98 protein-coding genes and 1 pseudogene (1 of these 99 only partly in view) are annotated in these 108,161 nt (G+C 59.9%); 57 read left to right on the plus strand and 42 right to left on the minus strand.

The window, feature by feature from the left end; translation table 11 throughout:
* The 9 genes from F8N43_RS23075 to F8N43_RS23115 all read left to right on the plus strand — a co-directional run.
* A protein-coding gene (locus tag F8N43_RS23075) for a CidA/LrgA family protein (protein ID WP_150654418.1) crosses the window boundary here: on the plus strand, positions 1 to 144 show its final stretch. The gene continues 243 nt to the left of window position 1, outside the view; only the last 144 of its 387 coding nucleotides appear in the window; the start codon falls outside the window, past its left edge; its stop codon occupies positions 142 to 144.
* Positions 134 to 820 carry an LrgB family protein gene (locus F8N43_RS23080; RefSeq protein ID WP_150633291.1) on the plus strand — a complete coding sequence of 229 codons (687 nt, stop codon included), beginning with the start codon at positions 134 to 136 and terminating at the stop codon, positions 818 to 820. Before F8N43_RS23075 ends, F8N43_RS23080 begins: the two co-directional genes overlap by 11 nt.
* A 132-nt stretch (positions 821 to 952) precedes the next feature.
* Positions 953 to 1,735 carry a class II aldolase/adducin family protein gene (locus tag F8N43_RS23085; protein ID WP_150639268.1) on the plus strand — a complete coding sequence of 261 codons (783 nt, stop codon included), beginning with the start codon at positions 953 to 955 and terminating at the stop codon, positions 1,733 to 1,735.
* Positions 1,735 to 2,637: an alpha/beta fold hydrolase gene (locus F8N43_RS23090; RefSeq protein ID WP_150654419.1), complete on the plus strand. Its 903-nt coding sequence runs from the start codon at positions 1,735 to 1,737 to the stop codon at positions 2,635 to 2,637. The genes F8N43_RS23085 and F8N43_RS23090 overlap by 1 nt, the downstream gene beginning before the upstream one ends.
* Before the next feature lie 288 nt (positions 2,638 to 2,925).
* Entirely contained in the window at positions 2,926 to 3,837 is a 912-nt protein-coding gene (locus tag F8N43_RS23095; RefSeq protein WP_150654420.1) for an SDR family oxidoreductase, read from the plus strand.
* A 495-nt stretch (positions 3,838 to 4,332) separates the two neighbouring features.
* On the plus strand, positions 4,333 to 6,126 hold the full coding sequence (locus F8N43_RS23100; protein WP_150633295.1) for a DUF1302 domain-containing protein: 1,794 nt from the start codon (positions 4,333 to 4,335) through the stop codon (positions 6,124 to 6,126).
* A 23-nt stretch (positions 6,127 to 6,149) separates the two neighbouring features.
* Positions 6,150 to 7,517, plus strand: coding sequence for a DUF1329 domain-containing protein (locus F8N43_RS23105; RefSeq protein ID WP_150654421.1), 1,368 nt, complete (start codon positions 6,150 to 6,152; stop codon positions 7,515 to 7,517).
* Positions 7,518 to 7,657: 140 nt separating this feature from the next.
* Positions 7,658 to 10,213 carry a LuxR C-terminal-related transcriptional regulator gene (locus F8N43_RS23110; protein WP_150654422.1) on the plus strand — a complete coding sequence of 852 codons (2,556 nt, stop codon included), beginning with the start codon at positions 7,658 to 7,660 and terminating at the stop codon, positions 10,211 to 10,213.
* 149 nt (positions 10,214 to 10,362) lie between these two features.
* Positions 10,363 to 10,689 (plus strand): hypothetical protein, encoded by a 327-nt coding sequence (locus F8N43_RS23115; RefSeq protein WP_150633298.1) that lies wholly within the window; start codon positions 10,363 to 10,365, stop codon positions 10,687 to 10,689.
* A 27-nt stretch (positions 10,690 to 10,716) separates the two neighbouring features.
* Here the strand turns inward: F8N43_RS23115 and F8N43_RS23120 are convergent, their stop codons facing one another.
* Entirely contained in the window at positions 10,717 to 11,496 is a 780-nt protein-coding gene (locus tag F8N43_RS23120) for an IclR family transcriptional regulator (protein ID WP_150633299.1), read from the minus strand.
* Positions 11,497 to 11,661: 165 nt separating this feature from the next.
* On the opposite strand from F8N43_RS23120, the gene hmgA reads away from it, so the two are divergent.
* From hmgA to maiA, 3 genes are read left to right on the plus strand one after another with little or no spacing between them, the layout of a single operon-like run.
* Complete coding sequence (hmgA, locus tag F8N43_RS23125; RefSeq protein WP_150654423.1) at positions 11,662 to 12,966, plus strand: homogentisate 1,2-dioxygenase; 1,305 nt, start codon at positions 11,662 to 11,664, stop codon at positions 12,964 to 12,966.
* 3 nt (positions 12,967 to 12,969) lie between these two features.
* Positions 12,970 to 14,274 (plus strand): fumarylacetoacetase, encoded by a 1,305-nt coding sequence (gene fahA, locus F8N43_RS23130; protein ID WP_150654424.1) that lies wholly within the window; start codon positions 12,970 to 12,972, stop codon positions 14,272 to 14,274.
* 12 nt (positions 14,275 to 14,286) lie between these two features.
* Complete coding sequence (gene maiA / locus F8N43_RS23135) at positions 14,287 to 14,922, plus strand: maleylacetoacetate isomerase (RefSeq protein ID WP_150654425.1); 636 nt, start codon at positions 14,287 to 14,289, stop codon at positions 14,920 to 14,922.
* A 116-nt stretch (positions 14,923 to 15,038) separates the two neighbouring features.
* On the opposite strand, the gene F8N43_RS23140 is transcribed toward maiA, so the two are convergent.
* Entirely contained in the window at positions 15,039 to 15,842 is an 804-nt protein-coding gene (locus F8N43_RS23140) for a SirB1 family protein (protein ID WP_150631867.1), read from the minus strand.
* Positions 15,843 to 16,014: 172 nt separating this feature from the next.
* Between F8N43_RS23140 and F8N43_RS23145 the strand changes: the two genes are divergently transcribed.
* Complete coding sequence (locus F8N43_RS23145; RefSeq protein WP_150631868.1) at positions 16,015 to 17,034, plus strand: Glu/Leu/Phe/Val dehydrogenase family protein; 1,020 nt, start codon at positions 16,015 to 16,017, stop codon at positions 17,032 to 17,034.
* A 160-nt stretch (positions 17,035 to 17,194) separates the two neighbouring features.
* Here F8N43_RS23145 and F8N43_RS23150 read toward each other — a convergent pair.
* Positions 17,195 to 17,449: pseudogene (locus F8N43_RS23150) on the minus strand (YebG family protein); the annotation flags it as partial.
* A 314-nt stretch (positions 17,450 to 17,763) separates the two neighbouring features.
* On the opposite strand from F8N43_RS23150, the gene F8N43_RS23155 reads away from it, so the two are divergent.
* Positions 17,764 to 18,264 carry a phosphate-starvation-inducible protein PsiE gene (locus tag F8N43_RS23155; RefSeq protein ID WP_150631870.1) on the plus strand — a complete coding sequence of 167 codons (501 nt, stop codon included), beginning with the start codon at positions 17,764 to 17,766 and terminating at the stop codon, positions 18,262 to 18,264.
* On the opposite strand, the gene F8N43_RS23160 is transcribed toward F8N43_RS23155, so the two are convergent.
* From F8N43_RS23160 to F8N43_RS23170, 3 genes are all read right to left on the minus strand, one after another.
* Positions 18,261 to 18,578, minus strand: coding sequence for a DUF3509 domain-containing protein (locus F8N43_RS23160; protein ID WP_150631871.1), 318 nt, complete (start codon positions 18,576 to 18,578; stop codon positions 18,261 to 18,263). The genes F8N43_RS23155 and F8N43_RS23160 overlap by 4 nt on opposite strands.
* A 218-nt stretch (positions 18,579 to 18,796) precedes the next feature.
* A complete protein-coding gene (locus F8N43_RS23165; protein WP_150631872.1) occupies positions 18,797 to 20,098 on the minus strand; it encodes an HAAAP family serine/threonine permease in 1,302 nt (433 codons plus the stop codon).
* 63 nt (positions 20,099 to 20,161) lie between these two features.
* Complete coding sequence (locus tag F8N43_RS23170; RefSeq protein ID WP_150631873.1) at positions 20,162 to 21,538, minus strand: L-serine ammonia-lyase; 1,377 nt, start codon at positions 21,536 to 21,538, stop codon at positions 20,162 to 20,164.
* 135 nt (positions 21,539 to 21,673) lie between these two features.
* Between F8N43_RS23170 and F8N43_RS23175 the strand changes: the two genes are divergently transcribed.
* The 8 genes from F8N43_RS23175 to F8N43_RS23210 all read left to right on the plus strand — a co-directional run bounded on the left by F8N43_RS23175 (position 21,674) and on the right by F8N43_RS23210 (position 29,828).
* Positions 21,674 to 22,621: a LysR substrate-binding domain-containing protein gene (locus tag F8N43_RS23175; protein WP_150631874.1), complete on the plus strand. Its 948-nt coding sequence runs from the start codon at positions 21,674 to 21,676 to the stop codon at positions 22,619 to 22,621.
* Between the two features lie 213 nt (positions 22,622 to 22,834).
* The gene (locus F8N43_RS23180; protein WP_150631875.1) at positions 22,835 to 23,242 is read left to right on the plus strand and encodes an HPF/RaiA family ribosome-associated protein; all 408 of its coding nucleotides are present in this window, start codon (positions 22,835 to 22,837) and stop codon (positions 23,240 to 23,242) included.
* A gap of 254 nt (positions 23,243 to 23,496) precedes the next feature.
* Positions 23,497 to 23,790, plus strand: a complete 294-nt coding sequence (locus tag F8N43_RS23185) for a DUF3649 domain-containing protein (protein ID WP_150631876.1) — start codon at positions 23,497 to 23,499, stop codon at positions 23,788 to 23,790.
* Complete coding sequence (locus tag F8N43_RS23190) at positions 23,787 to 25,367, plus strand: PepSY-associated TM helix domain-containing protein (protein ID WP_150654426.1); 1,581 nt, start codon at positions 23,787 to 23,789, stop codon at positions 25,365 to 25,367. The genes F8N43_RS23185 and F8N43_RS23190 overlap by 4 nt, the downstream gene beginning before the upstream one ends.
* Complete coding sequence (locus F8N43_RS23195) at positions 25,368 to 25,694, plus strand: DUF3325 domain-containing protein (RefSeq protein ID WP_150654427.1); 327 nt, start codon at positions 25,368 to 25,370, stop codon at positions 25,692 to 25,694.
* Between the two features lie 4 nt (positions 25,695 to 25,698).
* Positions 25,699 to 26,262 carry an RNA polymerase sigma factor gene (locus tag F8N43_RS23200; RefSeq protein ID WP_150631879.1) on the plus strand — a complete coding sequence of 188 codons (564 nt, stop codon included), beginning with the start codon at positions 25,699 to 25,701 and terminating at the stop codon, positions 26,260 to 26,262.
* Positions 26,259 to 27,245, plus strand: a complete 987-nt coding sequence (locus tag F8N43_RS23205) for a FecR family protein (protein ID WP_150631880.1) — start codon at positions 26,259 to 26,261, stop codon at positions 27,243 to 27,245. The genes F8N43_RS23200 and F8N43_RS23205 overlap by 4 nt, the downstream gene beginning before the upstream one ends.
* A gap of 153 nt (positions 27,246 to 27,398) precedes the next feature.
* Positions 27,399 to 29,828, plus strand: coding sequence for a TonB-dependent siderophore receptor (locus F8N43_RS23210; protein WP_150631881.1), 2,430 nt, complete (start codon positions 27,399 to 27,401; stop codon positions 29,826 to 29,828).
* Positions 29,829 to 29,951: 123 nt separating this feature from the next.
* Here the strand turns inward: F8N43_RS23210 and F8N43_RS23220 are convergent, their stop codons facing one another.
* Positions 29,952 to 30,827 carry a helix-turn-helix domain-containing protein gene (locus F8N43_RS23220; RefSeq protein ID WP_150631882.1) on the minus strand — a complete coding sequence of 292 codons (876 nt, stop codon included), beginning with the start codon at positions 30,825 to 30,827 and terminating at the stop codon, positions 29,952 to 29,954.
* Between the two features lie 136 nt (positions 30,828 to 30,963).
* Here F8N43_RS23220 and F8N43_RS23225 point away from each other — a divergent pair, with 136 nt between their 5' ends.
* Positions 30,964 to 31,866: a DMT family transporter gene (locus F8N43_RS23225; protein ID WP_150654429.1), complete on the plus strand. Its 903-nt coding sequence runs from the start codon at positions 30,964 to 30,966 to the stop codon at positions 31,864 to 31,866.
* Between the two features lie 38 nt (positions 31,867 to 31,904).
* On the opposite strand, the gene F8N43_RS23230 is transcribed toward F8N43_RS23225, so the two are convergent.
* A complete protein-coding gene (locus tag F8N43_RS23230) occupies positions 31,905 to 32,879 on the minus strand; it encodes a 2-hydroxyacid dehydrogenase (protein WP_150654430.1) in 975 nt (324 codons plus the stop codon).
* A gap of 440 nt (positions 32,880 to 33,319) precedes the next feature.
* Entirely contained in the window at positions 33,320 to 34,288 is a 969-nt protein-coding gene (locus F8N43_RS23235; RefSeq protein WP_150631886.1) for a LysR family transcriptional regulator, read from the minus strand.
* A gap of 316 nt (positions 34,289 to 34,604) precedes the next feature.
* On the opposite strand from F8N43_RS23235, the gene F8N43_RS23240 reads away from it, so the two are divergent.
* The 4 genes from F8N43_RS23240 to F8N43_RS23255 all read left to right on the plus strand — a co-directional run bounded on the left by F8N43_RS23240 (position 34,605) and on the right by F8N43_RS23255 (position 39,497).
* Positions 34,605 to 36,116 carry an efflux transporter outer membrane subunit gene (locus tag F8N43_RS23240; protein WP_150654431.1) on the plus strand — a complete coding sequence of 504 codons (1,512 nt, stop codon included), beginning with the start codon at positions 34,605 to 34,607 and terminating at the stop codon, positions 36,114 to 36,116.
* 139 nt (positions 36,117 to 36,255) lie between these two features.
* Positions 36,256 to 38,448, plus strand: a complete 2,193-nt coding sequence (locus F8N43_RS23245; RefSeq protein WP_150654432.1) for an FUSC family protein — start codon at positions 36,256 to 36,258, stop codon at positions 38,446 to 38,448.
* Positions 38,438 to 38,638, plus strand: coding sequence for a DUF1656 domain-containing protein (locus tag F8N43_RS23250; protein ID WP_007896379.1), 201 nt, complete (start codon positions 38,438 to 38,440; stop codon positions 38,636 to 38,638). The genes F8N43_RS23245 and F8N43_RS23250 overlap by 11 nt, the downstream gene beginning before the upstream one ends.
* A 10-nt stretch (positions 38,639 to 38,648) precedes the next feature.
* Positions 38,649 to 39,497: an HlyD family secretion protein gene (locus tag F8N43_RS23255; protein WP_150631889.1), complete on the plus strand. Its 849-nt coding sequence runs from the start codon at positions 38,649 to 38,651 to the stop codon at positions 39,495 to 39,497.
* A gap of 34 nt (positions 39,498 to 39,531) precedes the next feature.
* On the opposite strand, the gene F8N43_RS23260 is transcribed toward F8N43_RS23255, so the two are convergent.
* From F8N43_RS23260 to yaaA, 16 genes are all read right to left on the minus strand, one after another.
* Positions 39,532 to 39,930: a DUF4440 domain-containing protein gene (locus F8N43_RS23260; RefSeq protein WP_150654433.1), complete on the minus strand. Its 399-nt coding sequence runs from the start codon at positions 39,928 to 39,930 to the stop codon at positions 39,532 to 39,534.
* A 144-nt stretch (positions 39,931 to 40,074) separates the two neighbouring features.
* Entirely contained in the window at positions 40,075 to 40,899 is an 825-nt protein-coding gene (locus F8N43_RS23265) for an SDR family oxidoreductase (protein WP_150639252.1), read from the minus strand.
* Between the two features lie 34 nt (positions 40,900 to 40,933).
* Positions 40,934 to 41,398, minus strand: a complete 465-nt coding sequence (locus F8N43_RS23270; RefSeq protein ID WP_150631892.1) for a multidrug transporter — start codon at positions 41,396 to 41,398, stop codon at positions 40,934 to 40,936.
* A 292-nt stretch (positions 41,399 to 41,690) separates the two neighbouring features.
* Positions 41,691 to 43,142: a mannose-1-phosphate guanylyltransferase/mannose-6-phosphate isomerase gene (locus tag F8N43_RS23275; RefSeq protein ID WP_150654434.1), complete on the minus strand. Its 1,452-nt coding sequence runs from the start codon at positions 43,140 to 43,142 to the stop codon at positions 41,691 to 41,693.
* Between the two features lie 224 nt (positions 43,143 to 43,366).
* The gene (locus tag F8N43_RS23280; RefSeq protein ID WP_017336623.1) at positions 43,367 to 44,023 is read right to left on the minus strand and encodes an alginate O-acetyltransferase AlgF; all 657 of its coding nucleotides are present in this window, start codon (positions 44,021 to 44,023) and stop codon (positions 43,367 to 43,369) included.
* A 14-nt stretch (positions 44,024 to 44,037) separates the two neighbouring features.
* The gene (locus F8N43_RS23285; RefSeq protein ID WP_150631894.1) at positions 44,038 to 45,213 is read right to left on the minus strand and encodes an alginate O-acetyltransferase; all 1,176 of its coding nucleotides are present in this window, start codon (positions 45,211 to 45,213) and stop codon (positions 44,038 to 44,040) included.
* Positions 45,214 to 45,224: 11 nt separating this feature from the next.
* Positions 45,225 to 46,790 carry an MBOAT family O-acyltransferase gene (locus tag F8N43_RS23290; RefSeq protein ID WP_150631895.1) on the minus strand — a complete coding sequence of 522 codons (1,566 nt, stop codon included), beginning with the start codon at positions 46,788 to 46,790 and terminating at the stop codon, positions 45,225 to 45,227.
* Positions 46,791 to 47,002: 212 nt separating this feature from the next.
* A complete protein-coding gene (locus F8N43_RS23300; RefSeq protein WP_150631896.1) occupies positions 47,003 to 48,124 on the minus strand; it encodes a mannuronate-specific alginate lyase in 1,122 nt (373 codons plus the stop codon).
* A gap of 7 nt (positions 48,125 to 48,131) precedes the next feature.
* Positions 48,132 to 49,580: an alginate O-acetyltransferase gene (locus tag F8N43_RS23305; RefSeq protein WP_150631897.1), complete on the minus strand. Its 1,449-nt coding sequence runs from the start codon at positions 49,578 to 49,580 to the stop codon at positions 48,132 to 48,134.
* 10 nt (positions 49,581 to 49,590) lie between these two features.
* Entirely contained in the window at positions 49,591 to 51,162 is a 1,572-nt protein-coding gene (algG, locus tag F8N43_RS23310) for a mannuronan 5-epimerase AlgG (RefSeq protein WP_150639250.1), read from the minus strand.
* 26 nt (positions 51,163 to 51,188) lie between these two features.
* Positions 51,189 to 52,673 carry an alginate export family protein gene (locus F8N43_RS23315; RefSeq protein ID WP_150631899.1) on the minus strand — a complete coding sequence of 495 codons (1,485 nt, stop codon included), beginning with the start codon at positions 52,671 to 52,673 and terminating at the stop codon, positions 51,189 to 51,191.
* Positions 52,670 to 54,178 carry an alginate biosynthesis TPR repeat lipoprotein AlgK gene (gene algK / locus F8N43_RS23320; RefSeq protein WP_412072599.1) on the minus strand — a complete coding sequence of 503 codons (1,509 nt, stop codon included), beginning with the start codon at positions 54,176 to 54,178 and terminating at the stop codon, positions 52,670 to 52,672. Before algK ends, F8N43_RS23315 begins: the two co-directional genes overlap by 4 nt.
* 9 nt (positions 54,179 to 54,187) lie before the next feature.
* On the minus strand, positions 54,188 to 55,357 hold the full coding sequence (locus F8N43_RS23325; RefSeq protein WP_150654436.1) for an alginate biosynthesis protein Alg44: 1,170 nt from the start codon (positions 55,355 to 55,357) through the stop codon (positions 54,188 to 54,190).
* A gap of 36 nt (positions 55,358 to 55,393) precedes the next feature.
* The gene (gene alg8, locus F8N43_RS23330; RefSeq protein ID WP_407014456.1) at positions 55,394 to 56,875 is read right to left on the minus strand and encodes a mannuronan synthase; all 1,482 of its coding nucleotides are present in this window, start codon (positions 56,873 to 56,875) and stop codon (positions 55,394 to 55,396) included.
* Between the two features lie 122 nt (positions 56,876 to 56,997).
* Positions 56,998 to 58,314 carry a nucleotide sugar dehydrogenase gene (locus F8N43_RS23335; RefSeq protein WP_150654437.1) on the minus strand — a complete coding sequence of 439 codons (1,317 nt, stop codon included), beginning with the start codon at positions 58,312 to 58,314 and terminating at the stop codon, positions 56,998 to 57,000.
* 822 nt (positions 58,315 to 59,136) lie between these two features.
* A complete protein-coding gene (yaaA, locus tag F8N43_RS23340; RefSeq protein WP_150631903.1) occupies positions 59,137 to 59,916 on the minus strand; it encodes a peroxide stress protein YaaA in 780 nt (259 codons plus the stop codon).
* A gap of 255 nt (positions 59,917 to 60,171) precedes the next feature.
* Here yaaA and F8N43_RS23350 point away from each other — a divergent pair, with 255 nt between their 5' ends.
* From F8N43_RS23350 to cyoE, 12 genes are all read left to right on the plus strand, one after another.
* Positions 60,172 to 61,296 carry a polysaccharide deacetylase family protein gene (locus tag F8N43_RS23350; protein WP_150631904.1) on the plus strand — a complete coding sequence of 375 codons (1,125 nt, stop codon included), beginning with the start codon at positions 60,172 to 60,174 and terminating at the stop codon, positions 61,294 to 61,296.
* Between the two features lie 336 nt (positions 61,297 to 61,632).
* The gene (locus F8N43_RS23355; protein WP_150631905.1) at positions 61,633 to 63,027 is read left to right on the plus strand and encodes a PhoH family protein; all 1,395 of its coding nucleotides are present in this window, start codon (positions 61,633 to 61,635) and stop codon (positions 63,025 to 63,027) included.
* 235 nt (positions 63,028 to 63,262) lie between these two features.
* Entirely contained in the window at positions 63,263 to 63,736 is a 474-nt protein-coding gene (moaC, locus tag F8N43_RS23360) for a cyclic pyranopterin monophosphate synthase MoaC (protein ID WP_150631906.1), read from the plus strand.
* Positions 63,733 to 63,975 carry a molybdopterin converting factor subunit 1 gene (gene moaD, locus F8N43_RS23365; protein WP_150631907.1) on the plus strand — a complete coding sequence of 81 codons (243 nt, stop codon included), beginning with the start codon at positions 63,733 to 63,735 and terminating at the stop codon, positions 63,973 to 63,975. Before moaC ends, moaD begins: the two co-directional genes overlap by 4 nt.
* 3 nt (positions 63,976 to 63,978) lie before the next feature.
* On the plus strand, positions 63,979 to 64,431 hold the full coding sequence (gene moaE / locus F8N43_RS23370; RefSeq protein ID WP_150639245.1) for a molybdopterin synthase catalytic subunit MoaE: 453 nt from the start codon (positions 63,979 to 63,981) through the stop codon (positions 64,429 to 64,431).
* 311 nt (positions 64,432 to 64,742) lie between these two features.
* Entirely contained in the window at positions 64,743 to 65,519 is a 777-nt protein-coding gene (locus F8N43_RS23375) for an ABC transporter substrate-binding protein (protein ID WP_150631909.1), read from the plus strand.
* 291 nt (positions 65,520 to 65,810) lie between these two features.
* On the plus strand, positions 65,811 to 66,320 hold the full coding sequence (locus F8N43_RS23380) for a disulfide bond formation protein B (RefSeq protein WP_032828589.1): 510 nt from the start codon (positions 65,811 to 65,813) through the stop codon (positions 66,318 to 66,320).
* An 830-nt stretch (positions 66,321 to 67,150) separates the two neighbouring features.
* Positions 67,151 to 68,095 (plus strand): ubiquinol oxidase subunit II, encoded by a 945-nt coding sequence (cyoA, locus tag F8N43_RS23390; RefSeq protein WP_150631910.1) that lies wholly within the window; start codon positions 67,151 to 67,153, stop codon positions 68,093 to 68,095.
* Between the two features lie 3 nt (positions 68,096 to 68,098).
* Positions 68,099 to 70,129 (plus strand): cytochrome o ubiquinol oxidase subunit I, encoded by a 2,031-nt coding sequence (gene cyoB, locus F8N43_RS23395; protein WP_150631911.1) that lies wholly within the window; start codon positions 68,099 to 68,101, stop codon positions 70,127 to 70,129.
* Between the two features lie 3 nt (positions 70,130 to 70,132).
* A complete protein-coding gene (locus F8N43_RS23400) occupies positions 70,133 to 70,759 on the plus strand; it encodes a cytochrome o ubiquinol oxidase subunit III (protein WP_008044529.1) in 627 nt (208 codons plus the stop codon).
* A complete protein-coding gene (gene cyoD, locus F8N43_RS23405) occupies positions 70,760 to 71,095 on the plus strand; it encodes a cytochrome o ubiquinol oxidase subunit IV (RefSeq protein ID WP_084320724.1) in 336 nt (111 codons plus the stop codon).
* Positions 71,096 to 71,106: 11 nt separating this feature from the next.
* Positions 71,107 to 71,994, plus strand: a complete 888-nt coding sequence (cyoE, locus tag F8N43_RS23410) for a heme o synthase (RefSeq protein ID WP_150631912.1) — start codon at positions 71,107 to 71,109, stop codon at positions 71,992 to 71,994.
* Between the two features lie 263 nt (positions 71,995 to 72,257).
* Here the strand turns inward: cyoE and F8N43_RS23420 are convergent, their stop codons facing one another.
* Positions 72,258 to 73,676 (minus strand): PLP-dependent aminotransferase family protein, encoded by a 1,419-nt coding sequence (locus F8N43_RS23420; protein WP_150654439.1) that lies wholly within the window; start codon positions 73,674 to 73,676, stop codon positions 72,258 to 72,260.
* 148 nt (positions 73,677 to 73,824) lie between these two features.
* Between F8N43_RS23420 and F8N43_RS23425 the strand changes: the two genes are divergently transcribed.
* The 10 genes from F8N43_RS23425 to F8N43_RS23470 all read left to right on the plus strand — a co-directional run bounded on the left by F8N43_RS23425 (position 73,825) and on the right by F8N43_RS23470 (position 83,084).
* On the plus strand, positions 73,825 to 74,925 hold the full coding sequence (locus F8N43_RS23425) for a hypothetical protein (protein WP_150631915.1): 1,101 nt from the start codon (positions 73,825 to 73,827) through the stop codon (positions 74,923 to 74,925).
* A 42-nt stretch (positions 74,926 to 74,967) separates the two neighbouring features.
* Positions 74,968 to 76,248, plus strand: a complete 1,281-nt coding sequence (locus tag F8N43_RS23430) for an ATP-grasp domain-containing protein (protein WP_150631916.1) — start codon at positions 74,968 to 74,970, stop codon at positions 76,246 to 76,248.
* Positions 76,249 to 76,297: 49 nt separating this feature from the next.
* On the plus strand, positions 76,298 to 76,795 hold the full coding sequence (locus F8N43_RS23435) for a RidA family protein (protein WP_191623688.1): 498 nt from the start codon (positions 76,298 to 76,300) through the stop codon (positions 76,793 to 76,795).
* Positions 76,796 to 76,877: 82 nt separating this feature from the next.
* Positions 76,878 to 77,345 carry a cupin domain-containing protein gene (locus F8N43_RS23440; protein WP_150654440.1) on the plus strand — a complete coding sequence of 156 codons (468 nt, stop codon included), beginning with the start codon at positions 76,878 to 76,880 and terminating at the stop codon, positions 77,343 to 77,345.
* A 204-nt stretch (positions 77,346 to 77,549) separates the two neighbouring features.
* Positions 77,550 to 78,194, plus strand: coding sequence for a glutathione transferase (gene yfcF / locus F8N43_RS23445; RefSeq protein ID WP_150654441.1), 645 nt, complete (start codon positions 77,550 to 77,552; stop codon positions 78,192 to 78,194).
* A 31-nt stretch (positions 78,195 to 78,225) separates the two neighbouring features.
* Positions 78,226 to 79,566: a KamA family radical SAM protein gene (locus tag F8N43_RS23450; RefSeq protein WP_150654442.1), complete on the plus strand. Its 1,341-nt coding sequence runs from the start codon at positions 78,226 to 78,228 to the stop codon at positions 79,564 to 79,566.
* 24 nt (positions 79,567 to 79,590) lie between these two features.
* Positions 79,591 to 80,463, plus strand: a complete 873-nt coding sequence (locus F8N43_RS23455) for a branched-chain amino acid aminotransferase (RefSeq protein WP_150654443.1) — start codon at positions 79,591 to 79,593, stop codon at positions 80,461 to 80,463.
* A 21-nt stretch (positions 80,464 to 80,484) separates the two neighbouring features.
* Positions 80,485 to 81,243 carry a TauD/TfdA family dioxygenase gene (locus F8N43_RS23460; RefSeq protein WP_150631921.1) on the plus strand — a complete coding sequence of 253 codons (759 nt, stop codon included), beginning with the start codon at positions 80,485 to 80,487 and terminating at the stop codon, positions 81,241 to 81,243.
* Positions 81,244 to 81,310: 67 nt separating this feature from the next.
* Positions 81,311 to 82,270, plus strand: coding sequence for a diiron oxygenase (locus F8N43_RS23465; protein WP_150631922.1), 960 nt, complete (start codon positions 81,311 to 81,313; stop codon positions 82,268 to 82,270).
* A 13-nt stretch (positions 82,271 to 82,283) separates the two neighbouring features.
* Complete coding sequence (locus F8N43_RS23470; protein ID WP_150639241.1) at positions 82,284 to 83,084, plus strand: N-acyl homoserine lactonase family protein; 801 nt, start codon at positions 82,284 to 82,286, stop codon at positions 83,082 to 83,084.
* A gap of 105 nt (positions 83,085 to 83,189) precedes the next feature.
* On the opposite strand, the gene F8N43_RS23475 is transcribed toward F8N43_RS23470, so the two are convergent.
* The 5 genes from F8N43_RS23475 to F8N43_RS23495 all read right to left on the minus strand — a co-directional run bounded on the left by F8N43_RS23475 (position 83,190) and on the right by F8N43_RS23495 (position 88,428).
* Positions 83,190 to 84,620, minus strand: a complete 1,431-nt coding sequence (locus tag F8N43_RS23475; protein ID WP_150639240.1) for a PLP-dependent aminotransferase family protein — start codon at positions 84,618 to 84,620, stop codon at positions 83,190 to 83,192.
* Between the two features lie 219 nt (positions 84,621 to 84,839).
* Positions 84,840 to 85,544: a hypothetical protein gene (locus F8N43_RS23480; RefSeq protein ID WP_150631925.1), complete on the minus strand. Its 705-nt coding sequence runs from the start codon at positions 85,542 to 85,544 to the stop codon at positions 84,840 to 84,842.
* A 91-nt stretch (positions 85,545 to 85,635) separates the two neighbouring features.
* Positions 85,636 to 86,145: a hypothetical protein gene (locus tag F8N43_RS23485; protein WP_150654444.1), complete on the minus strand. Its 510-nt coding sequence runs from the start codon at positions 86,143 to 86,145 to the stop codon at positions 85,636 to 85,638.
* Positions 86,146 to 86,200: 55 nt separating this feature from the next.
* Positions 86,201 to 87,715, minus strand: coding sequence for a sensor histidine kinase (locus tag F8N43_RS23490; protein WP_150654445.1), 1,515 nt, complete (start codon positions 87,713 to 87,715; stop codon positions 86,201 to 86,203).
* On the minus strand, positions 87,712 to 88,428 hold the full coding sequence (locus tag F8N43_RS23495) for a response regulator transcription factor (RefSeq protein WP_150639238.1): 717 nt from the start codon (positions 88,426 to 88,428) through the stop codon (positions 87,712 to 87,714). Before F8N43_RS23495 ends, F8N43_RS23490 begins: the two co-directional genes overlap by 4 nt.
* Before the next feature lie 150 nt (positions 88,429 to 88,578).
* Between F8N43_RS23495 and msrB the strand changes: the two genes are divergently transcribed.
* The 3 genes from msrB to msrA are packed head-to-tail and all read left to right on the plus strand — an operon-like array spanning position 88,579 to position 91,646.
* The gene (gene msrB, locus F8N43_RS23500) at positions 88,579 to 89,097 is read left to right on the plus strand and encodes a peptide-methionine (R)-S-oxide reductase MsrB (RefSeq protein ID WP_150654446.1); all 519 of its coding nucleotides are present in this window, start codon (positions 88,579 to 88,581) and stop codon (positions 89,095 to 89,097) included.
* 34 nt (positions 89,098 to 89,131) lie between these two features.
* Positions 89,132 to 90,907 (plus strand): cytochrome c biogenesis protein DipZ, encoded by a 1,776-nt coding sequence (locus F8N43_RS23505; protein WP_150654447.1) that lies wholly within the window; start codon positions 89,132 to 89,134, stop codon positions 90,905 to 90,907.
* A 31-nt stretch (positions 90,908 to 90,938) separates the two neighbouring features.
* Positions 90,939 to 91,646, plus strand: coding sequence for a peptide-methionine (S)-S-oxide reductase MsrA (gene msrA / locus F8N43_RS23510; RefSeq protein ID WP_150654448.1), 708 nt, complete (start codon positions 90,939 to 90,941; stop codon positions 91,644 to 91,646).
* 16 nt (positions 91,647 to 91,662) lie between these two features.
* Here msrA and F8N43_RS23515 read toward each other — a convergent pair whose 3' ends face one another.
* A complete protein-coding gene (locus tag F8N43_RS23515; RefSeq protein WP_150631932.1) occupies positions 91,663 to 92,676 on the minus strand; it encodes a sensor domain-containing diguanylate cyclase in 1,014 nt (337 codons plus the stop codon).
* A 65-nt stretch (positions 92,677 to 92,741) separates the two neighbouring features.
* Positions 92,742 to 93,647, minus strand: coding sequence for a LysR family transcriptional regulator (locus tag F8N43_RS23520; protein ID WP_150631933.1), 906 nt, complete (start codon positions 93,645 to 93,647; stop codon positions 92,742 to 92,744).
* A gap of 102 nt (positions 93,648 to 93,749) precedes the next feature.
* Between F8N43_RS23520 and F8N43_RS23525 the strand changes: the two genes are divergently transcribed.
* Positions 93,750 to 94,940: an aspartate aminotransferase family protein gene (locus tag F8N43_RS23525; RefSeq protein WP_150654449.1), complete on the plus strand. Its 1,191-nt coding sequence runs from the start codon at positions 93,750 to 93,752 to the stop codon at positions 94,938 to 94,940.
* Here the strand turns inward: F8N43_RS23525 and F8N43_RS23530 are convergent.
* The 4 genes from F8N43_RS23530 to F8N43_RS23545 form a co-directional block, all read right to left on the minus strand.
* Complete coding sequence (locus F8N43_RS23530; RefSeq protein ID WP_150631935.1) at positions 94,934 to 95,188, minus strand: Txe/YoeB family addiction module toxin; 255 nt, start codon at positions 95,186 to 95,188, stop codon at positions 94,934 to 94,936. The two genes, F8N43_RS23525 and F8N43_RS23530, sit on opposite strands and share 7 nt — an antisense overlap.
* Positions 95,185 to 95,439, minus strand: coding sequence for a type II toxin-antitoxin system prevent-host-death family antitoxin (locus F8N43_RS23535; protein ID WP_150631936.1), 255 nt, complete (start codon positions 95,437 to 95,439; stop codon positions 95,185 to 95,187). Before F8N43_RS23535 ends, F8N43_RS23530 begins: the two co-directional genes overlap by 4 nt.
* A gap of 162 nt (positions 95,440 to 95,601) precedes the next feature.
* The gene (locus F8N43_RS23540) at positions 95,602 to 96,108 is read right to left on the minus strand and encodes an adenylate kinase (protein WP_150639234.1); all 507 of its coding nucleotides are present in this window, start codon (positions 96,106 to 96,108) and stop codon (positions 95,602 to 95,604) included.
* Positions 96,109 to 96,172: 64 nt separating this feature from the next.
* Positions 96,173 to 98,095, minus strand: coding sequence for an alkaline phosphatase D family protein (locus F8N43_RS23545; protein WP_150654450.1), 1,923 nt, complete (start codon positions 98,093 to 98,095; stop codon positions 96,173 to 96,175).
* Between the two features lie 184 nt (positions 98,096 to 98,279).
* Here F8N43_RS23545 and F8N43_RS23550 point away from each other — a divergent pair, with 184 nt between their 5' ends.
* Positions 98,280 to 98,732 (plus strand): hypothetical protein, encoded by a 453-nt coding sequence (locus F8N43_RS23550; RefSeq protein ID WP_150654451.1) that lies wholly within the window; start codon positions 98,280 to 98,282, stop codon positions 98,730 to 98,732.
* A gap of 168 nt (positions 98,733 to 98,900) precedes the next feature.
* On the opposite strand, the gene F8N43_RS23560 is transcribed toward F8N43_RS23550, so the two are convergent.
* The 4 genes from F8N43_RS23560 to F8N43_RS23575 are packed head-to-tail and all read right to left on the minus strand — an operon-like array spanning position 98,901 to position 104,033.
* Positions 98,901 to 99,122, minus strand: coding sequence for a formate dehydrogenase subunit delta (locus F8N43_RS23560; RefSeq protein ID WP_150639231.1), 222 nt, complete (start codon positions 99,120 to 99,122; stop codon positions 98,901 to 98,903).
* Positions 99,119 to 102,001: a formate dehydrogenase subunit alpha gene (fdhF, locus tag F8N43_RS23565; RefSeq protein ID WP_150654452.1), complete on the minus strand. Its 2,883-nt coding sequence runs from the start codon at positions 101,999 to 102,001 to the stop codon at positions 99,119 to 99,121. The genes F8N43_RS23560 and fdhF overlap by 4 nt, the downstream gene beginning before the upstream one ends.
* Positions 101,998 to 103,560, minus strand: a complete 1,563-nt coding sequence (locus tag F8N43_RS23570) for a formate dehydrogenase beta subunit (RefSeq protein ID WP_191630149.1) — start codon at positions 103,558 to 103,560, stop codon at positions 101,998 to 102,000. The genes fdhF and F8N43_RS23570 overlap by 4 nt, the downstream gene beginning before the upstream one ends.
* A complete protein-coding gene (locus F8N43_RS23575) occupies positions 103,557 to 104,033 on the minus strand; it encodes a formate dehydrogenase subunit gamma (RefSeq protein WP_150639230.1) in 477 nt (158 codons plus the stop codon). The genes F8N43_RS23570 and F8N43_RS23575 overlap by 4 nt, the downstream gene beginning before the upstream one ends.
* A gap of 669 nt (positions 104,034 to 104,702) precedes the next feature.
* On the opposite strand from F8N43_RS23575, the gene F8N43_RS23580 reads away from it, so the two are divergent.
* Positions 104,703 to 105,452 carry a hypothetical protein gene (locus F8N43_RS23580; protein WP_150654453.1) on the plus strand — a complete coding sequence of 250 codons (750 nt, stop codon included), beginning with the start codon at positions 104,703 to 104,705 and terminating at the stop codon, positions 105,450 to 105,452.
* Positions 105,453 to 105,488: 36 nt separating this feature from the next.
* Positions 105,489 to 105,857 (plus strand): PH domain-containing protein, encoded by a 369-nt coding sequence (locus F8N43_RS23585; RefSeq protein WP_084320763.1) that lies wholly within the window; start codon positions 105,489 to 105,491, stop codon positions 105,855 to 105,857.
* A gap of 164 nt (positions 105,858 to 106,021) precedes the next feature.
* On the opposite strand, the gene F8N43_RS23590 is transcribed toward F8N43_RS23585, so the two are convergent.
* Entirely contained in the window at positions 106,022 to 106,327 is a 306-nt protein-coding gene (locus tag F8N43_RS23590) for a DUF3077 domain-containing protein (RefSeq protein ID WP_150631944.1), read from the minus strand.
* A gap of 663 nt (positions 106,328 to 106,990) precedes the next feature.
* On the opposite strand from F8N43_RS23590, the gene F8N43_RS23600 reads away from it, so the two are divergent.
* A complete protein-coding gene (locus F8N43_RS23600) occupies positions 106,991 to 108,121 on the plus strand; it encodes an XRE family transcriptional regulator (protein WP_150654454.1) in 1,131 nt (376 codons plus the stop codon).
* Positions 108,122 to 108,161 lie beyond the last annotated feature (40 nt).

Raw genomic sequence — 108,161 nt, forward strand, 5'->3', positions numbered from 1 at the left:
AGCCTGCTCGATTACGGCGCGCTGTTGCGCAGCGACGGTTGGCGGATTCTGCTGGTGATCGGCATCAGTACGCTGATGGTGATGCTGGTCACGGCGTTTACCGTGGAGCTGGTGGTACGGTGGAGGAGGTCCCGTGAAGCTTGAACTGATGCCGGTGTTCTGGCTGGCCTTCACGCTGCTGGCCTATCTGTTCAGCCGCTGGATCTATCGCCGCACCGGCCGCTACTTGTTGTCGCCGCTGATTTTGGTCCCGGCCCTGCTGTTGACGCTCGCCGTGCCGCTGCATACCGCATACGCCGAATACGCCAGCAACACCCATTGGCTGATGCTGATGCTGGGGCCGGTCACGGTCGCCTTCGCAGTGCCGATCTGGCAGCAACGGCAGATGTTGATACGGCATTGGTCGGCGTTGCTGTTGGGAATGCTGGCGGGGAGTGCTGCGTCCATCGGCAGCTCGTTTGGCCTGGCCAAAGCGCTGGCACTGGACAGCGCGGTGACGATGTCGCTGGTGCCGCGTTCGATCACCACGCCGTTTGCCATGCCACTGGCTCATGATCTGGGCGGCGTACCGGAACTGACGGCGGTGTTCGTGATGTTCACCGGTGTGTTTGGCGCGATGCTCGGCGGCATTTTGCTCAAGTGGCTGCCGTTGCGCAGCGCCTTGGCTCGGGGGGCATTATTTGGCGTCGGCGCTCACGGTGCCGGGGTCAGCCGGGCGCATGAAGTAGGGGGGGAGGAAGGCTCGGTCGCGGGGCTGGTCATGGTGCTGACGGGGTTGCTGAATCTGTTCGCTGCGCCTTTGCTGGCGGCGGTACTTTGACATGGATCCAAGCTACTTGGCGCACTGACTCGCTAGGCCATCAAGCTGGCTGCCAATGCAACTACACGAACCCCGGGGGGCTGACTAGACTGCTACACGTGAGCAAAATTATAAGAACAGGAGTTCCTTGCCGTGAGCGTAGCCCCCGTCCAATCGCCCCACAGTGTCAAAGACCAGGTCAGTGCCGCCGAGTGGCAGACCCGCGTCGATCTGGCGGCCTGTTATCGCCTGGTCGCCCTGCATGGCTGGGACGATCTGATCTTCACGCACATTTCTGCCAAGGTGCCCGGCACTGAAGATTTCCTGATCAATCCGTTCGGGTTGATGTTCCACGAGATTACCGCGTCGAGCCTGGTCAAGGTCGATCAGGCCGGCAACAAGCTGATGGACAGTCCCTACGAGATCAACCCGGCGGGTTACACCATCCACAGCGCCGTGCACGAAGTGCGTCACGATGTCGTCTGTGTGTTGCACACGCACACGGCGGCAGGCGTTGCGGTGTCGGCGCAGAAGCAAGGCATTTTGCCGATCAGCCAACAGTCGCTGTTTGTCCTGTCGAGCCTGGCGTATCACGCCTATGAAGGCGTTGCGCTGAACCACGAAGAGAAGGCGCGGTTGCAAGCCGACCTCGGTGAAAACAATTTCCTGATGCTGCACAACCACGGGCTGCTGACCTGCGGCGGCACCATCGCTGACACGTTCCTGATGATGTTCACCTTCCAGCGCGCCTGCGATATCCAGGTGTTGGCGCAGAACGGTGGTGCTGAACTGATTGCCATCGAACCGCAGATCCTGGCAGGCGCCAAGGCGATGATCGCCGGCGTCACCAAAAGTGCACAAGGGATGGGCGGCGCACTGGCCTGGCCAGCGTTGTTGCGCAAACTCGATAAACAAGACGCGGGATATAAACTCTAATGCCTCTCGCCGAGATCCCTCTGAGTGCCTGGCGCAAACGCGGCCAGACCTTCGTCTTTCGTGGCCAGACTATTCGTTACTGGACGGCGGGGCAGGGTGAGCCGCTGCTGCTCATTCATGGCTTTCCGACTGCCAGTTGGGACTGGCATTACCTGTGGCAGCCGCTGGCCCAGCGCTATCGGCTGATTGCTTGCGACATGCTCGGCTTCGGCGATTCAGCCAAACCGGTGGACCACGAATACAGCCTGCTGGAGCAGGCCGATCTGCAACAGGCGTTGCTGGCACATTTGAACATCGAGCAACCGCTGCACGTGCTCGCTCACGATTACGGTGACAGCGTGGCTCAGGAACTGTTGGCCCGGCATTACGAGGCGCGCATTCATCTCGCCAGTTGTGTGTTCCTCAATGGCGGCCTGTTTCCTGAAACCCATCGTCCGGTACTGATGCAAAAATTGTTGCTCAGCCCGTTGGGCTGGATGATCGGTCGTGCGTTTTCCCGTGAGGCGCTGGTGAAGAGTTTCCGTCAGATCTTCGGCCCCCACTCCCGTCCAACCGAGAGTGAGATGGATGACTTCTGGAGCCTGGTCGACAGCAATCACGGGCCACGGATCATGCACAAACTGATCGCCTACATCCCCGAGCGTCGAGTCCAGCGCGAGCGTTGGGTGAGTGTCATGCAGCGCGGTGACGTGCCGTTGCGGGTGATCGATGGCGAGGTCGATCCGATCTCCGGCGGGCACATGGTCAAGCGCTATCGTGAGCTGATCCCGAACCCCGATACGGTCCTGTTGCCCGGCATCGGTCATTACCCGCAAACCGAAGCACCGGGGCAGGTGCTCAAGCACTATCTGGCATTTCGCGACCGGCTGATTTCATCGCCGCTGAAAGTGGCCTGTTCGTAGACATCACCGCAACCTTGCCGGCGAAGGCGTCCTTGAGGCTTGTGGTGCCTGTCAGATTGCCATCGCTGGCAAGCCAGCTCCCACAAGAGTTTTGTGTGTCTGATGAGCTGAGGGGCACCTCGGTCCTGTAGACGCCGGCTTGCTGGCGATGGGCCGTGACGCGGTCCGCGAATTCATCATCCCCCCGCCTTATCGAGCACCATTCAGCGTCCCTCGTGTTCATTGTGACCCGCAGCGCCTTGCCTGACACTCGGGCTCATTGTCCCTTGGCCTGCTGGAGTCCCCTAAATGAATGAGCCTGTGCGCTTCGAAGATAAAGTCGTGATCATCACCGGCGCCGGTGGTGGCCTGGGCCGTGCTCATGCGCTGTTGTTCGCCAGACAGGGCGCCAGGGTGCTGGTCAACGATCTCGGCGGCTCGGCACAAGGCGAAGGTGCGAACGCTTCGGCAGCAGACCGCGTAGTGGCGCAAATTCGTGAGGCCGGCGGCACCGCCGAGGCCAACCATGACTCCGTCACCGACGGCGACAAAATCGTCCAGAACGCCCTCGACGTTTTCGGCCGTGTCGACGTGGTGGTCAACAACGCCGGGATCCTGCGAGACAAGACCTTCCACAAAATGGACGATGCCGATTGGGACCTGGTCTATCGCGTCCACGTCGAAGGCGCCTACAAAGTCACCCGCGCCGCTTGGCCGCACATGCGTGAGCAAAACTACGGTCGCGTGATCTTCACCGCATCCACCTCGGGCATCTACGGCAATTTCGGCCAGTCCAATTACGGCATGGCCAAACTCGGCCTTTACGGCTTGACCCGCACACTGGCGATCGAAGGTCGCAAGAACAACATTCTGGTCAACGCCATCGCCCCCACCGGTGGCACCCGCATGACCGAAGGTCTGATCCCGCCGCAAGTGTTCGAACAGCTCAAGCCGGAACTGGTCAGCCCGCTGGTGGTGTACCTCGCCAGTGAGCATTGCCAGGAAACTTCCGGACTGTTTGAAGTCGGTGGCGGCTGGATGGGCAAGGTGCGCTGGGAGCGCAGCCTCGGTGCCGGTTTTGATCCGCGTGTCGGGTTTTCACCGGAAGATGTGGCGGCGCACTGGCAGCAGATCTGCGACTTCGAAGGCGCAGTGCATCCGAAGGACAATATTGAAGCGTTGAAGGAAATGATGGGCAATTTGCAGAAGTATTCGCTCTGATGCCATTGCCCCGCGCAGGGCTCGCCTGAGTCCTGCCGCTCCGCAAAACCATCGCCCATAAAAAAGGCCGCTGCAAACGCAGCGGCCAAAGCAAGACGTTAAATCAAGGAGCTACAAATCAACGTCTGTGTACACGGGGCGATGAGTCGAAAGCTTCGATTCATCTGAAATCTGTCGCCAATGGCGCGGACTGATCACACGCCATCGCTGTGTGCTGTCAGGCGGTTTACCGTGGAAGCCCGGCAAGAATAAGCGCTTGAGCCCAAAGGAAAAATAGTGATTCCGGACATGCACTGTTGCAGTCTGAGCAACAGTCTCGCGCTCATGCATCCGGCTGATGAGCTTCCATCCACTTCATCCATACCTCGCGCACTTCCCCGCGCGGCAAGGCCATTCATCCTTTAGAGGTACACAACGAATACCTCCTTGGTGCGCTTAACGCTCCCGACCTGCGGCAGTAGGGTGTGGCCTTCTGTCACTCACCGGGGAAGACGCATGACAAAAACAACAATGCGCGCCATCTTCACGCCGCAGGCGCTGGCCGCTGCGGTTGCCTTGGGTTGCTGTGCCCAGGCACAGGCCGTTTCATTCAACATTGGGGAAATCGAGGGGACATTCGACTCCTCGTTGTCCGTCGGCGCGAGTTGGGGCATGCGCGATGCCGATAAATCGCTGGTGGGCACCGTCAACGGCGGGACCGGCCAGGCGTCGACCGGTGACGACGGGCGTTTGAATTTCAAGAAGGGCGAAACCTACTCGAAGATTTTCAAGGGTATTCACGACCTCGAACTGAAGTACGGCGATACCGGCGTGTTCGTCCGTGGCAAGTATTGGTACGACTTCGAATTGAAGGACGAAGACCGCGAGTTCAAGCCGATCAGTGATCACAATCGCAAAGAGGGTTCCAAGTCTGCCGGCGCGCAGATCCTCGATGCATTCGTCTATCACAACTACTCCATCGCCGATCTGCCGGGCACCGTGCGCGCCGGTAAACAGGTGGTCAGTTGGGGCGAAAGTACCTTCATCGGCAACTCGATCAACAGCATCAACCCGGTCGACGTTTCAGCGTTCCGCCGTCCTGGCGCGGAGATCAAGGAAGGCCTGATTCCGGTGAACATGCTGTTCGCTTCCCAAGGGCTGACCGACAAGCTGACGGTGGAAGGTTTCTATCAACTGGAGTGGGACCAGACCGTTCTCGACAACTGCGGCACCTTCTTCGGCGGGGACGTGGCGGCAGACGGCTGCACCACGGGCTACACGGTCGCCAGCCCGGCGATTGCGCCGCTGCAACCGATCGCTGCCGCTTTTGGCCAAGGCTTCCAGGTCGGCAGGGAAGGCGTGATCGTGCCTCGTGGCGGCGACCGCGACGCTCGCGACTCCGGGCAATGGGGGACGGCGTTGCGCTGGCTGGGCGACGACACCGAGTACGGCCTGTACTTCATGAACTACCACAGCCGCACGCCGAATGTCGGCACCACCACCGCCGGGCTGGGGACGCTGGCACGGATTCCGGCCATCGTCGGCACCGCCAACGCCGTTGCACCCGGCACCGGTTCAGCCTTGGCCCAAAGCGTGATGCTCGGTCGCGGTCAGTACTACCTCGAATACCCGGAAGACATCCGCCTCTACGGCGCGAGCTTCTCCACCACCTTGCCGACCGGCACCGCATGGACCGGAGAGATCAGCTATCGCCCCAACGCACCCGTGCAGGTCAACAGCACCGACCTGACACTGGCCTTGCTCAATCCGATTGCCGGCGGCGCGGCTTCGCCGATCGCCACGACGCCCGGGGCAGACAACAAAGGCTATCGCCGCAAGGAAGTGACGCAAATCCAGAGCACCCTGACGCACTTCATCGATCAGGTCGCGGGGGCGGACCGTCTGACCCTGGTGGGTGAAGCGGCCGTTGTTCACGTCGGCGGGCTGGAGGACAAAAGCAAGCTGCGTTATGGCCGTGATTCGGTCTACGGACAGTACGGTTTCCACGGCGATACCGACGGTTTCGTCACCTCGACGTCCTGGGGCTACCGCGCCCGCGCGATCCTTGATTACAACAACGTCATCGCCGGGATCAATTTCAAACCCAACCTGTCGTGGTCCCATGACGTCGCCGGTTACGGCCCCAACGGGCTGTTCAACGAAGGCGCCAAGGCCATCAGCGTCGGCGTCGATGCGGACTATCGCAACACCTATACCGCGAGCCTCAGTTACACCGATTTCTTCGGCGGTGACTACAACACTCTGGAAGATCGCGACTTCCTGGCGCTGAGCTTTGGCGTGAACTTCTGATCTGGCTGAGAAGGATGATTTCAATGCGCAAGATGATTCTGCAATGCAGCGTTCTGGCCCTGAGCCTGTTGGCCGTCGACGTGATGGCCGCGGTGTCGCCGGAAGAAGCCAACAAACTCGGCACCAGCCTGACGCCGTTGGGCGCCGAGAAGGCGGGCAATGCCGATGGCTCGATTCCGGCCTGGACCGGCGGCCTCCCGAAAAACGCCGGTGCGGTGGACAGCAAAGGTTTCCTCGCCGACCCGTTCGCCAATGAAAAACCGCTGTTTACCATCACTGCGGCCACCGTCGACAAGTACAAGGACAAACTCTCCGACGGTCAGGTCGCGATGTTCAAACGCTACCCGGAGACCTACAAGATCCCGGTCTACCCGACCCATCGTACGGTGGCCTTGCCAGCGGACATCTACGAGTCGGCCAAGCGCAGCGCGCTGAACGTGACGCCGATCAACGACGGCAATGGCCTGGCCAATTTCACCGGCAATCGTTACTACGCGTTTCCGATTCCGAAGAACGGCGTCGAGGTCATCTGGAACCATGTCACCCGTTATCACGGTGGCAATTTGCGTCGCACCATCACCCAGGCCACGCCGCAGTCCAATGGCGACTTCACGGTGATCCGCTTCAAGGATGAGGTGGCGGTGCCTTCGCTGCTGGGTGACTTGAAACCGGGCAGCGACGAAAACGTCCTCAGCTACTTCAAGCAGGAAGTCACGGCGCCGGCGCGGTTGGCGGGCAATGTGTTGCTGGTTCACGAGACCCTTGATCAGGTCAAGGAACCGCGCAAGGCCTGGATCTATAACGCCGGCCAACGTCGCGTGCGGCGTGCGCCGCAAGTGGCCTATGACGGCGTCGGGACCTCGTCCGACGGGTTGCGCACCACCGACAACTTCGACATGTTTTCCGGCGCACCGGATCGCTACGACTGGAAGCTGATCGGCAAGAAGGAAATGTACATCCCTTACAACAGCTACAAACTCGACTCGCCCGACCTCAAGTACACCGATGTGATCAAGGCCGGGCACATCAATCAGGACCTGACACGCTACGAGTTGCACCGGGTCTGGGAGGTCGTCGCCACGGTCAAGCCCAACGAGCGGCACGTGTACGCCAAGCGTCACATGTACATCGACGAAGACAGCTGGCAGGTGGCGCTGGCCGATCACTACGACGGTCGCGGTCAACTGTGGCGTGTGGCCGAAGGTCATGCCCAGTTCTACTACGATCACCAGGTGCCGGCCTACACCGTTGAAGCGCTGTATGACCTGATTGCCGGTCGCTACATCGCACTGGGGATGAAGAACGAAGAGAAGCGCAGCTTCGAATTCGGTATCGATGCCAAAGCCGGTGACTACACGCCTGCTGCGCTACGGAGTACAGGGGTGAGGTAATCATTCCTACAGCTCTTACAGAAAAAGGTGACTTTGCGGTCACCTTTTTTATAGGTGTCGATCAGTGTGTTGAATACTTCTTCAACAAGCTGTGTGGAGAAGGCTAGGGTGGCGCCACAATTATAAAAAGGCGCACCACTATGACCGCCATGACCCCGTGTCTGGACCGTCCTGGACTCCTGCCCCGCTTGTCTTCCCATCACCAGACTCGCGAGCGGCTGATCGAGCCGTTACTGGCGTCGCCCGCGCGCGTGAAATTGCTCTGTGCCCCGGCCGGCAGTGGCAAGAGTGCGTTGCTTATCGAGTGCCTGTTGCAGGCACCCGAGCAGTGTCGGGTCTGCTGGTTGCCGTTGGCGGGGGAGCCGATGAAGGCGGTCGATTTTCGGCAGCGGCTGGCACGCGAGTTGGGATTGGCCTCGGCGGACGAAACCGCAATGCTGTCATCGCTGGCTCAATGGCAGACGCCGACCTGGCTGTGTCTCGATGACTATTGCCGCACGCCCAACCCGGAGCTGGACCTGTTGCTCGACCGGTTGCTGGCCATCAGCAGCCCGATGATCACCTGGTGGCTAAGCGGTCGTCGCCGCCCGCAATGCAATTGGCCACGCTTGTTGCTTGCGGATGAGCTGTACGACTGCGAGCGCGCCACGCTGGCCTTTACTCAAACAGAAGTTGCCCGACTGCTGCATCACCTCGAGCCGGAGCAGGCGGCGAAACGTGCCTGCCGGATCATCGAACTCAGCGGTGGCTGGTGCGCAGGCGTGCGGATAGCGCTGCTGCAAAAATGCGACTGGTCGCGCAACGAACCGCTGCACGGGCGGCCGGACACCCTTCACGATTACCTTGAACACGAGCTGTTCGGCATGCTGACCCCGGAGCTGGCGGAAGCCTGGCGGGTGCTGGCTCACTTGCAGCGATTCAATGCCCGGTTATGCGACCACCTGTTCGGTGCCGGCGAGGGCGCCCAATACCTGAGCACGTTGCAGGCGTTGGGCTGCTTCATCGAGCCCTGGCAGGACTCGACAGACTGGCTGCAGATTTTTACCCCCCTCACGCAACTGATGCGCGAAGAACAGTGGCCGGCGGGACGTTCATGGCATCGTCGCGCCTGTCAGTGGTTCGCCGCCGAACTGGATTGGAAAGCCGCGTTTGAACAAGCCTTGCTGGCCGAGGAGTTCGAGGTCGCGGTCAGTCTGTTGCAGCATTTCAGTTTCGAGCACCTGTTCGAGGAGCAGACCGTGGTGCTGTTGCTGCGTTTGCATGAACACAAAGGCGACGAGCTGATGCTCGGCTCGCCGCAACTGGTGGGTCTGATCACCGCCGCGTTGTTGTTCGCCGGGCGGTTCGAGCAGGCGGGCGAATGCATTGAGCATTTGTCACGCTTCGCACCTCAACCGTCGGCGGTGAGTCAACGGCAATTGATTGCGCGTTGGCAGGCGATGCAGGGTTGGCTCCTGCATTTGCAGGGGCGTATGAACCCTTCGCGCGCGCATTTGCTGGAGGCGCTCGACGGACTCGACCCCACGCTCTGGACCGCGCGGCTGATGTGCCTGTCAGGTCTGACCCAGCAAGCCCTGCTCCGGGGCGAACTCGACGTGGCGCAGGCCCTCAACCGTGAGGCGTTGTGCCTGGCGCGAGCGCAAGGTTCGCTGGTGTTCGAGGGGTTGCTGGAACTCGATCATGCGCAATTGCTCGAGCAGCGTGGTGCATCCGGCCGGGCCGAAAGCCTGTTGGCCAACATGCATGGGTTGCTCGTCCGGCAGCAACCGCTGGCACAACCGCTGCTGGGGCGGATTGCCTTGCGTCGCGGACGTTTGAGCCTGTGTCAGGGGCGAGAAACGCAGGCGGCCGCGTATTTCGAGAGCGGACTGCACATTTGCCTGCGCAGCCAGGACAAACGCGTGCTGTATGGTTTCCTCGGCCTCGCGCAATTGGCCGCCAATCGCCAGGACTATGCCCAGGCCTTTGTCCTGCTGCGTGACGCCGAACGGTTGATGCAACAGCGGCGGATTCCAGACACGGTTTACCGCAGTGTTCTGCTGCAATTCAGCTGCCATTTCTGGCTACAGCAGGGCCGTCCGGAATTAGCCCATGAAGCCCTGACCCGGGTGCTGCGCCACTATCACGGTGTTCATGCGCGGCAGGCGCCGCCGGCGACGCTGGAGCTGATCCCCGGCCTTGAATACCTGTTGGTGCTGACCGAAGTGTATCGGGGGCAGGCGCAAACCCCGCTGGTGCAGCTCGAGGCCCAGTTGCACTGGGCGCAACAACGGGGAATGGCGGGGCTGCAAGCGCAATTGCAGCTGGCGCTGGCAGAAGTGGCCTGGCTGACGGGCGACACGCCTGCTGCTCGTCAGTCGCTGCAGGAAGGTTTGGCAATGGTCGAGCGTTGCACCCTTCAACAGGCTCTGCGCGATCTGCAATTGCGCCAGCCGCGCCTGCTGGAGGCGATTGGGACTACCGAGGCGGTTAACCCTCCTGAACCGCTGGCCTCGGTCCAGAACCGCTTGAGTCAGCGTGAAATAGAAGTGCTTGAGTTAGTTGCTCTGGGTAACTCCAATCAACAAATAGCCGATCAGTTGTTCATATCGTTACATACCGTAAAAACTCACGCGCGGCGGATCAATGGGAAGTTGGGTGTGGAGCGAAGAACTCAGGCTGTCGCCAAAGCTAAAGTGATGGGGATTGTTGTTTGAAGTGCGCGCGGCGTCTTTACGAATGCATACAAGTTACGGGTGTACTAAGTTGGTTTTGCTGTTTATAAAGTGGGCGTCGGCCCGTCAATCAATCTTTATTTTTTTGAATGTGTTTTGGCCGACTCCCATTATTAGAAAGGATGCTATTCATGAGTAACATTTTGCTGAAAGAAGTTAGCGCTAGACTCGGAGAGGTTTTCAAGGAAACGGGTTTTTCGATCAATGTTGATGAAACCTATCTCACGTCGGTCGTGATTAATGACCAGGGTGAGCAAGTGGTTGATTACTCTCAGAGCCTGAGCTGGGCAATCATGGAAAAAGTGCAAGCTAACGAGCTGCCACGGTTCAATGACACGTCCGCAGGTATTTTTTTCAAACAATGGACGTTTGATAAGGCTTATCGCGACCCGGAAGTTGATATAGAACAACTTAATGTTAATGGCCGGTTTGTAGTCCAGTCCTTCAGCAACAACTAAGCACTCGCCTCAAACGGCCAGTCAAGGTTAACCGGCGAAGCCCATTCGCCAACTCACGGCCCGGGTCGCCGCCAGCAATCGCTGCGCCGCCGGGCCGTTTTCGTCGGCGTGAAACAATGACGCCGGGCCAACGATGGTCATGACGGCCACCACATTCCCGACCGCGTTGAACACCGGGGCCGACAACGCATCGACGCCGGGCATCAACAAGCCATGCACATGGTGCAGACCGCGCTCGCGGATTTGTTCACACAAGGTCACATAGGCCTGATCGTCCGCCAGCACATGGGAACTGCTTGCCAGCAGTTCCTGTACGCGCAAATCCACCGTTTCACGCTTGGGCAGAAAAGCGCCAAACACTAATCCCGTGGATGAACTGAGCAACGGCAATACCGAACCCAATTGCGTGACCACAGTCACCGCGCGCACCGCCGGTTCGATATGCACCACGGTTGCGCCCTGATTGCCCCACACCGCCAGAAAGCACGTTTCATTCAACTCATCGCGCAGTTCGGCCAAGGGCAGGGCGCCGACTTTCAGCACGTCCATACTGTTGAGTGCGGCCAGCCCCACACGCAGCGCTTCGCGGCCCAGTCCGTAGTGGTTGGTGGCGGTGTTTTGTTCGGCAAAACCACTGGCGATCAATGCCTGCAGATAGCGATGAACCTTGCTCGCCGGCATCTGCACATGCTCGGCCAGACGCGACAGTGAAGTCGATGGCGACAACTCGGCCAACGCCTTGAGGATGTCGGTGCCGACCTCGGCCGAGCGGACTTTCTGTTTGTCGTTGTTGCGCGGCGTTTCCATGGAGGCGGTCTGATCCCGGGACGAATGGGCGTCTTTATAGCTTGACGGTCAATACCAATCAAATTACGTTATGCGTAATTGAATTACGATAAAAATAACCCTGGCGTGCCGAGACCTCTGCAACAGAGCGACAGGCCATTGCCTACTCCCTGTTCAGGAGGCTCCATGAACCTCGATTCAACGGCGCCCGCGCTGGCTTATCAGTCCGGCTTTGGCAATGAATTCAGCAGTGAAGCGTTGCCCGGCGCACTGCCCGTCGGCCAGAACTCCCCGCAAAAAGCCCCGTACGGCCTCTACACCGAACTGTTCTCCGGCACCGCCTTCACCATGGTTCGCGCCGAAGCGCGGCGGACCTGGATGTACCGCATTCAGCCGTCGGCCAATCACCCGGCGTTCGTCAAACTGGATCGGCAACTGGCCGGTGGACCATTGGGTGAAGTCACCCCCAATCGCCTGCGCTGGAACCCGTTGGACATTCCGACTGAACCGACCGATTTCATCGACGGGCTGGTGAGCATGGCGGCCAATTCGGCGGCGGAAAAACCGGCCGGAATCAGCATCTACAGCTACCGCGCCAACCGCTCCATGGAGCGGGTGTTCTTCAACGCCGATGGCGAACTGCTACTGGTGCCGGAACAGGGGCGCCTGCGCATTGCCACCGAACTGGGCGTGCTGGAACTTGAGCCGCTGGAAATCGCCGTGCTGCCGCGCGGTCTGAAATTCCGCGTCGAACTGCTCGACCCGCAGGCGCGCGGCTACATTGCGGAAAACCACGGCGCGCCATTGCGCCTGCCGGACCTGGGGCCCATCGGCAGCAACGGCCTGGCCAATCCGCGAGACTTCCTGACCCCGGTCGCCCATTACGAAAACCTCAAGCAGCCGACCACTCTGGTGCAAAAATTCCTCGGCCAGTTGTGGGGCTGCGAGCTCGATCACTCGCCGCTCAACGTGGTCGCCTGGCACGGCAACAACGTGCCGTACAAATATGACCTGCGCCGTTTCAACACCATCGGCACGGTCAGTTTCGACCACCCGGATCCGTCGATTTTCACCGTCCTGACCTCGCCGACCAGTGTTCACGGTCTGGCCAATCTGGACTTCGTGATCTTCCCGCCACGCTGGATGGTGGCCGAGAAAACCTTCCGGCCACCGTGGTTCCACCGCAATCTGATGAACGAGTTCATGGGCCTGATCAAGGGCGAATACGACGCCAAGGCCGAAGGCTTCGTGCCCGGTGGCGCGTCGCTGCACAGCTGCATGAGCGCCCACGGCCCGGACGGCGAAACCTGCACCAAAGCGGTCAACGCCGACCTCGCCCCGGCGAAAATCGACAACACCATGGCCTTCATGTTCGAGACCAGCCAGGTGCTGCGCCCAAGCCGATTCGCCCTCGATTGTCCGCAACTGCAAACCAACTACGACGCCTGCTGGGCCACGCTGCCCGCCACTTTCGACCCGACCCGGAGATAACCCATGACTCAGACTTCCATTACTCGTAGCTGGGTTGCCTCCGCCAACGGCCATGCCGATTTTCCCCTGCAAAACCTGCCGTTGGGTGTGTTCAGCGTGAAGGGTTCTGCGCCACGCAGCGGCGTGGCCATCGGTGACCACATCTTTGATCTGGAAGCGGCGCTCGACGCCGGCCTGTTCGACGGTGTCGCAAAAACGGCGGTCGAAGCCACCCGTGGCGGTCAGCTCAATGGGTTTTTCGAACTCGGCCGCGAGGCTCGCGTTGCCCTGCGTGAGCGCTTGATCGAACTGTTCCAGGAAGGCAGCACCCTGCACGGCAAGATCGAAGCCCAAAGCGCAAAACTACTGCCGCTGGCGGCAAACTGCGAAATGCACCTGCCGGCGAAAATCAACGATTACACCGACTTCTACGTCGGCATCGAGCACGCGCAAAATGTCGGCAAACTGTTCCGTCCCGACAACCCGCTGCTGCCGAACTACAAGTACGTGCCGATCGGTTACCACGGTCGCGCATCGACCATTCGCCCGTCCGGCACCGACGTTCGCCGGCCGAAAGGCCAGACCTTGCCGGCCGGTCAGACCGAGCCGACCTTCGGCCCCTGCGCACGTCTGGATTACGAGCTGGAACTGGGTATCTGGATCGGCCAGGGCAACGAGATGGGCGACCCGATTGCCATCGGTGACGCCGCCGATCACATCGCCGGTTTCTGCCTGCTCAACGACTGGTCGGCGCGGGATATCCAGGCGTGGGAATACCAGCCACTGGGGCCGTTCCTGTCGAAGAGTTTCATTACCAGCATCTCGCCATGGGTGGTGACAGCCGAAGCGCTGGAGCCGTTCCGCCGTGCGCAACCAGCGCGTCCGGAAGGCGATCCGCAGCCGCTGCCCTACCTGTTCGACAAACGCGATCAGGCCGCGGGCGCCTTCGACATCGAGCTGGAAGTCCTGCTGCTCACCGAAGGCATGCGCGAGCAGAACCTGCCGGCCCATCGCCTGACCCTGAGCAACACGCAACACATGTACTGGACCGTGGCGCAACTGGTCGCGCACCACAGCGTCAACGGTTGCCAGTTGCAGGCCGGTGACCTGTTCGGTTCGGGTACGTTGTCGGGGCCGGAAATCGGTCAGTTCGGCAGCCTGCTGGAAATCACCGAGGGCGGTAAAAAGCCGATCGAACTGGCCTCCGGCGAAGTGCGTAAATTCCTCGAGGACGGCGACGAAATCATTTTGCGTGCCCGTTGCAGCCGCGACGGTTTTGCCTCGATCGGTTTCGGCGAGTGTCGAGGCAAAGTGCTGCCGGCGCGTTAAGAGGATCTGGTCATGGAACTCTATACCTACTACCGCTCGACCTCGTCTTACCGGGTGCGCATCGCGTTGGCGTTGAAGGGCCTGGATTACCAGGCACTGCCGGTCAACTTGATCGCACCGCCGGGTGGCGAACATCGCCAGCCAGCGTATCTGGGCATCAACCCGCAAGGCCGGGTGCCGGCCTTGCGCACCGATGAAGGCGAGTTGCTGATTCAGTCACCGGCGATCATCGAGTACCTGGAGGAACGTTATCCACAGGTGCCGCTGCTGTCCAAAGACCTCGTGGCTCGTGCGCATGAACGCAGTGTGGCGGCGGTGATCGGTTGCGACGTGCATCCGCTGCACAACGTCAGCGTGCTCAACAAACTGCGGCAGTTGGGCCACGATGAACCGCAGGTGGTCGAGTGGATCGGGCACTGGATCAGCCAAGGGCTGGCGACGGTGGAGCAGTTGATGGGTGATCAAGGTTATTGCTTCGGCGATGAACCGGGGCTGGCTGATGTGTACCTGATTCCGCAGTTGTATGCCGCTGAGCGATTTAATATTTCGCTGGAAGCCTATCCACGTATTCGGCGGGTGGCGGCGCTGGCAGCCGCGCATCCTGCCTTCATCAAAGCGCATCCGGCGAACCAGCCTGACACTCCTTGAGGCCTCACGCATATCCCAGTGGGAGCGGGCTTGCCCGCGATGGCGGTGTGTCCGTTAAATGAATGTCGGCTGGTGCTCCCTCATCGCGGGCAAGCCCGCTCCCACCGGATTTGCGTTTAATGGACGATTGAATTGGGGGGGAGGTGCCCTAATCGTTCAGTCAACCGAATCCGCTGGATCGGGTCGTCGCTGAGCAGCAGCGCATGCTCCAGATCGAAACGCTCGGCGTTCGGGCAGTCCAGCCGCTGGTAAAGGCTGGCCCGGGCCAGGTAATCGGAGGCGCTGGCGTTGCCCAGTTCCAGCACGCGCTCGGCGTCGATCAGCGCGCCGATATAGTCATCGTGGGAAAGGTGTAACTGGCGCAGGTTACGGGACAAGCGCTGGAGCATCTGCACCGGCTCGGCCGTCAGCAAATGTTCGGCGCTGATTTTCATGTTCGGCCCGTACTGGCGTTGCAGCAGTTCCCGGCAATCGTTGGGGTACAAACGACGACCGCCGCAAGGGTCCAGCAGGTGATCGGCCCCGGGAACCCGCAGCAGAAAATGCCCCGGGAAGTTGACCCCGACCAAGGGGATTTCCAGGCATCTGGCCAGTTCCAGCGCGATCAGCCCCAGCGCCAATGGCTGACCACGCCGGCGTTCCAGCACCTTGTCGAGCAAGGCCGCTTGCGGACGCAAAGGGGTGAAATCGTCCTGGGCGTATCCCAGATCATTCAGGCGTCGCAACAGCGGTTGGGCCAGCTCGCTGACCGGCAACATCGGCAAGCCATAACTGACGCGCTGTTGCAGGTCCTTGAAATTCGCCAGTACCGCCTGCGGGTCCACCTCTTTATCGTGCTCGACGGCAATCCACAGCGCCGCTTCGAACAGCGCGGGCGGCGATCGTTGCAGGCAGTCGAAGAAGCGTTGGCGGGGCGTCATCAAAATCTCCGGGACATGCCTCGTTTTAGCCTCCCCTGCGGCATTCGTCCAGTGCAATGCGGGTTATGTCAGAAAGCCTGCATGGCGGCGTCGCTTATTCCGGTGCGCTTCTGCAAATTTTGCGCGCAAGCCTATACTGGCGACTACAAGAAGTGATTCGGGAGCCCCTACGATGTTCGCTCTCATGCAAAGCACTCGCCTTGAATCGCTGCATCTGAGTGTCGACCCGGTCACCGGGTTGAAGGCGGTCATTGCCATTCATAACAGCCGTCTGGGGCCTGCCCTGGGGGGGTGTCGTTACCTTGCCTACCCAAGCGACGAGTCGGCGGTCGAGGATGCCATTCGTCTGGCTCAAGGCATGAGTTACAAGGCGGCGCTGGCCGGCCTGGCTCAAGGTGGCGGCGTGGCGGTGATTGTTCGACCGGTCCATGTCGAAAACCGCGCCGCGCTGTTCGAAGCGTTCGGGCGCTGCATCGATCAGCTCGACGGGCGCTACATCACGGCCATCGACAGCGGTACTTCGGTGGCGGACATGGATTGCATTGCCCAACAGACCCAACACGTCACCAGCACCACCTCGGCGGGCGACCCGGCGCCTCACGCGGCGATGGGCGTGTTCACCGGCATTCGTGCCACCGCCATGGCCCGTCTGGGCAGTGACAACCTCGAAGGCCTGCGCGTGGCTATTCAAGGCCTGGGCAATGTCGGTTTTGCCCTCGCTGAACAACTGCACGCCGCCGGTGCAGAATTGCTGGTCAGCGACATCGATCACGGCAAGGTGCAACTGGCGATGGAGCAACTGGGCGCTCACCCGATCGCCAACGATGCGCTGCTCAGCACGCCGTGTGACATTCTTGCGCCGTGCGGGCTCGGCGGGGTGCTCAACAGTCACAGCGTGACGCAACTGCGCTGCTCGGCGGTGGCCGGTTCCGCGAACAATCAGCTGACCCATCTGGATGTTGCCGATCAACTGGAGCGGCGCGGGATTTTGTATGCGCCGGATTACGTGATCAATTCCGGCGGGCTGATCTACGTGTCGCTCAAACACCGTGGCGAAGAGCTGACGACCATCACCGCACACCTGTCGAAAATCAGCTCACGCCTGACCGAAGTGTTCGCCCACGCTCAGGCGGAGAAACGTTCGCCCGCCAGAGTCGCGGACGAATTGGCGGAGAAGGTGTTGTACCGCTGAACCACACCTTAATGACAGGCATGAAAAAGGCCCTGAGCCATTCGACTCAGGGCCTATTCAATTCGGGTGTTGCTTACTTCGGCGTTTTAGCCGCTTTGGCTGGCTTGGTCGGCTCAGCTGTTTCAGCCACTTCAACCTGCTCAACCTGCTCAACGACTTCAGCAGGCGCGCTCAGCAGCTCGGACAACGCGTCCGGCTGACTCTTGAACGCCTTGGCGAACACATCGCGATTCTTCGCCATGTAGATCCCGGCTTCTTCCACTTGCTGCTCGGTCAGGGACGGAACAGCTTTTTGCAGCACTTCAGCCAGCAATTCGGCCAGTTCGAGCATTTTGTCATGACGGTCAGCTTCGGCTTTATCCATGAACAAGCGCTCCAGATCTCGGCTGCTGCGGTATACCACTTCGACGGCCATTCACCACCTCACATGCCTTCACGATAGTTGTCTGTTTCGACCACTGTATTTATATACAGCGAAAAGGATAAGCGAATCCCTGCGCTTTGGGTAGTGGCTTTTTAATGTAGACCGAAATGAGGGTTTGTCATTTGAACCGTGACGCGCCCATCACGAGCAGGCTCGCTCCCACGGGTGCGACCAAACGCCACAGAGCGCGGTTTAGAGCACCTCGCCATCATATTGCAGGCGTTACTGGCCTTTTTTCTGCATGCAGAACAACCGTCACGTCCAACCCGCATCATCCGCTCGAACCGAGCTAAGGAAGAATCATCGTGAAAATCAACTGGGCCGAGAAGCTGCGGCAGAACGTGCATGAGCTGGCTGAGTCCCTGGGCAACCTGTTCGTCGAGACCTTCCACTACCTGGCGTTGTTCGCCATCGGTGCGGTGACCGCCTGGGCGGCGGTGATGGAGTTTCTGGGGATGATCGAAGAGGGGCACATCAAGATCGATGACATCTTGCTGCTGTTCATCTACCTCGAACTGGGCGCGATGGTCGGGATTTACTTCAAGACCAATCACATGCCGGTGCGTTTCCTGATCTACGTGGCGATCACCGCGCTGACGCGGCTGCTGATCTCCAACGTCTCGCACCACAATCCGCCGGACCTGGGCATCATTTACCTGTGCGGCGGGATTTTGCTGCTGGCGTTTGCGATTCTGGTGGTGCGATACGCCTCGTCGCAATTCCCTTCGGTGAAGATCGAACACCCGCAACGCAAAGTCGGTGCGGGTTCCGGTGAACATCCCGAAGTGGAGAAAGGCGAGATTTAAAGCCGCATGGCGGGGCGCGGGTGGCCTTTGGCCGAGGGCGGCGGCGGAGTGCGATTGTCGCCGTCGGTCATGGCTTCGAGGATGGTCATCGCGCTGTGACCTTGTTCGATGGCAATGCCGAATTGAATACTTTGCACCAGGCGTTTTAGGCGCTTGGTGTCATTGCGTTGTTCGGCGCTGATCATTCGCTTGGCCACGACACGGCCATTGTTGGAGAGGGTCAGCATGATGCTGCCGTCCAGCCCCTGAATGCTCAGGTTGATCTGGTAATCCGGTGCAAAGGCATCGGTAATGAGCTGAAAGGGGTTGTCCATGATGCGTCACCGCCTGATTGAACGTGCAGTTGTTGACCGGCCATGATCGGGTTGGTTCGCAACACCGGACCATCGGCATGTTGCTCGCTGAGGTTTTCAAACATCCTTTTTGCCTCGTCAGGGGGTGTAGCAAGGGGCATGCCGGAAAAATTGTTGGACAATAGACGCGGCAAAAAGAAGGCGGACACCCTGGCCCGCCTTCTTTTTGCCTGCCCGTTTCAGGGCATGAATGAGTAGATGATCGCTGACAGTGCAATCAGACCGATCAACACCACAAACACGTTCGACACCTGGCCCGAATACTGGCGCAAGGCCGGTACGCGGCGGATGGCGTACATCGGCATCAGGAACAACAGGCATGCGATGATCGGCCCGCCAAGGGTTTCGATCATGCCCAGGATGCTCGGGTTGAAGGTCGCCACGGCCCAGCAGCTGAGGATCATGAACAGCGCAGTGATGCGGTTCAGCCAGCTCGACGACATCACCCGGCCACGGCCGCGCAGACTTTTCACGATCAGGCCCTGAAAGCCTTCGCTGGCCCCGATGTAATGACCGAGGAAGGATTTGGTGATCGCTACCAGCGCAATCAGCGGCGCGGCGTAGGCAATGACCGGGGTCTGGAAGTGGTTGGCCAGGTACGACAGGATCGAGATGTTCTGTGCCTTCGCCGCCGCCAGATCAGCCGGGGACAGCGCCAGCACGCAGCTGAAACAGAAAAACATCACCGTCACCACCATCATCGCGTGGGCGATGGCGAGGATGCCGCTGCTCTTGCGCTCGGCCTGCTCGCCGTAACGCTGCTTCTGATCGACAGCGAAGGCGGAGATGATCGGCGAATGGTTGAACGAGAACACCATCACCGGGATCGCCAGCCACAGCGTTTTGAAGAACAGCGGCATCGGCATGCCTTCGCTGGCAGTGGCGAAGAACGCGCCGTTCCAGTTCGGGATCAGACTGACACCGAGCAGCAGCAACGCCGCGACGAACGGGTAAACCAGCACGCTCATGCATTTGACGATGACGCCCTGACCGCAGCGGACAATCGCCATCAGCCCAAGGATCAGTCCCAGCGACAGCACCGCCCGCGGTGGCGGGGCGATGTGCAACTGGTGCTCCATGAAACTGCTGAGGGTGTTGGTCAGCGCCACGCTGTACACCAGTAGAATCGGGAAGATGGCGAAAAAATACAGCAGCGTGATCAGCTTGCCGGCACCGATGCCGAAGTGTTCTTCCACCACTTCGGTGATGTCCCCGGAACGTCCGGACAGCACGAAGCGGGTCAGGCCGCGGTGGGCGAAGAAGGTCATCGGGAACGCCAGCACCGCCAGGATCAGCAGCGGCCAGAAGCCACCCACACCGGCGTTGATCGGCAGGAACAGTGTACCGGCGCCAATCGCCGTGCCGTAGAGGCCAAGCATCCAGGTGGTGTCGTGTTTGCTCCAGCCCTTGTGGGTTGTTTCTGTATTGCGTGTCAGGTCTACAGCAGGATTATCGGCAGCGGGTGTACGTACATCGGTCATCGTTATTGGCCTCGTTATTATTCTTGCTCGGGCTCACGTGTTGCGGGCGGTCGGGAATGCTCCTCAGCACTCCACCCAGCTGACAGCCAGGCCGCCCCGTGAAGTCTCTTTGTATTTGTCATGCATGTCGGCGCCGGTATCGCGCATGGTGCGGATCACCCGGTCCAGGGAAATGAAGTGTTTGCCGTCGCCGCGCAGGGCCATTTGCGTGGCGTTGATCGCCTTCACGGCCGCGATGGCGTTGCGCTCGATGCACGGCACTTGCACCAGGCCGCCGACCGGGTCGCAGGTCAGGCCGAGGTTGTGTTCCAGGCCGATTTCGGCGGCGTTTTCCAGTTGCTCGGGCGTGGCCCCAAGCACGTCGGCCAGACCGGCGGCGGCCATGGCGCACGCCGAACCGACCTCGCCCTGACAGCCGACTTCGGCCCCGGAGATCGAGGCGTTTTTCTTGCAGAGAATGCCTACAGCCGCCGCGCCCAAAAAGAACGCCACGACGTCATCGTCCGACGCGTCCGGGTTGAATTTCATGTAGTAGTGCAGAACAGCGGGAATGATCCCGGCCGCGCCGTTGGTAGGCGCGGTGACCATCCGTCCGCCGGCGGCGTTTTCTTCGTTCACGGCGAGGGCAAACAGGTTCACCCATTCCATCGCCGACAGCGTCGAAGTGATGACATTCGGTTTGCCGATTTCCAACAGACTGCGGTGCAATTTCGCTGCACGGCGCGGAACATTCAGACCGCCAGGCAGGATGCCTTCGTGACGCAACCCCTGCTCGACGCACTCGCGCATCACCGACCAGATGTGCAGCAAGCCCTGACGGATCTCGGCTTCGCTGCGCCAGGCCCGTTCATTGGCCATCATCAACTCGGAAACCCGCAGCCCATGCTGGTTGCAGAGCTTGAGCAATTCGGCGGCGCTGGAAAAATCGTACGGCAGCACCACGTCGCTGGTCGGTGCAATGCCGGACTCGGCTTCGGCCGCTTCGATGATGAAACCGCCGCCGATCGAGTAATACGTTTGCTCTGACAATTCGCCGGTTTCGCCGAAGGCGGTCAGCGACATGGCGTTGGGGTGGTAGGGCAGGCTCTCATCAAGCAGCAGGAGATCGCGTTGCCAGTCGAAGGCGATGGTGGTTTTGCCGGCCAGCGTCAGTTCGCCGGTCTTGAGCAACGTATTGATGCGGCTGTCGATGCTGGTCGGATCGATGCTGTCCGGCCATTCGCCCATCAGGCCCATGACACAGGCGCGGTCCGTAGCGTGGCCGACGCCGGTGGCGGAAAGGGAGCCGTACAGGCGGATTTCTACCCGGCGGACGGCGTCGAGCAAGTGCTGGTCAATCAGTGCCTGGGCGAAGGTCGCGGCGGCGCGCATCGGGCCGACGGTGTGAGAACTGGACGGACCGATGCCGACTTTGAAAAGATCAAAAACACTGATAGCCATGCTAAAGCCTATACAAGTAATGGAAGAAGAATCGCTGCCATTTCTGTAGGACAAGCGCAATGTCGGCGATACTGCCTACCTCGGTCCGACGTGACCAACGAAACTTCCTAAGACAGCCTTTAGTAGGACTAAACAATGAGTCGCCAATTGCATGCCCAGACTTACGTCTGGCTGCACGTGTTTTCCTGTGCCGCGCGGCACTTGTCGTTCACCCGCTGCGCCGAAGAACTGCACATCACGCCGGGGGCGGTCAGTCAGCAAATCCGACAACTGGAAGAACGGCTGGGGTTTCGACTGTTCCACCGCCGTGCCCGGGGTGTGGAGTTGAGCGCAGAAGGCCAGCGACTGGCCATTACGGTCAACGAGGCGTACGGCAGCATCGACGCAGAATTGCGACGACTGGACGCCGGAATGATCAGCGGGATTCTGCGGGTGCGCTCGATTCCATCATTCCTGAGCAAATGGCTGACCCCGCGTCTGCCGCGCTTGCAGCAGCGGTTTCCGGACATTCAGTTGCGCCTGGTGGCGGAGGACAGCAGCGTGCCGTTGCACGAGGGCGACTTCGACCTGGCCATCGACCTGAACGACGGCAGCTACCCAGGCTTGTTATCCACAACCTTGCTCGACGAGCAGATCTTCCCGGTCTGTGCGCCGAGTCTGTTGCGCGGTCGACCGCCGTTGCACGGCCCGGCCGACCTGTCGCACTTTCCGCTGTTGCACGACATCACGGCCTGGCGCGGCAGTTACGAGTACGCGGAATGGGAGTTCTACCTCAACGCCATCGGCTTCGAAGGCGCGGACGTACGGCGCGGGCACACGTTCAATCGCAACCACCTGACCATCGAAGCGGCGATTGCCGGCATGGGCGTGGCGATTGCGCGGCGCACGTTGCTGAACGATGAGCTGGAGCGGGGGACATTGATTGTGCCGTTCGGGTTGGCGGTACCGAATCACAAACGTTACGTGCTGCTGTATGCGCCGGGGGCGCTGAGCCATCCGGGCGTGCGAGCGGTGCATGACTGGCTGGTGGAGGAGGCGGGGGTTTTTCGAAGCCTGCATCCGCTGGCGGAGCGGCAGATGTGAGTAATTATGACAAAGAAGTGAAGCGAGCCAACTCCCGACCTTAACAGCGCTTTTGCTCCTTGTCCGGCTTTTTTTGCGATTGAAAATTTATCTTTTTTCAGGGGTTGAAATGTTCCGCGCACAGACCGATTGTGTAGGTAAGAGGTCACGGTGATGACGCCCAAGGGCCAGCCGAAGGGCCTCTCGCGAGCTAGCTGAATTAAGGGATGAACTATGCAAATCCAAGTCAACAGCGATAACCATATTCAAAGCAGCATCCGACTGGAGGAGTGGGTACGTACTACCATTGAGAGCACGCTCGAACGTTATGAAGAGGACCTGACCCGCGTCGAGGTCCATCTGCGGGACGAGAACGGCGACAAGCCCGGTCCCCATGATTTGCGCTGCCAGCTGGAAGCGCGGCCAAAAGGCCACCAACCGATTTCTGTTACTCATAAAGCCGAAAACCTGGAACTGGCGATCGACGGTGCGGCTGAAAAACTCGAACATGCGCTTGACCATCTGTTCGGCAAACTGCGGGGCAAACCACGTGCCGCGGTGGTGCCGTTCGAAAGGCGCGCAGCCGATGTGCTGCTGGAAGAAGAGTTTCTCGAGAACGAACAGGCTGCACAGAACGGCTGACGCCTGAATCACTTTTTACCTTTCCACCACTGAAAACGGGCCTGCTTATGCAGGCCCGTTCTTGTTTCAGGGTTTGGTGAACGCTTCAGGTTGATGAATCCCCTCGCCACAATGATGTTTGCCTCCACCCATCAGTGGACCAAAGCGCAGGAAATAGACGGATCTTTTTTGCGTATGAGAATATTTATCATTAATATTGCGACCTTGTCGGCCTCCTGACTTACTCGTGGCCTCACCCGTTTCAAGGTCGAAACATGAAAGCACTCCCCGTGTCCTACCGATTGGCCGTCACCTCCCGGGTGCTGGCCGCCGTGCTGGGCGGATATATTGTCGCCGCACTGGCCAGTGTCAGCCTGACGCTGTGGGTGCCCATGGCCCGCGCCGATGCCGTGGTGACCGGGATGATGACCTCGTTTCTGGCCTACCTCGGCGCGGTGATCTGGTGTTTTGCCTGCCGCAGTGCGGGGCGGGCCTGGCTCGGGTTGATCGTGCCGAGCCTGGTGCTGGCGGTGGTGTCGGGGCTGGCTTATTGGATGGGCCACTCATGAAAGAGGGCTTTCGTCAGGCGATGGCCTGGCTGCACACCTGGGCCGGGTTGATCTTCGGCTGGTTGCTGTTTGCGATTTTCCTGACCGGCACACTCGCGTATTTCAAGGACGAGATCAGCCATTGGATGCAGCCGGAAATCCCTGCGCGTTCGGTGACTTCCGAAGCCAGCCTGAACGTGGCGCAAAACTATCTTCAGCAACACGCCGCCGGTGCCTCGCGTTGGCTCATCGACCTGCCCGATGCCCGCGACCCCGGCCTGTCCGTCCGCTGGCAGCAGACCCCGGCCAAGCGTGGCGAACGCGGCCAGTTCACGGAAAAACTCCTCGACCCGCAAACCGGCGCCGAAGTGCAGGGCCGCGAAACCACCGGGGGCGAGTTCTTCTACCGCTTCCACTTCCAACTGCAAATGCCCTATCCGTGGGGCCGCTGGTTGTCGACCATCGCCGCCATGGTGATGTTCGTCGCGCTGATCAGCGGGATCATCACCCACAAGAAAATCTTCAAGGACTTCTTCACCTTCCGCCCGCGCAAGGGCCAGCGTTCCTGGCTCGACGGGCACAACGCGGTGGGTGTGCTGGTGCTGCCGTTTCACCTGATGATCACCTACAGCAGCCTGGTGATTTTCATGTCGATGGTGATGCCGGCCAGCATCCTGGCCTCGTACAACGGTAATGCCCGGGCGTTTTTCGATGAGGTGTTTCCGGCGTCTGCTACGCCGGAACTGGCGGGCAAACCGGCTGAATTGGCGCCGCTGGCACCGCTGCTGGAAAAGGCTCGCGAGCAGTGGTCGGGCGGGCAGGTCGGTCGGCTCACCGTTAACAATCCGGGCGATGCGAACGCTTCAGTGGTGCTCGTGCGTGACGGTGCCGATCGCGTGGTCCACGACTTTGGCCGCGCTGCGACCTTCAACGGCGTGACCGGACAGTTGCTCGACACGACGCCGGAGCAGTCCCTGCCTAGGGCGATTGCCGGCAGTTTCTACGGGTTGCACATGGGCCGTTTCGCGGACCCGGTGCTGCGCTGGTTGTACTTCATTTGCGGGTTGGCCGGCACGGCGATGATCGGCACCGGGCTGGTGGTCTGGCTCGGAAAGCGTCAGCTCAAGCACGCGAAAAGCGGCGTGATGCCGTTCGAGTTGCGGCTGGTGGAAGTGCTGAACATCGCCAGCATGTCCGGGTTGATGGTCGCCGTAGCCGCGTTCTTCTGGGCCAATCGCCTATTGCCGGTGGACATGGCCGGGCGCGCGGAGTGGGAAGTGAACAGCTTCTTTCTCGTCTGGGGCCTGAGCATGCTGCATGCCGTGGTCCGGCGTGGCCGTGCGGCGTGGGTCGAGCAGTTGGCGCTGGCGGCGCTGCTGTTTGGCGCGGTGCCGTTGTTGAACGCCCTGACCACGCCGTTTCACTTGGGTAACACGCTGGCACAGGGCGATTGGGCGATGGCCGGTTTCGACCTGACGTGCCTGGGCAGTGGTGTGTTTTTCGCCTGGGCCGCTTGGAAAATGCGGCGTTCGGCACAGGCTGGGATCGACACCCAACAGCGTGCACAACTGATCACCCTTGAGCGCGAGGCGAACTGAATGTTGCTGGCCCTGTTGCTCTGTTACGGCGGTTTCACCGCGCTGTGTTTATCAATGGACCGGCATCACGCCGAGCTGCTGGGCGGTAAACCGACGGCCCGTCGTCGCCGGTTGTTGAGACTCGCTGGTTGGCTGTTGCTGGTCTTGTCGCTGTGGGCGGCGGTGGCTTCGACCGGTTGGGGGCTTGGGTTGGTGGAGTGGTTTGCGGTACTGATGCTCAGTGCATTGTTGCTGGTGCTGATGATGCCTTATCGACCGCGTCTGGCGTTGTCACTGGCCGGTATAAGTCTGCTCATCAGCCCTGTCGCCGTGTTTGCGCAGTATTGACCTGATGATCACCCGCCCTCCGGATTCCCACGATGACGAACCTCGCGGAGCGCGTGCGCATTTCCTGCAGGTGTTCCTGTCCCAGCGTTCGCAGATGGAAGCGCTGGTGAACCGTCGTGTCGGGTGTCGGGCCACGGCGGCGGACCTGGTGCAGGATTTGTTTTTGCGCTTCTGGCGCCGGCCGCTGGTGCAGGTCGAAGAACTCAGCACCTACCTGTTGCGCTGCGCCGGCAACATTGCCATCGACCATCTGCGCAGCGAAGGCGCGCGGGTTCGGGTCAACGAAGGTTGGCTGCCGGATCAACCGGACAGCCACGGCAGTGAACCGCAAGCCGCGCTGGAAGCTGGTAACGATTTGCGTCACGTCGAAGCGGCATTGCGCGCATTGCCCGAGCGCACGCGGCAGATCTTTTTGCTCAATCGCATCCATGGCCGCAAATACGCCGAGATCGCCAAGGCCATGGGGTTGTCCCAAAGTGCCGTGGAAAAACATATGATGCGCGCCCTCGAAGCCTGCAAGGCCAGTCTGCGGGACCCCGAACCGCGCACGCCAGGGAAAGCACCGTGAATCACATCGAACGCGTCACCCCGACGCCCGCTCAGGAACAGGCCGCTTTCGCCTGGCTGAGCCTGTTGCATGACCAGCCGAGCAGCGGCGACCAGGCCACCTTCAGCCATTGGTTGCAGGCCGACCCCGCGCATGCCGAGGCGTATGCACAGGCGCAAGTGGTGTGGGAGTTGAGCGAAGGCCCGGCGCGGACATTGGCCGATGAAGACGCGTTTGCCTTGCAGGGTTATCTCAATGCGATGAATGGCTCGCGGCGCAACAGCGTTCGGCGCTGGTCCGGTGCGCTGGCGATGGCGGCGTGCCTGTTGTTGATGATCAGCCTCGGTTCAGGCTGGCAGCCGATGCGCTGGGTCGATGATCTTGGCGCTGACTATGTGTCGGCACCGGGGCAAGTTCGCACCGTCACGCTGGCGGATCAATCGCAGGTCACGCTGGATGCCGACAGTGCCATCGCCGTGGATTTCAGTCGCGGCGAGCGCCACGTTCAGTTGCGGCGTGGCGCCGGTTTTTTCAGCGTGACGCACACCGGCGAGCCGTTTGTGGTGGAGGCCGAAAAGGGGCAGGCGCGGGTGCTGGGGACGCAGTTTGAAGTGCGTTTGCAACCTCACGGCGCGCAAGTGACGGTGTTGTCCGGCCGGGTCGGCGTGACGGCGGACAAGCAGGCCGAGCAGCAGATTCTGAGCGCCGGCCAGCAGGTGGCTTATGGCGAAGGTACGGCGCAAAAACTGCAGGCCGTGGACAGCGAAGCGCAGTTGGCGTGGCGTCAGGGCTGGCTCAATTACTACAAGGCGTCGCTGGCCGACGTGGTGCAGGATTTACGCCGTTACTACCCGGGGCGGATTGTGCTGCTCAACGATGAGCTGGCGGCGCGGCGGGTCAGTGGCAGTTTTCCGAGCAAGGATCCGCAGGCGGTGTTGAGTTCGTTGCAGGGGGTGTTGGGGTTTGAGCAGCATGCTGTGGGGCATTTGATTATTTTGCGGTGACGCGACCGGCCATGGCGCACTCCCAAAGAACACATCACCCCCAGATAAAAATATTTTCAAAATAATGGTGAGGTAAACCCGGGCCCCATCCGTGTAGTGACTGAAACTGCGAGTCATTCGCATTCCGTAGCGGTTCTACACAGGTCATGAGCAATGAAGTCCAGGGCAAAATCGGGTTCGGTCAAACAGTGGTTGGGTGCCTCGGCACTGAGCATTTCGGCATTGGCGTTGCTGCCACTGAGCGTGGCATTGGCCGCTGAAACGGGCGCGCCGCAGCAACGCACGCAGTTCAGTTTCGCAATGGTCGCCAAACCGCTGCCCCAGGCCTTGAGCGACTTCAGCCGGATCACTGGTATCAGCGTGGTCTACACCGACGAAGCACCGTACGGCCTTACCGCACCAGCGGTCAGCGGGCAGATGAGCGCCGAACAGGCGATCCAGCGGTTGCTCAGCGGTTCGGGTTTGACCTTCCGTCGCACCGATGCTCACACCCTGGCGCTGGAACCGCAGCCCACCGAAGGCGCCTTGAACCTCGGCGCCACCACCATCACCTCGGTGATGGATCAAACCATGAGCTACCAGCCGCCGCCCACCAGTTCGGTGATGCGCTCCTCGGCTTTGCTCCAGGAAATCCCCCAGACCGTCAACGTGATCCCGGCCCAGGTCATTCGCGATCAGGCGCCGCGCAACCTCGATGACGCGCTGGCCAACGTCAGCGGCATCACCCAGGGCAACACACTGGGCAGCACCCAGGATTCGGTGATGACTCGCGGCTTCGGCGACAACCGCAACGGCTCGATCATGCGCGACGGCATGCCGGTGATTCAGGGCCGTGGCCTCAACGCCACGGTCGATCGGGTTGAAGTGCTCAAGGGGCCGGCCTCGCTGCTCTACGGCATCCAGGACCCGGGCGGCGTGGTCAACATGGTCAGCAAGAAGCCTGAACTTGAGCAGTACAACGCATTGACCGTGCGCGGCTCGACCTATGGCGACGGCAAAAATGGCAGCGGCGGCAGCTTCGACAGCACCGGTGCGCTCGGTGATTCCGGGCTGGCGTACCGCATGGTGCTGGACCACGAAGACGAAGATTACTGGCGCAACTTCGGCACCCACCGCGAGACGCTGGTGGCGCCATCGCTGGCCTGGTTCGGCGAAAGCACCAAGCTGTTGTTCGCCTACGAACACCGTGAATTCCTGACCCCGTTCGACCGTGGCACGCTGATCGACCCGCGTGACAACCATCCGCTGGACATCTCCCGCGATCGTCGCCTGGATGAACCGTTCAACAACATGGAAGGGCGCTCGGACCTGTATCACTTCGAAGCCGACCACGAGCTCAACGACAACTGGACAGCGCACTTCGGCTACAGCTGGAACCGCGAAACCTACGACGCCAGCCAGGTGCGCGTCACCGCCATCAACACCGCCAGAGGCACGCTGACCCGCAGCATGGACGGCACGCAAAACGCGATCAGCACCGACCGCTTCACCACCGCCAGCCTTGAAGGCAAGGTTGATGTGCTGGGCATGCAGCATGACCTGGTGTTCGGCGTCGACGACGAGTACCGCAAGATCTACCGCGAAGACCTGATCCGCCAAAAAAGCCTGACCACGTTCAGCTACCTCAACCCGGTCTATGGCCGTGAAGTCGCCGGCACCACCGTCAGCCCGGCCGACAGCGCGCAGACCGATCAACTGCGCAGCGATTCGCTGTTTCTGCAGGACTCGATCCACCTCACCGACCAGTGGATTCTGGTGGCCGGCGGGCGTTTCCAGGAGTACGACCAGTACGCCGGCAAAGGCGTGCCGTTCAAGGCCAACACCGACAGCAACGGCCAGAAATGGGTGCCACGCGCGGGGCTGGTGTATCGCTACACCGACGCGTTGTCGTTCTACGGCAGCTACACCGAATCGTTCAAACCGAACTCGACCATCGCCCCGTTGAGCGGCAGCAGCACGGTGCTCGATGGCAGCATCGCGCCGGAAGAAGCCAAGTCCTGGGAAGTCGGTGCCAAGCTGGATATTCCGGGGCGTGTGACGGGTAACGTCGCGCTGTTCGACATCAAGAAACGCAACGTGCTGGTGGCCAATTCCGAAGGTCCGGTGACTCTCTACAGCGCCGCCGGCGAAGTGCGTTCCCGTGGGCTGGAAGTGGATTTGACCGGTCAGCTCAGCGATCGCTGGAGCATGATCGGCAGCTATGCCTACACCGATGCTGAAGTCACCGAAGACCCGGACTACAAAGGCAAAAAACTGCAAAACGTGGCGAAGAACACCGGCTCGCTGTCGGCGGTCTATGACTTCGGCACGATCGTCGGTGGCGATCAGTTCAGAGTCGGCGCGGGCGCGCGGTATGTCGGTGAGCGGGCGGGCAACGCGGTGAATGATTTCGACCTGCCGAGCTACACCGTGGCCGATGCGTTCGCCACCTACGACACCAAGGTCGAGGGGCAGAAGGTGAAGTTTCAGCTCAACGTGAAAAACCTGTTTGACCGCACTTACTACACGTCGGCGGCGAGCCGGTTCTTTGTGTCGATGGGGGATTCGCGGCAGGTTTCGTTGTCCAGCACTTTGGAGTTCTGATCACAGACCGCGTTATCGTTCATCGCTGGCAAGCCAGCTCCCACAGGGTATGTGTCGACCACTAAAATCGAGTCCGCCGCAACACCTGTGGGAGCTGGCTTGCCAGCGATGGCGGCTTCCCGGTTAACGCAAAAACGCCTGCCGATACTCGCCGGGCGTCCCACCCAAAGCCTGCCTGAACCGATTGGTGAAATGACTGGCACTGGCAAACCCGCACGCCAAGGCAATCTCCCCCAGCGGCTGCGAGGTCGACCGCAACAACTCCCGCGCCCGGCTCAGTCGCCGCGCCAACACATACTGATGCGGCGGCAAGCCAAAGCTCTCCCGGAACATCCGCGCAAAGTGATACTCCGACAGCGCACACAACCCCGCCAACTGCCCGAGGCTGATGGCTTCGGCCAACTGATGGTCGATGAACTCGACCAACTGCCGCCGCTGGTGCGCAGCCAATCCGCCCTTGAGCCGCAAGCCCTCGCGCATCCCGACCTGGCCGAGCAACACGTGGCTGAGCATTTCATGGGCCAGGCTGCTGGTCAGCAGGCGTTCGCCGGGTTCAGCCCAGTTGAGCGTGAGCATCTGGCGAAAGCGTCGGGCCTGCTGCGGGTCGTCGAGAAAAGTCCCTTCGCGCAACTGCAATTCGCGAGGCTCGCGGTCGAGCAGCGTGACGCAGCCGAGGGCGAACTGTTCCGGGCTGAAATACAGATGGGCCAGGCGAATGTCGCCGTTGATCACCCAGCCTGACTGGTGGTCGGCCGGCAGGATGCACAATTTGTCCGGGCCGCCCTTGGTGCCGGGCTGGTCGCGGCGAAAGGTGCCGGTGCCGCCCGCGATGTAACAGGACAAGGTGTGATGGCTCGGCGCCTCGTAATCCTGGGCGTCGTGATGGTTGCTCCACAAGGCTGCAGCCATGCCGTCACCGAGCTCGGCGCTGTGCTCCAGGCGAGCATTGGGCGAGCGGTTGAGGGCTTGAAAGACTTGCAGTGATTCCAGTGCGGGCATGATCGTTTCTCCAACGCTTCGCATCCTACTCCGTAGACATTGGCCTGCCAGCCTCTGCACCGACAAAAGCGCAAGTTTATGCAAGTGCGGAAAAGTTTGGCGCAGGACACTGGCCACCTATTGAGGAGTCCTTGCCATGAACCTTTCGCTGTACTTGCTGACCGTGCTGATCTGGGGCACCACCTGGATTGCCTTGAAATGGCAGCTGGGCGTGGTGGCCATTCCGGTGTCGATCGTTTATCGCTTCGGCCTCGCCGCGCTGGTGCTGTTTGTGATGCTGTTGCTCAGCCGCAAGCTGCAGGTGATGAACCGTCGCGGGCACCTGATTTGCCTGGCGCAAGGCCTGTGCCTGTTTTGCATCAACTTCATGTGTTTCCTGACGGCCAGCCAATGGATACCCAGTGGCCTGGTGGCCGTGGTGTTTTCCACCGCCACGCTGTGGAATGCCCTGAATGCGCGGGTGTTCTTCGGCCAGAAAATCGCCCGCAACGTTCTGTTAGGTGGCGCGCTCGGTTTGTTCGGGTTGGGTTTGCTGTTCTGGCCGGAACTGGCCGGCCACACCGCCAGCCCCGAAACCCTGCTGGGCTTGGGCCTGGCGCTGCTCGGCACGCTGTGTTTCTCGGCGGGCAATATGCTGTCGAGCCTGCAGCAAAAGGCCGGGCTCAAACCGTTGACCACCAACGCCTGGGGCATGGCCTATGGCGCGGCGATGCTGTCGGTGTGGTGCCTGGTCAAAGGCATTCCGTTCGAGATGGAATGGAATGTGCGTTACATCGGCTCGCTGCTGTACCTGGTCATTCCGGGTTCGGTGATCGGCTTCACCGCCTACCTGACGCTGGTCGGGCGCATGGGCCCGGAGCGCGCAGCCTATTGCACCGTGTTGTTCCCGGTGGTGGCACTCAATGTGTCGGCGTTTGCCGAAGGCTACCAATGGACCACCCCGGCGCTGGCGGGCCTGGTGTTGGTGATGCTGGGCAACGTGCTGGTGTTTCGCAAACCCAAGGCGCCGATGGTGCAGGGGAATGGCAAGCTGGCGTAAGTGGACGGGCAGACGTCAACAACGTCTGCCCGTGTCGGTCAGCCTTTCCAGACTTGCGGGTTGACCAGATCCTGCGGCCGCTCGCCCAGCAGTGCGCTGCGCAGGTTGGCCAGGGCGCGGTTGGCCATGGCTTCGCGGGTTTCGTTGGTGGCCGAGCCGATGTGCGGCAACGTCACAGCGTTTTTCAACTGGAACAGCGGTGATTCGGCCAGCGGTTCTTTCTCGTAGACATCCAGCCCGGCGCCACGGATCTGGTTGTTTTGCAGCGCTTCGATCAGCGCCGGCTCATCCACCACCGGGCCGCGGGAGATGTTGATCAGAATCGCGTCCGACTTCATCAGCGCCAGTTCGCGGCGGCTGATCAGGTGTTTGGTCTTTTCGCTGAGCGGCACCACCAGGCAGACGAAATCGGCTTCGGCCAGCAACTCATCCAGGCTACGGAACTGTGCACCGAGCTCTTGTTCAAGTGCCGTTTTGCGGCTGTTGCCGCTGTAGATAATCGGCATGTTGAAACCGAGTCGACCGCGCCGGGCGATGGCGGCGCCGATGTTGCCCATGCCGACGATGCCCAGCGTTTTGCCATAGACATCGGTGCCGAACAGCGGGGCGCCGACGGTGGCTTGCCATTGACCGGCCTTGGTCCAGGCATCGAGCTCGGCGACACGGCGGGCGCTGCTCATGATCAGGGCGAAGGCCAGGTCGGCGGTGCTTTCGGTCAGCACGTCCGGCGTATTGGTCAGCATGATCCCGCGTTCGTTGAAGTACGCGACGTCGTAGTTGTCATAGCCGACGGAGACGCTGGACACCACTTCCAGGTTGCCAGCGTTCTCCAATTGCGCACGACCGAGCTTGCGACCCACGCCAATCAAACCGTGGGCATGGGGCAGGGCTTCGTTGAATTGGGCGTTGATGTCGCCTTTTTTCGGGTCAGGCACGATGACGTCGAAATCCTGCTTGAGGCGTTCGATCATGGCTGGCGTGATGCGGCTGAAAGCGAGGACGGTCTTTTTCATGGGGAGGCGGGCTCGTCGGGCGTGGAGAATGCCAAGCACGCTAACATTCTTCCCCGCGTTTGTGCGAGTGCCCGGAAGGGGCAGCTGTGCGCAGGCTGGAAAACCGGTCAATCCCACCAAAACCCGGCAGACCCGAAGGTCTCCCGCGCACAGCCGCCATAACATTGCAGGCAGAAAAAAGCGCCGCAGTATGACATGTGCAGAAGAGGGATTAATCAGGTTTCCAGGCCTGACCGCTGATTCGTCAGCGACTTCAGAGCCTATCCATTTAACGTCCCACCCGACAACCGACAGAACGCGTCGGAAACATCCTAGGACGCCACGCTTTTTGTAGGCGCGAGCTTGCTCGCGATGAACCTGAGTCCACCGCGGTGTATCAGGTTTGCAGCGTTATCGTTAACGACCATCGCGAGCAGGCTCGCTCCCACAGTCGTCGGTGGTCAGTTTGCCAATCTTGCCCCACCCAGCGTTCCGCTCAACTCATACGCCGCCAGTTCCGCCTGATGCGCAGCCAATATCTCCGGCAACGACCCGCGCAAATACTCGACCCAGGTTTTGATCTTCGCATCCAGGTACTGCCGCGACGGATAGATCGCATACAGGTTCAATTCCTGCGAGCGGTAATTCGGCATCACCCGCACCAGCGTGCCGTTGCGCAAGCCTTCGATGGCCGCATACACCGGCAACACACCAACGCCCATGCCGCTGGTGATCGCGGTTTTCATTGCATCGGCGGAGTTCACCAGAAACGGCGAGCTGTTGATGGTGACCATTTCCTGGCCTTCCGGACCGTCGAAGGTCCATTTCTCCAGCGGGATCACCGGGCTCACCAGGCGCAGGCACGCATGGTTCAGCAAATCGCTGGGCTTGTGCGCGCAGCCGTTGGCCTTCACATAGGCCGGCGAGGCGCAAACGATGCTGTAGGTGATGCCCAGACGCTGGGAGACGAAGCCCGAGTCTGGCAGTTCGCTGGCCAGGACGATCGACACGTCGTACCCCTCGTCGAGCAAGTCCGGCACGCGGTTGGCCAAGGTCAGGTCGAACGTCACGTCGGGGTGCGTCTTGCGGTAGCGCGCGATGGCGTCGATCACGAAGTGCTGACCGATGCCGGTCATGGTGTGCACCTTGAGTTGCCCGGCCGGGCGGGCGTGGGCATCGCTGGCCTCGGCTTCGGCTTCTTCCACGTACGCCAGGATCTGCTCGCAGCGCAACAGATAGCGCTTGCCGGCTTCGGTCAGTGCGATGCGCCGCGTGGTGCGGTTGAGCAGGCGGGTTTGCAGGTGGGCTTCCAGGTTGGAGACCGCGCGCGAGACGTTGGCCGTGGTGGTGTCGAGTTGCACGGCGGCGGCGGTGAAACTGCCCGCCTCGGCCACGTAACTGAAGGCGCGCATGTTTTGCAAAGTGTCCATGGGGTGCTCTCGGGTGCGATGGCAAATTGTGACACGAAGTTTCAGAGTCTGAGACCCCGACCAAGGGATTATCGCGTTAACGGTAACAAAGATTCACAGGATTCCCAGCTTATCGCCATCCGACCCCACCTCTAGAATTGCGCCACCGCTGGAATATCAAACCCTGTTGGAGCGAGCTTGCTCGCGATTGGGCCGTCACAGCCAGCATTGATGTTGCCTGACCCAGCGCCATCGCGAGCAAGCTCGCTCCCACAAGGGTTGCGGTGCCCGTCCCCACAAAATTGTGTACTTCCCCCTATTTCAGGAATTTTCAGCAGTGCCGCGTCGCATCAGCAGAGCGTTTCAGACGCTCAGTGTTTTGGCTTTAACCCTGGCAATCAGCGGCTGCATCGGAACCGCAGGCATTGCCCCGAAGGGCAAGGCACTGGAGGCCAATTCACTGGCCACCGACGACGCCATCCGAAGCGCCGCGCAGGACGCTCACTGGCCCAACGCGCAATGGTGGCAGGCCTACGGCGACCCGCAACTGAACCGCTGGATCGACCTCGCCCTGCAAGGCAGCCCGAGCATGGCCATGGCGGCAGCGCGGGTGCGTCAGGCCAAATCCATGGCCGGTATTGCCGAGTCCGCCGAGTCACTGCAGATCAATGGCGAGTCCACCCTCAAGCGCCACAACTGGCCCACCGATCAGTTCTACGGGCCGGGCGACCTGGCCAACTCGACGACGTGGGACAACAACGCCGCGCTGGGTTTCAGCTACGCCCTTGACCTTTGGGGCCGTGAAAGCAACGCCACCGAGCGCGCCGTGGACATGGCGCACATGAGCGCCGCCGAAGCGCGCCTGGCCCAGCTCGAACTGCAGAACAATATCGTGCGCGCCTACATCGAACTGTCGCTGCATTACGCGCAACGGGACATCGTCGCGGCGACCCTGCAACAGCAGCAGCAAATTCTCGACCTCGCACAGAAACGCCTGAACGGCGGCATCGGCACTCACTTTGAAGTCAGCCAGGCCGAAACGCCGCTACCGGAAACCCATCGGCAGATCGATGCGCTGGACGAAGAAATCGCCCTCAGCCGCAATCAGCTTGCTGCGCTCGCCGGCAAAGGCCCGGGCGACGCTGCGCAGTTGCAGCGACCAACGCTGGCATTGGGCACAGCGCTGAAGCTGCCATCGTCGCTGCCCGCGCAATTGCTCGGTCAACGTCCCGACGTGGTCGCCAGCCGCTGGCAAGTGGCGGCTCAGGCGCGGGGCATCGATGTCGCCCACGCTGGTTTCTACCCCAACGTCGATCTGGTCGGCAGCCTCGGCTACATGGCCACCGGCGGCGGTGCGCTGGAGTTTCTGACCGGCAAGAAACTCAACTACAGCGTCGGCCCGGCGATCTCGTTGCCGATCTTCGACGGTGGCCGTTTGCGCGCCGAGTTGGGGGAGGCCTCGGCCGGTTATGACATCGCCGTCGCCAAGTACAACCAGACGCTGGTCAATGCGCTGAAAAACATCTCTGACCAACTGATCCGCCGCGAATCCATGGACAAGCAGCAAACCTTCGCCGCCGAATCGGTGGCCACCGCGCAGAAGACTTACGACATCGCGATGATCGCTTATCAGCGCGGGCTTACCGATTACCTCAACGTGCTCAACGCCCAGACCTTGTTGTTCAAACAGCAGCAGGTGCAGCAACAGGTTCAGGCCGCGCGGCTGAGTGCGCACGCCGAACTGGTGACGGCGCTCGGCGGTGGGCTCGGTGCGGGCAACGATGTGCCGAATGCTGAGAAAACCCAGCCCCCGAAAACCCCGGCCACTCTGAAGAGCCTCCTGAATTGAACACAAAACCTGTGGGAGCGGGCTTGCCCGCGATGGCGGTGGGTCAGGCAATAAAAGTGTCGCCTGATATAACGCCATCGCGGGCAAGCCCGCTCCCACAGGTCCTGTGTCTTAACTGAATATGACTAAGCAGGATTTCATGACTCCCTTGCCCGCACCTCTGCGCTGGCTTTACTCCCTTGAATGGCGCCGGGGTTTCTATGACTGGGCACGCAGCGACGGCGTGACCTGGGTCTACATTTTCAAGGTGCTGTTCGCTGCGTTCCTGACCCTGTGGCTGGCCATGCGTCTGGAGTTGCCGCAACCGCGCACGGCGATGATCACCGTGTTTATCGTCATGCAACCGCAAAGCGGTCAGGTGTTTGCCAAGAGTTTCTATCGCTTCCTCGGCACCTTGACCGGGTCGGCGGTGATGGTCGCGCTGATTGCCTTGTTTGCACAAAACACCGAGTTGTTCCTCGGTTCGCTGGCGATCTGGGTCGGTATCTGCTCGGCCGGTGCGGCGCGTTATCGCAACTTTCGCGCCTACGGTTTTGTGCTGGCCGGCTACACCGCCGCGATGGTCGGCTTGCCGGCGCTGGCGCACCCGGACGGCGCGTTCATGGCGGCGGTCTGGCGGGTGCTGGAAATCTCCCTGGGGATTCTCTGCGCCACCGTGGTCAGCGCCGCGATCCTGCCGCAAACCGCCAGCGCGGCGATGCGCAACGCCTTGTATCAGCGCTTCGGCGTGTTCGCGCTGTTCGTCACCGACGGCTTGCGCGGTCGCAGCAAACGGGACGCTTTTGAAGCGAGCAACGTGCGCTTCATCGCCGAGGCGGTCGGGCTGGAAGGGCTGCGCAGCGTCACCGTGTTCGAAGACCCGCACATGCGTCGGCGCAACGGTCGGCTCAGTCGCTTGAACAGCGAGTTCATGGGCATCACGACCCGGTTCAATGCCCTGCACCAACTGCTCGAGCGCCTGCGCAGCAGCGGCGCCGATCACGTGGTCGCGGCGATCAAACCGGGCTTGCAGGACCTCGCCGAAGTGCTCGACGGTTTCAGCGGTCGTGCCCTGACCAGCCCCGACGCGGCCCGTTTGGTGAGTGCGCTGAGCGCCTATAAAGAAGCGCTGCCGGCGCGTGTCCGCAGCTTGCGGGCGACCTTTGAGGAGCGCCAGCCGAGCGACGCCGAGCGGCTCGATTTTCATACCGCGTATGAGCTGCTCTATCGCTTCGTCGACGACCTGCACGGCTACGCACAGACCCACGCGTCCCTGGCCGATCACAGCCATGCACGGGAGCAGTGGGACGAGCCTTTCACCCCGCAAACCAACTGGATGGCGTCCGCCGCTTCGGGGATTCGCGCGGCATTTATTCTGGTGGTGTTGGGCAGTTATTGGGTAGCCACCGCATGGCCGAGCGGGGCAACGATGACGTTGATTGCCGCTGCGACGGTGGGCCTGTCGGCGGCGACGCCGAACCCGAAGCGCATGGCGTTTCAGATGGCTTGCGGGACGTTCCTCGGTGCGCTGATCGGCTTCGTCGAGATGTTTTTCATCTTCCCGTGGATCGATGGTTTTCCGTTGCTGTGCGTGATGCTTGCGCCGGTGATCGTACTCGGTTCGTTCCTCACCTCGCGCCCGCAATACGCCGGTGTCGGCCTCGGTTTGCTGATCTTCTTCAGCACCGGTTCGGTGCCGGACAACCTCACCGTCTATAACCCTTACGCCTTCATCAACGACTACATCGCCATGGTGCTCGGCATGCTGGTGTGCGCCGCCGCCGGCGCGATCATCCTGCCGCCGAACAGCCGCTGGTTATGGCGTCGATTGGAGCAGGATCTGCGCGGGCAAGTGGTGTATGCCATCAGCGGCAAACTCAAAGGCCTGGCGTCGAGTTTCGAAAGTCGCACGCGGGATTTGCTGCACCAGGCCTATGGTCTCGCCGCCGGTCAGCCGCAGGTGCAACGGGACTTGCTGCGCTGGATGTTCGTGGTGCTGGAGGTCGGTCACGCGATCATCGAGTTGCGCAAGGAACAGGCGATTCTGCCGGTGCATCCTGCGTACGCCGAATCGCAGCCGTGGCGCCAGGCCATCCGCGTGATGGGCCGTTCGCTGGTGCGCCTGTTTCTGCAACCGGGCCAGAGCAATCTGCAACGTTGCCTGATCGCGGTCGACCATGCGATCAGTCGCGTGCAAGCCACCGACGAGCCCTTCGCGCCGCACTTCGACACCTCGGCGTTGCGTCGGGTGAAGAGCTACCTGCATTTCATCCGCACCTCATTGCTGGACCCGCAATCGCCGCTTGCAGCCTACGCAACGACTACGCCTCAAGGACCTGAACATGCCTCGTGAAATCGCCTTCCACGGCGTGTACATGCCGACCATGACGCTGATGTTTTTCATCGCCGCGGCGCTGGCCTGGGCGCTGGACCGGTTCCTGTCCGGGTTCGACCTGTACCGTTTTTTCTGGCACCCGGCGCTGCTGCGCCTGAGTCTGTTTACTTGTCTGTTCGGCGCCCTGGCGCTGACTGTCTACCGTTGAGAACGATCTGATGAAAAAGCTTTTCAGCCTGCTCGCCACCCTGCTGGTGCTGGCCCTCGCGCTATGGATCGGCCGGACCCTGTGGGTGCATTACATGAACACGCCGTGGACCCGCGACGGTCGCGTGCGCGCCGACATCATCAACGTCGCCGCCGACGTCACCGGTGAGGTGGTGGACGTGCCGGTGCGTGACAACCAACAGGTGAAGAAGGGCGACCTGCTGATGCGCATCGACCCCGAGCACTACCGCATCGCGGTCAAGCAGGCGCAGGCGCTGGTGGCTTCACGCAAGGCAACGTGGGAGATGCGCAAGGTCAACGCCCATCGCCGCGCCGACATGGATGCCCTGGTGATCTCCAGGGAAAACCGCGACGACGCGAGCAATATTGCGGACTCGGCCCTCGCCGATTACCAGCACGCACAAGCGCAACTGGAAGCCGCCGAACTCAACCTCAAGCGCACCGAAGTGCGCGCGGCGGTGGACGGTTACGTGACCAACCTCAACGTGCATCGCGGCGACTACGCACGCATCGGCGAAGCGAAAATGGCCGTGGTCGACATGAACTCGTTCTGGGTTTACGGCTTCTTCGAAGAAACCAAACTGCCCCACGTGCGCGTGGGTGACAAGGCCGACATGCAGTTGATGAGCGGCGAAGTGTTGAAGGGGCATGTGGAAAGCATTTCTCGCGGCATCTACGACCGCGACAACCCGGAAAGCCGCGAGCTGATCGCCGACGTGAACCCGACCTTCAACTGGGTGCGCCTGGCGCAGCGCGTGCCGGTGCGGATTCACATTGATGAAGTGCCGGAGGGGGTGCTGTTGGCGGCGGGGATTACGTGCACGGTGGTGGTCAATTAACTTCAGACCGAGTCGCGATGGGCGTGACTCGATCTCACTCCTTGCAGAACGTTTCATGCAGATGCCGCCAAAGAATCTTGCCATCGGCCTGTTTCTCGAACACCACGGTCGAGCGGCGATCGGAGTGCAGGCCGGTGGCATCGGTCTGTTGCTCGCGGTAACTCACGGTTGCCCCGCCGTCATGTAACGCGAGGCCACGCAACTCGCCGAGCTCAATCCGGAACCCGAGCTTCTTGCCTCCCGCCAGCGTGAACAACTCGTTCAACGCCGCAAAATCCAGGACTCGGCCCAACGGCGAGACCATGGAAAACTGCGGCGAAAAACGTGTCAGCAGGTGTTCAAGTTCAGTGGCATCCCGTTCTTCGGCCAGCCATTGTTCGATGGCCACATGGGCCTGGATCACTTCGTCAAAGTATTCGGTGTAGTCGGTCATGTTTTTTCCTGAAATTCTGTGGAGTCTGTTCTGACACCTTCGCCAGCAAGCCCGCTCCCACAGGTTCTGTTGGATGACATAGATTGCATGCACACGGAAGATCCCTGTGGGAGCGGGCTTGCCCGCGATTGGGGCGACTCGGTCTCAGAGCTGCCCGCTCAACCCGAACCGCTTCATCAACCCCGACTCCAACAACCCTTTGGGCAACAACCCGGCCAACAATGGCAATGCGCGGCTGCCATTGCCCAAACGAATCAGTCGTGGCGGTTTGCTCTGCTGCACAGCCTTGAGCAAACCGGCGGCAAACTCACTCGCCGGGGTCGGGTTGTCCTGGGATGCCTTGGCCCGCGCCCGAATGCCTTCGCGCAGCGGAAACCACGGTGACTGTTCGCTGATCAACTGTTCCGCCTCAGCCCCGGCGTTCTTGGCAAAACTGGACGCGATGGCGCCCGGTTGCACCTCCATGACTCTTACACCGAACGGCGCCAGTTCCATGCGCAACGCATCGCTCAAGGCGTGCACGGCGGCTTTCGAGGCGCAGTAAGCACCGGCAAACGGTGTGACCAACACGCCGGACACACTGCCGATATTCACCACCAGCCCTTTGGCCCGGCGCAGCACCGGAAACAGCGCGCGCGTGACACCGACGATCGCAAACACATTGGTTTCAAACTGCCGCTGCATGGCGGGCACGCCACCGTCGAGCAACGGTCCCATGGCGCCATAACCGGCGTTGTTGATCAGCACATCGAGGCCGCCATGCCGTTGATTGATCTGTTCACTCAACTGTTCGAGCGCCACGCCATCGTTGACGTCCAGTTGCACGGCGGTGAAACCGGCCGCCGTCAACGCGGCGACGTCTTCAGCCTTGCGGGCGCTGGCCCAGACTTCATAACCGGCCGTTTTGAACGTGTCGGCGAGGGCGCGGCCGATGCCGCTGGAACAACCGGTAATCAACGCAACGGGCATGGCGCGGTCCTTGTGCAGAAGAGAGAAGGGGTCATCAGTCGGAGAAACTACCCTGCAAACGCTCGGCGCGAAACTCCAGGGTTTGCGGACGATAACCGGGACGCAGGGGGGGCATGGGCAAGCAGTCTTCCCAATTGGCGCCGGCCTGCAGTTCGCCCGGGCCGCGATAACGCGGTGCGGCGTATTGATTGTCAGCGAGGTTGACCGTATCGCCCGGTGCGTAGGCGGCGATGCGCCAGCGCAGCTCGGTCAGCGGCACGTCATTGCCGTTGTTCATTTTCAATTGCAACGGGCGATCCGCCGGGCACTGCTCCGGCGCGTATGTGATGCGCAGCTCCAGGCGCGCCAGTTGCTTGACCTCGCGGTTGTCCAGCCAGATCACCCAGGTGGCCACCAGGCCCAGGCCGATGGCGGCTGCGACCGAGACGGGCAGGGCCTTGGACGGGTAACGCAGCAACAGGATCAGCCAGGTAATGACCAGCAGGACGCCGATGAACATGACGCAAAACCTCGGGAGGGGAGAAGGTCATCCTACCTAAGCGTGGGTGAGGTGGCGATGGCTTGATGTTGGCGGTGTTCTGTCTGGCCTCATCGCGGGCAAGCCCGCTCCCACAGTGATCTCTGCCGTACACAAGATTTGTGTCCAACGTCGTAACCTGTGGGAGCGGGCCTGCCCGCGATGGGGCCCGCCGAGGCAGCACAAAACACTCAGACCAAAAAAAGCCCCCGACCCACCCGCTGCGGATGGGGCCGCAGCGGGTGGGACGGGGGCTTCTCATTTTACTGAACGCTTACTGCGCGATGGTTTTCACCGACACGCCGCGCTCGATCGGCGTAGACCGACCATAGATATCTTCAAACCGCTCGATATCGTCTTCACCCAGATAGCTACCCGATTGCACCTCGATGATCTCGAGTGGAATCTTGCCCGGGTTGCGCAAACGGTGAACCGAAGCAATCGGAATGTAGGTCGACTGGTTCTCGCACAGCAAGAACACGTTTTCGTCGCAGGTCACTTCGGCAGTGCCGCTGACCACGATCCAGTGTTCGGCGCGGTGGTGGTGCATTTGCAGCGACAGGCACGCGCCCGGTTTGACCGAGATGTGCTTGACCTGGAAGCGCCCGCCCATGTCGACCGAGTCGTAGGAGCCCCACGGACGATAGACTTCGCAGTGGTTCTGGGTTTCGCTGCGGCCCTGTTCGTTGAGGGTATTGACCATCTGTTTCACGCCTTGGACCGAGTCCTTGTGGGCGATCATCATGGCGTCCTTGGTTTCGACGACCACGATGTTTTCCAGGCCGATCACCGACACCAGTTTGCCGTTGCCGTGGATCATGCAGTTCTTGCTGTCCTGAATGACCACGTCGCCTTTGGTGACGTTACCGTTGACGTCTTTGTCATTCACTTCCCACAGCGACGCCCAGCAACCGACATCGCTCCAGCCTGCAGTGAGTGGCACGACGCAGGCGCGCTGGGTTTTTTCCATGACCGAGTAATCGATGGAGTTGTCCGGGCAGCAGGCGAAGGTGGCTTCGTCGATGGTGACCGTGTCGGCGTCCTGTTCGCTGCGCTCAAGGGTCAGCAGGCAGGTGTCGTAGATGTCCGGATCGTGTTTTTTCAGCTCTTCGAGGAAGCGGCTGGCGCGGAACAGGAACATGCCGCTGTTCCAGAAGTAACCGCCGGACTGGACGAACTCGGTGGCGCGTTTCACGTCGGGTTTTTCAACGAAGTGCGAGACGCGGCTGACGCCTTCCGGCAGGAGCGAGTCGTTGGTCGACTTGATGTAGCCGTAGCCGGTTTCCGGTTTGGTGGCCGGGACGCCGAACAGCACCATTTCGCCGTTTTCGGCGGCGACGGTGGCCAGGGCCAGGGCGCGTTGCAGAGCTTTCTGGTCTTCCAGTACGTGGTCGGCTGGCAGCACCAGCATCAGCTCGTCGCGACCTTCATTGACCAGCATCATCGCGGTCAGGGCCACGGCCGGCGCGGTGTTGCGGCCGAACGGTTCCATCAGGATGCGCTGGGTGTCCAGTTTACGGTTGGCCAGTTGCTCGTTGACGATGAAACGGTGGTCCTTGTTGCAGACCACGATCGGGGTGTCCATGCCTTCGAACACCAGGCGTTCCAGGGTTTGCTGGAACAGCGTGTGTTCGCCGGTCAGGGCGAGGAATTGCTTAGGGAACTGCTTACGGGAAAGCGGCCAAAGACGTGAGCCACTACCACCTGACAAGATCACCGGAATCATGTTGTTACTCCTTGAAAATCGTATGGGTCAGAGCTACTGCGTTCTGTCGTTTCACTCTTGTTCTTATTCCGTGTCCTGATTGACGCCTCGGTCCCTGTGGGAGCTGGCTTGCCAGCGATGGCATCAACTCGGTGTATCTGTTTGACCGAGTCGTCTGCATCGCGGGCAAGTCGGATCGCCGCACCGCCGGCTCCTACAAGGGGAGTGTCAATTCAGAAAAATGATTAGCGCGTCGAAACCGGGCGTTTTACCCAGACTGGCGACAGGCTGCTGCCGTTGCCGGTGACGTACAGCACCGCCGCTTCACCGCGTTCCAGGGCAACCGGCTTCACGTCGCCCACTTTCGTGGCGCCATCGTATAGGGCCAGGCTGACTTTGACCGGGTTGATTTCACGCTCGCCACGGCCCTTGGCGGCCACGGATGGCACCACTTCGGTCTTGCCGTCAGCGGTTTTCAGGGTCAGGGCCTTGTCGCTCAGGTTCTGTACGCGAACCAGGGATTTCTGCTTGTTCTTGAACGGCGGCTCTTCGATCAGTTGCGGCGCGCCGCTGGCGTTGTTTACCAGGGTGTAATAGTGATCGCCGGCCAGTTTCACCGGCAGGGTCTGGCTGCCGACCTTGGCGCTGTAGTCGCCGCCCGGCATGAAGCTGAAGTCAGTGCTGGACAGCGGCGCGACGTCGGCCAGGTTGGTGCTGCCGACGGTGGCGCTGACTTCAGCGTTGCCGGCGTTGTAGACACGCACGAAGCTCGAGCCTTTCGGTGCGGTCGGGCCGTAGAGCGCCGAATCGCCACCGGCGAAGGCGTTCATGGAAAGGACGCTGAAGGTCGCGGCCAAAGCAAAAGTCTTGGCGAGACGGCGAGGAGTAGTAGTGAAAGTCATGGTGTACCTCTCTTTCAGTTTTGCGCCCGGTCGGGCGTCTCGGATTTAGTGTTTGCGGCTACGTTTTGTTGGCGGGCGCCGGCTTCTTTGAGCTCTGCGACCCACTGCGGGTCGGCGTCGCCGATTTCGTTGTTCACAGGCAGATAACGTTCAGGAAACTCCCAGATCAGCACCTGTGGCGGGCTGTTCTTGAAGGCATCGCTTTTCAGGTAGCTGAGCATCGGCTGAATCGGACCGTGGCCGTCTTCGGCGTAATTGACCACGTCGCTGTGCAGCGCTTCTTTCAGCGCACCGACGAAGTTCCAGTTCGGGTTGGCGCTGTAGCTGGTGCCGATCAGGGCCACTGGCACTTCGGTGTTGGCGAACAACGCGTCATCACCGCCAGCCTGATCGTCGGCCACCACGGTGTTGCGCTTCTGCAACGGCTCTGGCTTCGGCATCAGGTTTTCGAACAGCGGATCGAGCGGCAGGAACAAACGCAGGTCACCCTTGTGGGTCACTGTCTCTGCCGGCTCGGTGACGAAGCGCTGTGGCTCGCCGCTGAGCGGGGTTTTTTCGGCGATCGTTTTAGCCAGGGTCTCGGCGGCGATTTGCGCGCCTTCCGGGGTCCAGTGAGTGTCGGTGCGCAGGAACACTTGCTGACCGTCGAGCTTGCCCTTTTGCAGCGGGACGAGCAGGTCGGGCGCGATGATCTTGTTGGCCGCCACTCGGGCGTGGAAGTCCTCATAGAGGTTGGCGTGAATGCTCGAAGGCTTCACTTCGCCCAGGTGTTCCGGATACAGGCGAGTCTTGGCCGGCACAATCGCCATCACCAGTTTCACGCCCTTGGCTTTCAACTCCTGACGCACGCCTTCTACGAGTGCGTAGTTGCCTTGCAGGTTCAACTCTTCGTTGACGATCGGGTTGAATTCCTCATCGCTGTACAACCACTGATCGCGGCCGAGCACGACGCCCGGACGACCTTCGTTGAACAGTTTGAAATCCAGCGCGGCCCAGAGGTTGGTGCCCAGGCGCTTGATCGGGAACTCGTCGTCGTAGTGCGTTTCGACAGCCTTGGCCCAGCGGCCATTGAGCACCGTCGCATCGGCATTGGTGCTGAAGCCGAAGAAGCTGCGCGTCGACCACAGGCCCAGGACCAGCAAGGTCACCATAAACAGGCTGATATAGAAGATGCGTAATGAGCGGGTCATGGTCAGATCCCTCAGAACTGGAAGTAAAGGAACGGCGAGAAGCTTTGCGCCGAGAGTTTGAAAATCGAGGCGATGAACAGCACCAGTACCAGCGTGCGCATCACGTAACGCGACCAGTCAGCGGTCCAGTAAGCCGGTTGCACGGTGGCTTCAACGCCAACGGTGTAACCCGGTTCGTGGATGCTGGCCGGGTTGTCGCCCGGTACGGCTTTGATCATTCCCGGGGTCGCAGTGGCCGGGCCATCGGCCTCGACATTCACCACAGGCTTGGTCTTTTCTGGCGGCAGGTTGGTGTAGAAATCACGGATGCCGAAGAACGCCAGGGTCATGTAAGCCACCACCAGGGTCGCCACTTGCAGGCCGGTGAGGCTGGCCGCGTTGAGTTCCGACAACGACCATTCGCCGAAGCTGAACATCGCGCCGTACATACGGCCGGCGACGTGCAGGTTTTCCGAGCGGAAGATCACCCAGCCCATGACCACGAGCAGGAAGGTCAGCGCCCAGCGGATCGGGTTGATGCTGCGCGGCGAAGTGTTCAGGCCCAGGGCTTTTTCAATGGCCAGCCACATGCCGTGCCATGCACCCCACACGATGTAAGTGATGTTCGCGCCGTGCCACAGACCACCGAGCAGCATGGTCAGGAACAGGTTGCGATAGGTCATCAGAGTGCCTTTGCGATTGCCGCCCAGCGTGATGTACAGGTAGTCACGCAGCCAGGTGGACAGGCTGATGTGCCAGCGACGCCAGAACTCGGTGATCGACTGGCTGATGTACGGCTGTTTGAAGTTTTCCATGAAGCGGAAACCCATCATCAAGCCCAGGCCGATGGCCATGTCGCTGTAACCGGAGAAGTCGAAATACAACTGCGCGGTGTACGCCAGCGCGCCGAGCCAGGCATCGCCCGTGGTCGGGTTCTGCAAGGCGAAGCAATGGTCGGCGACCACCGCCAGGGTGTCGGCGATGAAGACTTTCTTGATGAAACCCTGCATGAACCGCGTGGCACCTTCGGAGAACTTGTCGAGGGTGTGGGTGCGGTTGTTGAACTGGTCGGCGAGGTCGCGAAAACGCAACACCGGGCCGGCAATCAGGTGCGGGAAGATCGCCACGAACGCCGCAAAGTCGATCAGGTTGCGCGTTGCCGGCGTGTCGCCACGGTAGACGTCGATGATGTAGCTGATGGACTCGAAGATGTAGAACGAGATCCCGATCGGCAACAGCACGTGGGTCAGGATGAACGGCGAAAGACCCACCGACGTCATCATCGCGTTGATGCTGTCGACGCCGAAGTTGGCGTACTTGAAGTAGCCGAGGATGCACAGGTCGACGCCCACGCCGAGCAGCAGCCAGCGCTGGGCCGGTTTGGTCCGAACGCCTGCGGCGCCGACTTTGAGGCCGATCCAGTAGTTCCACAGCGTGACGGCGGCGAACAGCGCGAGGAAGTCCACGCGCCACCAGGCATAGAACACATAGCTGGCGAGCAGCAGCAGCAGGTTGCGATAGCGTATTCCGCTCAAGTAGTACATGCCGAGAAAGATCGGCAGGAACAAAAACAGGAACACGTTGGATGAAAATACCATCCCGGTCTCTCCATGTTTAACCACAGTCAAGGGCCGCAGCCCCCCCAAACCCCCCCACCAAAAACCGGGGGGCGTAACACACAAAAACTCAAACTTGACACCGACCCTGTGGGAGCGGGCTTGCCCGCGATTGCAATCTGACATTCAACATTGATGTCGACTGACCCACCGCTATCGCGGGCAAGCCCGCTCCCACAGGGTTATATGTTTGCCTAAGAACCTTTGCCTTTTTCGTTGGCCGGGTCGTAGACCTTGGTCAGGTCACCCCCGAGGCGGAAGGTCTTGAACGGCTGCATCTCGTGTTTTTTCTCGAGCACATCCGGCGAGCAGGTGTAGAGCGTGCAGAACGGTTCGAGCCAGGCGAATTTCGAGTCGATCTTGAGGTCGGTCATGTCCTGTTCCTTGCCGTTCTTTTTCTCGAAGATGTCCGGGTCTTCAACGCCGGCCAGCACTTGGTCACCCAAGCGTTTCAGCGCGCCGTTGTTTTCCTGGCGCAAATCCACACCGTTGACCTGCGCAAAACTGGCGATCATCGCCAGCGGCGGCAGGGCGTAGTTGTGATAGGCGAGGGCGCGTTGCTGGCGCTTGAGTTCGTTGGGCAGGAAACCCTGGGCGTCGATTTGATTGGCGGCGACCTTGAATTCCTTCACCGACCAGTCGAACAGGTCGCGGCGGTTGGTGGCGATGGACGTTGCCATCACCGACCAGGCGGACCAGTACGAGTGGTTGTTGGTTTTTTCCAGCGGCAGGTTGTCCCAATCGCTGACCACCTGATCCGCCATTTTGCTGAACCAGGCTTCAATCAACTGCGACTCTTGCTGATGGTTGGCCAACGGATGCGAGTCGGAGAACTTCAGGCGCAGGTACGAAGACGCCATGCTGCCCAATGCCCATTTGCGCATGGACTTGCCGGTGTGGTTGAAGTCCTTGGACATCAGCGCGTCGGCCTTGGCCCACGCGGTCAACCAGTTCAGGGTGCATTCGAGCTGTTCCGGACGACCGTCACGCATGAACTGCATCACGCGCTTGCTGGTGCCGCGCTCAATCTTGGTGATGTCGGCGGTGGTGTCGCGGAAGGCTTTTTCCGATGCCTCGTTCAGGGTCGAACGGGCCTTGTCGGAGCCTTCGTACTTGCTGCGAAATTGCAGCGAACCGGTGTACGGCGTCGGCATCGCGTCACAGCCATCTTTGCTGTCGCCGGTTTTGACTTTTTCAATCGGCGCGAAGTAGCCCTGGGGCGGACGCAGGGGCGCGGCGGCCTGCGTGGCGCCGGCGAACATCGCCAGGGTCAGCAGGGAGGGCGCCAATAATCTTTTCAAAGTTCGGGTTTGCATAATTGCCTCATTGCCCGGCCTGAGCAGTCTTCAGCCCAGCGCCTGGGAACACGTTGCGTTTGCAGATTTTCGCTTCGACTTTCTGTGGCGCGGCACCTGCTTCAGGGCCCTGGACTTCGACGGCCAGCAGATTCTGCGAGGCCCAGTCTTCGTCCGTGCGCAACTCAAAGGCGAAACGCCCGTCGGTATCGGAGGTTTCCGGTTTATCGATCTTGATGTCCTCGTGGCGACCGTTCATGTACCAGAGGGTGGCTTGCAGAGTTTTCACCGACGGATCGGCGAAGCGGATGTCAACCTGATGGCTGCTGTTTTGCAGGTTCAGGTTCTTGCTGTTGACCATCAATTCGTTCTTGCCCGGTTTCAACGTGGCACTGCCGCTCATCTGTGCATCCTTGCCTTCGCAACCGTTGTCCAGCAGCGCCATCATCTGGCGGTAGATGGTTTCCTGGTCGAGGCGATAGAGCGGCGAGAATTCCCAGATCAAAATTTTCGGCGGCTTGGTCTGGAACTCTTCGCTGCCCAGGTACTGCAGCATCGAACCTTCCAGGCCACCGCCAGGGAACGCCACGTTGAGGATGTCGGCGCCGATGGCCTCCTGGAGGAAACCGGCGAAGTTGTAGTTCTTGCCACTGTGGCTGGTGCCGACCAGGGTGATCTCGGGATTGCCGGAGTCACTGAACAGATCGCCATCGCCTGCTTCGCCCTTCGGCTCGGTGGTGAATTGATCCATGTACTGGATCGCGTAGCTGGTGCCACAGAGTTGACCGGCCATATTGTGTAACGTTCCGGTCTTGCCCATGCGACCCGACTTATGGCTCTCGAATTCGCGTTTCGGAATGCCGGCAAACTCAGGCAGTTGCTTGATTTTATCGCCGACGATTTTCGCCGTACGCTGGGCGCCATACGGTGTCCAGTGTTGGTCGCCGCGGAAATAGAAGTCGTGGGCGGGCAGGGTGTCGGGCAGCGATTCGTTGGTCAGCGGCGACAGGTCCGGCACCACGTAACCCATGGCGGCGAAACGGCCGAGCATGGTCTTGTAGTTCTTCAGCGCCTTGTCGAAATCGAACTTGGCCTTGTCTTCCGGATTCAGCTTGTTGCGGTTCACCAGGCCACGCGTGGGTTGGTAAACGACAACGAGTTCCACGCCTTTGCTCTTGAACGCATCGTGCAGTTCTTTCATGCGTTTGTAGCCGGCCGGGGTGGTGTCGAATTCGGTGCGCAAGTCTTCCTGCGTACGGAACAGCCAATCGCCCTGAGCCTGCACCAGCGTGGTGAAGTTTTGCTGATAACGCGTGGTGTAGTTCTTCGCGTCGTGGGCTTCGGGGCACAGGTTGCAGCACGGCTCGGCGTTGAATGCCGGTGCTTTGACTTCATCGGCACGGACGCCAGCGCTGGCTGCGAGAATGCCGGCGGTCAGGGCCGACAAGCTGAGTAATTTGATCAAGTGTGGGTGCATAAAATTATCCTCAGTCCCGCATTTCGGTCTGGCGTTCGACAGGGTCGATCAGCACGGCTTTCTGCTGGCGCACCAGCAGGTCGAGAATTTCATCCTGACGCTCGCCGAGAATCCCGTTGAAGCTGATGCCGCTGGATTTGGTCGGGGCGAGCATGGACACGCGATACAACTCGACGCTCAGCGGCGAGTCGATGGACAGCGGGCCGCTGCCGTTGCCGGCCAGTTCGCCGCCAACGATGATCAGCGACACCTGGGCATCGAACGGGTCAAGCTTGATGTCCCGGTCGGTGTCGCTCAGGTCCTTGATGTGCCCGTAAACGCCGGTCAGGCCGTTGGCCATGGCCAGGTTTTCGTACAGGCGAATGTTCACGCTGTTACGAATACGAATGCCGTGACGCTTGTTGCTGATCACCTTGTTGCCCCACAACAGGTTGTCGGCACTCTCGTAGAGGGTGATGCCGTCGGTGTGGTTCTTGTAGATCTCGTTGTAGGCGATCAGGTTGTTCACGCTGTTACGGTCGATTACCAGGCCCGAGAGCTTGTTGTCGTAGCTGCGGTTGTTGAAGATGAAGCTGTCGTTGACCTCACGGGAAATAATGATCCCGTGCTTCTTCTTGGTCCCGTAGACGGTGTTGTCCGCGATGATCAGACCGTGGGAACGGTCATGCGGGTCGATGCCGTAGACGATGTTGTCTTTGTAGGTGTTGCCCTTGACCACGAAGTCGCGGGTTTCGTAGCAGTAGAAGCCGTACCACATGTCCGAGAACTCGGAGCCGACGATCCAGCCGCTCGGTTCAGGGCGCTTGAGTACCTTGGCCATGTTCGGCGTGTACTGGGAAATACTCACGCCGTAGGACTTACTGTTGGCGTAGCCGAAGCTGGCGATCTTGCTGTTGGCGATGTAGGTCTGGGTACCGCCCCAGGACAACATGAACGGCCGGAATTCCTTGGGCGACTTGAAGACCGCCGGGCCGTTTGCCTTCTCGCTCCAGCCAGTGATTTTGGTATCACGCACAAACAGCTGACCGTCGTTGACCAGGAATGAACCGGCCTCTTGGGACAGGCGCAATTCCTGGGTCTGCTTGTCGATTTCGAGAATGCCTTTCTCGCCGACCACAATCGGCAACTTCGCCAGGAACACGCCCGGGGACGTTTCGCTGAAGTACTGCTTGGGCAGCTTCTTCGCCAGGTCCTTGAGGTTCATGTAGCCGTCGTCGATGAAAATCGCCTGCGGGATGCCGTGCTGACGCACCACCCATTCGGCCATTTTGTTATCGCCGCCGATGAAGTCCTTCAGGGCGTTTTCCTGCATCATCCGGCGCACGCTGATCTTGCCGGCCTTGGTGCGCACGACTTTCGCGGCGATGGCTTCGGCGGTGTAGCCGGAGGTGTCCGGCAGTTTCGGTTTTTCCAGTGCCAGCGGCGCGGTCGGGGCGCTGCTGACGGTGTAGGTCTTGGCTTGTTGCAGTTCTTTCGCTGTGGTGACCGGCTTGACCGGTTCCACATTGGCGAAGGCGGCCGAGCTGACCAGCAGCATCGCGCCGGCCAGCAAGGTCAATGAGCCTCTCTTCGGACTGTTCATGTCAGGAACTCCCTTAGCGGTTCGCATCAGAAGCGCCAGATCACGTCGATAAACGCGCGGTGCATGTACGAGTCGACTTCTTTGCCATACGCATCGCCAGGCTTGAACACACCGCCACGCAAGCGCACGAGGGCCGACGGTTCGTCGATCGACTGGCTCAACGCGGCAGGCAACAGGCCCTGCTTGAAGTACTTGGTGACCACGAGGTCCATTTCCTGGCCGAGGTCTTTGTTGCCATCTTCCAGCGGCAGGGACGTGCTGGAGAGAATCGCGCCGGTTGGGTCGGTGTCGTTCTCGACGGCGTTGATGCCGTTGCTGCCGACCGGCTTGTTGCCGTCGACGCGCCAGAACTTGTGGTAGATCACGCTGGCGTCGTATTCGTCGTTGAGCATCCACGAACCGAACAACGTAGCGGTCTGCATGTTGTTCATTTCGCCACGGAATGCTTCGCCGAAACGATGCACCCGCGAGCGCGTACCGGTGTAGTTCGAGCGGTTGCTTTCCAGGCCGTTCTGTTCGTAATCGGCGCTGGCGCGGGCATAGGCTGCACCGACTTGCCATTGCGGATCGAGGCGCAGACGCACGCCGATATCGGTGGCCCAGCCGTTGAGGTCTTCACCGCGCTTGGCTTCGGTCGGGCGGGAGCCGTCGGCGTTGAGCTGATTCACCGTGTCGGTGTCGCCGCTCATGCCGGTGACGCTGCCCCAGTAATTGACGGTGTTGGTGTTGCGGTAGTTGTAGGCGTCGCTGTCAGCGGTGAGGCCGAGCCAGCTGATGTCGCCGTTCTGTTTCTTGTCCAGCGAGTCGCCGGCCACGCCCGGTTCCGGGTAGTCGAGCTTGCCGTCATCGTGGGTGTGATGACCGCGAATGCCAACCCAATTGCCCGGCGTCCACTGGTACGCCGCATCGGCGTAGAGGTGCAGGCGATCCTTGTCTTTCGGTGCCAGTTCCTTCAGGTCGGTGCGGTACTCGCTGAAGCGTTCGGCGACACCGACGTTGGCGCGCAACAGGGTGGTGTCGAAGGTCCAGTTCAGGGCTTCGATGTTGGTGTCGCGCCATTGGCCGTCGTCGTTGCGCAGGCGTTGGCGACCGAGCTTCAACTGCTCGCCCGGATACGGCGTGAGGCCGCTGTAGCCGACCCAGAATTCGCGCATCGCCAGGTAGTTCTTCTTGGTCTTGCGATCACCGTTGTCGGTGGTCTGGGTGCCGTCGTTGTCAGACTGCTGCAAGGTGTCGGTTTCGATGATGTCGGTGGACGTCACGGCCTGACCCATGGCGTAGGCGCTCCACGCGCCGCTTTCGCCATAGACCCATGGGCGCAAGTCGAGACCGACGCCGCTGACGTCGCCGCCACTGGCGGTGCCCAGGTCACGGTCGTCTTCGGACTGGCCGGTGACTTTCACGTCGAGACCGTAGTTCTGGGTTTCGGTCAGGGCTGCCAGGGTTGGGCACGACCACAAGAGAGCGAATGACAGGCCAATACCGGCCTTCACGAATGGATTCAACTTCATAGGGATTCCTCGCCGTCTTCTTCTTGCAGGGCATGCAGTTCCAGCGTGTTCTGGCTCAAGGCACCACGAACGGCCTGTTCTTGTTTCAACAGGCGTTGGGCCTCGGCGAGCTGGGCAGGCGGCAGTTGGGCTTCGAGTGTTTGCGCAAGCTCGGTGGCCTGCGGGGTGTTCTGGGCCTTGGCCAATTGGCTGAAGACATAAGCGTTAAGCGGGTCGGGCTTGGTGCCCTTGCCTTGGGAAAACAATTGGGCGATGGCGAAGTCGGCGCTGTTCTGGCCGTTGCGCGCAGCGGTCAGCAAATGATCCAGTGCCTTCTGCGAATAGACCTTGCCCAGGTAACCACGGCGATAAATCTGGCCGAGGTAGTAATCGGCAGCGACTTCCTTGCCGACGGCTTTCTGGAAATGTTCTTCGGCGACTTTCGCGTCGGCCGGCACCCATTTGCCTTCGTAGTACAGCTTGCCGAGCAACAGTTCAGCGCGTGGCTGGTCGGCGGCGCGGCCGTTGTCCAGGTACTTCATCATCGTGTCGACGTCGCCGAGTTCCGGGAAGTCGTAGAGCAATTGCGCAAGGCTGACCCAGGAAGCGGGGTAGCCGGGGGCGATATCTTCGAGCAGCGATTGAGCGGTTTTCTCGTCAGTCTTGCCCAAGGATGCATCACCGAGCACACGAGCGACGCTGTCCACGCGCTGGGCGGAAACGGTGCCGCGGGAATGCGCCGCTTGCATCTGCTTGATCAGCTCGGCCTGCTGTTCCGGTTTGCCTTGTTTCTGGTAAACCGTGGCGAGCTCGACGTAGCAGATGTCGGTGGTGTTCAACGCGGCTTTGCAGATGGTGACGACTTCGTCCAGGTGCTGGTCGTAAGTGCCCTGGGTGCGATAGAGCAGCACCTGGGCCAGACCCGCTTCCGGTTTGCCTTCGGCGCGCCATTGGCTGATCTGCTGTTGCGCGTTGACGTTGGGGAAGCTGTGCGGGTATTGCAGGTACAGCATCGCCAGCGGAATCAGCGTATTGCCTTCGCCATTGGCCGAGGCTTTTTTCAACAGGCCTTCGGCTTCGTGCTGTTCGGCTTCGGTGGAACCGGGTTTGGCCACCAGCAAGCGACCCAAGCGAGCCTGAGCGCGCGGCGAAACGTCTGCCGCGGCGCGGTAAGTCGCCTCGGCCTGCTTGATTTGCGCCGGGTCGCGGCTGTCGACCTGGATATCGGCCAGGCCTACTTGAGCCTCGCTGTAGCCGAGGTCGGCCAATTGCTTGTAGTTCTGCTGCGCCAGCGTGGTATCGCCGCGCTTGAGGGCTTCATTGGCCAGACGCTGGTCGGGCAGGCCGGCGCAACCGGCCAGGCTCACGGCCAGGGCCAAAGCACACACCGTACCCCTGTGGGAGCCAGCCTGCTGGCGATTCAAGCGGCTCGGTACATCAGACAAACCGCGGCGATCCCATCGCGAGCAGGCTCGCTCCCACAGGGACTGCGGCGTATTCGAGATTTTTGTGATGGTCACGGGCATGTCCTCTGCTTAAAGACCGGAAGCCATGGCTTTATCGATCAGCCAGTTCAGGTTCGGGCCACGGTCGCTGTTCACTTCAACCGGGCGGCCAGCGAATTTGCTGTCCAGCGGTTCGTCAGGCTGGATCAGCACGCGGATGTCGGACGACAGGTCGGCGCTTTTCAGGCTGGTGCTGCTGACGATCTTGCCGGTGCGGGTTTTGTCTTCGCCGGCGATCTGGAAGCTGACGTTGGTGCCTGGACGTACATCGCCGAACTGGCGATAGGAGAAGCGCGCTTCGATGTTGGCTTCGCTGTTGCGCGGCACCAGTTGGAAGATCACGTCGCCCTTGCTGGCGTACTGACCGTTGGCGACCAGTTGCTGGGCCACGGTGCAATCGCACGGCGACGTCAGGGTGCCGGTCATTTGCTTGCCGAACAGTTCTTCAACCTTGGCCGGTTGCAGTTGGTTGTCGTCCAGATGGCCCTTGAGTACGTCGAGCATGCTGGTGCTGAACGTGGCGAGCGGAGCGCCTTTGGCGGCAATGCCGTCATCTTTGATAAGGCTCTGCACGGTGCCGTCACGCGGCATGGTGATGTTCATCCCCGGCACGCTGACCAGACCGGCCTGCGCATGGCTGACGAAGTACATGCCGTACACCGATTTGAAGATGAAACCGAACGCCGCCAGGCCGACGATGAAGATCGCCAGGCTGAAGGTCACGGCACGCAGACGACCGAATGCGGTCATGCCGTGGCCGCCATCCTTGACCTTGCGCGCCTTGGTGAAGTTGTCGCGCTGCAGGGTCGCCAGCACTTCACCCATGCTGACGATGTCGCCGGCCAGGTGCGAGGTGATCAGGTGGCGCAGGGTCGAGATGTCTTGCGGTTCCAGGTTCTGGAACTGGCAGCCGGCACGACCGGTCTGGCGGTCGAAGGAGCGCACTTGCAGCTCCACGTCCATGGCCAGGCCGAGGTTATCGATGACGAACTGCAGGCGAGCCTTGTACACGTCGCCGATTTTCAGTGGCAGCTGACCGGCGTTGAAGGCCAGGCCGCCAGCAGAGAGGTCGATCACTCGAGCTTCCATCGGGGTCCGGTCGGGACCGAAGAAGCGCAGCTTGGCCGGAATTTTCACTCGGGCGTGTTGGCGCTGGGCTTCTGACTCATGCACTACGTTGGCGTTGACGGCGGTATTCATAGGGGCGATTTCCTGGTTAATTCAAAAAGGGGGCGGTCAGACCATCATCAGCAGCACGGCGACAAAAATGCTGCCGGCGGAGAAGGTCATGGTCCGAGACGACCAAGTGTTGAACCAACGTTGAAAGCTGGCGAGATCACGGGTCAGTTTGGTGTCCTGGCGAGTCCAGGACTGTTGGTCGAGGCGGAAGAACACGTAGATCTTCACCAGCGCGCCGACGATCTGGTTGTAATAGAGAATCGCCGGGTAAGCCGGGCCGATCCGGTGACCGGAGCAGGACAGCAGCAGGGTCAGGATCAGACGGGTGATGCCGATCCACAGCAGGTACACCAGGATGAACGCGGTGCCGTACTTGAAGGACGCGATGATCGCGACCGTCAGGCCCAGCAGCGAGGTCCACATCGACACGCGCTGATCGAACAGCACCACCGAGGTGAACAGGCCGAGGCGTTTGACACCCAGGCCCAGGGCGCGGGCGTTCTGGCGCAGGTTGTTGCCGTACCAGCGGAACATCAGTTTGCGGCTGGCCTTGATGAAGCTTTTTTCCGGCGGGTGTTCCACGGTGTGGATCGCCGCGTCCGGCACGTAGAACGTGTCGTAGCCCAGGCGCATCAGGCTGAACCAGCTCGACTTGTCGTCACCGGTGAGGAACTTGAAGCGACCCAGGCGCCAGTGTTGCAGCGAGTCGCTTTCCACGTCGGCGATGAAGTCCGGGTCGGTCACGACCGTTGCGCGGAACACCGACATCCGGCCGGTCATGGTCAGTACGCGTTTGGACAGGGCCATCGAGCACATGTTGATGTGGCGCTGGGCGAAGCGCAGTTTGTGCCACTCGCTCATGATGTAGCCGCCGCGCACTTCGCAGAACTCGTTGGTGGTCAGGCCGCCGACGTTGCTGAACAGCTGGAACCACGGCACGGTCTTGAGCACGACGCCTTCGGCGAGCACGGTGTCGCCATCGATCACCGCAACCACGGCACGGTCGTCCGGCAGGTGGCGGGAGATGGCGCGGAAACCGTAGGCCAGGCCATCACGCTTGCCGGTGCCGGGAATGCGCACGAAGTCGAGCTTGACCCGATCCGGTGGATTCATCTTGGCCCAAAGGCTTTTCACCAGCTTCTCATCGGACATTTCCACGATGGAACAGACCATGGTGGTCGGCAGGCCGCAGTCGATCGCTTCGCGAATCACCGAGGCGTAGACCTGGGCAGTGGTCAGCGCGTCGATACGAAAACTGGTGACCATCAAAAACACATGGGACGGGTCTGCCGCTTTACCCAGCTTGCGCACTTTGCGCCGCAGGTGCGGGTAGACCACGTACAGAAACAGCATGCCGCGCAGGAAGTGCGTGGCACCCATCGAATAGCGCCAGATCCCGATGAAGCCGATCAGGAAGATGAAATCCTTCGACTCGGAATCGAACGTAGTCGCAGGCAACGCCATGGCGATGCCCATCAGAATACTTAAGTAAAACAGCCAACCGGCGGCCTGAAGTAGGCCGTGCTTTAGCCTGTGCATAATCTGCATCCGTCTCGATCTCGGGCGAGCCTGTGGGGTGGCCCGATGGGGTTAAGGCAGGCGAAAAAGCCGGGAGGGTTTGCAGGCTTGGGGAACACCGCAAACCCTCCCGAAGCCGCTTGTTACCAGCAGATGCCTTCAGTCCGGCCACTCACGCTGGTGGCTTGCGACATGAAGCCGACCAGGTCGATCACTTGCTTGCCGTGTGGAGCGTTCTGCGCCAGGGCGCGGAATTTCTCGTCACGGTTGCCAAGGATGATCACGTCGGAGTTGTTGATCACTTCGTCGAAGTCGGAATTGAGCAAGGACGAGACGTGAGGAATCTTCGACTCGATGTAATCCTTGTTCGCACCGTGAACGCGGGCGTATTCGACGTTGGCGTCGTAGATGCTCAGGTCGTAGCCTTTGCCGATCAGCATTTCTGCCAGATCAACCAGCGGGCTTTCGCGCAGGTCATCGGTGCCGGCCTTGAAGCTCAGGCCCAGCAGGGCGACTTTGCGTTTGTCGTGGCTGGAAACGATGTCGAAGGCGTTCTGCACCTGGGATTCGTTGCTGCGCATCAGCGAGTTCAGCAACGGCGATTCCACGTCGAGGGCGCCGGCGCGGTAGGTCAGGGCCCGCACGTCTTTTGGCAGGCACGAGCCGCCAAACGCAAAGCCTGGGCGCATGTAGTACTGGGACAGGTTCAATGTCTTGTCCTGGCAGACCACTTCCATCACTTCACGACCATCGACGCCGCACGCCTTGGCGATGTTGCCGATCTCGTTGGCGAAGGTCACCTTGGTGGCGTGCCACACGTTGCAGGTGTACTTGATCATCTCGGCAACGGCGATGTCCTTGCGGATGATCGGCGCGTCGAGTTCTTCGTACAGCGATTGCAGAACGTCGCCGGAGGCCTTGTCGAACTCGCCGATGACGGTCATCGGTGGCAGGTCGTAGTCGGCTATCGCGGTGCTTTCACGCAAAAACTCAGGGTTTACGGCGACGCCGAAATCAACACCGGCTTTCTTGCCGGAGCAGTCTTCGAGAATCGGGATGACAACGTTTGCGACGGTGCCTGGCAGAACGGTGCTGCGAACCACGATGGTGTGGCGGGTGGTCTTGTCACGCAGGACAAAACCGATCTCGCGGCATACCGCTTCGATGTAGTTCAGTTCCAGATCGCCGTTCTTCTTGCTCGGCGTGCCGACGCAGATCATCGACAGGTCGGTGTCGCGAATCGCTTCCGCGAAGTCGGTCGTACCGCGCAGTCGGCCGGTTTCGATACCCTTGGCCAGCATTTCGCCCAGACCCGGTTCAACGATCGGCGATTTGCCGGCGTTGATCATATCGATCTTGTCTTTGGCGACATCGACGCCAACGACGTAATGGCCCCGTGCAGACAGGCAACCGGCACATACTGCACCGACGTAACCCAAACCAAATATGCTGATGCGCATCGCATTTACCTCTCGTTAATCAAAACTGTATTCACAGGCCATTACATGGCCGGAGTTAAGGGGGTTCAGCGGTCATAATGCACTCGGAAGTTTGGGCGACAGGCGCCGCAATGCCGTGTGCAGGCATACTAAGTTCCGAGTGTCTAAATAAGTGCACTCAAGGTGTGCGTAACTAGGCCTTATTGTTATGACTTGCCCTGTTATGCAGCCGAGTCCTCTGGTCGAGGTCCTTCGTGCAAAGGTCTTGCGCGCTCAATGCCAGGCCTTAAGCCCGTCAATCAAGCGGTTGGGTGCTCAGGCGAGCACGTTTATAGGGGCGCAGCCTTGGCCATGTAGGGGATAGTAGTGATGCGTATCTCCTTTCCTTCAGATGTTGCCCAAATCAGGGATTAGTTAGCCAAAGTTATTGTGACAACTTCGCTACGTGAATCTCTTATCTGCGTAAGTTATCTCGTACATGTTCAGAGATAATCGGTACCGGTTGTAGGAGCTACGCATTTGGACATAGTTCCGGTCCGCCCATCGCGAATTCTGAAATTTCTTGAAATATTGAAAAAGATGGCACTGCTTTCATATTGATAGCAACGGCTGTTTCACCCTTGATACATAGGGTTATCGTCGGATTAGATAGTCTTGTGCCACTACGGATAAAATTTTTTAGTGCCACTACTGAAAAAAATGTCGAAAGTCGAGTGAAACTAAAGTTAGGGTTTTGACTGGCTGGAAATTGGCGCCAGATAACTGGCGAAACAGGCGGGGGATTGTTGGACGATCGGACGTTGGCGCACGACCGGCTTCAAGGTCATGCGCCGACCGGGTGCATTACTCTGGTGCGTGATCGCGCAGAAACACCAGATTGTCCGGTTTAGACTGCTCGGCGCTGTACCGATAACCCTGAACGTCAAACTGCTTGAGCGCCGCAGGGTCGTTGATGCGTTCTTCGATGACGAAACGGCTCATCATGCCCCGGGCTTTCTTCGCGTAGAAGCTGATGATCTTGTACTGACCGTTTTTCAGGTCCTTGAAGTCGGTATTGATGATGCGGGCATTCAGGGCGCTGCGCTTGACCGCCGAGAAGTACTCGTTGGACGCCAGGTTCAGCAGCACATCATCGCCTTGATCGGCCAGGGCCTCGTTCAACCATTCGCTGATGCGCGTGCCCCAGAAGGCATAGAGGTCCTTGCCACGGGCGTTGGGCAATTTGGTGCCCATTTCCAGGCGATACGGCTGCATCAGGTCCAGTGGGCGCAACAGGCCATACAGGCCGGACAACATGCGCAGGTGCTGTTGGGCGTAATCGAAATCGGCTTCGCTGAAGGTTTGTGCGTTGAGACCGGTATAAACATCACCCTTGAACGCCAGCAACGCCTGTTTCGCGTTTTCAGGCGTGAACGCGGGTGTCCAGCTACCGAAACGTGCGGCGTTGAGCCCGCCGATCTTGTCCGAGACGTGCATCAACTCGCTGATCTGCGCTGGCGTCAGGTCGCGCAATTGCAGGATCAGCTCCTGGGAATGGTCGAGGTATTGCGGCTGGGTGAAGCGCTGGGTCGCCGGCGGTGTTTCGTAATCGAGGGTCTTGGCGGGGGAAATCACCATCAGCATGAAGTCGTCTCCTTTAATCGTGGGGCGATTCTAGGGGGTTGTCCTTGCTGACTCCAGCTATCAAGGCCATAGGTGATGATCGGCGGTATTACACAAAACCCTGTGGGAGCGGGCTTGCCCGCGAAGGCGGTGTGTCAGTTGCCGATGATGCCGACTGATACACCGCCTTCGCGAGTAAGCTCGCTCCGACAGGAGGTCGTGGCTCACGCCGGATCAGCTATAGTGCCGCGCGGGTTTTGTTATGGAGACATCCCATTGCGTATCGTTTTTCTTTTTTCGGCCTGGCTGTTGAGTTTCGGTGCCATGGCGGCGCCGGGCGATGTGGCGACGCTTGATCGCAGCACCTGGCCGGAACAGCTCAGCAACCCGACGTTGTTCGACGTCGCGTCGCGGGCAGAGATTCTGATGTTCGCTCGCGTACTGCTGGCCAGCGAATCGCTGGATGACGCCAGCCTGGCCCAGCGCCTGGGTCTGCGCACGATCAATGCGGATTCGGTCAACCGCCTGCGCCAGCGCCTGTGGCAACGTCTGCTGACCAACTACAACTTCGCTCAACAGAGCTGCGATCAGGATGCCTCCTTCTGTTTCCTGGTCGAAGACATGGATACCCTGCGCCAGCAAGCCGCCAAGTTTCAGGTCAGCGAGGACAGCTACTACATCAAGTGGTCCGAACCGAGCCGATTGTTCCACGCGCAGTACCTCGACGAGCAGTTACGCAAGGCCGCTCTTTTTCCGCAAACCAGCAGCGAAGTCGATCGTTTTGGCGACTACGAGCGCAACGGCGAACAGATGCATGACCGGCTGTTTCTGTTGACCTTCGACAGCGCCGCCAATGCTGCGCCGGACAACACGGAGTGGGTCGCCGAGTACCTGCGCAAGGCCAATATGACGGGCACGTTTTTCGTCCTGGGCAAGGATGTTCAAGCGCGTCTGACCGAACGTTCAGGGCCCCCCCTGCAATCCACTTACTCGGCGCAGTGCATCGGCGTGCAAGGCTGGGAGTTCCGCTCCCACAGTCATTGGCAGGACTGGCAGGACTCGGTACGGCGCAGCGCCGAACTGGTGAAAAGCAAATTGCCGGAGAACTACGTGCCGCTGTTTCGTCCGCCCGATGGCCAGCGCCGTTCGGACGCGCAAGGCTTCTTCAGGTCCCAGGGCCTGCAAGTGGCGCTGTGGGATATCGACGCCCAGGACGGCGCCGGCAAGCTCAAGGCCAGCCAGAGCGCACAGCGCGTGTTGACCCTGATGCTGTTGTGGCGGCACGGGGTGATCAACTTCAACATCAAGCAGGATGGCGTGAAAACGGCGTTGCCCTGGCTTGTGACGCAAACGACGTCCAGCGGGATCGGTTGGGAAGATTGTCAGGACGCGTTTCGCTGAAAACGGGAAAGCCCGTAAACATTGGGGGAAAGGCGATTTTGAACGAGAATTCAGTGCAGGCGGACTTCCGACTTTAACGGCACATTGCCTGCACGCCAAGGGCTATTCGTCACTCTGAAAAATAAACTTCAAAAAAACGTCAAAGTGCTTTTTTCTGTCACACGTTTTGGAGTATTACGAAGACAGACCGCCGAAACCTGCAACACAGGTGGCGTCTCCCAAGACCCCAGTTTGTGTGCAGTTCACTTGAATCATCACAGGTGAATTCGGCAGTCACTTCGAGGCGCAGCACCGCCAAGGTATTGCGTCGAATGGCTCCCACAAAGGTGACCGAGTATGGATGATCACGGACGTAGTTCTTCCTCCAACCAGCCAATCCTTTATGTACTCGATACCAACGTATTGATTCACGATCCAAACGCCCTGCTGAACTTCGAAGAACACCATGTAGCGATCCCGATGACCGTGCTTGAAGAGCTGGACAAGCTCAAGAGCGGGCACCACAGCGTCGCTGCGGAATGCCGTCAGGCGATTCGCCTGATCGACAAGACGCTGGGCGAGGCCAGCCCTGAAGACGTCGAACTGGGTGTGCCGATCCAGCGTGGCAAAAGCGGGCCAAAAGGTTTGCTGTCAATTCTGATGAGCAAACGTGCCGAACCGAACATCATTCTTCCCGAGCACCTGAACGACAACATCATCATCAACCAGTTGATCGACCTGCACGCGCGCTCGCCAGAGCTGCCCGTGGTGCTGGTCACCAAAGACATCAACATGCGCCTCAAGGCCCGTGCCTGCGGGATCGCGGCCGAGGATTACAGCACCGACCAACTGGTTGACGACGTTTCACTGTTGCCCAACGGCTACCACAACATGGACGGCTCCTTCTGGGACCGCGTGAAGGACGTCGAAACCCGCCAGGATCATGGTCGCACCTGGCACCAGGTGAAGATGATCGACAACCTTCCGGCCGTGCATATCAACGAGTTCATCATCGACGAACAGGGTTTTGTCGGCTGGATCAAGGAAATCGACGAAGACAAGCTGCTGATTCTCGACCTGCATCAGGAACCCCTGTTGCACCAGGAAGCCTGGGGCTTGAAACCGCGTGACATCTATCAGAGCCTGGCGCTGTACGCCTTGCTTGATCCGGACATTCACCTGGTCAACCTGTCGGGTGCGGCCGGTTCCGGGAAAACCATCCTGGCATTGGCGGCGGCGATCGAGCAGACCATGGTCAGCAAGCGCTACCGCCGGATCATCGCGACGCGCAGCGTTCAGGGCCTGGACCAGGAGATCGGCTTCCTGCCCGGCACCGAAGCGGAAAAAATGGAGCCTTGGCTGGGCGCCATCACCGACAACCTCGAAGCCTTGCACATGGATGACGAAAACACCCATGGCAGCGTCGATTACATCCTCAGCAAAGTGCCGTTGCAGTTCAAATCCCTCAACTACATCCGGGGCCGCAGCTTCCAGCAGAGCCTGATTCTGATCGACGAATGCCAGAACCTCACGCCGCACCAGATGAAAACCATCATCACCCGTGCGGGCGCCGGTTCCAAAGTGGTGTGCCTGGGTAACCTGGCGCAGATCGACACCCCTTACCTGTCCGCGACCAGTTCCGGGCTGACGTACCTGACTGAACGCTTCAAGGATTTCCCGAACGGCGTCCACATCACCCTGCAAGGGGTGCCACGTTCGATTCTGGCCGAATACGCCGAATCGCATCTGTAACCCCGCATCAAAGAACCGGGCGGCCTCAAAGCCGCCCGGTTTTTTATGCCTGACACAAAACCCTGTGGGCGCGTGGCTTGCCCGCGATGGTATCCGCGCGGTTTGTCTGTAACACCGCAGAGCCTGCATCGCGGGCAAGCCACGCTCCCACAGGGTTCGATGTGATCGGATAATCAATCGTGCGCAAGATTGACCCACAGGTTTACAATCGGGGCTCTTGATCAGGAGTAACCCTGTGCTGACTCATCTCGATTCCCAAGGTCGCGCCAACATGGTCGACGTCACTGAAAAAGACGTGACGTTCCGTGAAGCCACGGCCCAAGCGCTGGTGCGCATGCTGCCCGAAACCTTGCAAATGATTGTCAGCGGCGGTCACCCCAAGGGGGATGTGTTTGCCGTGGCGCGCATCGCCGGCATTCAGGCAGCGAAGAAAACCAGCGATCTGATCCCTCTGTGCCATCCGTTGCTGCTCACCGGCGTCAAGGTCGAACTGAGCGCCGAAGGCGACGACAGCGTGCGTATCGTCGCGCGCTGCAAGTTGTCCGGGCAGACCGGTGTCGAGATGGAAGCGCTGACCGCAGCCAGTGTCGCGGCGCTGACGATTTATGACATGTGCAAGGCCGTGGACCGTGGCATGACCATCGAGAGCGTGCGGTTGCTGGAGAAACTCGGCGGCAAGAGCGGTCATTACCAGGCGGATCAGCCATGAACGTCACCGTGAAGTTTTTCGCTCGTTATAGAGAAGCACTGGGCGTCGATTCGGTGAAGGTTGAAGGTGACTTCGCCACCGTCGATGACGTTCGCTCACTGCTGGCCAAACGCGATGGCGCCGATGTGTTGAGCGAGCAGAACCTCATGTGCGCCCGCAACGAAGACCTCTGCCAACTCGACGAGCCGGTCAGTGATGGCGATGAAGTGGCGTTCTTTCCGACCGTGACCGGGGGCTGAACCATGGCGATTCGCGTGCAGTCCACGGCGTTCGATCCGGGGGCGGAAGTCAACGCCATGCACGCCGCCAATGTTGGCGTCGGCGCGGTGGTGAGTTTTGTCGGTTACGTGCGCGACTTCAATGACGGGCTCGACGTGGCCGGGATGTTCCTGGAGCACTATCCGGGCATGACCGAAAAGGCCCTCGGCAAGATCGCCATCGAGGCCGAGGAGCGCTGGCCGTTGCTCAAGCTGGAAGTGCTCCATCGGATCGGCGCCCTGGAACCGGGTGAGCCGATCGTCTTCGTCGGCGCCGCCAGCGCACACCGCCAGGCCGCGTTCGATGCCTGCGCCTTTGTCATGGACTACCTGAAAACCCGCGCACCGTTCTGGAAGAAAGAGAACACCAGTGACGGCGCCCGTTGGGTTGAAGGGCGTGACAGCGATCATGCGGCGGCGGATCGCTGGAAGCAGTGATCAAACGTTTTTGTCGGCTGCTCTGGCCCCATCGCGAGCAGGCTCGCTCCCACAGTTGATCTCCATGAACACAAAATTTGTGTACGACGACGATCCCCTGTGGGAGCGAGCCTGCTCGCGATGGGGTCATTAGCAACACCCAATACCTTCATTGCTCACCACCCGACTATCGGCCAGCACATTTTCCTTCCTCTAATTGACGACTTATACATAAAAGTCCAGTATGGAATTATAAGTACAAAAAAGGCGTCCCCTGTTTCTGCTCTTTCTTCTGTCTTGCCAAACCAACAACAACCCGCGAGAGAACGAACATGAAGAAATTCCCCCTCATCACCGGTCTGGCCATGAGCCTGTTGGCGTGCAGCACTTTGTTCGCCGCCGAGAAAACCCTGCGCATCGGTATTGAAGCGGCGTACCCGCCGTTTGCGTCGAAAACCGACAAAGGCGAAATCGTCGGTTTCGACTACGACATCGGCAATGCCCTGTGCGCGCAGATGCAGGTCAAGTGCGTCTGGGTCGAAGGTGAGTTCGATGGCCTGATTCCTTCCCTGAAAGTGAAGAAAATCGACATGGCGCTGTCGTCCATGACCATCAACGAAGACCGCAAGAAGTCGGTGGACTTCACCCACAAGTACTATTTCACCTCCTCGCGACTGGTCATGAAGGAAGGCGCGGTGGTGGATGACCAGTACGCCAGCCTCAAAGGCAAAACCATCGGCGTACAGCGCGCGACCACCACCGATCGTTACGCCACCGAGGTGTTTGAACCCAAGGGCATCAACGTCAAGCGTTACGGCAACAACGAAGAGATCTACATGGACCTGGCGGCGGGTCGCCTCGACGCTATTTTTGCCGACACCATCCCGCTCAGCGACTTCCTGTCGATGCCACGAGGCAAGGGTTACGCCTTTGTCGGGCCAGAGCTCAAGGACCCGAAATATGTGGGCGAGGGCGCCGGGATTGCGGTGCGCAAGGGCAATACCGAGTTGGTCAGTCAACTGAACACGGCCATCGACGGCATTCGCGCCAGTGGCGAGTATCAGAAGATTTCGGACAAGTATTTCAAGTCTGATATCTACGGCGACTGATCAACTGCATCGCCAGCAGGCTGGCTCCCACAGGTGAATGCATTCCAAAATGAGCCAGCCTGTGAATGCATTCCAAAGTCAGAGTCCCTGTGAGTGCATTCCAGAGTGGGAGCCAGCCTGCTGGCGATGCGGTCGTGTGACCATGAAAATCTCTGGAAATAGCCCGGATTTAATCCCTTCTTAACCACCTTATCGTTTATTTCCCGACATCTATTCCATGCGCCCCGGGCTCTCCAAGGTCCGGGCCAGCGTGTAGACTTCCGGTCAATCGATATCTAGAAGGGAAACGCAATGAGCGAGGAAACGATGCGGTTGGGCCGTGAGCGGCGCTACCTGGTGTTGCTGGGCATCATCTGTCTGGCGCTGATCGGCGGCGCGCTGTACATGCAGATCGTGCTGGGCGAGGCGCCGTGCCCACTGTGCATCCTGCAGCGCTATGCCTTGCTGCTGATCGCGATTTTCGCGTTCATCGGCGCGGCAATGCGCACCCGCCGCAGCATCACGGTGTTTGAAACCCTGGTGGTGATCTGCGCCCTGGCGGGCGTCGGCGTAGCCGGGCATCACGTCTATACCCAGTTCTATCCCGCGGTCAGCTGTGGCATCGACGTGTTGCAACCGATTGTCGACGGTCTGCCGCTGGCGAAGATCTTCCCGCTGGGGTTCCAGGTCGACGGTTTCTGCTCCACGCCGTATCCGCCGATCCTCGGTCTGTCGCTGGCGCAATGGGCGCTGATCGCCTTTGTCCTGGTGGTGGTGCTGGTGCCGTTGCTCACCTCGCGCAACCGCAAGGCACTGCGCTGAGGTCATTCGCCGCATCGCTGCATAACACCTGAAAACGCCCCGGCCCTCGTTGAGAGAGCCGGGGCGTTTTGCGTTTCAGGGTGTGGGTAAAAAAAGACCTTGATGCACGACAAGAACGGGTGCGGCGCATGTGCGACATGTTGTCACAGCGCGAGTGTCGCAAGGCGTTTCAACGAGTCGGATTGGCATGCGTAGACGCAATGAAATGGGTCTTCTAATTTCGCTGCTGGCTTTAATGCTCTCAACCTGGAACAGGCAGTTTTAACAGGCCCTGGCAAATTGCCAGAAGCCTTGTCGCATGGGGGTTGAGGCAGGATAGAGGGAAGAGGCAGAGGCTTGGATACTGTCTGAACTGCGCGTGGTAGCCCTACTTTTTTTGGTGTTTTTGTTGAGAATGAATTTCGATAAGATGCCGCACTTTTGCGAAAACCGTTAATGATTGTTGCTGGAATGGATAAAAATTATTTCGGGATGAGACATGGTTTATGAATCGTTACATATCTACAATCGCCCGCACTGAATTCCCGGCACTGCTCACCCTGCTTCAGGTGCTTGAGCAGCAATAGGACGTCGAGAGGCCAGATGGCTTCATGCGACGCCTCTGGTGTCGGTGCCTTCCAACTATCCGCACCAAATGGAATTGGTCTGTAACAAGGCCTTTGACCACGAATTCGAATAAGAACTCACCGCTTGCCCAGGATTTGTCGAGCAGCGTCTGACGCGCGACGGGCAGCCCTTATTCAATCCAAGAAAATGCCAACCCTTGGCAGGGTGAAGTGTTGGCGATCAAAACCCAACTGCATTGCGCAAGCTGCTTTAGAGGTCGTGAGATGAGTAAAAACAGGTACCCCAGACTACTAGGCTTATTGCCGCTGATCGGCACTTTGCTGCTGTCAGGCTGCAACATGACCTTGCTCGATCCCAAGGGCCAGGTTGGCCTGGATGAGCGAAACCTGATCATCACCGCAACGCTGCTGATGCTGTTGGTCGTGGTTCCGGTCATCGTCATGACGTTCCTGTTCGCCTGGAAATACCGCGCGTCCAACACCGACGCCGTGTACACGCCGAAGTGGTCGCACTCCACCAAGATCGAGATCGCGGTGTGGGCTGTTCCCGTGCTGATCATCATTGCCCTGGGGTACGTCACCTACAAGTCGACCCACGCACTGGACCCTTACAAGCCGCTGGTCTCCGACGTCAAGCCGATCACCATTGAAGTGGTCGCGCTGGACTGGAAGTGGATGTTCATCTATCCGGAGCAAGGCATCGCCACCGTCAACAAGATCGTGTTCCCGGCACACACGCCGATCAACTTCAAGGTGACTTCGGACTCCGTGATGAACTCGTTCTTCATCCCGGCGCTGGGCGGCCAGATCTACGCGATGGCCGGCATGCAGACCAAACTGCACCTGATCGCCAACCAGAACGCTGAAATGGACGGTATCTCCGCCAACTACAGCGGTGCTGGTTTCACCGGTATGAAATTCAAGGCTATCGCCACTTCCCAGGAAGATTTCGACGCCTGGGTAAGTGAAGTCAAGAAGTCACCTAAACAGCTTGATCAAGCTGAATACGCAGCCCTTGCCAAACCGAGCCAGAACAACCCAGTCGAGCTCTACTCCTCGGTCACGCCGAACCAGTTCCAGATCATCGTTGACAAGTACGAAGGTATGAAGCCGGGCAAGCCGCTGAAGCACGAGAAGAAAGAGAAAGAAGTGGCCCACGTGGAAGGGATGGACATGAGTTCGCATTCAGCTGCCGGGGCAGAGGAGTAAACGATGTTTGGTAAATTAAGTTGGGAAGCGGTCCCGTTCCACGAACCGATCGTGATGATTACCATCGCCATGATCGCGCTCGGTGGTCTGGCGCTGTTCGCTGCAATCACTTATTTCAAGAAGTGGACTTACTTGTGGACCGAGTGGTTGACCTCGGTCGACCACAAGAAAATCGGCGTGATGTACATCATCGTTGCCATGGTCATGCTGCTGCGCGGTTTTGCCGACGCCATCATGATGCGTACCCAGTTGGCCATGGCCACCGAGGGTTCGCCTGGCTACCTGCCGCCTGAACACTATGACCAGATCTTCACCGCTCACGGTGTGATCATGATCATCTTCATGGCGATGCCATTCTTCACCGGCCTGATGAACCTTGCAGTGCCGCTGCAGATCGGCGCGCGTGACGTTGCCTACCCGTTCCTGAACTCCCTGAGCTTCTGGCTGCTGGTCTCCGGCGTCGTGCTGATCAACCTGTCCCTGGGCGTCGGCGAATTCGCCAAGACCGGCTGGGTTGCCTATCCGCCGCTGTCGGGCCTGCAATACAGCCCGGGCGTGGGGATGGATTACTACATCTGGGCGCTACAGCTATCCGGGTTGGGTACGACGCTGACGGGGGTCAACTTCCTCGCCACCGTGCTGAAAATGCGTACCCCTGGCATGAAACTGATGGACATGCCGATCTTCACCTGGACCTGCACCTGGGCCAACGTCCTGATCGTGGCTTCGTTCCCGATCCTGACCGCTACCCTGGCACTGCTGACGCTTGACCGTTACATGGATTTCCACATTTTCACCAATGAACTTGGTGGCAATCCGATGATGTACGTCAACCTCTTCTGGGCCTGGGGTCACCCCGAGGTTTACATCTTGATTCTGCCGGCGTTCGGGATCTTCTCCGAAGTCATCTCGACCTTCACCGGCAAGCGTCTGTTCGGTCACCACTCGATGGTCTACGCCTCGGGCGCGATCTCGATCCTGGGCTTCATGGTCTGGCTGCACCACTTCTTCACCATGGGTTCGGGTGCCAGCGTCAACGCCTTCTTCGGTCTGGCGACGATGCTGATTTCGATCCCGACGGGGGTGAAGCTATTCAACTGGCTGTTCACCATCTACCAGGGCCGTCTGCGTTTCACCAGCCAGGTTCTGTGGACCTTGGGTTTCATGGTGACCTTCGCCATCGGCGGTATGACCGGCGTACTGCTGGCCATCCCGGGTGCTGACTTCGTGCTGCACAACAGCCTGTTCGTGATCGCGCACTTCCATAACGTGATCATCGGCGGCGCGGTATTCGGTTACATCGCCGGCTTCGGTTTCTACTTCCCTAAAGCGTTCGGCTTCAAGCTGCACGAAGGTTGGGGCAAGGCAGCGTTCTGGTTCTGGATCACCGGCTTCTTCGTCGCGTTCATGCCGCTCTACGTACTGGGCTTCATGGGCATGACCCGTCGTCTGAACGCCACCACCAACCCTGAGTGGGTGCCGTACCTGTACGTCGCCATGTTCGGTGCGGTGATGATCGCCGTCGGCATCGCTTGCCAGTTGATTCAGCTGTACGTCAGCGTGCGTGACCGCAACAAGCCAGAAAACATGTGCGAACACGGCGACCCGTGGAATGCCCACACGCTGGAGTGGTCGACCTCGTCGCCACCACCGTTCTACAACTTCGCTGTGCTGCCAAAAGCAGAAACCATCGATCCGTTCACCGAAGCCAAGGAAAACGGTACCGCGTACCAGGCTCCGGCCAAGTACGAACCGATCCACATGCCAAACAACACCGCGACCGGTGTGGTCATGGGTGCTCTGTTGACCGTGTTCGGTTTCGCGATGATCTGGCACATCTGGTGGTTGGCTGCATTCGGCCTGATCGGCACCGTGGTGTACTTCGTGATCCACGCTGCACGTGATGATCAAGGCTATATGGTGCCGGTCGACGTGATCGAGCGCATCGAAGCCGAGCAGCACAAGCGTCTGGTAGCGGCCGGGAAAGTTCCAGCCTCCGCCACCCGTGTTGAAACCTCGTTGGAACAGGCTTAAACCATGTCGAACTTAGTGACCAATGCTGGACACACCCATGTCGATGGACATGGGCACGATGACCATCACCACGACTCGGGCGAGATGACCGTATTCGGTTTCTGGCTCTACCTGATGACCGACTGCATCCTGTTTGCATCGATCTTCGCGGCGTACGCGGTACTGGTTAACAACGTAGCGGGTGGCCCGTCGGGCCACGACATCTTCGAGCTGCCGTACGTACTGGGCGAAACCGCTCTGCTGCTGTTCAGCTCGATCACCTACGGCTTCGCCATGCTGGCGTTGTTCAAGGGCAAGAAGAACCAGGTTTTGGGCTGGCTGGCCATGACCTTCCTGTTCGGCGCCGGCTTCATCGGCATGGAAATCAACGAGTTCCACGTGTTGATTTCCGAGGGCTTCGGTCCTAGCCGCAGCGGCTTCCTGTCCGGGTTCTTCACCCTGGTCGGTACCCACGGTCTGCACGTGACCAGCGGTCTGATCTGGATGGCGATCATGATGTATCAGGTGCAGAAAAACGGCCTGACGGCGACCAACAAGACCCGTCTGAGCTGCCTGAGCCTGTTCTGGCACTTCCTGGACGTGGTGTGGATCTGCGTATTCACCGTTGTTTATCTGATGGGGACTATGTAAATGGCTAACGCTCATTCCCACGATAGCCACGACGCCGGCCACGGCAGCGTCAAGTCTTACGCTATCGGTTTCATCCTGTCGGTGATCCTGACCGTCATTCCTTTCGGCCTGGTGATGTACCCGTCGCTGCCGAAATCGCTCACCCTGTGGATCGTCCTGGCGTTTGCAGTGATCCAGGTGCTGGTGCACCTGGTGTACTTCCTGCACCTGGACCGTTCCGCCGCGCAGCGTAACAACGTGATTGCATTTGTGTTCGCCGCGATCGTGATTGTCCTGCTGGTTGGCCTGTCGCTGTGGATCATGTTCAGCATCCACACCAACATGATGGCGAAGTGAGGTAAGTCCGGATGTCCTTGAAGCACTTTATCCAAATCACCAAACCGGGGATCATTTTCGGTAACGTGCTTTCAGTGGCAGGCGGATTTTTCCTGGCCTCGAAAGGGCATGTCGATCTGGCCATTTTCCTGGCCGCCATGATCGGCACGTCCCTGGTGGTGGCTTCCGGTTGCGTGTTCAACAACTGCATCGACCGCGACATCGACATCAAGATGGAACGCACCAAGAACCGGGTGCTGGTCCAGGGCTTGATCTCCCTGAAACTGGCCCTGATCTTCGCGACCGTCCTGGGTGTTGCCGGCGTTGCGTTGTTGTACAAGGTGGCCAACCCGTTGGCCGCGCTGTTCGCAGTGATCGGTTTCGTCATCTACGTCGGTTTCTACAGCCTGTACCTCAAGCGCAAGTCGGTTCACGGCACGCTGGTGGGCAGTCTGTCGGGCGCGATGCCGCCGGTGATTGGCTACGTGGCTGTGACCAACAGCTTCGACATGGCTGCACTGACGCTGCTGGTGATGTTCAGCCTGTGGCAGATGCCGCATTCCTACGCCATCGCGATCTTCCGCTTCAACGATTACCTGGCCGCCTCGATTCCGGTGCTGCCGGTGAAGCGCGGGATTCAAGTGGCGAAGAAGCACATCCTGATCTACATCCTGGCCTTCCTCGTGGCGACCTTGATGCTGACCTTCAGCGGCTACGCCGGCATGAGCTACCTCGCCGTCGCCGCAGCCATGGGCATGTACTGGTTGTACATGGCCTGGACCGGCTACAAGGCAGTGGATGACACGGTCTGGGCACGCAAGCTGTTTGTGTTCTCGATCTTCACCATTACCGCGTTGAGCGTGATGATGTCCCTGGACTTCAAAGTGCCGACCGAGCTGCTGCTGACGTACGCGCCTTAAGCGTCGGATGCTGTAAAGAAAAACCCCGCCTTCGTGAGAAGTGCGGGGTTTTTTATTGCGTGTGCTCGGGTGGACTGTGTCGCCCCGTTCGCGAGCAAGCTTGTTCCTGCAATTAAACCTGCGTAGCCGCAATTTTTGTGTCCGCCGCCAAACCCTTGTGGGAGCGAGCCTGCTCGCGATGGCGGTACATCAGGCGACATCAATGCTCGATGTGTCGGCCTCTTCGCGAGCAGGCTCGCTCCCACAGGGACGGTGGTGGTCAGTTACTGACTTGGTGTGTCCAGCAACCGCAAGAACCGCTCCCGCACCTGCAGGTTATCGCTGTGCGCCACGTTGAAACGCAGGAAGTGACTGGCATCCGGCGCTTTGCTGAGCAGGGTGCCGGGCGCCAGCACCAGGTCAATATCCAGCCCCTTCCTCGCCAGCGTTTCGGCATGATGCCCTTCGGGCAATCGCGTCCAGAGAAACAACCCTTCATGGGGCAGCGATGAAACCGAGCAACCGGCTTCCACCAACCAACGGCTCACCCGACTGCTCGACTCGTAAAGCCGATCCACCGTGCGCCGGGTGTGTTTGGCGTAGCTGCCGTCACTGAGCATCGTGCAGATAATCTGCTCCGCCAGTTCCGACGTCATGCCACCGCAGGCCATTTTCAGGGTGACCATCCGTGCCGCCAGTTGCGGCGAAAGCACCGCATAGCTGACCCGACTGTTGGCCGTCAGGGTCTTGGAGAAGCCAGAAACGTAACTGACGTTGTCCAGCCCGCCCGCTGCCAGGCGCGGTGTCGTTCGTTGCTGCATATCGCAATACAAATCGTCTTCGACGATGTGAAAACCATATCGGTGGCTCAACTCCAGCAAGCGATAGACCTGCGCCGGGGAGAACGAGTGCCCGGTCGGGTTGTGCAGGGTGTTGTTGGTCATGTAGAGCACGGGCCGATGGACAATCAGCAATTGCTCGAAGGCGTCCAGGTCCATGCCCTCAGCGGCACGGGGAATGGTGATGACCCGGGCGCCATGCAAGGCCAGGTTGGTGTGCATGGTGAAGTAGCAGGGGTCGTCGAGCAGCACCGTGTCGCCGGGTTTGACCAGCAGGCGCATCAGCATGTCGATGGCCTGCACGGTGTTGGCGGTGGTGATGATCTGGTCCACCGGCACTTCGATGCCCAAGGTCGCCAGTTTGACCCGCAACGCTTCGCGCAGCGGCAAATAACCGGCGGCGACGCCGTACTCGCCCATGCGCAGGGAGGTGGCGCGCAGGGTGCCGCGCACGGCTTTCAACAATTCTTCTGCCGGCAGCCACGAGGACGGCAGGAAACCGGCACCTGGGCGTAGCGCGCCGTTGTCCTGCAGTACCGCGCGGCGGACCACGCTCAGTGTGTCTTGAGGTTGCAGGTCGGGGCCGGCATCGGTCTTGAGCGTGAGGCTGGAACGGTGCACGTAATGCCCCGAACCCTGGCGTGAAACCACCAGACCCTTGGCGCGCAAGCGGTCCAGCGCATCCACCACCGTGGACTTGCCCACGTTCATCAACTCGGAAAGTTCGCGAATCGGCGGCAGCCGCGAGCCGTGAGGCAGCCCGCCCTGGCTGATCACCACCGACAATTGATCGACAATCTGCTGGACCAGCGGCACTCCCGGCTGGAACTCGATGGCGGCGATCACTGCTCGCTGAACCTGCATTTTACTGGTCTCTCCGGCAGTAAAGTTCGTTTGATTCTATACGAACTTGCTCTGATGAAAACAAGCGACTCTCTCTACCATCACCTTACAGACTTTCCTGATTGTTCGCGCTGAACGCCTGAATAATCGCTGGTTCCAGAGGTGTTGCATGAGTGTTCAAACAACGGTCGCCGTCGCTAAACCGGTGATTAACATTCGCCTGTTCACGATTCGAATCATCACTGCCGTGTCGCTGTTCGCGGTGCTGGGCAAGGCCAACGTCTGGCTCGACACTGCCACCAACAGCATCCTCGCCCTCGGGTATCGCGCGTTATTGCTGTTACTGCCGCTGACGCTATTGGTGCTGGGCCGTCGCTCCCTGAGCGTCACACTGATGTGTGCCGCCCTTGGGCTGGTATTACTCGCGGTCACCAGCAATCAGGGCATGGTGATGTTCGCCGCCGCGTTGTTCGCCTACGGCATTGCCATTGCCGGTTATCTGATCAAGAGCGAAGCCGCCCAGACCAAAGAGGGCGCGGCCTACAACCGCGTCGCCATGAACATGGGCAGTCTGGTGGCGGGGCTGATCCTGCTCTCGCCGCTGCTGACCCCGACGATGTTTTTTCTCGGCGCCGCCAGTTTTGTCCTGCTGTGCCTGCCCATCGCCATGGGCGCGACCTTCACCACGCAATCGACGGTCGCCCAACCGACCACCCACGACGGCAGCGGCTGGCGCAACAAACTGCCGTGGGTGATCGCCGGGATCATCATGGGCATCAAGCTGTTCGGCGTGTTCTCGATCCTGCCCCAGGCAATCCTGCTCAAAACCGGTGAACTGCCGGCCTGGTATGGCCTGATGCTGATCCTCAACAGCGCCGTGGTGGTCTTCGCCCAGGTGCCGGTGATGAAACTGATCGAACGTACCGGGCGCTTCAAGGTGGTGGCCGTCATCGGGATCATCATCGGTGGTTTCGCGGTGCTCTCGTCACCGGCGGCGTTCCACGTCGAAACCCTCGCCGGCGCGTTGATCTGGGTGGCGCTGCTGTCCATCGCCGAGTGCGCGTTCAGCTACCTCGATTACTTCTCCGTCAAACAAAACAACATGTTCGTCAAGGAAGTGTCCCTGGGCGTCGGTGCCGGGCTGACGGTGCTGATCATGCGGGTGATGCCGCCGTCCTATAGCGCTCTGGTACTGGCTGCCATCGGCGCGGGCGGCATCCTCGCCTGGTACTGGTTCAACCGCAGAGCCAACGCGTCACTGCACGACTGAGTCACCGCGTTTGCGTTTTTTACTCCACAGGTCGGAGGTTTCATGAGCACCACGTCATGCGTAGTAGTGGTCGGGTACAACGGCAACCGGGTTCACGATATCCAGAAGCTGCGCGACCTCTGCAAAAAACTCTACGACGCCCGGTTGATCCTGCTGGTCGAGAATATTCAGCCTGATGACGACCAGGTGGCCGATCACGTCTGCAGCACGTCCCTGGCGCCGGAAGACGTCACCGACTCCCTGGAACTGGTGGCGGGGTGCTTGAATGCCGATCACTGGAAGCTGATCGGCGTGCTGCCGTTTTCCGACCGTGGCGTACTGCTCGGCGCGGCGCTGGCGAGCCATTACGGTTTGCCCGGCATCACCCCGGCCGAGGCGCGTGCGGGGTTGGATAAACAAATCTTTCGCAAGCTGGAAGCGGCGGCCGAGCGTTCGCCGGAAGATTATCGTGCGGTGTTTTCCGTGCGCATCGACAGTCTCGCGGAGCTGCGTCAACGGGTCGTTGAGCTGGGCGGTAAAGCCTTCATCAAACCCGCCTGCGAAGGCGCGAGCAGAGGTTGTCGGGTCATCCATCATCCGTCCGAATGCGATGAGGCGTGGCAGGCACTCAAGCCGTATCGCGAGGGCGGCATCGTCCTTGAAGAGTTGATCCAGAACGCCCGGGAATACAGCTGGGATTTCGTCGCGGGCAGCACGTGGGTCACTGAGAAAACCACCACCGAAGGCGCCTATCGCGCGGAAATCCAGCAAGTGGTGCCGGCACCGCTGGCGGCAGACGTGCAGGCCCGGCTGGCGGCCGCCGGACGACACATGTCCGGGTTGGTCTCGCTGGATAACGGCGCGTACCACAACGAGGTGTTCCTGCGCGCCGACGGCCTGACGTCGGCGGTGGAAACCAACATGCGCCCCGGCGGCATGCATATCTGGGACCTGGCCAGGCTGGCGTTCGTCGATTTCGATCCATGGGAGCGCTGGGTCAGATGGGCGGTAGAAGGCAAGACCGACCATCACGATCCCGTTGCACGGGGCTATTGCGGCATCCGTCTACTTCGGGCGTCGGCCGGCGGACTGCTGCGCTACGTGCCGGACATCGAGTCCCTGGCCCGGGATCTGAACATCGATCTGGTGGAAGGGGTTTACGCCAAACGCCTCAGTGATTCGGTCACCGCACTGGTGAAGGACAACACCTCGTTTATCGGCCACATCGTGTTGTTCAGCGAAGACTACGGACGGCTCAGCGACAACCTGCTGCGCCTGGCGGACGCCATCGAGTCACGTGTCGAAGTCACCTGTCTGGCAGCGCCGGCGAGAGCCATGGGTTGAGTCTCGCGGATCTGCGCTTTGGTATTTTTGAGTTGAGAGGATTGTTTCAATGATCGAGCAAAAAATGACCTGTGATGAACGCTTTATAGCCCTGGCGAAAGAGCTCGACTATGACATCTACGGCGAGAACACCGCGGGCGGTCATTACGTGCCGCTGATTCGGCATCACGATGAGCTCTATCTCAGCGGTCTGGTGCCACGCATGACGGGCAAAATCCAGTACCCCGGCAGAGTGGGGCTGGAGCTCAGCCTGAGCGATGCGCAAGCGGCCGCCAGTATCAGCGCCATGCGCGGGCTGGCCCTGATCGTCGATGCCATCGGCTCGCTGGACAAAATAAAGTCGCTGATACGTATCACGGTCTACGTGAAATCCACGGCGGACTTTGTTGACCTCAGCGAAGTTGCCAACGGTGCGTCGGATGTCTTCAGTCATGTACTGGGCGATGCGGGCAAACATACTCGAACCACGGTCGGCGTTTATCAGTTACCGAAAAATGCCGCCGTGGAAGTTGACATGATTGTGGCGCTTCGGCCTTCGGTGTTGTGAGTGTTAGTGTGCCGACTTTACAGCGATCAATTGTTCGCCTAGTGTCTGGTCACTTAACTCGCTAATCAGTCGGTGTTTGCGGATGAATAACATTCAAGGTGGGTTTTTTTCATATAAAGACTTTCGTCAGAGTTTAACCCGCCCGCCGGTGAATGCACGGGTGTGGAAGGGCGATGAACTGACCGATATGCGTCAGAGCCTTGCGGCCAGCGAGGTGGACATTGTGGCCCTGGCTCACCATGACAGCAGCGAAGGTTGCAAACTGACGCCAGGGATGGCGGTGTCGATGCAATGGTTGAAACCCGGCACGGAGCTGAACGGTCATGCTCATTCATGGTGGCACCTGTTCATCATTCAGTCCGGCAGCGGCACCTTGACCCTGGGCGATGCCGATGCAGTGAACATCAGCTCCGGCGACGTGTTGCTGGTGCCGGCCTGGACCCGGCACGGCTTCGTCAACACCAGCGCCACTGAGCCGCTGGCCATGCTGAACATGAGCAACATGCCCCAGATGGCGCTGCTCTCCAATGCTGCAGACGCCACGGTCTGACACGCTCAATCAGCCCCGTCACTGTCCCAGGGAGTCCGCATTCGCCGACTCCCTTTTTCATTTCTGACACCTCCTGGCCATGGCTCTTTTGAGTTTCTGTATCCGTAGAAACAGATAATTTCTGTATCTGTTCAGCACCTGAGCAACTAACTACGATCGATTCCAATGCAACGGATTATTGTGGTTAGTGCAAGGGAGCGTTCTATGGATAGTACGAAGCTGAAACTCTATGTCGGCGCAGATTTTGTCAGCGCTTTTGCAATGTCGGCATTTGTGGCGTTGAAAGAGAAGCAACTTTCATTTGAACTTGTCACGGTGGACTTGAAGGCTCGCGATAACTACCTGGCGAATTATCGTGATGTATCGCTGACCTGCAAGATTCCCACTCTGGTTCATGATGGTTTTGCGCTGTCGGAATCTTCGGCCATTGCCGAATACCTGGAAGACATAGCGCCGGGGCATAAAAAGCTGTTCCCGCTCGACATCAAACAGCGCGCTCGCGCCCGTCAACTCCAGGCATGGCTGCGCAGTGATTTGTTGGTGATTCGCAAAGAGCGTCCGGCAGACCTCATCTACTTCGGCAAGAAAGACAACCCGTTGTCCGACGAGGCCTTGGCTGCGGTCGCAAGGCTGTTCTTCGTGGCGGACCGGTTGCTGGAGGAGGGCGCCGATCACCTGTTCGGTGACTGGAGCATTGCCGACACCGACCTGGCAATCATGCTCAACCGACTGCTCGCCAATGGCGATCGCGTGCCTCAGCGGCTCGCGGCCTATGTGCGTCGGCAGTGGGATCGCGACAGCGTTCGGGCATGGATGGACATAGAGCGCGCAGCGCCGGTCATCCAGTAACTCACGCCAGGCAATCACCAGGAGCGCTGCCATGCAGGGACCGTCGGAGCAGGAAAGATTCAAACCCTACAACTCACGCACCATTCTCGACACACCGTACTGGCAGAAACTGACGCCAGCGTTGCAGGAAGCCATGACGGTGGTGGCGCGGGTCATGCCGTTTCGCACCAATGAATACGTGCTGGGCACGCTGATCGACTGGGACAACATCCCGGACGATCCGATTTTTCGCATGACGTTTCCGCACAAGGACATGCTGCTGCCGGATGAGTATGCGTCGCTCAAGCAATTGATCGAACGGGACGACGCCGTCGCCATCAAGCGGCGGATCGAGGCGATCTGGTTGCGCATGAACCCGCATCCGGCCGGGCAGCTGACGCACAACGGCGCGACCCTCGACGGAAAAGTCCTGCCGGGCATTCAGCACAAGTACCGCGAGACTGTGCTGTTTTTCCCCGGCGCCGGTCAGACGTGTCACGCCTACTGCACGTTCTGCTTCCGCTGGGCGCAGTTCATCGGCGAGGAAGAACTCAAGTTCAACGCGCGTGAGTCCCAGGAGCTGGTGAATTACCTGCGGGTGCACACTGAAGTGACGGACGTGCTGATCACCGGTGGCGATCCGATGATCATGAACACCCGGTCGCTGGCCGGTTACATCGAGCCGCTGCTGGCGCTGCCGCACCTCAAAAGCATCCGCATCGGCACCAAGTCCGTGGCGTACTGGCCGCAGCGGTTTGTCAGCGACAAGGACGCGCCGGAACTGCTGGATCTGTTTAAACGCATTGTCGCGGCCGGGAAAAATCTGTCGGTCATGGGGCACTACAACCACCCGGTCGAGATTCGTCAGGACATCGCCCGGCAGGCCATCGAGCGCATTCGGTCCACCGGAGCGACGTTGCGCATGCAGGCGCCGGTGATCCGCCACATCAACGAAAACCCTGGGGATTGGGCCGAACTGTGGACCGAGGGAGTGCGGCTGGGCGCGGTGCCTTATTACATGTTTGTCGAGCGCGATACCGGCCCCAGCCACTACTTTGCAATGCCGTTGGCGCGGGCCTTCGAGATCTTCCAGGCGGCTTACCGCACGGTCTCCGGGCTGGCGCGCACCGTGCGCGGGCCGTCCATGAGCACCTTCTACGGCAAGGTGCTGATTAACGGCATCGAGACCGTGGCCGGGGAAAAAGTCTTCGTGTTGCAGTTTCTCCAGGCCCGGGACCCGCAATGGGTGTTGCGCACGTTCTACGCGCGCTTTGATCCGAACGCGACCTGGTTCGATGAGTTGCGGCCAGCGTTTGGCGAGCGCTCGTTCTTCTTTCAGCCAGAGCCTGTTGCGGCGCCCGAATTAATACCGGTCCTGCTCGAAACGGCGTAGGACGATTCATCAGGAGATAGGGATATGAGCGGTATTCCGTTTGATCAGCGAGAAGGTTTTATCTGGCTCGACGGCGAGTTTGTCGAGTGGTCCCAGGCGCGACTGCACGTGCTGAGTCACGGCCTGCATTACGCGAGCACGGTGTATGAAGGGGAACGTGTCTACAACGGCAAGATCTTCAAACTGCGCGAACACAGCGAGCGGCTGTATCGCTCGGCGCAATTGATGGATTTTGCGATTCCCTATGAGCTGGCCGAACTGGAAGCGGCCAGTCATGAACTGCTGCAACGCAACAACGTGGTCGACGGTTATCTGCGGCCGGTGGCGTGGCGTGGCAGTGAAATGATTTCCACCTCGGCCCGTTTCAACCGCGTTCACGTGGCGATTGCCTGCTGGCAATGGCCGAGTTACTTCGACCCGGCAGGGCACATGGGCGGTATTCGCATGAAGACCGCCGAGTGGCGTCGGCCACCGCCCAGCAGCAGCCCGTTCGAGGCCAAGGCGTCCGGGCATTACCAGATCGCCACCCTGAGCAAGCACGATGCGGAAAACAACGGTTATCACGACGCGCTGATGCTCGACTGGCGCGGCCACGTTGCCGAAGCCACGAGTGCCAACGTGTTCTTCGTCAAGGACCGGACGCTGCACACGCCGCTGCCCGACTGCTTCCTCAATGGCATCACCCGCCAGACCGTTATCGAATTGGCCGGGGCGCTGGATTACCAGGTGGTCGAACGCACGATTCTGCCTACGGAGCTTGGCGACTTCGACGAGTGTTTTCTGACGGGTACCGCCGCCGAAATCACCCCGGTGCAAAGCATCGACCAGCAGCGCTACCGCCCAGGCAACGCCTGCCGCGAATTCATTGCCGCTTACACCTCAACCGTTAACGCCTGATCAACCGCCAGGAACCTCACCATGTCAGATCAAGGGATTGTTGCGTCTACACCTTACGTTTCGCTGGGCCACCGCCATGAAGAATTGTCGTCCCGTGGCTGGACGGTGCTGACCCCTGCCGAATTTGCCTACGATGTCGTCGGCACGCTGCGTGAGTTCGGTCAGATCATTCCACAATTCAACGGGCAGACGGCGTTCGCCATTACCCGCAAGCCGGGGTATGAAGCGTTGCCGTATTCCCAGAGCATGAACGGCATCGGCCCGCACACCGAAGCGCCGGTCTATGGGCCGCCGCCGCGCTATCTGGCGCTGCATTGTCATCATCAGGCCACGTGCGGTGGCGGGCATACCGGGCTGGTCGACGGGATTGAATTTCTGGGGTTTCTCGAGCGCACCGAACCCGAGTTGCGGGAATGGATCGACGACACCCCCGTGGAATTCGTGGCCACCGCCAAACCGGGTGAAGCGGCACAAACGCGAGTCAGGGAATACATCCTGACGCCTACAGAGGACGGGGACATTTTCCGCTTCAGCTACAACCAGTTTCACTACGGCGATGTGAACCCTTCCGAGGAGGATCTGCAGCAATCGAAGGTGACGAACAGCTCGTCGCCACTGGCGAGGTTCGCGATGCTGGGCGAGGAATACTTCATCCGGAACAACACGCCGGTGCTGATTCCCGACGGCTGCATGCTGATTTGGGACAACTGGCGAATGATTCACGCCCGCAGTCGATACACTGACCCGGCGCGAAACCTGACCCGCTACTGGCTGGCCTGATTCATCCGTCGCCCACTATTCCATCGGCGTACCCCTCGACGGGTACGCGTCTTACAGGTATCGCGTCATGCAAACAGCAATCGAGATCGCCAAAGTCGATCATCAACTGGTCGTGCGGCTTAATCAGGCCTGGACCAAAAGGGCGACCGTGTGCGCGCCGGACAAGGCCTCGGTCAGCGAAGCGTTCGACCCGACGCGCCCGGATTACCCAGAGTGCATGGTGCCGTTTTTTCATCACCCGAAATTCCAGGCCCTGAGCGATGAGCTCAAAAGCACCGTGGTGACCTGGGGCTGGATCGGCTACAACCTGCGCACGGTGACGGCCGAAGAGCATGTGGTGAACCCGGCGCTGAGCGTTATCGCCAATCAGTATTTGGGCAAGAACGACTGGCATTTTCGCGAGGCGATGCAGCAGACGTTGATCGACGAGCACTACCACACGCTCATGCACCTGCGGGCCATCGAACGGACCAAAGAGGAGCGAGCGCTCGATCAGGATCTGGACCTGCCGCCGTCGGTGACCTATCTGCGTCTTGCCGCGCTGCGTGAAGCATTGCCCGAACAGTGGCAGCGCGATCTGGCGGCGATTACGTTCGCGGTGGTGGCCGAGATCAGCGTCAATGCGTACCTGGATCTGCTGGCCGACGATCAAACCATTCAACCGCAAAACCGCCGCGTGGCAGAGCTGCATAACCGCGACGAATACGCCCACAGCAAGATTCTCGCGGAGGTGGCGAAGGTCATGTACGCGAACATGCAGCCGACTCAACGGGCATTTTTCGCACAAACGCTGTCGGTGGCGCTAAGTGCTTTTGTCGCTCAGGACTACTCGATGTGGGAGGCGATTCTGACGCAACTCGGCGTCGAGGATGCGGCACTGATCATTGCCGACACCCGGGAGAGCAACAAGAACGCCACGATCATGCGCGACTACAGCGGTTTGCATCGTCTGGCGCAGGATCTGGGGATTAGCGACGAGATCGATTTCGACTTCCGTCCGACCCTGAAAACCACTGCAGTGGCCTGATCCGGAGGTGAATATGTCCGTTCCTGTGTACGAAGTGTTCGCCATCCGTGTCGGCGCCAATGCCCAACGCACCGCACGCGAGAACTTTCTTTACGACGCTTGCTGTGGTGACCCCAATGCGTCGATGCCGCTGGATTACTACTTCTGGGTCATACGCAATGAGCAGCAGGTGATCGTGGTCGACACCTGTTTTCAACCGGCAACAGCGGATCGGCGCAACCGTCAGATGTATCGCCTGCCGGAAGATTCCCTACGGCAACTGGACATCGATCCGGCGCAGGTTGAAAACCTGATCCTCACCCATCTTCACTGGGATCACGCCGGCAACCTGGGGCTGTTTCCGAAAGCCACGGTGCATTTGCAGGAAGCGGAGCTGCGTTTCTGTACCGGCCCGAAAATGGCCCATCGCACGGTGAACAAAACCTACGAGGTCGAAGATGTGATGTCGGCGCTGCCACCGTTGTTCGAGGGGCGCTTGCGTTTGCATACCGGCACAGTCGAGGTGGTTCCCGGCGTGACCCTGCACCCGGTGGGTGGCCACACGCCGGGTAGCCAGGTGGTGCGGGTAAACACCGGGCGCGGGTGGATTGTCCTGGCGTCGGACGCGGCGCATTTGTGGGCGAACATTCGTCAGCGCAGTCCGTTTCCGATCATTGATGATCTGGCACAGACGCTGGAGGCGTTTATCGAGATCGACCGTTTGGCGGACAGCGAAGACCACGTCATTCCCGGCCATGATCCGTTGATCGCTGAGCGTTTCCCGCATTGGAACGATGATCCGCACATCATCTGCCTGCACGCCAATCCTGTGTAGGAGCGGCCGGGCGGCGTGCCGTTTGCTGGCGATAGCGGCGGATCAGTCGACATCGATGTCGCCTGACATTCCGCCATCGCCAGCAAGCTGGCTCCAGGTCATGTTTCAGCTTTGGTTTTTGAGGAGTCGGCCCAAAGTTGCCAACGCTTCATCGATTTTCGGTGAATACGGCGCCCCACAACCAATACGCACGAAGTGATTGAAACGCTGGGCATTGGAGAAGATATCCCCAGGCAAAATCTGGATGCCCGCCTTCAACGCTGCATGAAAAAACGCCATGGACGCCTGTTCAGGTGGCAGCTCCACCCACAACAACGTACCGCCCTGTGGATGGGTTATGCGGGTGCCCGGTGGAAAGTAGCGAGTGATTGCCGCACTCATCTGCTGGCGCTGTTGCGTCAGCGTTTTCCTCAAGCGGCGCAGGTAACGTTCGTAGGACGGTGTCTTCATGAACGCACTGACCGCCAGTTGCGACAACGTTTCACAACCTCGGGACTGCGTGTGTTTGAGCATTTCCACGCGGTCGTGCCACTGCCCGGCGCTGATCCAGCCCAGCCGTACACCCGGTGCCAGGGTTTTGTTCAGCGATGCGCAGTAAATGACGTTATCGGTGCGGTCCCAGTGTTTGAGCGTGGATAACGGCAGCTCGGTGTCCACCAGGTCGCCATAGGTGTCGTCTTCGATCAGCACGGTGCTGTGCTCGGCACACAATTGCACCAGCCGCGCCTTGTTGGCGTCGGGCATGATGCTGCCCAGTGGATTCTGCAGGTTGGGAATGACGATCAGCGCCCGAATCCGTTCGGGGCCTTGCAACAACTGTTCGAGCGCGAACAGGTTGATGCCCGAGTGCGCCGTTGCCGGGACTTCCAGCACGCGCAAGTTCAAGCTTTCAAGAATTTGCAGCAGGCCGTAAAAGGTCGGCGACTCCACGGCCACGGTGTCGCCGGGGTGGGTGACCGCACGCAAGGCGAGGTTGATCGCTTCGGTCGCGCCGTGGGTAATCACCATTTTCTCGGCGCTCAGATTGGCCTTCGTCGTCAGCGCTCGTCGGGCAAGGATGTTGCGCAACTCGATGTTGCCGCTGGTCGAGCCTTGCATACCAAGCAAATGCTGGTCCTGACGCAGCGCTTTGATCATGTGATCCTGCAGGGTCTTCAACGGATAGAGTTGTGGCGCACAGTAGGCGCTGGCGAAGTTGACCTTGATCGTCGCGCGTTGGCTGGCCTTGAGCACCGATGACACTTGCTCGTGAATGCCGAGGTAAACCCCGGTATCCAGGGGCGCAGGGGTTGTGGTCACAACCGGTTTGGGCAAGGTGTCCGGCTGGCGAATGTAGTTGCCGGAGCGCGGACGAGCTTCCAGGACGCCATAGTCCTCAAGCTCCCGGCACACCTGCACGGCAGTCGACAGGCTGACGGCGTGTTTTTCCATCATCAACCGAATGGAAGGGAAGCGTTCCCCGGTTTTCAAGGTGCCGCTGCGGATTGCGTCGAGGTAGTGGTTGGCTAACTGACGATACAAGGGGGTCGGGTGCATGATGACCTCAGCAATCGCACCACTGAGGTCTTGGCTGGAAAGTGAGTTGACGTTCCCCGCAGGCGGACCCGTGGTGCTCAAGGGTTAAGGGAAGTTTTTTTCTGGCGTCGATACACAGAGAGTAATCGCGCTTTTGCCGGAATCGCGGGCAATAAAAAGCCCCGCTCTAGGGCGGGGCTTTTAGGTCAGTAGCGCCCGTGGCGCTGCTGATGAGGCGAGTTATTGCGCGGCGATGCTGTAACCCTCGAACGCGGTCTGCTGCTGAAGCGCGGTGATGATGTTTTTGCGGTTCACGGCGTGTTCGGTTCCGCTACTGTCCAGGAACGATTCGCTTTCCAGTTCCGCTTCATCGCCTTCGCCGACAAAGGTAAAGCCGAGGAACTCCAGCGCTTCACGGTCAACGTTCAGTCGCGAGCGCGGAGTGCGCAGCGGCAGCGTGACGCTGATGCCGTCCTTGCTGATGGTGAACACTTCGACATCTTTCTTGGCGCGGGCCGTTTTGCTCTTGCCGCTGCTTGGGTTGCTGATGGCCTGATGCGTCTGGTTCAGCACTTTCAGCGCCAGACCGTAGACAATCTCTTGAAACGCCGGATCGTCCTTGAAGCTGGAAAGGATGCGGCTGATCGAAAATTTGCTGCTCAGGTCTTCGAGGGCCGCGATGTCGGCTGCCTCGGCATCCTTGAGTTGCTTCAGTTCGCCCATCAGTTCATAGGCTTTGTCGTCGTCGAAGCTGTCGTGGGCCTGGCGAATCGCGGCGCGCAGCTCGCGGATCTGGTCGCTTTCGCGAGTGGACTGGAAAGCGTCCAGCACCATCTCGGCGATCGTCTTGGCCTGGGGCACGTGCTGTGAAAGATTGATGGAGTTTTCGTATTCCGCTTTGGACGACAAGGTGACTACGGATTCAGCGGTATTGGAATCGGACATTGAAATTTCACTACTTCTTTTAACTTGGGTTGAGGCGAGAAAGCACTGGGCCTTTTCAGGCCGCCTAATCTATTGGACCGAGGCGGCGTTGTCACGGATTCCTGGCGGGAGCGGTCTTCAGGGATCGGAACATCTGATAAAACCTGATCGAACGTCCGCAGAACAAACCGCTCGCAAAGCCTGATGCACAGGCTTTGAGCAACACCATCGGCAGCGTGGCCGAGTGTTGCGGATCAACCTCGGCCTGATAGCCAAAGTAATAGCTGACAGCGAAAAACAGCAGGTAGAGCACTAGGGTTTTTGCGGTGCCTGGCACGATCAGCCCGGTTTGCGCTTGATCCAGCTCGACACCCTTGCGGGAAAAAATCAGCAGAGCGACGAAACTGCCCGTGATCACTGCCGCCAGCCAGCAACTGATTGAGAGGGAGAGGTCGGGCGTCAGATTCAGCGAATACAGCGACCAGCCCAACAAAATCGGCGGTGTGATCAGCAGTGAAGCTTTGCTTTCGTGGCTCGGGGAAAGGGCTTTGATGCCGAAGTAACAGAGCAGCAGAAATATTGCATATACCCACAGCGGGGTGTTTTCCAGGGTCTTGAGCATCGAACAGCGTCCTTGCCGAAAAGTGAAGTCGGGATCATAGCGGTTGCGGTAACTATTACCCCGGCGAATTCAGATTCATCGATCGCACCGCCCATTGCTCTGCGGTTTGCTGATCAACCGGCAGCGTGAAGCGGAACGTCGCACCGCGCCCGGGCACGTCGACCAGCTGGATATCGCGACCGTGCAGTTGCAGGATCCGATGCACGATTCGCAGCCCGAGCCCGCCATCGCGCCGCGCGCCGCCGATGTTGAACGGGCGCAGGAACAACCCTTCGCGCAGTTCGGGTGCGATGCCGGGGCCGGTGTCGCTGACGGTGACTTCGATAAACGGTCCTTGTGGGCGCAGGCTCAGTTCGATGTTTCCACCTTGAGGGGTATGACGCAGGGCGTTGTCGAACAGGTTGGTGAGGACCCGTTCGATCAACCCCAGGTCTGCGCAAGCGGCCGCCACGTTGGGCGCGAAGCTGGCCTTCAGTTCAACCTGGCGCGCCTCGGCGGTCAGTTCGAATTTCTGGAAGATGTCCTGCACCAGGTCGGTCAGGGAAAAGCGTTCCAGCACAGGCTGTACAAACCCATGTTCCAGGCGCACCAGCTCCAGCAGCGATTGCGCCAGGCCACCAACCTTGCGGCTTTGATCCAGGGCGATGCCGAGGTAGCGGCGGCGGTCGGCGGGGGACAACGTAGCGTCCTTGAGCGACAGGGTTTCCAGATAACCGTGCAGCGAGGCTAACGGTGTGCGCAAGTCGTGGGAAATGTTCGCCACCAGTTCGCGGCGTTCCTGATCCTGCCGGGTCAGCGAACGCCATTGTTCGCTGAGGCGCGCCTGCATCTGTCGGAAGGTGGCGTCGAGAATGGCAATTTCATCATGACTGGCGGTCTTTTCCATCGGTGCTGATTCCGGTGGTGTGGCCGGGACGCCATCAATGTCGAACTGGCTGACGGTTTCGGTCAGTCGGCGCAAAGGTCGGGTAATCAGGGCAAATGCGGTGAGGCCGGCAATCAGGCACAGCAGTGCGACCAACCCGATCGATAGCAACGCGGTATTGAGCGCTGCACTGGTGGCGCCGCGTTCAGCCAGGCGATCGTGGTCCTCACCGAGCAGCACCACATAGAGATAACCGGCCGGTTTTCCGTCAACGTTAAGCGGCGCGGCGCTGAACACCTTGCGCGTATCGACGCTACGCGGGTCGTCGCCGAGAATCGGCAGGGCATCGCCATTGAGCAGACGCTGGATCGGCGCGAGGTCGATCCGCTGCCGATGAATCCGGCCCTCGGGCGCGGCGCTGCCGACAATCTTGCCCTCGGTGTCGAGCAGATACACTTCGACACTCGGATTGACCTGCATCAGCTTGCTGAACAGGTCACGCACGGCATTGGGCATCAGGCCCTGGGTGTCCATCAGCACGGTGTCACGGGCAATGTGCTGGGCCAGATCCCGCGACAACCCTTGCACCACTTCCTGTTCGTGCATCTTGTTGGAACGCACCTGCATCCAGGCCGAGGTGCCGCAGCACACCAGCAACAGCACGGCGAACACCAGCGACAGCCGTTGCGTCAGGGTCAGCCTCATGGCTGTTCCTCCCGGGCCGCGAATTTGTAGCCACGGCCCCACACCGTGAGGATGCGCACCGGCTGTGCCGGATCGCTCTCGATCTTGGCCCGCAGACGGTTGATGTGGGTATTGACCGTGTGCTCGTAGCCTTCATGGCTGTAACCCCACACCGCATTGAGCAGGTCCATGCGCGAGAACACCTTGCCGGGCTGGCGTGCGAAGAAATACAACAGGTCGAACTCCCGTGGCGTGAGGTCGAGTCGGCGACCGTCAAGGGAGACATCGCGGGTGATCGGATCAATGGCGAGCCCGTCCGTGATCAGGCTGCCGGCGTCCATTTTCAGGTTGCGGGCCATGGCGTCGACCCGCCGCAACAGCGCTTTGACCCGGGCGACCAGTTCGAGCATGGAAAAGGGTTTGGCCAGGTAATCGTCAGCGCCGAGTTCCAGGCCCAGTATCCGGTGTACTTCACTGGAGCGTGCGCTGGTGATGATGATCGGTGTGTAGCGGGCCATGGCGCGGGCGCGGCGGCAGATTTCCAGGCCATCGACGCCCGGCAGCATCAGGTCGAGGATCAGTGCATCCCAGCTTCCTTGCTGCAGCATGCGCATGCCTTCATCGCCATCGGCGCAGTGCACCACCTCGAACTGCTCATCACGTAGATGCAGGCAGATAAGGTCGGCGATATGCAGGTCGTCCTCGACCACGAGGACGCGTTTGGTCGGTTCCATCAAGCTCAATCCTTCGGCGCAATGAGCGCATTGTGCGGGTTTTCCGGGGCCAGAGTTATCACGAATTGTTTAACTTCCCGTGAGGATTTGGCGATCAACCCAAGCCTAGGCTGTGTTCCATGAAAGGCACTTTGGATTTTGGAGACGGCCATGTTTTCACGGCGACAATTTCTTGTAGCGAGCGGCGGGCTGGGGGTTGCAGCCCTGGGGATTGGTGTATTGCCAAAATTTGCTGCCAGCTCTGCGCTGGTCAGTGAAGCCAGCGCGGCGGAGGTTTTCGAGGTGACGCACACTGACAGTGAATGGCGTGCCCTGCTCAGTGACGAGCAGTACGAAATCCTGCGCGAAGAGGGCACTGAACGGGCTTACAGCAGTGCGCTGAACAATGAGCATCGTGATGGGACATTTGCCTGTGCCGGTTGCGATCTGCCGCTGTTCTCCTCTGCCACCAAGTTCGACAGCCGCACCGGTTGGCCGAGTTTCTGGGCACCACTGGACAAGGCGGTGGCGACCCGCCAGGACCGATCTTTCGGCGTGCTGCGCGAAGAGGTTCACTGCCGACGGTGTGGCGGTCATCTCGGCCACGTCTTCGACGATGGGCCCAAACCTACCGGTCTGCGCTACTGCATGAACGGTCTGTCGATGACCTTCAAACCGCAGGCGGCTTGATTCCTTTTTCTCTCATTTCCTGCAGGTCGATGCCATGTGGCTTCTGGTTCTCGCTTACCTCGGTGGTGTGCTGACGATCGTCAGCCCGTGCATTCTGCCGGTGTTGCCGTTTGTCTTCGCTCGCACCGGGCAGCTGTTCATGAAGAGCGGCTTGCCGCTGCTGGCGGGCATGGCGCTTACCTTCGCGCTGGTCGCCTCATTGGCGGCGGTGGGCGGCGGTTGGGTGGTGCAACTCAATCAGTACGGTCGCTGGCTCGCGCTGGTGTTTGTCGCCCTGTTCGGGCTCACGCTGTTGCTGCCGCAGTTGGCCGAACGTCTGACGCGTCCGTTGGTGGCGGCTGGCAGTCGGTTGTCGGAAGCGGCGGGCGCCGATGCCCGGCCGCGCCCTGGCGCTTCGTTTCTGATCGGTGTTGCCACCGGCCTGCTCTGGGCGCCGTGTGCCGGGCCAATTCTGGGTCTGTTATTAACCGGCGCCGCACTGCAAGGGGCAAGCATCGCAACCACCTTGTTGCTGCTGGCCTACGCTGCCGGTGCCGCCACTTCCCTTGCAGTGGCGTTGCTGCTGGGCGGCAAGGTTTTCGCCGCAATGAAGCGTTCCATTGGTGCTGGCGAGTGGGTCCGTCGAGGTTTGGGCGTGGCCATGCTGGCCGGCGTAGCGGCGATTGCTTTGGGGCTTGATACCGGGATTCTGGCGCGGTTTTCCACGGCATCTACCGGTGGTATCGAGCAGGCACTGGTGAGTCGTTTGGCCGGTAAGACTCCGAACGGCAGCGGGGCAATGATGGCGAAGGTTCCGGCTGCTGACGGTGCGATGAGCGTGGCTGACAAAGCAGCGGACACACTGCCAGTCGAAGGCAACCTTCCGCCGCTGGACGGCGCCGTGCAATGGCTTAACTCGCCACCACTCGATGCCCAGGCGTTGAAGGGCAAGGTAGTGCTGGTGGATTTCTGGACTTATTCCTGCATCAACTGCTTGCGCACCCTGCCGTATCTAAAGGCCTGGGCTGAAAAATACCGTGATCAGGGGTTGGTGGTGATCGGCGTCCATGCGCCCGAATTTGCTTTCGAGCGGAACGTTGGCAACGTCTCCAAAGCCATGAAAGACCTGGGTATCAACTACCCGGTGGCCATCGATAATGAATTCAGGATCTGGCGGGCTTTCAACAACGAGTATTGGCCGGCCCACTATTTTGCCGACGCCCAAGGGCGCATTCGTTATCACCACTTTGGCGAAGGCGCGTACGCCGAATCGGAACGGGTCATTCAGCAACTGCTGCGTGAGGCGGGCGCGGCGAAGGTGGCGGACGGGCTGATCAATGCCAGCGCCGAAGGTGTACAGCTCGCGCCGGACATGAACGAAGTGCAGTCACCGGAAACCTACGTCGGCTACCAGCGTGCCGAGCATTTTGTCGCCGAAACCCGTCTGACGCCCGACAAGGTGACGACCTACAACCCTGTGTCGCAACTGGCGCTCAACGACTGGAGCCTGGAGGGGCAGTGGAATGTCGGTCCGGAGCGGGCCACCTCAAGCGCGCCCGCCGGTCGCATTGTCTACCGCTTCCACGCGCGTGATTTGCATCTGGTACTGGGCCCCGGCGCAGACGGCAAACCGGTGCGCTTCAAAGTGCTTATTGATGGAAAAGCCCCTGGCGAAGCCCACGGTACGGACGTGGCCCCCGATGGCAGTGGCAACGTTACCGAACAACGTTTGTATCAATTGGTTCGTCAGTCCGGCGCTGTCACGGATCGGACCTTCAGCATCGAATTTCTCGATCCGGGTGTCTCGGCGTATGCCTTTACGTTCGGTTGACCGCCACTTCACTGATTCAGGAGTCAGTCTCATGAAAACCCTGCTCACCTTGCGCCGCACCCTGTTGGGGTTGGTGGCCGCTGGCGTCATCGGCCAATGCTCGGCGTTCTCTTTTGGGTCCGCCGAAGACGCGGTCATCATTCCCGCACCCACCCTCGACGAAATCACCCAGGCCCGCAGCGAAACCGCCGTGTTCGCCGGCGGTTGCTTCTGGGGCGTCCAAGGTGTGTTCCAGCATGTCAAAGGTGTGAAGAACGCGGTGTCCGGTTATGCGGGCGGGGCGGCCAACACCGCTCAATACGAGCGGGTCAGCGACGGCAATACGGGGCACGCGGAATCGGTTGAAGTGACCTTCGACCCCACTCAGGTCAGCTATGGCACCTTGCTGCAGATCTACTTCTCGGTGGCTCACAACCCGACCGAGCTCAATCGTCAGGGACCCGACCGCGGCACTCAGTATCGTTCGGCGATTTTTCCGGAAAACAGCGAGCAGCAACGTGTCGCTCAGGCCTACATTGCCCAGCTCGACGCCGCGAAATCGTTCGACAAACCGATCGTCACCACACTGGAAACCTACAACGGTTTCTACCCGGCGGAAGAAGAACATCAGGACTTCCTGACTGAGCATCCGACTTACCCGTACATCGTAATCAACGATCTGCCGAAAGTGGCGCAGTTGAAAAAGTTGTATCCGGAGCGGTATCAGGAGAAACCGGTGTTGGTGAAGGCGGGGATGTGAGGGGCGAGAAAAACGCTCAGCCCGAAATCACATTCTTGCCCGCCACTTTTGACCGATACAACGCTTGATCAGCCCTGGCCAGCAGTCCGGTCTGTTGTTCTTCGTCGAAGCGCTGAGCCACTCCGAAACTGAGAGTCAATTGAAAGTCTCCCACGGGCGGCAAGTCTGCGAGGCTATGGCGAATCGTTTCGACAAGGGTTCTGGCGTCGGCCAGCGGGGTGTTTGGCAGGACCATGATGAACTCATCACCGCCCCAGCGCGCCAGCAAATCGCCCTCCCGGACGCAGCGCTTCACACTCTCGACCACCTGCACCAACGCGGCATCCCCCAGGGCATGACCGTAGTGATCGTTGATGTTCTTGAAGTCGTCGATGTCCATGGCAATCAGCGACAGCGGTTGTCGGAAACGCTGGGCACGATCGCATTCAAGGGGAAGGGCTTTGCTCAGGCGATGGCGATTGGCGATCGACGTCAGTGCGTCGGTTTCCGCCAGTTTGCGGTTTTCTTCGAGTTGAATCTGCAGTTGTTGGTTGACCCGGGATAACTCTCGAGTGCGTTCTTCGACGATGGCTTCGAGGGACTGATTCCTTCGTTCAAGCGCTTCGAACAGACGCTTTTTGTCTTCGATGCTGCGGTGCGCACCGACCATGCGCGCCACCGAACCGTCGGCGTTGCGGGCGAGTACATAACCGCGGTCTTCGATCCAGGTATAGCTGCCATCCTGCTTGCGGCAGCGATACTCGGCCTGATAGCCGGGAGCCCGTTGACTCAGGTAGTCGTCAAACACGGCCATGACCCGTGGGTAATCCTCGGGATGTATCACCGATTCCCAAGTGAATACGGTGTTGTCGAGGGAGTGAGGCGGATAGCCGAGCATTTCGTACCAGCCGGGGTTGCGGTAAACGAACCCGGTATTGGCGTTCCAGTCCCAGATGCCATCACTGACCAGTTCCAGAATGGTGTGCAGCATGTCTTCGTTTAAATCCGACAGATTCAACTTCAACGCTTCAATATCCGAGGCCCCATCCATCACCGCTCTCCCTGACTAAAGTGACCCGCCAGTCGAGGAGATTAGTCGAAGGCGCGTTCAGACGGCTAGTGCTTGCCCCACATCCGGATGGCGAAGTCGACGAAACTGCGTAATTTCGGCAAACGGTAGCGATCCTGGGCGTACATCAAGGTCATCGGCCGGCTCGGCGGTAAATAATCCTGCATCAATGCCACCAGTTTTCCGTCCTCGAGGTCTTGCTCCACCAATGCATCGGGCAATAGCACGATGCCCATTCCGGTGCGTGCCGCCTGATGCAAACCTGCGGAGCTGTTGATCAGCATCGGCCCACTGACTGCCACCGCGACCTCGCCTTCAGGCCCGGCCAAGCGCCATTCCTTTTCCACCGAGTGCCAGTCGTCTCCAGCCGGGTAGGCAAAGGACAGGCAGTCGTGGTGTCGCAGATCGTCAGGTTTTTCCGGGTTGCCCCGACGTATCAGGTATTCCGGTGATGCGCACATCGTCAGGGTGTACGCAACAAGTGGGCGGGCAATCAGGTTGGTCTGCTCCATGTTGCCCAAGCGAAACGCCACGTCGAAACCGTTTTCGAGCAGGTCCGGGCGCCGGTTGGTGAGGACTACATCCAGTTTGACTCGCGGACACAGCAGGGCGAATTCGCTCAGTGCCGGTGCCAGTTTTTCTGTGCCGAATGTCAGGGGCGCGGTGATGCGCAACGTGCCACTCGGCTCGTCGAGGGCTTGCTCGGCCAGGCGTTCGGAGTCGGCCACCAATCCCAGTACTTCGAGGCAGCGTTGATAGTACGCGGCACCAAATTCGGTCAGCCGCTGGCGCCGCGTCGTACGGTTGAGCAAGCGCACACCCAAGCGTTGCTCCAGTGCCCGCAGGTGATTGCCCACCATGGTGGTGGACATTTCGCACTGAAAAGCGGCCGCGGTCATGCTGCCGGTTTCCACCACTCTTACGTAAACGGTCATTGCCTGGAACAAATCCATTATCAAGCCCGGCTTTAAAATGATTGAAGTGTTGCAGCGTTTATCCAGCTCAGATGGCTAACCATACTGCAAAAACACCGACTATTGATGGAGCTTGATGTCATGACCGCCGCCTGCCTGATGAGCACTTACCAACCTCTGGCGCTGAGTTTCAGCAAAGGCCTGGGCACGCGACTGTGGGATCAGGCCGGTCGTGAATACCTGGACGCGGTAGCGGGCGTGGCGGTGACCAATGTCGGTCACTCCCACCCCAAAATCGTCTCCGCCATCAGCGAACAGGCCGGCCTGCTGCTGCACACCTCCAACCTGTACAGCATCGATTGGCAGCAGCGGCTGGCGCAGAAACTGACGCGGTTGGCGGGCATGGAGCGGGCCTTTTTCAACAACTCCGGTGCCGAAGCCAACGAGACCGCGTTGAAACTGGCACGCCTGCATGGCTGGCACAAAGGCATCGAACAGCCCTTGGTGGTCGTCATGGAAAACGCCTTCCATGGCCGGACGCTCGGCACGCTGTCCGCCAGCGATGGCCCGGCTGTACGCCTGGGTTTCAACGAACTGCCGGGGGATTTCGTCAAAGTGCCATTCGGCGACATCAAGGCGTTGGACACGGTACAGCAGGCCCACGGCGCAAGAATCGTGGCCATCCTAATGGAGCCGATTCAGGGGGAAAGCGGTGTGCAATTGGCTCCGCCGGGTTACCTCAAAGCCGTGCGTGACCTGTGTAACCGGCGCGGGTGGCTGATGATGCTCGACGAAATCCAGACCGGCATCGGCCGCACCGGCCAGTGGTTTGCGTTCCAGCACGAAGGCATTGTTCCGGATGTCATGACCCTGGCCAAAGGCCTCGGCAATGGTGTCCCTATCGGCGCTTGCCTGGCCCGGGGCAAAGCCGCCGACCTCTTCACCCCCGGCAGCCACGGCAGCACCTTCGGCGGCAATCCACTGGCCTGCCGTGTGGGTTGCACCGTGCTCGACATCATCGAAGAACAGAGCTTGCGGGAAAACGCCAAAGTGCAGGGCGAACGCTTGCTCGACAGATTGCGCATAGAGCTGGCCGATGACCCGAACATACTGGCCATCCGTGGCCAGGGCCTGATGATCGGCATCGAACTCAAGCAACCGATTCGCGACCTGACCCTGATCGCCGCCCGGGATCACGGTTTGTTGATCAACGTCACACGGGGCAAGACCATTCGCCTGCTGCCGCCGCTGACGATTGATGAGCGGGAGGTGGAGATGATTGTCAGAGGGGTTTGTCGGGCCGTGAGTGCGTCCAGACTTTTTACTCAGTAATGATATCGACACATCACAACGCGTATCTCATCGTCCTCAACTGCGTATACCAGCCGATGCTCGCCGGTTATTCGACGAGACCAGAAACCGCTCAAGTTGTGTTTGAGCGGTTCTGGCTTTCCGAGTCCGTCGAACGGCTCACGCTGAATAGATTTGATCAGGAGATTGATTCGTTTGAGCCCGGCCTTATCGTTTTGCTGGAACCACAAATAGTCTTCCCAACCTTCAGGAGTGAACTCAATATTCATTCTTCGATGAGTTGCCTGGTTTTGGTTTTCCCTGCACGCAGGTTGCCGATTGATTTGATCAGTCGTTCAGCATTGGCAGGGGAGCGGAGCAGGTAAGCAGTTTCTTCGAGGGCGTTGTATTCCGCCAGAGACATCATCACCACGGGTTCGCCTTTCTGGCGAGTGACCAACAATGGAGCGCGGTCATCATTGACCCGATCCATGGTTTCCGCGAGGTGCGCTCGTGCGGTGGTGTAGTTGATGGTTTGCATGTTGTAGTCCTCGCTCAATGCAAAGAACGTACAGAAATGAGTACAGGATGACAAGGCGATACCTACGAATGGTCGTTACGCGGACGACGCATCTACGTTTGTGAAGAGTATCGCTGAGTGTCCTTCGAGACGTTTCCGTGATCGATGTAATCCATCTCCGATTTAAAAGCCATCCCTTGCCCGGGTTTTCCCGAACGCTGTGATCTCGGAGCGATTCATCAGTTTGATTTTTGAACCTGCGAAACCTTTGAACAACTGCTGATGCGTGGCAAACCCACTGGAGCCTTCGCGTGTACGGTAACTGTTGGCCCAGTCGAGCAAGGCATTCAACAACTTGTCCTGCTCGTCCCGCTGCGCCTCGCGCCGGCGAATATTGGCCACGCATTCTTCATCGTCAACACACAGCCAGATCAACGCCGTGGCCCTGTGGATAAGTTCGCTGACGATCCAGCCGTAAACACCTTCGATGACCCAGCGCTCTTCATCTGCCGCGATCCGCGCCATGCCCAATGCCTCGGCGCGGGGACGGGCGATGCTGTGTTCGTCGGATAGCCAGTGAAGCGTGTCCAGATCAACCCAGGGTATTTGCAGTCGCCCGGCCAATCGCTCGGCCAGCCAGCTCTTGCCGGAACCGGAATTGCCGATGATCAGGGTTCGGGTGAGATCCATAAATCACCACGATCTACTGTAGGAGCCAGCGTGCTCGCGATGCCGACTACTCGGTCTCTCGCCTTCAATCCTCAACCTCAGGCGCCACCATCCGCGTCTTCGGCGACCCATCCGAGTTGTGCTGATATATCGCCTGCGGCTGTCCTTTCTCATTAAAGAACACCTGCCCGATCCCCGCCGAATTCCACAACCGTTCACCCGCCTCGGCATGCTCCGGAACGTGCGGCACGATGCGCATCCGTCGGCGCTTGGTCAGCCAGTTCAGCGGCGAGCGCGGGGAATAGAGCCAGCGATTGAGCCGGTCGAACCATTCAAGCAGCGCCGGTGGAAATTCGTTCTTGATGCCGCTGCTGGTGATCTGCCAGATCCTCGGGCCGGCCTTGCGGTGTCGGATCAGCACTTCATAGACGAAGGAATAATGCACATCGCCTGACAGCACCACGTAGTTACCCGGCGTACGCGAGTGTCGGAAAATGTTCAGGATCACCTGCGCTGCGCCGCGATGGGCCATCCAGTTTTCGGCGTCCACCAGCAGCGGATATCCGAACCAGCTGAACACCCGTTGCACGGTTTCGATCAGCTTCACGCCGAAAACCGGTGCCGGCGAAACGATGATCGCCGACGGATGATCCAGCAATTCCTGTTGCAGTTCACTCAGGGCTTCCCAATCCAGAAGCCCCGAGGGCTGCTTGAGCGTCATCTCACTGCGCCAGCGCCGGGTGCGGGTGTCGAGCACCACCATCGCCGGAGTGGTCGGCAACACGTAATGCCAGTGCTGAAACTTCAACAGCTCATCGATCAAGGCATCCTGCACCGGGCTGTCGAGATAGCCATCGTCCCCGGTCGCGCTGAAACCGTCCGTCTTCTCCAGCAACGTGCCGAATGCATCCGGGTTGTTGCCCCAGCCTTGGCACAACATGTAAGCGATCAGCGCATTGCCGATGATGCGCTTGGAGAACGGATGGCCGTAGGCCGTTTCCTCCCATTGCGCGGAAAGATTCCAGTCATCGGTAATATCGTGGTCGTCGAAAATCATCAGGCACGGCAGATGCGCGAAGGCGCGGGCGACGCCGCCCAGACCGGCCTTGAAGCCATCGATGCGCGTCTGTTCAAGCGCATAACGCTCGCGTCGTTCGGGAATCAGTTTCGGCGGTTTTGGCGCGATCAGCGTCCAGGGTGTCGGTGACCACACCAGCAGGTACATGGCCATGACTTCCGCGAACGTCACCAGATGATTGTCGGCGCTGCTGCTGGTGAAAATCGGCTTGCGCGCACCGCCGAAAAATCGCTCGCGCAGGGTTTCGTTACTCTGCAGCGCCGGTAACAAATCCGCACGATGGTAATAACTGGCCGCATGCTCATAGAGCTTGGCGCTGTCGCTGACCACCGCGCCTTCGAGGTGTTCGCCGAACAACCCCAGCCGCGCGATCAAGGCATGAATGGCCCGCAACATCGGCCCGGCGACATCGTCGGCGTACACCTGATCGCCACTCATCATCAACAGCGCCGGGCGCTCAGTCGCTTCATGTTCCGAGGCCAGCAAGCGATCGACACAGAGCAAGCCGTCGGCAGCGGGATGATGAGGTTTGCGGCAGGAGCCATGCAGTAGTTGATCGATCCGCGAGCGCAAAACGAAATTCGGCGATCCTGCCTCACCGTACAACAAATGCGGTGCCCACTCGGCGATGCCCGTCATCGCATCATCAATCAGCAGGTCGTACTCGATCAGCGTGTCGCAGGGCAGGGCGGTGTCCAGCGGCACATCGATCAAATGGATGAAAGCATGAGTACCGACCGGGATGATCGTGCATTGCCCGGCATCAAGGCGAATGTCGCCAACACCTTGCAGACGCAACGTCAGCGACAACGCCCGGCTTCCTACCAGCCACAGCACCAGCCGCGCAGGCTCCAGCCGCCGCAGCAGGGGGCCGACCAGGACCGGTGGCAGTGAGGTGCAATCGTCAGGCAAAGGCAGTGATTCGGACATCCGGGTTCAAGACTCTTGGCGCACAGGTCGGCGATGATAACGCAGGTCGCTGCCGATGCCTGCGGTGCAATGCGTGGCGAGGGTGATGGAAGAGGTGATCAACCGCTGAATTCGCCAGGCAGGCTACAGTGAACGTGTCACGCCGTTTGCGGTGTGCACAGGTATGGATTCGAGGAGCATCAACATGAACAGACTTATCCTGCCGGTACTGACGCTTATGATCGCCGCGCAATCCCCGGCGTACGCGATCAACGACAAGTACCGCAAGCAACTTGAGCAGTCCGGTTGCACCCAAATGAGCGAACTTCAGGGCTGCGATATCCACAAGAGCAAAGCGGAAAACGCCAAGGCCGGATTTACCAACCCAGCGGCGGACAGCACAAGCACCCAGACGCCTTATGCCGGGCAATGGGTCGCGAAGAGCGATGCCGGCGCGACCGTTGCCACGATTCGTATCGATGCCAAGGAACAGGTCTGGGTGAACGGTAAGCGGGTCAACGCGAAACGCACCGATGGCGCGCTGCAATTCAAGCAGGGAATGATCACCTTCACGATTCAAGGTGATCGACGGCTGACGGGGGAGGATTACTGGATGGACAGTGATGCCGGGACCCGAGGGCCGATCGAGATTGAGTAGCCTGCCTGTGAATACAAATACCGACTCCTCTACACAAACCCTGTGGGAGCGAGCCTGCTCGCGATGAGGGCAGTACATTCAGCATGAGTGCTGACTGAACTGACGCTATCGCCGGCAACCCGGTCTCGCTCCCACAGGTTTTTCAGCCAAACTTAAGTTCGTGTAAACCTAAGCCTCCCAACCCGCCCCACTGACCGCCTCTTGCGCCAACGGATGCAAATCCGCCCCGTGATGTTCCGTCTGCCAGGCCAGCAATTCCTTGCGCATGCCCGGCGTCCAGTACATCTGCAGATGATTACGCACACCGAGCACGGCCGCTTTCTGGTCCGGTTCAGTGGCGAAATACTGGGCGATCTGGTTGACCATCTTGATCAGGTTTTCAGTGCTCATCGGCGCACCTCCGCTTTAGCGCCACGGGCCTGACGGCGCTCCTTGAGCAAGCGGTCCTGTTCGTCGCTGAAGGCCTGATAGCGTTTTTGCCACTCGGACGGGTGGTAGACGCGGCTGACCTCCACGGCGGTGACCTTGTACTCCGGACAGTTGGTGGCCCAGTCGGAGTTGTCGGTGGTGATCACGTTGGCTCCCGATTCAGGGAAGTGGAAGGTGGTGTACACCACGCCCGGGGCGACCCGTTCGGTGACCCGCGCACGCAGCACGGTCTGGCCGGCGCGGCTGCCGATGCCGACCCAGTCGCCTTCGTTGATGCCACGGCTCTCGGCGTCGGTCGGGTGGATTTCCAGACGGTCTTCGTCGTGCCAGGCGACGTTCTCGGTGCGCCGGGTTTGCGCCCCGACGTTGTACTGGCTGAGGATGCGCCCGGTGGTCAGCAGCAGCGGATAGCGGTTGTTGACCTTCTCCTCGGTGGGCACGTAGCCGGTGAGCATGAAGCGTCCCTTGCCACGCACGAATTGCTCGATGTGCATGGTCGGCGTGCCGTCCGGTGCCGCAGCGTTGCATGGCCATTGCAGGCTGCCGTGGCGGTCCAGTTCGGCGTAGCTGACGTTGGTGAAGGTCGGCGTCAGGCTGGCGATTTCATCCATGATTTCCGATGGGTGTTTGTAGTGCATCGGGTAGCCGAGGGCATTGGCCAGGGCCACGGTGCCTTCCCAGTCGGCCTTGCCGCCCAGAGGGTCCATGACTTTGCGTACCCGCGAAATGCGTCGCTCGGCGTTGGTGAAAGTGCCGTCCTTCTCCAGGAACGAAGCGCCCGGCAGGAACACGTGGGCGAACCTGGCGGTTTCGTTGAGGAAAATGTCCTGCACCACCACGCATTCCATGGCCGACAGCGCCGCCGTGACGTGCTGGGTGTTCGGATCGCTCTGGGCAATGTCCTCGCCTTGGCAATACAAGCCCTTGAAACTGCCGGCCAGCGCCGACTCGAACATGTTCGGAATGCGCAGGCCCGGATCGGCTTGCAAGGTGACGTTCCACGCCTGCTCAAATTGGGTCCGCACCACCTCGTTGGAAATGTGCCGGTAGCCGGGCAACTCGTGGGGGAAGGAGCCCATGTCGCAGGAGCCCTGCACGTTGTTCTGTCCACGCAACGGGTTCACGCCCACGCCTTCGCGGCCGATGTTGCCGGTGGCCATGGCCAGGTTGGCGATGCCCATGACGGCGGTGCTGCCCTGGCTGTGCTCGGTGATACCGAGGCCGTAATAGATCGCAGCGTTGCCGCCGTTGGCGTACAGACGGGCCGCCGCACGGATATCGGCAGCGGGCACGCCGCAGATCGGGCTAAGCACTTCCGGCGCGTTTTCGGCGCGGCTGACGAACTCGCTCCAGCGGGCGAAATCGCTGCCCTCGCAACGGGCGTCGATAAAGGCCTGGTCTTGCAGGCCTTCGGTGATGATCACATGGGCCAAGGCGTTGAGCATGGCGACGTTGGTGCCCGGCCGCAAGGCCAGGTGCAGCTCGGCGCGGGCATGCACCGAGTCCACCAGATCAATACGGCGAGGGTCGATGACAATCAGCCGCGCACCTTCACGCAGGCGGCGTTTGAGCTGCGAGGCGAACACCGGGTGGGCGTCACTCGGGTTGGCGCCCATCACCAGAATTACGTCGGCCTGCATCACCGAGTCGAAACTCTGGGTGCCGGCGGACTCGCCCAAGGTTTGTTTCAAGCCATAACCGGTCGGCGAGTGGCAGACCCGCGCACAGGTGTCGACGTTGTTGTTGCCAAACGCGGCGCGCACCAGTTTCTGCACCAGATAGGTTTCTTCGTTGGTGCAGCGGCTGGAGGTGATGCCGCCAATGGAGTCGCGGCCATATTTCTGCTGTAACCGACGGAATTCGCTGGCGGCATAAGTCACCGCTTCATCCCAGCTGACTTCCTGCCAAGGGTCGTTGATGTGGCTGCGAATCATCGGTTTGGTGATGCGATCCGGGTGGGTGGCGTAGCCCCACGCGAAGCGTCCTTTGACGCACGAGTGGCCATGGTTGGCCTGACCGTTTTTGTCTGGAACCATGCGCACCAGCGTGTCGCCTTTCATCTCGGCGCGGAACGAGCAGCCCACGCCGCAATAGGCGCAGGTGGTGATCACGCTGCGTTCCGGCTGACCCAGTTCGACCACGCTTTTTTCCATCAGCGTCGCGGTCGGGCAGGCCTGCACACAGGCGCCGCAGGACACGCATTCCGAATCGAGGAAGTTATCCCCACCGGCGGCAGCCACGCGGGACTCAAAGCCACGTCCGGTAATGGTCAGGGCAAAGGTGCCTTGGGTTTCTTCGCAGGCGCGCACGCAGCGGTTGCAGACGATGCACTTGCTCGGGTCGTAATCGAAGTAGGGGTTGGACGTGTCTTTCTTGTCGTCCAGATGGTTCTCGCCTTCATAGCCGTAACGCACCTCGCGCAGGCCGACCTGACCGGCCACGGTTTGTAGCTCGCAATTGCCGTTGGCCGAGCAGGTCAGGCAGTCCAGCGGGTGATCGGAGATGTACAGCTCCATGACGTTGCGCCGCAGGGTCGCGAGCTTCGGCGTCTGCGTGTGCACGGTCATGCCTTCAGTGACCGGCGTGGTGCAGGACGCCGGGTAGCCGCGCATCCCGTCGATTTCCACCAGGCACATGCGGCAGGAGCCGAACGCTTCGAGGCTGTCGGTGGCGCACAGTTTCGGAATCGTGGTGCCCAGCAGCGCGGCGGCGCGCATCACCGAGGTGCCTTCGGGCACGCTGATGCTGCGGCCGTCGATGTTCAGGGTGACTTGCACGTCGCTGTCGCGGTGCGGGGTGCCCAGGTCGATATCGGTTTTCGGGTCGAAGAGAGTAATCATTGGTCGGCCTCCGAGGGCTGCAGACCGAAGTCGGCGGGGAAGTACTTGAGGGCGCTGGCCACCGGGAATGGGGCCATGCCGCCCAAGGCGCACAACGAACCGTATTGCATCGTGTCGCACAGGTCCTTGAGGATGATCGCCTGTTCATCGCGACCACTTTGGTCGGGTGCGGCCAGCAGACGGTCGATCACCTCGACGCCGCGCGTCGAGCCGATGCGGCACGGCGTGCATTTGCCGCAGGATTCCTCGGCGCAGAACTGCAGGGCGAAGCGCGCCATGTGGGCCATGTCCAGCGTGTCGTCCGCCACCACTACACCACCGTGACCGAGCATCGCGCCGATGCCGGCGAACGCCTCGTAGTCCAGCGGCGTGTCGAATTGCGACGGTGGCACCCAGGCGCCGAGCGGGCCACCGACCTGAGCGGCTTTGAGCGGTCGGCCACTGGCGGTGCCGCCGCCGTAGACTTCCACCAGTTCGCGCAGGGTCAGGCCAAAGGCGCGTTCCACCAGGCCGCCGTGACGAATATTGCCCGCCAACTGGAAGGGCATGGTGCCCAGGGAACGGCCCATGCCGTAATCGCGATAGAACTGCGCACCTTTGGCCAGAATCAGCGGCACCGAGGCCAGCGTTAGCACGTTATGCACCAACGTCGGCAGACCAAACAGCCCCTTCAACGCCGGGATCGGCGGCTTGGCGCGGACGATCCCGCGCTTGCCTTCAAGAGAATCCAGCAGCGCGGTTTCTTCACCGCAGATGTACGCGCCGGCACCGACCCGCACTTCCATGTCGAAGGCTTGGCCGCTGCCGCCGACATTGGCGCCGAGGTAACCGGCGGATCGGGCAAGGTTCAGCGCCTGACGCAAAGTGGCCACGGCGTCCGGGTATTCCGAGCGCACATAGATGTAGCCGTAAGTGGCGCCGACGGTAATGCCGGCAATCGCCATGCCTTCGATCAGCAGGAAGGGGTCGCCTTCCATCAGCATGCGGTCGGCGAAGGTGCCGGAGTCGCCTTCGTCGGCGTTGCACACAATGTATTTCTGCTCCGCCTGGGTGGCGCGCACCGTGCGCCATTTGATCCCGGCGGGGAAGGCTGCGCCGCCACGGCCACGCAGGCCCGAATCGAACACTTCCGTCGCGGTTTGCTCACCGCCAACGCTCACCGCCCTCGTTAAACCCTCGAAACCGCCATGGGCGCGGTAATCGTCCAGCGACAGCGGCCGGGTGATGCCGGCGCGGGCGAACAGCAGGCGTTGTTGAGATTTGAGATAAGGCAGCTCTTCCACCAGACCCAGGGCCAGTGGGTGAGCGGATGGATCGCCTTTTAAGGCATCGAGCACCGACGGCACATCGGCAGCGGTCAACGGACCGAAACCGATCCGACCTTGCGGACTGTCCACTTCCAGCAGCGGTTCCAGCCAATACAGGCCGCGAGAACTGGTGCGCTGCAACTCCAGCGGCCGATTGCGTTCCTTGGCCGCAGTGATCAGGGCCACCGCCACCTCATCGGCACCCACGGCACGGGCCAGCGAATCGGTGGGCAGATAAAGAGTCGGCATCATGCGTCCTCCCGGCAAGCGTCGAGCAAGGCATCCAGACGCTCAGCACTGAGCCGCGCATGCACCCGGCCATCCAGCTCCAGCGCGGGCGAACAGGCGCAGGCACCGAGGCAATACACCGGGCGCAAACTGATGCTGCCGTCGGCGCTGCTGCCGTGGTCATCCAGTTGCAGACGTTCGCGCAACTGCGCCGCCAGCTCTTCGGCACCACGGCTTTTGCAGGACTCGGCCCGGCACAGCCGCAGGATATGCTTGGCCGGTGGCGAGGTACGGAAGTCATGGTAAAAACTGATCACCCCGCGAACCTCGGCCTGACTCTGGTTCAGCGCATGGGCAATCTCGGGGACGGCCACATCGGGGATGTAACCGATGCGTTCCTGAATATCGTGAAGGATGGGCAACAGTGCACCCGCAGAGCCCTTATGGCGCTCCAGCAGGCTGTTGACCAACGGCAGGTGCAGACTCTCATCGGGCATTCAGCAATCCTCACGGTCACGGACAAACCAGAAGGTTGTCGGTCGTCCGAAAGTGTCGGCTGCGGCATTCACACCACGTCACGGTATCGTGGCATTTTCAGGCCGTTGGCCAGGGCACCCTGAGCGGGCATCTTGTTGTGCCCGATGCGGTCTTCGCCGCACCTCTACCGGGCATAAAGGGCAGCTTGCCACGCCGCTATTGATCGAACTGCACCAAAGCGACGTGTTCGGTTCTGCCTACGACTATCCATTAAGTCTAGATGAGTGCGGCGCGGGGCGATTGCTCACTGGCCTAATGCCCTGAGGGCTTGTCGATGGCTGATGTATAGCAAGCATTACAGGTGAGAAACAGCATCAGATCCGTAGGCAATTCAGGGAGCAGATGCGCTGATCTATCCCGCCGTCAACCGAAAGCCATTCACCCTGAGCCAAATACCTCGAGGCCAATCCCAAATCCCAGCCACCACACAAAATCCCCTGCGGGAGCCAGCCTGCTGGCGATAGCGCCAGATCAGCTCACGCAAAACACGGATCAGAAACACAATCCCTGCAGGAGCGAACTCGCGAAAAACGCAGGAAACAGGGTCTGTCCCCGTTGCTGCCAGTGGACGGCAAGGCGGCAAAACAGTAGCTTTGCGCCACTTTTTTCATCTTTGTAACGGACTACACATGCCCACTGTCGCTCAAGCCTCGCGCCTGTTCTGCGCAATCACTTTCGCCGTCGTGATGACCCCGGTGCTCGCCGCCGACTGGAGTGAAACCCCGGAACACGCCAGGGAGGCCTACCTCTCCGATTGCCAGCAATTACTGAAGGTAGTGACCGAGGTGCAGAGCGGGCGCCAGACGCCCAAGGATGCTTTTCCCACTATCAAGATGTATCTGCGAACCTTTACCGTACATCGCGAGAACCTCCCCCAGTCAACCCTCGGCTCCCCCGAATACGCCCGCTGTGAGAGCGTCTTTCCCCAAGCGAAAGAGCTCGAGATCAAGGGCGGTATTGCCTACAGCGAGGAGGTCGATCAGCAGCTCCAGCAAGCCCAGACCAAACACCTGGCCTCCTCGGATTACGAGCGCGCTCGCTCCATGGGCTTCAGCGACGTCGGCGAAATCGGGCAACTCGACCAGCACGCCGAGCTGGATGGTGAAGCGAATCTGAAGACCTTGATGATCAGGGTCGATTCTGCTTGCGGCCGCCATTTCCGCGCCGCGAAATACGTCGAACCTTACGTGATCTACACCGTCGGTCCTTCCGATGGCAGATGCGCCATTAACCGGAACGTCGCAGTGCTGGGTGGCAAAGCCGCGGAGTGGGGCGAGTACATTGATGAGGACGAGATTTTTCAGTACGTGGGGTGGAAAAAATTGCCCGGACAGGATGGATTTCCCATCAACATTCGAGTCGTAAAAGCGCTGAAGTAATCCACAGGGATTTTTCTTAGGACGGAGGATGGACAGATGATCGACTTCAACAACAAAGGCTTCTTCAAACTCAAGCAAAACGAAGAATACGCAGAACGCGTCAGTGCACTGTTGCTGGAAGGCGAGCACGTCATCGACTCGTACAAATCCATGCGCGACGGCGTCGTGTTCACCAACAAACGCATCATCGCCGTCAACGTCCAGGGCCTCACCGGCAGCAAAAAAGACTTCACCTCACTGCCCTACAAAAACATCGTCGCCTACTCGGTAGAAACCTCCGGCACGTTTGACCTGGATTCGGAACTGGAGATCTACTTCTCGTCACTGGGCAAAGTGAAATTCGAATTCACCGGCCGGACATCGATGGTGGAAATCTCAAAACTGATCTCCCAGCACCTGCTCTAACCTGAATGCTCAAAAGCCCCGAAAACCCGGGGCTAACGCCCACCCCCTGTAGGAGCGAGCCTGCTCGCGATAGCGCCAGACCAGCCACCACCCATGGCCAGATTCACCGCCACCACCCAAGCAAACCGCCCCCACAGCCGTCCTGCCTCACCAGCCGAAAACCACTACCCCTCAGCCGTCGCCCTTTTTGAAGCTGACAAAGAATCCCGATCCCGCGTCAGCACCTTCACCGCATCATCCACCAGCGCCTTACTCATCGACGTCAAATAATGCGCAGCCCAGGCGTGACGGTCGGTGTCTTTGGCGTAAGCCGCATCTTCGGTGAGCGTCTTGGCGAGGAACAGGAAATCGGAAGCCATGGACAACGCATCGCCGAGCGGGATGTCGCGGGTGACGTGGAATAGGGGGTTGTCGCCGCAATAGATGGCGGGGGTCAGGCCGATGGTTTTGAGTTCGGGTTGGTTGGTCATTGGGCGCCTCCGGTAACGGAGAGGCGATGGGGGAGGGGTGAAGCGTTACGCGATTGGGGATTGTGTAGAGGGGAAAGCCAAATTGTGTACGGATTGATGCTGCGCATTATCAGACTCCTTGATATGAGGAGCTGCCACGTTCGTTTCCACACGAATGGGTGACAGCTGTGCGCAGGGTGGAAAACCGGGAATCAAGGAAACCGGCACGCCCGAAGACGTCCCACGCACAGCCGCCATAACTCACGCCGCAGACACAAAAAAAGCGCCGGCAGACGTGATGGGGGCGCTGTTGCGCCTTGAATTACACGGGTTTCCACACCCGGTCGCTGAATTGGCAGCGACGGTGGGAGGTTATCGTGCAGACCTCGTTCCTGCAACCGTCAGAACGAGTCAAATTTGTCTCATGAAACGCGTTGAAACAGGTCAATACCATCTGTCTGCGGGTTACATATTTACGCTTCGGATCGTTGCGGGTTTACCTCATAATCGCGCGCTTCTACGTCGGTAGCGCTGCTTCTCGACTAATCTCTAGCCGCAGCCACGAGACTTTTGTTAGCCAGGGAGAAAGGCAATGCCAGATATTTGGAACCAGCGTCAGTCGGATGCACCTGCCAAGGATGCGCTCGAATGTTTGCCTACCCTGTCTGAATTGCCTGCGACCCTATGAGCCAAGCCGCCTTAGTTAATCCAAGCCTGCTCACATGGTCTCGTGAGCGCGCGGGTCTCTCCACTGAACAGGTTGCTAGAAAGCTGCCTGTGAAGCCTGATCGAGTACAGGAATGGGAGGCTGGAGAGACCAGGCCGACATTCCTTCAGGCTCAAAAGTGGGCGAGCGTCGCTCACATTCCTTTTGGCTTCCTGTTTCTTCAGCAGCCGCCCGTCGAACAACTGCCTTTACCTGATCTGCGGACCGTCGGTGGGCTTGCGCCTCAACGTCCCAGTCTTGAACTGCTGGATACCGTCAGGGATTCCATACGTAAACAGGATTGGTATCTGGAGTATCTGCAACACCAGGAGCATCAGCCGCTGGCATTTGTCGGTCGCTTCAATAGCCGATCTCGAGTCACAGATGTGGTGGAAGATATCCGCCGGACGCTCGGCGTGAACCCTGACGCTGCTCGATTGGATTACGACAAATACAGCCGTGCCTTGATCGAGGCAGCGGAAGCAGCTGGCATTTTGGTTATGCGCAGTGGCATAGCTCTAGGAAATACTCATCGCAAACTTGAAGTCAGCGAGTTTCGGGGGGTTGCCATCAGTAATGTCCACGCCCCCGTTGTATTCGTAAACAGTTCCGACGCCCCCACCGCCCGGCTATTCACGTTGCTCCACGAACTGGCCCATATCTGGATTGGCAGCAGCGGAGTGTCTGACGGGAACTCCGCGAATGGACGAGACGAGGAACGATTCTGCAATGCAGTTGCAGGCGAGTTTCTGGCTCCGGAAGCCCAATTCCGCACCCTGTGGAACGCCAATGTTAACTGGGAAGAAAACCTGGCTCCGCTGGCCACTCGGTTTCACATCAGTAAATTGGCGATCGGTCGCCGCGCATTGGATCTTGGCTATGTAAACCAGGCGCAATACAACGCTTACTATCGAATGATCCTCAAGGCTTTTCAGGATAAAGAAGGTGGAGCGGGTGACTATTACCGTAATGCCACCGCGAAAAACAGTCCTCGCCTAAGCAAAGCGGTGCTGACTGAAGCAATAAGTGGCCGGATGCTGCTGCGCGACGCGGGACATTTGCTCGGCGTGCAATCGGCCAAACTAAGGGGGGGCGCCAAAAGATCGTAGAATGATTTATTTTATAATGTTATTCTCCTTTCGGCTAGTG

Origin of the sequence: Pseudomonas fluorescens, assembly GCF_902498065.1 — a bacterium.
GTDB lineage: Bacteria > Pseudomonadota > Gammaproteobacteria > Pseudomonadales > Pseudomonadaceae > Aquipseudomonas > Aquipseudomonas fluorescens_BJ.

Bases quoted from the DNA above. Each gene is read 5' to 3' on its own strand.
- F8N43_RS23315 (WP_150631899.1), bottom strand. From the start codon at position 52,673: ATGAAGTTGAATCCATTCGTGAAGGCCGGTATTGGCCTGTCATTCGCT.
- F8N43_RS23440 (WP_150654440.1), top strand. From the start codon at position 76,878: ATGAATAACATTCAAGGTGGGTTTTTTTCATATAAAGACTTTCGTCAG.
- F8N43_RS23585 (WP_084320763.1), top strand. From the start codon at position 105,489: ATGATCGACTTCAACAACAAAGGCTTCTTCAAACTCAAGCAAAACGAA.
- yaaA (WP_150631903.1), bottom strand. From the start codon at position 59,916: ATGCTGATGGTGATTTCCCCCGCCAAGACCCTCGATTACGAAACACCG.
- F8N43_RS23305 (WP_150631897.1), bottom strand. From the start codon at position 49,580: ATGCACCCACACTTGATCAAATTACTCAGCTTGTCGGCCCTGACCGCC.
- F8N43_RS23230 (WP_150654430.1), bottom strand. From the start codon at position 32,879: ATGAAAAAGACCGTCCTCGCTTTCAGCCGCATCACGCCAGCCATGATC.
- F8N43_RS23580 (WP_150654453.1), top strand. From the start codon at position 104,703: ATGCCCACTGTCGCTCAAGCCTCGCGCCTGTTCTGCGCAATCACTTTC.
- F8N43_RS23335 (WP_150654437.1), bottom strand. From the start codon at position 58,314: ATGCGCATCAGCATATTTGGTTTGGGTTACGTCGGTGCAGTATGTGCC.
- F8N43_RS23255 (WP_150631889.1), top strand. From the start codon at position 38,649: ATGAAAAAGCTTTTCAGCCTGCTCGCCACCCTGCTGGTGCTGGCCCTC.
- F8N43_RS23380 (WP_032828589.1), top strand. From the start codon at position 65,811: ATGAGCGAGGAAACGATGCGGTTGGGCCGTGAGCGGCGCTACCTGGTG.
- F8N43_RS23490 (WP_150654445.1), bottom strand. From the start codon at position 87,715: ATGAGGCTGACCCTGACGCAACGGCTGTCGCTGGTGTTCGCCGTGCTG.
- moaE (WP_150639245.1), top strand. From the start codon at position 63,979: ATGGCGATTCGCGTGCAGTCCACGGCGTTCGATCCGGGGGCGGAAGTC.
- F8N43_RS23285 (WP_150631894.1), bottom strand. From the start codon at position 45,213: ATGACCCGCTCATTACGCATCTTCTATATCAGCCTGTTTATGGTGACC.
- F8N43_RS23140 (WP_150631867.1), bottom strand. From the start codon at position 15,842: ATGACGCCCCGCCAACGCTTCTTCGACTGCCTGCAACGATCGCCGCCC.
- hmgA (WP_150654423.1), top strand. From the start codon at position 11,662: ATGAACCTCGATTCAACGGCGCCCGCGCTGGCTTATCAGTCCGGCTTT.
- F8N43_RS23095 (WP_150654420.1), top strand. From the start codon at position 2,926: ATGAATGAGCCTGTGCGCTTCGAAGATAAAGTCGTGATCATCACCGGC.
- F8N43_RS23425 (WP_150631915.1), top strand. From the start codon at position 73,825: ATGAGTGTTCAAACAACGGTCGCCGTCGCTAAACCGGTGATTAACATT.
- F8N43_RS23250 (WP_007896379.1), top strand. From the start codon at position 38,438: ATGCCTCGTGAAATCGCCTTCCACGGCGTGTACATGCCGACCATGACG.
- F8N43_RS23575 (WP_150639230.1), bottom strand. From the start codon at position 104,033: ATGCCCGATGAGAGTCTGCACCTGCCGTTGGTCAACAGCCTGCTGGAG.
- F8N43_RS23280 (WP_017336623.1), bottom strand. From the start codon at position 44,023: ATGACTTTCACTACTACTCCTCGCCGTCTCGCCAAGACTTTTGCTTTG.
- F8N43_RS23090 (WP_150654419.1), top strand. From the start codon at position 1,735: ATGCCTCTCGCCGAGATCCCTCTGAGTGCCTGGCGCAAACGCGGCCAG.
- F8N43_RS23485 (WP_150654444.1), bottom strand. From the start codon at position 86,145: ATGCTCAAGACCCTGGAAAACACCCCGCTGTGGGTATATGCAATATTT.
- F8N43_RS23200 (WP_150631879.1), top strand. From the start codon at position 25,699: ATGATCACCCGCCCTCCGGATTCCCACGATGACGAACCTCGCGGAGCG.
- msrB (WP_150654446.1), top strand. From the start codon at position 88,579: ATGTTTTCACGGCGACAATTTCTTGTAGCGAGCGGCGGGCTGGGGGTT.
- cyoA (WP_150631910.1), top strand. From the start codon at position 67,151: ATGAGTAAAAACAGGTACCCCAGACTACTAGGCTTATTGCCGCTGATC.
- F8N43_RS23540 (WP_150639234.1), bottom strand. From the start codon at position 96,108: ATGGATCTCACCCGAACCCTGATCATCGGCAATTCCGGTTCCGGCAAG.
- F8N43_RS23115 (WP_150633298.1), top strand. From the start codon at position 10,363: ATGAGTAACATTTTGCTGAAAGAAGTTAGCGCTAGACTCGGAGAGGTT.
- F8N43_RS23375 (WP_150631909.1), top strand. From the start codon at position 64,743: ATGAAGAAATTCCCCCTCATCACCGGTCTGGCCATGAGCCTGTTGGCG.
- msrA (WP_150654448.1), top strand. From the start codon at position 90,939: ATGAAAACCCTGCTCACCTTGCGCCGCACCCTGTTGGGGTTGGTGGCC.
- F8N43_RS23465 (WP_150631922.1), top strand. From the start codon at position 81,311: ATGCAAACAGCAATCGAGATCGCCAAAGTCGATCATCAACTGGTCGTG.
- F8N43_RS23570 (WP_191630149.1), bottom strand. From the start codon at position 103,560: ATGATGCCGACTCTTTATCTGCCCACCGATTCGCTGGCCCGTGCCGTG.
- F8N43_RS23545 (WP_150654450.1), bottom strand. From the start codon at position 98,095: ATGTCCGAATCACTGCCTTTGCCTGACGATTGCACCTCACTGCCACCG.
- algK (WP_412072599.1), bottom strand. From the start codon at position 54,178: ATGCCCGTGACCATCACAAAAATCTCGAATACGCCGCAGTCCCTGTGG.
- F8N43_RS23290 (WP_150631895.1), bottom strand. From the start codon at position 46,790: ATGGTATTTTCATCCAACGTGTTCCTGTTTTTGTTCCTGCCGATCTTT.
- F8N43_RS23160 (WP_150631871.1), bottom strand. From the start codon at position 18,578: ATGGACAACCCCTTTCAGCTCATTACCGATGCCTTTGCACCGGATTAC.
- F8N43_RS23355 (WP_150631905.1), top strand. From the start codon at position 61,633: ATGGATGATCACGGACGTAGTTCTTCCTCCAACCAGCCAATCCTTTAT.
- F8N43_RS23190 (WP_150654426.1), top strand. From the start codon at position 23,787: ATGAAAGAGGGCTTTCGTCAGGCGATGGCCTGGCTGCACACCTGGGCC.
- F8N43_RS23105 (WP_150654421.1), top strand. From the start codon at position 6,150: ATGCGCAAGATGATTCTGCAATGCAGCGTTCTGGCCCTGAGCCTGTTG.
- F8N43_RS23120 (WP_150633299.1), bottom strand. From the start codon at position 11,496: ATGGAAACGCCGCGCAACAACGACAAACAGAAAGTCCGCTCGGCCGAG.
- F8N43_RS23170 (WP_150631873.1), bottom strand. From the start codon at position 21,538: ATGGCTATCAGTGTTTTTGATCTTTTCAAAGTCGGCATCGGTCCGTCC.
- F8N43_RS23470 (WP_150639241.1), top strand. From the start codon at position 82,284: ATGTCCGTTCCTGTGTACGAAGTGTTCGCCATCCGTGTCGGCGCCAAT.
- moaD (WP_150631907.1), top strand. From the start codon at position 63,733: ATGAACGTCACCGTGAAGTTTTTCGCTCGTTATAGAGAAGCACTGGGC.
- F8N43_RS23530 (WP_150631935.1), bottom strand. From the start codon at position 95,188: ATGAATATTGAGTTCACTCCTGAAGGTTGGGAAGACTATTTGTGGTTC.
- F8N43_RS23495 (WP_150639238.1), bottom strand. From the start codon at position 88,428: ATGGAACCGACCAAACGCGTCCTCGTGGTCGAGGACGACCTGCATATC.
- F8N43_RS23515 (WP_150631932.1), bottom strand. From the start codon at position 92,676: ATGGATGGGGCCTCGGATATTGAAGCGTTGAAGTTGAATCTGTCGGAT.
- F8N43_RS23480 (WP_150631925.1), bottom strand. From the start codon at position 85,544: ATGTCCGATTCCAATACCGCTGAATCCGTAGTCACCTTGTCGTCCAAA.
- F8N43_RS23300 (WP_150631896.1), bottom strand. From the start codon at position 48,124: ATGCAAACCCGAACTTTGAAAAGATTATTGGCGCCCTCCCTGCTGACC.
- cyoE (WP_150631912.1), top strand. From the start codon at position 71,107: ATGTCCTTGAAGCACTTTATCCAAATCACCAAACCGGGGATCATTTTC.
- cyoB (WP_150631911.1), top strand. From the start codon at position 68,099: ATGTTTGGTAAATTAAGTTGGGAAGCGGTCCCGTTCCACGAACCGATC.
- fdhF (WP_150654452.1), bottom strand. From the start codon at position 102,001: ATGATTACTCTCTTCGACCCGAAAACCGATATCGACCTGGGCACCCCG.
- F8N43_RS23460 (WP_150631921.1), top strand. From the start codon at position 80,485: ATGTCAGATCAAGGGATTGTTGCGTCTACACCTTACGTTTCGCTGGGC.
- F8N43_RS23590 (WP_150631944.1), bottom strand. From the start codon at position 106,327: ATGACCAACCAACCCGAACTCAAAACCATCGGCCTGACCCCCGCCATC.
- F8N43_RS23475 (WP_150639240.1), bottom strand. From the start codon at position 84,620: ATGCACCCGACCCCCTTGTATCGTCAGTTAGCCAACCACTACCTCGAC.
- F8N43_RS23400 (WP_008044529.1), top strand. From the start codon at position 70,133: ATGTCGAACTTAGTGACCAATGCTGGACACACCCATGTCGATGGACAT.
- F8N43_RS23600 (WP_150654454.1), top strand. From the start codon at position 106,991: ATGAGCCAAGCCGCCTTAGTTAATCCAAGCCTGCTCACATGGTCTCGT.
- F8N43_RS23550 (WP_150654451.1), top strand. From the start codon at position 98,280: ATGAACAGACTTATCCTGCCGGTACTGACGCTTATGATCGCCGCGCAA.
- F8N43_RS23435 (WP_191623688.1), top strand. From the start codon at position 76,298: ATGATCGAGCAAAAAATGACCTGTGATGAACGCTTTATAGCCCTGGCG.
- F8N43_RS23325 (WP_150654436.1), bottom strand. From the start codon at position 55,357: ATGAATACCGCCGTCAACGCCAACGTAGTGCATGAGTCAGAAGCCCAG.
- F8N43_RS23560 (WP_150639231.1), bottom strand. From the start codon at position 99,122: ATGAGCACTGAAAACCTGATCAAGATGGTCAACCAGATCGCCCAGTAT.
- F8N43_RS23180 (WP_150631875.1), top strand. From the start codon at position 22,835: ATGCAAATCCAAGTCAACAGCGATAACCATATTCAAAGCAGCATCCGA.
- F8N43_RS23210 (WP_150631881.1), top strand. From the start codon at position 27,399: ATGAAGTCCAGGGCAAAATCGGGTTCGGTCAAACAGTGGTTGGGTGCC.
- F8N43_RS23220 (WP_150631882.1), bottom strand. From the start codon at position 30,827: ATGCCCGCACTGGAATCACTGCAAGTCTTTCAAGCCCTCAACCGCTCG.
- F8N43_RS23430 (WP_150631916.1), top strand. From the start codon at position 74,968: ATGAGCACCACGTCATGCGTAGTAGTGGTCGGGTACAACGGCAACCGG.
- F8N43_RS23450 (WP_150654442.1), top strand. From the start codon at position 78,226: ATGCAGGGACCGTCGGAGCAGGAAAGATTCAAACCCTACAACTCACGC.
- algG (WP_150639250.1), bottom strand. From the start codon at position 51,162: ATGAACAGTCCGAAGAGAGGCTCATTGACCTTGCTGGCCGGCGCGATG.
- F8N43_RS23505 (WP_150654447.1), top strand. From the start codon at position 89,132: ATGTGGCTTCTGGTTCTCGCTTACCTCGGTGGTGTGCTGACGATCGTC.
- F8N43_RS23535 (WP_150631936.1), bottom strand. From the start codon at position 95,439: ATGCAAACCATCAACTACACCACCGCACGAGCGCACCTCGCGGAAACC.
- F8N43_RS23260 (WP_150654433.1), bottom strand. From the start codon at position 39,930: ATGACCGACTACACCGAATACTTTGACGAAGTGATCCAGGCCCATGTG.
- F8N43_RS23275 (WP_150654434.1), bottom strand. From the start codon at position 43,142: ATGATTCCGGTGATCTTGTCAGGTGGTAGTGGCTCACGTCTTTGGCCG.
- yfcF (WP_150654441.1), top strand. From the start codon at position 77,550: ATGGATAGTACGAAGCTGAAACTCTATGTCGGCGCAGATTTTGTCAGC.
- F8N43_RS23185 (WP_150631876.1), top strand. From the start codon at position 23,497: ATGAAAGCACTCCCCGTGTCCTACCGATTGGCCGTCACCTCCCGGGTG.
- F8N43_RS23245 (WP_150654432.1), top strand. From the start codon at position 36,256: ATGACTCCCTTGCCCGCACCTCTGCGCTGGCTTTACTCCCTTGAATGG.
- F8N43_RS23100 (WP_150633295.1), top strand. From the start codon at position 4,333: ATGACAAAAACAACAATGCGCGCCATCTTCACGCCGCAGGCGCTGGCC.
- F8N43_RS23225 (WP_150654429.1), top strand. From the start codon at position 30,964: ATGAACCTTTCGCTGTACTTGCTGACCGTGCTGATCTGGGGCACCACC.
- F8N43_RS23165 (WP_150631872.1), bottom strand. From the start codon at position 20,098: ATGACCGATGTACGTACACCCGCTGCCGATAATCCTGCTGTAGACCTG.
- F8N43_RS23270 (WP_150631892.1), bottom strand. From the start codon at position 41,398: ATGTTCATCGGCGTCCTGCTGGTCATTACCTGGCTGATCCTGTTGCTG.
- maiA (WP_150654425.1), top strand. From the start codon at position 14,287: ATGGAACTCTATACCTACTACCGCTCGACCTCGTCTTACCGGGTGCGC.
- F8N43_RS23145 (WP_150631868.1), top strand. From the start codon at position 16,015: ATGTTCGCTCTCATGCAAAGCACTCGCCTTGAATCGCTGCATCTGAGT.
- fahA (WP_150654424.1), top strand. From the start codon at position 12,970: ATGACTCAGACTTCCATTACTCGTAGCTGGGTTGCCTCCGCCAACGGC.
- F8N43_RS23195 (WP_150654427.1), top strand. From the start codon at position 25,368: ATGTTGCTGGCCCTGTTGCTCTGTTACGGCGGTTTCACCGCGCTGTGT.
- F8N43_RS23110 (WP_150654422.1), top strand. From the start codon at position 7,658: ATGACCGCCATGACCCCGTGTCTGGACCGTCCTGGACTCCTGCCCCGC.
- F8N43_RS23265 (WP_150639252.1), bottom strand. From the start codon at position 40,899: ATGCCCGTTGCGTTGATTACCGGTTGTTCCAGCGGCATCGGCCGCGCC.
- alg8 (WP_407014456.1), bottom strand. From the start codon at position 56,875: ATGCACAGGCTAAAGCACGGCCTACTTCAGGCCGCCGGTTGGCTGTTT.
- F8N43_RS23175 (WP_150631874.1), top strand. From the start codon at position 21,674: ATGAGTCGCCAATTGCATGCCCAGACTTACGTCTGGCTGCACGTGTTT.
- F8N43_RS23455 (WP_150654443.1), top strand. From the start codon at position 79,591: ATGAGCGGTATTCCGTTTGATCAGCGAGAAGGTTTTATCTGGCTCGAC.
- F8N43_RS23520 (WP_150631933.1), bottom strand. From the start codon at position 93,647: ATGGATTTGTTCCAGGCAATGACCGTTTACGTAAGAGTGGTGGAAACC.
- cyoD (WP_084320724.1), top strand. From the start codon at position 70,760: ATGGCTAACGCTCATTCCCACGATAGCCACGACGCCGGCCACGGCAGC.
- F8N43_RS23420 (WP_150654439.1), bottom strand. From the start codon at position 73,676: ATGCAGGTTCAGCGAGCAGTGATCGCCGCCATCGAGTTCCAGCCGGGA.
- F8N43_RS23525 (WP_150654449.1), top strand. From the start codon at position 93,750: ATGACCGCCGCCTGCCTGATGAGCACTTACCAACCTCTGGCGCTGAGT.
- F8N43_RS23235 (WP_150631886.1), bottom strand. From the start codon at position 34,288: ATGGACACTTTGCAAAACATGCGCGCCTTCAGTTACGTGGCCGAGGCG.